The sequence below is a fragment of the Bacteroides faecium genome, from assembly GCF_012113595.1.
Lineage (GTDB): Bacteria > Bacteroidota > Bacteroidia > Bacteroidales > Bacteroidaceae > Bacteroides > Bacteroides faecium.
In genome coordinates this window covers 5,536,458-5,651,800 of record NZ_CP050831.1, presented here as the reverse complement: position 1 = coordinate 5,651,800, position 115,343 = coordinate 5,536,458, and the positions used below count along the sequence as shown (strand labels likewise).

The following is a 115,343-nucleotide window of genomic DNA, read 5'->3' as shown; positions in this document are numbered from 1 at the left end:
CCGCGCGTTGGGAGCGACGAAGTTGCAGACTATCTGGCACGTGATTCTGCCGATGGGAATGCCGAATATTATCACAGGGCTGATTCTGGCATTGGGACGTGTCTCGGGTGAGACGGCTCCGATTCTGTTTACTTGTGCCGCATACTTCCTGCCGCAGTTGCCGACCAGTATCCTGGATCAGTGTATGGCGTTGCCTTACCACTTGTATGTGATTTCTACGAGTGGGACGGATATGGAAGCGCAGTTGCCGTTGGCTTACGGTACGGCATTGGTGCTGATTGTGATTATCCTGCTGGTGAATCTGCTGGCAAATGCATTGAGAAAATATTTTGAGAGAAGAGTAAAAACGAACTAAATTAGTATATGGATACAGTGAAAATAGATACGCGTGATGTGAACTTCTGGTATGGTAATTTCCATGCGTTGAAGGGCATCAGTATGCAGATTGAAGAGAAGTCGGTCGTTGCTTTTATCGGTCCTTCCGGTTGCGGAAAGTCTACCTTTCTCCGGCTTTTCAACCGCATGAACGATTTGATTCCCGATATCCGCATGGAAGGGGAAATCCGTATCGACGGACAGAATATCTATGCGAAGGGCGTGGAAGTGGATGAGTTGCGCAAGAATGTGGGAATGGTGTTCCAGCGTCCTAACCCTTTCCCGAAAAGCATTTTCGAGAATGTGGCCTACGGACTTCGGGTGAATGGGGTAAAAGATAATGCTTTCATCCGCCAGCGTGTGGAAGAAACATTGAAAGGTGCGGCTTTGTGGGATGAAGTGAAGGATAAGTTGAAGGAATCGGCTTATGCACTCTCCGGCGGGCAGCAGCAGCGTCTTTGCATTGCCCGTGCGATGGCGGTATCTCCTTCGGTATTGTTGATGGACGAGCCTGCGTCTGCGCTCGACCCGATTTCTACGGCAAAGGTAGAGGAACTGATTCATGAACTGAAAAAGGACTATACGATTGTCATCGTCACGCACAATATGCAGCAGGCAGCTCGTGTCAGCGACAAGACGGCTTTCTTTTATCTGGGTGAAATGGTGGAGTTCGACCAAACGAAAAAGATATTCACCAACCCGGAGAAAGAGGCTACTCAGAATTACATTACGGGACGCTTTGGATAATATATAGGCACGGATTTCACGGATTACGCTGTTGCTTTATGCAATCATAATTCTAAGAACCGTGTAATCCGTGTAATCCGTGCCTGAAAATGTAGTAAACAGAATATTAATCATTTATATAAAATAGACTATGGTAAAGTTTATAGAATCGGAACTCATCCTGTTGAAGAAGGAAGTGGATGAAATGTGGACATTGGTGTACAATCAGCTTGACCGTGCCGGAGAGGCTGTGCTGACGCTTGACAAGGAACTGGCTCAACAGGTGATGGTTCGTGAACGCAGGGTGAATGCTTTCGAGTTGAAGATAGACAGTGACGTGGAAGATATTATTGCCTTATATAATCCGGTGGCAATCGACCTTCGTTTTGTGTTGGCGATGCTGAAGATTAACACGAATCTGGAGCGTTTGGGTGACTTTGCAGAGGGAATCGCTCGTTTTGTGATTCGCTGTAAGGAGCCGGTGCTCGACGCGGAGCTGATGAACCGCCTTCGTTTGGCGGAAATGCAGGCAGAGGTATTGTCGATGCTCGAACTGGCGAAGCGTGCCTTGAATGAGGAGAGCATCGAACTGGCAGCGGGTGTATTTGCTAAAGATAATCTCTTGGACGAAATCAATGCGGAAGCCACCGGAATCCTGGCGAACTATATCATTGAGCATCCGGAGACTGCGCTTACCTGCGTCGACCTGGTCAGTGTATTCCGTAAGTTGGAACGCTCAGGCGACCACATCACGAATATAGCCGAAGAGATCGTCTTTTTCGTTGATGCAAAGGTCTTGAAGCATCGTGGAAAAACAGAGGAACACTATCCCGAGAAATAAATATTTGCATATTTTTAAACAGAAATTAGTGCTCCTTAGAAATTTGTCTTATATTTGTCTCCTGTAACGGACAGGTTACGGGTGTTCTTGCTCAAATGATAATAAATCCAAAGAAATTTCAAAAAGATGTTATATGACATGTTTTATAATTTGGATAATATCGGTAAAAGCACCTATATTTGCACCGTTATCCTGAAAACAATCTTTTTACCTTAAAAAAAAACTAATACCTATTGAAAACTGAAAAATGGAGCTTTGTGAAAAGCCCCATTTTTTTTTGCTCATATTTTCTTTCCTGCCAGCTTATTTGTATCTTTGAGCCCTATATAAAAGAGAGTTTTTTAATCGTAAATTGTAAATCGTAAAATCGTAAATAACATTATGTTTTCCGGAATCGTAGAAGAATATGCTACCTTGGTAGCACTGGTGAAAGACCAGGAGAATATACACTTTACATTTAAGTGTTCGTTTGTGAATGAGTTGAAAATCGATCAGAGTATTTCTCATAACGGCGTATGTCTGACAGTAGTGAGCATGACGGATGAAACGTATACGGTGACTGCCATGAAGGAGACGCTGGAGCGTTCCAACCTGGGGCTGCTGAAGGTGGGAGATAAGGTGAACGTAGAGCGTAGCATGATGATGAACGGTCGCCTGGACGGTCATATCGTGCAGGGACATGTAGATCAGACAGCGACCTGCATTGATATCAAGGATGCGGAAGGAAGCTGGTACTTCACTTTCCAATATGCGTGCGACAAGGAGATGGCGAAACGCGGATATATCACTGTGGATAAAGGTTCGGTGACGGTGAACGGTGTCAGCCTGACGGTTTGTAATCCTACGGATGATACTTTCCAGGTGGCTATCATTCCTTATACTTATGAGCATACCAACTTCCATACTTTTGAGATTGGCAGTGTGGTGAATATCGAGTTTGATATTATAGGTAAGTATATCAGCAGGATGATTCAATATAAGTAAGATGGAATATAGCGATTTCCTGCAATTGGTGCTTTCACGTCAGAGTGACCGGGCGTATGATAAGGAACGTCCTGTGGAAGCTGACAAACTGGAACGGATTTTAGAGGCGGGGCGTATGGCTCCTTCTGCCTGTAATGCGCAGCCGTGGAAGTTTGTGGTAATAACCGACCCTGAACTGGCTTTGAAGATTGGCAAAGCGGCGGCAGGACTGGGAATGAACAAGTTTGCCAAGGATGCTCCCGTGCATATTCTGGTTGTGGAAGAATCGGCTAATATCACTTCTTTGCTGGGTGGGAAAGTGAAGGATAAGCATTTTCCGTTGATTGATGTTGGAATTGCCGCTGCCCATATCACGTTGGCTGCTGAAAGTGAAGGCTTGGGATCGTGTATGCTAGGCTGGTTTGACGAAAAAGAAATGAAGCGGCTGGCGGGGATTCCTGCTTCCAAACGTGTATTGCTGGATATTACGATAGGCTATCCGGTGAAGGAGAAGCGCAAGAAGATGAGGAAGCCGAAAGAGAAAGTGGTTTCTTATAATCGTTATTGATTCCGGGAAGTAAATATTTCCAACTTACAGAATAGGGATATAATAGAAGGCATCGTTGGTTTAAAAGGAAAGAGCCGTTCCTTTAAAACCAACGATGCCTTTCTTTTAAAGGAACGACCTGTTTCATTTAAACCAAAAATGAGTATATTAAGTCGTTGATAGATAGATTATTATAAAAGCCCCATGAGCGGGGCTTTTATAATAATATGTTTACTTCTTTTTTGACAGTTCTTTCAGCAGATGGTCTACTGCTGCTTTCAGTTGGGCATCTTCACCTTTCAGGCTCGCTCCGGGTTCGTTGTAGACAAGAATGTCGGGTTGCAAAGTCTGGTTTTCCAGATATTTTCCCTGCATATCCATGCAGCCTACTTGCGGAATACCGAATACGATAGACGGATCTATCTGACGTTCCCACCATACGGCTGTCATCGTTCCGGCAACGGGAGTACCTATCAGCTTGCCGATACCTAATGTCTTATATACATACGGTGTGCCGTGGGCGTTGCTGTAATTGTCTTCGCAAGCCAGCATGCATGAAGGCTTCAACCATTTGTTGAACGGGTCGCTGCCGATGTATTGTCCGCGTGGAACGAAACGCTGGTATTCTTTTCCACTAAGCAGGGTTACGACATCGTCGTGTAGCCATCCGCCACCATTATGACGGGTATCTACGATAACCGCTTCTTTATTGCGATAACGTCCCAACAGTTCGGAATACATCTTACGGAAGCTCGGACTATCCATACCTTTAATATGTACATAGGCGATGCGTCCGCCGGAAAGCTCTTCCACCTTTTGCGCGCAACGTTTCACCCAACGCTTGTAAAGCAATTCGCTCTGAGTGCCGTAACTGATGGCTTTCACTGTCTCTTCAAAACGTTTCTTGGTAGCAGGGTCATATACGGTAAGTATAACTTTGCGTCCTACTTTGCCTTCAAATAACGGGAAATAATCCGCATTGGCTTCAATGGTTTGTCCGTCTACTTTTTCGATGATGCATCCTGCTTTTACATCTGTCTTTTTCTGAGTAAAAGGACTCTGAGCCAGAATCTCTTTGATTTTCAGCCCTGCACCATCGTATGATTCGTCATAAAATACGCCTAGTGAAGCGGTAGGCAGCGCACTGCCACCGCCACCATAGCGGGCTCCGGTATGTGAAGCGTTCAATTCTCCGAGCATTTCGCTCAACATTTCGGCGAAGTCATAGTTGTTGTTGATATGAGGCAGGAAGCGTTGGTATGCTTCTCTGTATCCTTTCCAGTCGGTACCTTGAAGGTTGGCAACATAGAATTTGTCGTTAACTTGCTGGTAGACGTGGTCAAAGATGTACGCGCGTTCTTCGTAAGGACGGTAGTCGAAGAAAGCCTCAAAGCTAATCGGGGTGATTTTGCTGCCGGCGATTTCTATTTTCTTCAGTTGTCCGCCTGTGCACATAAAGATGTTCTTTCCTTCTTTGTCGGGGATTAATGCGCCACCGCCAACTCCTTTCAACAATATTTTGGTGGTGTTCTCTTTCAGTTTGTGTTCCCATAAATCATAGCCACCCTCAAATGCTGCAAGATAATAGAGCGCGTCTCCTTTCGGAGTAAGCACGGCATCACCGAGCCGGGAAGAATTAACGGTCAGGCGGACAATGCGGTCGAAGCGGTTTTCGAGGTCGAAAGTAAGCGGTTTTACCTCTTCTTCTTTTTTCTTCTTGTCCGGGTCTTCTTTCTTGTCTTCCGTCTTGGTTCCTTTCTTATCTTTCTTCTTGTCGGCCTTTTCTTTCTCAGCCTTTTCCTTTTTGTCTTTTTCCGCTTTCTCTGCTTTTTCAGCTTCTTCAAGTAAAGCGAGGTCTTCCTTGTTCATCATGAAGCGGTTGTAGGCATCTACGTCAAAGAACATGATATAGGCGTCGCCTTCGCTTCCCCAGCTACCATGGCTGCGGTATCCGGCACGGTCGCTGTTCCAAATCATTGCTTTTCCGCCGAGCACCCATTTGGCATTGCTGTCGCTGTATCCGCTTTCGGTCAAGTTGACCATTTCACCCTTTCCGTCCGCTTTCAGTAATACGACGTCTTTATTGTTCCAGCCGCCTATGCCGATGAAGTCCGAAAGAATCCATTTGCTGTCGGGGCTCCATTGATACCACTGGTCGCCGTCCGCATAGGAATACTGGTATTTGGCATCCATCACGGTGCGCACAGCTTTGCTTTTCAAGTTAATGACACGGATAGCGGTGCGGTTTTCGAGGAAGGCTATTTCTTTGCCGTCGGGACTGAACTGCGGTTCGAAGGAAGCGACATTGGATTTTGTCAGACGTTCTTCCTTCAGTTCAGTGGCGTAGGTGAATTGTTTTTCGTCCTTGCGTACGATAGTCGAAGTATAGAGTTGCCAAAGCCCGTTGCGTTCCGAAGAGTAAACTAACGTCCGTCCGTCGGGAGAGAAGCTCAGGTTGCGTTCCTGGTCGGGAGTGCTCGTTATTTGCTTCGTTGTTTTATAATCAATGGAAGTGACATAGACGTCGCCGCGCATGATAAACGCGACCTCTTTTCCTTTGGGAGATACGGCGATGTCAGTTGCGCCGTTCGACCTGATTTGGCGGATAATGTCTTTGTCATTCTTGTCCGACAGGATGGTAACGTTTAGTTTCTGTGGCTTTCCACCCGGGACAAGCGTGTAGATTTCACCGTTATAGCCGTAACAGAGTTTGCCGTCGGTGGCTATGCTTAGAAAGCGGACGGGATGCTTGGTGTGGAAAGTGATTTGCTTGGCGGTAGTGGCTCCAGGAGTACGTTGGAATACGTTGAAAGAGCCTTTTTCCTCACTCAGATAATAGAATGACTGTCCGTCGGGAGCCCATACCGGTTCGCGGTCTTCACCACCGAAGGTCGTTTGCTTCTGGTAAACAGGTGTCTTTCCGGGGGTATAGCTCCAGATGTCGCGGGCGATAGGGGATACCTGATGCTTGCGCCAGTAGTCTTCGTATCCTTTTTTATCCTGATAGAGTATCATTCCGTCTTTGTTGATGGAGATACATTCCATCGGCATGGATGAAAACATGACGGGACGTCCGCCTGTCACGGCTATTTCATATACCTGTTGGAATTGACCGGAAGGAAATCCTGCGTCTTCGGTAGAGGGAGCTATATTTGTTGTAAATAAGATATGCTTGTTGTCTTTGTAAGCGATGGGCTTTTCACTGCCGGAGTGCGTGGTCAGGCGTTGGGGAACTCCACCGTCTTTGGATACGGTGAAAACATCGAGACTTCCCATGCGGTCGGACGCAAAGGCAATCTGTTTTCCATCGGGGCTCCATACCGGTTCTGTGTCGAAAGCCGGATTAGTCGTGATTTGTGTGGCACGTCCGCCGGTTGTAGGTACGGTGTAGATGTCTCCTTTGTAGGTAAAGGCAATGGTTGTACCATCTGGAGAGAGAGCACAATGACGCATCCATAGCGGGGAGTCTTGTGCTGCGATTGCTCCTGCGAAGCATAGGGCAAAAGCGCTGAGTAGTAGCTTTTTCATTTTTCTAATATAATTGTGTTTAAGTTCATTTTCGCGATTTAAGGCTGTGCTTCCTTATTCTTACAAATCTTTCAGTAATACCTTGCTTGCCTTTTTATAGTATTCCTCTCTGGATTCGGTCAGCACTTTCCATTCGTCACTGAATTCTTCGTCTTTATCAATCTTGAAGTTTTCCGAACCGTAGGTGTCCAGCCGGTCGAGCAGGATGGCTACGTTCAGTTGGTTAATATCCATTGACGGCTGGTAGCCTATTTCCTCGCTTTTTGTGTCGGTCACGACTTCATGTATCAAATCTATCTCCTGCAATTGATAAAGTACCTGATTGGTGAGCCGGATCGGGATTTTATGTTCTTCCGATATTTCCGAGGCGGTATATGGCGGCTCGTTCTTTTCAAATCGTTTGGCGATGAGGGACATAATCAGAATAGAAATAAAGTCCCGGTAACGTCGGCTGATATTCCGGGTGTCCTGGTCGAAGCTGAAGCTTTGGATATTCTGTCCGGCGTATGTCAGTTCTGCTCCGAACAGGCAGATAGTCCAGGATATTTGCAGCCAAAGCAGGAATAAAGGCAAGGCAGCAAAGCTACCGTAAATGGCATTGTATTTCGATACCCCTACCTGACTGCTGATATATAAGTACTGGAATACCTGATAAGCGGTTCCTGCCAGGACACCTGCAATGAATGCATGCTTGAATTTCACTTTGGTATTGGGCATAAAGATATAGAGTCCCGTGAACATCATCCAGGTCAGCACAAAAGGTATGAGCCGTATCAGGAATTTCATGATAGGAGCCAACAGTACGAAATCGTCCATTTGTTTGAGCATGGTACTTACAAAAATGGAAAGACCGCCGGAGACAACAATCAGAATCGGCATTAACAGGAACATGGAGAAATAATCCGTAATCTTGCGATACATGGAACGTGCTTTCTTTACTTCCCAAATACGATTGAATGTGATTTCTATATTGCTGACCAGGTTGATGACCGTCCATAGTAACATCACCAAACCTACACCGATGAAAAGGCCGCCTTTAGTTTGTGAGAGGTAGGAATCAACGAAAGAGAGAATCGCTTCCGTGGTTTCTATATTCCCGCCGAAACCATTGCGGAACTGATGTTCCATCAGATTGTCAAATCCGAATCCGCGTGCAATGGCGAACAGGATAGCCAGTATCGGGACAATGGCAAGCAAGGTGCTATATGTCAGGGCCGATGCTTTATTTGCCATCCGGTCTTTCGTAAACCGGTTGATACAGAGATAAATGGTTTTAATGATATTGTAGAGCGAGAACTTCGTTCTTGTCACTTCTCCTTCCGTAATGCGCCAGATGTCATACGTAAGGAATTTCCATATATCAGTGATTTTCTTCTTCATGGCTCATAGTTTAAAAAAAAGAAAAAGCAGTCAGCCTATAAGCCGAGTTCTGTACCTTATATAAATAAGGTGCCTGTCATTTATCTGAGTGGCGTGTCACCACGACACTTTAGCGGTCTACCCTCCGACATGGAGCGAGCAACTCTCATAACGCCGGTTTACATGACCTTACAACTCCTAAGACGTACAGCCCGACATGTCACCATGCGGCTGGTGGGCTCTTACTCCACCTTCTCACCCTTACCTCTCCCCGAAAGGAGCGGCGGTTATTTTCTTCTACGTTACTCTACCCTCGCGGACAGCTTTCTGTTAGGAAGTAGGATGCTCTGTGTTGCCCGGACTTTCCTCCTGCACGAAACGTGCACGCGACAGACCGGCCAACTGCTTTAGACTGCAAAAGTACGTCATTTATTTTGTTTTAGCGAAAGAAAGTGTCACAAATAGAAATAATTTCTACCTTTGCTATCCATAAAATGTGATTCGATGAAGAAAAATATCCTCTTTTTCTGCTGCTTGCCGGCGATTCTTGCCACAAGTCTGAAAGCACAGGAGATACGCCCCATGCCTGCTGATTCGGCCTATGGGGTAGTACATATTTCTGTTTGTAATATGCGCGAAGAAGGTAAGTTTACCTCCGGCATGAGTACGCAAGCATTATTGGGAATGCCCGTCAAAGTGCTTCAATATACGGGCTGGTATGAGATTCAGACACCGGACGACTATACCGGATGGGTACACCGGATGGTAATCACCCCCATGTCTAAAGAACAATATAATGAATGGAATCGTGCGGAAAAGATAGTAGTCACCTCGCATTACGGATTCACCTACGAGAAGCCGGATGAAAAATCACAACCCGTATCTGATGTAGTGGCAGGCAATCGTCTGAAATGGGAAGGAAATAAAGGACATTTCTATAAAGTGTCTTATCCGGACGGTCGGCAAGCTTATATCCCCAAATCTATCTCGCAACCTGAAACCAAATGGAGAGCGTCACTGAAACAGGACGTTGAAAGTATTATCGAAACGGCTTATACCTTGATGGGAGTTCCTTATCTTTGGGCGGGAACTTCTTCGAAAGGAGTAGATTGCAGTGGTTTGGTACGGACGGTGCTGTTCATGCACGATATTATTATTCCGAGAGACGCGTCGCAACAGGCATATGTGGGGGAACGTATCGAGATTGCGCCTGATTTCTCCAATGTGCAACGCGGAGATTTGGTGTTTTTCGGTCGGAAAGCCACTGCCGGACGAAAGGAAGGAATTTCCCATGTGGGTATCTATCTCGGAGATAAGCAGTTTATCCATGCTTTGGGAGATGTGCATATCAGCAGTTTTGAACCTGCGGACAAGAACTATGATGAATTCAACACGGGACGCCTGCTTTTTGCTGTTCGTTTCCTGCCATCTATAAATAAGGAGAAGGGCATGAATACGACGGAACACAATCCCTATTACTGTAATAAAGAATAATGTATGATGAATGGAGAATTTGCAGCCCTATACCGCATTGAAAATTCTTCATTCATTATTTTTCATTCATTCTTAATTTATTTATTTTATGCAAAACAGAAGAGACTTCTTGAAAACGGCGGCATTGGCTGCATTAGGTTCGGGTTTAGTGGTTCGTCAGACATTAGCCGGAGAACTGTCACCATCTACGATTCATATCAATAAGCTCGGCTTGGGCGGAAAGATGAAAATGAAGTTTTTCCCTTATGAGTTGAAGTTGAGACATGTATTTACGGTAGCGACTTATTCGCGTACTACGACTCCCGATGTGCAGGTGGAAATAGAATATGAAGGAATAACCGGATACGGAGAGGCTTCTATGCCACCTTATTTGGGAGAAACGGTAGAGTCCGTAATGAATTTCCTGAAGAGAGTGGATTTGGAGCAGTTTAATGACCCTTTTCAGTTAGAGGACATCTTGTCATACGTTGACAGTCTGTCGCCGAAAGATACAGCCGCCAAAGCAGCGGTGGATATTGCTCTCCATGATTTGGTGGGGAAGCTGTTGGGTGCTCCCTGGTATAAGATATGGGGGCTGAATAAGGAAAAGACACCGTCTACCACCTTTACGATAGGTATTGATACCCCCGACGTGGTGCGTGAGAAGACCAGAGAGTGCGCAGACCGCTTTAATATATTAAAGGTAAAGCTGGGGCGGGACAATGATAAGGAGATGATTGAAACCATCCGTTCAGTGACAGATCTTCCGATAGCCGTAGATGCCAATCAGGGCTGGAAAGACCGCCAATATGCACTCGATATGATTCACTGGCTGAAAGAAAAAGGAATTGTGATGATAGAACAACCTATGCCGAAAGAGCAGTTGGATGATATTGCCTGGATAACGCAACAGAGCCCGTTGCCGATATTTGCTGACGAGTCCTTGCAACGCCTGACAGATGTGGCGGCATTGAAAGGCGCTTTCACGGGAATCAATATCAAGTTGATGAAATGCACCGGTATGCGCGAAGCGTGGAAGATGGTGACATTGGCACACGCGCTCGGTATGCGTGTCATGGTAGGCTGTATGACGGAGACTTCCTGTGCTGTTTCCGCAGCTTCCCAATTCTCGCCATTAGTGGATTTTGCCGACTTGGACGGCAATTTGCTTATCTCTAACGACCGCTTTAAAGGGGTAGAGGTGGTGAAGGGGAAAATCACCCTGAATGATTTGCCCGGAATCGGTGTCATGAAAATCTAGTCTTACTGAATGAATGTCAGAGTGTTAATGACAACTGACATACAACGAATGTAAATTTGTCAGTTGTTGTCGTTAACCGCTGTTAAGCCCTAAATATTCTCTGTTAAAAGAGGACAAAAAAGTGTGACAAGTAGAATAAGTGAACGATATTTGTTATTATTTTAACGTCGTAAAAGTTAAAACAATGTCGAATATTAACATTTTAAAGAATTATAAATCATGAAACAGACAACAAAGAACATTCTGGGAGTAGGAGCAATCGTTCTTCTTAGCTCAGGAGTTGCAGGATTGACAACCTACAAATTGTTGCAATCCAACAAGGCTGCCACAGAGACATCTTTTAATGAGATGTTCAAGCAGAATCCCAATGTGAAATTGGCTGCTTTTGATGCTGTGAACGCTCAACCTATCGATTTGACCCAGGCTGCGGAAAACTCTCTTCATGCTGTTGTACATATAAGGTCTACCCAAGAAGCTAAAACAAGAACTGTTCAGCAGGCGCCGGACATCTTCGATTTCTTCTTCGGTGACGGACGCGGACAGCAACGCCAGGTACAATCTCAACCTCGTGTAGGTTTCGGTTCGGGAGTTATCATCTCTAAAGATGGTTATATCGTAACGAACAACCACGTAATTGACGGTGCTGATGAAATCAGTGTGAAGCTGAATGACAACCGTGAATTCAAAGGACGTGTGATTGGTACTGACCCCAGCACTGACCTTGCATTGGTGAAAATCGAAGGGGATGATTTTCCGACTATTCCGGTAGGAGACTCCGAAGCATTAAAAGTAGGAGAGTGGGTATTGGCAGTAGGTAACCCGTTCAATTTGAACTCTACTGTAACCGCCGGTATCGTAAGTGCAAAAGCACGTTCGTTGGGAGTATATAGTGGTGGTATAGAATCATTCATCCAGACGGATGCCGCTATCAACCAGGGTAACAGTGGTGGTGCATTGGTCAATGCCAAAGGTGAATTGGTGGGTATCAACTCCGTGCTTTCTTCTCCGACAGGAGCATACGCTGGATATGGCTTCGCTATCCCGACCAGCATTATGACGAAAGTTATTGCCGACCTGAAACAATATGGAACTGTACAACGTGCATTGCTTGGTATCCGTGGCGGCTCTATCGGTAGCAGCTTGATGGACGACCGTCAGCCGATTGACAAATCCGGTAAGACATTGGCGGATAAAGCCAAAGAACTGGGTGTCGTAGATGGCGTATGGGTTTCTGAAATCGTTGAAAACGGTTCTGCATCCGGTGCTGACATCAAAGTAGATGACGTAATTATCGGTCTGGACAACAAGAAAGTGTCCAATATGGCAGACTTGCAGGAAGCTATCGCTAAACATCGTCCGGGTGATAAGGTGAAAGTGAAACTGATGCGTGACAAGAAGGAAAAGACCGTCGAAGTGACGTTGAAGAACGAACAAGGTACTACCAAGATTGTGAAAGACGCAGGTATGGAAATCCTGGGAGCTGCTTTCAAAGAGTTGCCGGATGACGTGAAGAAGCAATTGAATCTGGGCTACGGTCTGCAAGTGACAGGAGTTTCTTCCGGCAAGATGTCAGACGCGGGAGTTCGCAAAGGATTCATCATCCTGAAAGCAAACGACCAGCCGATGCGCAAAGTCAGCGACCTCGAAGAAGTAATGAAAGCTGCTGTTAAATCACCGAACCAGGTATTGTTCCTGACAGGTGTGTTCCCGTCCGGTAAACGCGGATACTTCGCAGTTGACTTGACTCAAGAATAAGGTATAAAATAAGGTAATAAGATTCAGGATAAGCTAATGAAATAGAAAAAGGATGCCGACGGACAACTTGTCGGCATCTCTTTTTGTTTTATTAGTAGAAAAATTTAGTGTAAAAGTTACTTAATTTTGTATGTTAACAAATTATTTGTCGTAACTTTGCACTCCAAATCTGTTTTTAAAGAATGAGACAACTAAAGATTACCAAAAGTATCACTAACAGAGAGAGCGCTTCTCTTGACAAGTATTTGCAGGAAATCGGCCGTGAGGACCTGATTACTGTCGAGGAAGAAGTAGAACTCGCTCAACGCATTCGTAAGGGTGACCGTGTGGCATTAGAGAAACTGACACGTGCCAATCTTCGTTTCGTCGTATCTGTGGCCAAACAGTACCAGAACCAGGGTTTGAGTTTGCCTGACTTGATTAATGAAGGCAATTTAGGACTGATTAAGGCTGCCGAAAAGTTTGATGAAACACGTGGATTCAAGTTTATCAGCTACGCTGTATGGTGGATTCGTCAGTCTATTCTGCAAGCATTGGCAGAGCAGTCGCGTATTGTTCGTCTTCCGTTGAACCAGGTAGGTTCGCTGAATAAAATCAGCAAAGCCTTCTCGAAGTTCGAGCAGGAAAACGAGCGGCGTCCGTCTCCTGAGGAGTTGGCAGATGAACTGGAAATCCCCGTTGATAAAATCTCTGATACGCTGAAGGTATCCGGCCGTCATATTTCGGTGGATGCGCCTTTCGTGGAAGGAGAAGACAACAGCCTGCTGGATGTGTTGGTGAACGATGATTCGCCTATGGCGGACCGTTCTCTGGTTAATGAGTCTCTTGCGAGGGAAATTGATAGAGCTCTTTCTACGTTAACCGATAGAGAAAAAGAAATCATTCAGATGTTTTTCGGTATCGGACAACAAGAAATGACGTTAGAGGAAATCGGCGATAAGTTTGGCCTCACACGTGAGCGCGTTCGCCAGATTAAAGAAAAAGCAATTAGAAGACTTAGACAAAGTAATCGTAGTAAATTGCTCAAATCTTACTTGGGATAAGTAAGAAATATCAGTTTCTGAAAGAAAAAAGAATTTGAGTCGCATAAGTCGCACTTTTCATATCGAAGAATGTACTTATGCGACTTTTTATTTGATAACCGTTCTGTTGTTTTTATCTTAATGCTGTGTTGACCCAATGAAGAAGTTTATTTTAATCCTCTCTATTCTTATCGTCATGGGCGTGGGGTGGATGGCGTACGGAAGATGTACTGCCTCCAAGACTGTCGTGCCTGCAAAAACCGAACAACGCTTGCGGGAAAAGGCGCAGGCGGCAAAGGCTTATTGCTCGAAAAACGGATATAATACGAATTACTGCTTCCTGGTGGATTTTGGCATTCATTCGGGAAGAAGGCGGTTCTTTGTCTGGGATATGAAAGGGGATTCTATCAAATATGCCAGTCTGTGCGCGCATGGATACGGTAAGAACAGTACGGTTTCCAAACCTGTTTTCAGTAATGTGGAAGGGAGCTATTGCTCTTCTTTGGGAAAGTATAAGGTAGGAATACGTTCGTACAGTAAGTGGGGAATCAATGTGCATTACAAGTTGCACGGATTGGAAGCGACGAATGACAATGCTTTCAAGCGGATCATCGTCCTTCATTCTTATTCCCCTATGCCCGAAACGGAAGTTTATCCGATGCATCTTCCGTTAGGTATCAGCCAGGGATGCCCTGTAATCTCCGATAATATAATGCGGAAAGTCGATGCATTGCTCAAGACCGAAAAGAAGCCTGTGCTCTTATGGGTCTATGACTAAGAAATGCTATTTCTTCAAGATAAATAGAGGTTGTTTCCTCTTTTTTGTTACCTTTGCCACAATTAAAATTATATGATATGAAATACGTAAAAATACTATTTGCCATCGCACTTGTGTTTACCATGTGCTCCGCTTTTTCCTTGAAAAAAGACCATTCCAAACCCGTTTATGCTTTTGGAATCTCTGCTTCATTTACTGATTCGGTAGTTTATTTCACGGATATTCAGGTATTGGACAGTGCAAAAGTTAGCAAGGAAGGTTTCCTGGCTCACCGTGAATTGTATAGTTATCAGTTGAAGAATTTCTTGGAAGATAATCAATTGCAGCAGAATAGTACTTGCATGATTTACTTCTCCGAAAACAGGAAGAAGCTGGAGAAGGAAGCAACGAAGATTCTGAATAAATATAAGCGGAATAATAGAATGACGGTATCGCGGATTGATGGTGAAAAGTTCCGCTTTACGAAACCGGAAGAGTAATAATTGAATTGTTAATATGATAAGAGATGCAGTTTTGCATCTCTTATTTTTTTATCTTTGTCCCGTTAAACATGAAGATATTATGAAAAAGATTAAAATATTATCACTGTTTGTATGCTTGGTGGCTTTTTTATCTGCTTGTAATAATGATGAAGATGAGAAACGGGGAGAGCAGTTGCGTACGGTTTTGGTTTATATAGCAGGTGATAATTCTCTTCGTTCCTTTGCGACAGAAGATATGGCTGAGATGACTGAAGGTATGCGGTGTGTAGATGATAAATCCTATAATTTATTGGTTTATATTGATAATGGTTCAAGCCCGAAATTGGTCAGACTGAAAAAGGACAAAAAAGGTAATGTTGTGCAAGATGTGATTGCTGCATATGAAGGACGAAATTCTGTGGATGCTTCTAATATGAAAGAAGTTATAAATACGGCATTTTCAGCATATCCTGCTCAAAGTTATGGAATGGTTTTGTGGTCACATGGAGAAGGCTGGCTTGAATATGAAAATCCTAAAACCCGCTGGTGGGGACAAGATACGGGCGGAAAAGATTATAGGATGAATATTTCTGATTTACGTGAGGTGCTGTCTGTTGCTCCTCATTTGGATTTTATTCTTTTCGATGCATGTTTTATGCAATCAGTTGAAGTTCTTTATGAGTTGAAAGAGTATGCAAATTATATTATAGGTTCTCCGACAGAGATACCGGCGCCGGGCGCGCCTTACCAAAAGGTAATTCCGGCTATGCTTTCTAACACAACAACAGCGGTGGGAATCGGAAAGGCTTATTTTGAATTTTATGCGGACGAGAATCTTTATACCGGAGATTTGCCACGTGGTTGGGATTTAGGCGACCCTTGGACTGCAGGAGTCTCGGTTTCTGTTGTCAATACTTCCATGTTGGAGCAGTTGGCTAATAGTACTTATGAAATTATTCCGAAATATATTAAAGACAGGCAACCAATAGCTGTATCAAATATACTTTGTTATGATTGCCGGTATTCGACTAAATATTACTATGATTTTGATGGACTAATACGCTCTTTAGGTAGTGAATCAGATGAATATGCTGCTTGGAAATCAGCTTATGACGCTGCTGTTCCTTATTGGAAAACGACTCCAAATAATTATTCAAGTTATGTTGGCAGTTTTTCTATGAGTGGTGCTGCCGGGCTTTCTACTTATATATTTCGTGCGTCCAATGAGAATGCGGTGAATCCTTTTTATCGCCAATCGCTACAATGGTACTCCGCTGCCGGATGGAATGAAACAGGTTGGTAACTGAATTGAATAATATTTTACTATGAACACACAAAATCTTACTCCTTTGACACCGCAAAAAGACAGACAAGTTCATGGCTGGCTTTCATTTTTTCTTTTTGTTGTAGGTTTCGGTGCGGCAATAACTGTTGTTGTTTCGATTGCTAATTTTTCCTTAGATGCTTATGATACGGGAGCAGGAGCTTTCTTGACCTATTTTATAGCATTAATTGATATTGCTTACACTTTGGGAATTGCCGGATTGGCTATTTATACCATACTAGCTTTTCTCCATAAGCGTTCGAACGCGGTTTTCTTAGGGAAAAGTTATCTAGTCGTGATTTTCCTTTCCAATGTCTTACAATTATTAGGTGGTGATTATGATGATTATGGCTTAGGAAGTCTTTCACAGATTGTACGAGCTTTGATTTTGGGGGTTATTTGGTTTGTTTATCTCTGTTTGTCGGAGCAAGTTTCTGATTTGTTTCCCAAAGAAGAACGGAAAATCTTAGGTAGGGATAAATATATAGTCGGCTCTTTAGTGTTAACTCCTGTAATTCTATGGGGGATTTTATTGTTAGCTTATTTGGGTAGTGTCTCTACCCCGATGGATGTATCCTTGGGATATGGTGAGTATAGTGATGGTACTGTTGTTTTCTGTGCACCAGAAAATGCCCTTTGTGAAAAGACAGATACACTTGATAATGTGTATCATACTCTTGTAATGGGTGATAGCATATGGGGAACCGTGATTGGGGTTTATGATACTAATACAGGTGAAGAATATTTCAAAGAGTGTGTTGATTCATGGCGTGATACAGAATTGGATGGTTACGATTTCTCAGTGCTTGATACACATAAAGAAGTGATAAATGGAAGCATTATGCGTATGCAATCTGTGAAATATGAAACTCGTCCATCGTTAATCTGGCAATTCTCTATATTGTTCAGTCCTGAAACGGGTAAGGCATGCATCGCTTCTTTGTATTCCACAACAGAGGAGACTGAAAATATAATGAATGCTCTTATGTCTTCCGTGCGTTTTAAATAGGCATATTTGAACAAGCAACTGTTTGGCTTATAACTTGAATTAGCGTTTCCCGAAAAAAGTTTTGTAGAGTTTTACCCTCATACTCTCATAAATCGTTTGAATCCCTTTGTTTATCGTGGTTTCAGCTATGGGAGCAGGGCTTTATCTCTCCCTGATACTAACTTTTACTCTCATTCTGAATTTTTACTTTTAATATATAATATATTTATAATCAGTATGATATGTATTTTTTGTGATAAGTCAACATATTCCATGTCGACTGCTTTTTGTGCTTTATTTGCTTCGAATAGCCTATAATTTTATGTTTGTTTCGGTTTCAAGTAGCTGTTTTTATCCTTTTTTCTCCTATGTATCATACGTTAACTCCTTATATACTATATGTCAATCCTTTGGTATTCTTATGTTTTCCCTTAATCATGTATAAGGGCTCACAGATGTGAGCTTATTTATTCACATATATGGATATATCTATTTACGGCTGTTAGCCGTAAGCATTCGGCCTTTTGCGTATTTCTCTCCAAGCTATAATAAAGTCAAAAGCCAGACATACTTCGTCTGGCTTTTGACTTTACTAAATTATCTTGTTTATCCTTTCCAATTAAATGGCAGTAAATCGGAGTAGTCGTTTTTCTCTTCTCTTTCTTTCTCCTGTACCCTGATCAACACGTCCTGCATCCATAGTTTTGGGTTCACCTTATTTTCCCTGCAACATCCCATCAGTGAAAAGAATATTGCCGCTGCATGTGCCGCCTCATGTGAACCGGAGAAAAGAGTGTTTTTTCTGTTCAAAGTCAATGGTCTTATAGAACGCTCCACCGGATTATTGTCAATGCAGAATTGTGCATCGTTGACATATCCGGACAGTTGTTCAAATCGTGTGTACATATAGAATATGGCCTTGGCAATAGGCGATTTCTCAACCGTATGTTCATATTCCTCCTTGCACCATTTTTCCAGTCCTTTGATAATAGGGTACGATTCTTCCCGGCGAAGCTTTACTACAGCCCCGCCTTCCAGATGTTCTATGCTGATTTTCTCCTCCACAGCATACAGTCTGCCTATTTGTTCAAGTGCATGCCTTGCTCTGGGAGGGTCATTTCCTTCCGCTTCCACAAACTTGCGCCTGACGTGTGCCCAGCAGCACAGGTGCAACTTTCCGGGTAGCGTGTCGAACTCGTCATATACTGCAAAACCGTCACTCTGTACCACCCGGACCTGTCCTGCCAGCAGTGTGTCTATTCCACTGCTGCCACGTCCCTTGTGATATTCAAAGAAGGGGGTATGGAACCGGGGCAGATAGAAGTTCCACATATACCCGCGGTGAAGGGCACCGGGACGGTCGCTTTCAAGTACGGGATGGGGCGTCTCATCGGCCATGACGTAATAACTGTCCTTGACCAGTTCACGAAGCTCATTATAGACCGGCTCCAGACGCTGTGCGGCGGCCATCATCCAGTTACTTACGGTGGAAGGACTCAGATGGATGCCTTCACGCTCAAAAATGTCCAGCTGTCTGTGCAGAGGCAGATGATCGTAATATTTGGCGGTAGCAATGTGGGACAGTATACTTTCCGACGCATTGCTGTGAGGGTGTGCCATTACGGGCATGGGAGCAGTCATGATACGACCGTCGGCAAGTCGGTATTTAGGGCGGATGATGCGTCTCACATAGAATCGCGCAGGGCTGACGGCATATTGTTCGCTCACTTCCTCCCCCAGCTTTGTCGCTCCCTCCAGGGAAAGACCTTCCGGCATGGGAATGATGATTTCCTCACGGGGAAGGGACGGGTCGATGGGCTTACGGGCGTGGGGAGTAATCTTTTGGGTGAAGCTCTTACGGAAACGGTTGTAACCATTCTCCGATTTGACAGATTTCTCAGCTATTTTCTGTTCTTCCGCTACCGGGTCATTGACATCGGACGGGGATTCGAAACAGATGCTCAATTGGCTGGCATCTTCGGGAAGATGACGTTTTTCACTGGATTTACCCCATAAACGGCGTGTCAAGTCAGCCAATTTCCATCTCAAGTCAGCTATGACGGCTGTACAGGCTGAGATTTCCCCGGCCTGGCGGGAATACTCCTGCAAAGAGGCTTCGTATTTTCTCTGAAGTTCCGCATGCTCCTTTTCAAGACGTTCACGTTCCTTGCGCAACTCTTCGTACTCTTCCAAAGTAAGGGTAATGACTGGTTCTTTCACTGTATATCCACTTTTTTATTATGTGGCAAAGTTATCAAAATAAAGCTGTACGGCTTATAGGACGGGAGATTACTTTTCAACTGTTTTCCGATACTTTTTAACAGTAAGCAGCTCATTCAGGCGATTCCAGGAAATTTGAAGAAAATCCCTCTTCCGTTCGTCCTTTTTCAAGAGGAAAGAACCGTGGTTCAGACGACGGCATTCCAGACGGTATTCATCGTCGCACCGATAAAGGATATGCAACCTGCTACGGGAACGGTCAAGAAAAATATGGCAGCTCTGCTCTGACACGTAAGAACCCGTGTGCCGGATGACCTCACCACAAAGACCGTCAATTCCTTTATGGAAATTACAACCTTGGGGATAAAGGTAATAAGACCAGAAAGGACTGCTACGGAAAAGACCAAGACCTAAAGGGAGAAGTAGGTCCTGAGGGGAATGGATACCAAGACTGGAAGCCGATACTTTATAACGACGACCACCATCAAATATGAAAAGAACAGAATCAAAATGATTAGACTCAGACAAGAGACTACGCAGCTTTTCACTTTCATTAGAAAATACTAAGACTGAACACATAATGGAGTAAGATAATTATGAAGTCACAAAGGTAGGAAGGAAAACAAGGGAAACAAACACGCACAAGGCCGAATACTTACTGTTAGCCTATTTGTTTACAATAGTGAGCCTTTGGCAATGACTAAGGGAAGATATATAGTTGCCTAAGGAAAGATGTCCGGATATTAGTAGGATGACCTCTTGATGTCTGCTTTGTGTGTTGTAAAGTATCGCTTGATAAGATGTAATTAAGCGGTGCATGACTTCATGTTTACCTTGAAATATGTTACTGTTTAATGATTTTTTCGTTTCAGAAGTGTTACTTTTCTTATGAGAAATGATTAATAAACGTATGAGAAATGTACTGTTTTTTGGCTAAAATGATGGAATAACTATGAGAAATGCCGTATTAAATTTTATTTCTCATACTGTATATTGTTGATTAGTAGATAGTTGTTCTGAAACTATGAGAATATGAGAAATGATTTTTTTATCATTTCTAGTGGGCGCTGAATTTTTTAGAAGAATCAAATAAATTTGCTTGAAATGCTTACTTCTTAGTCAATATCGTTTGTTTGATAAACAATTAATTGTTACTTTTGCCGTAGTTTACTTTCGAGCGATGAAAGTAGCTTTTTTGATAATTTATTGAGAACGGTTATTTGTTGCATTCAATCATAAAAATCCGCTAATTTTTTACCAGTGAATGACAATAGGTGACAGGTCTCGCGCACATTTGTATATATCTTTGTTATATACTCAATTGGGCGTGGGACTATCACTTATGTTCACTGGGGGTCTTAGCGGATACCTATGATTGACATAAGCAGATAGTTCCTGCGCTCTCTTTTTATATATAAACCTTCGCACCACCGGGAACTGATGCGGTAAATTGCTTAAAATATGTACGGATACTTTAATCGAATCATTGTTCAGTTGTCCCAGCACCCTGTAATGAATAAGCCTCTTTCTGATTTAACCTATACGCAATGTGAGCAAGCATATGCGTTGATAAAGGAATTGATAGAATTGTCTGTAGAAGACGATTATACTCTAGTGGACTATCTTCAAATGGCTCGCCTCGAATATTGTCTTGGCGAGTTGTCTTGTAGGATAAACAGTGATAGGGAAGATGCTGCCCTTCATTATGGTGGTGCTCTTCATCTGTTAGAGAAAGGCGGCGTTGATCTTGGTCTAAAGAAATGGGTTGAACTTGTCAGTTTACGTATAGAGAAAGAGGAACGAGAAGGGGAATGAAATATAAATTTATGCTCCTTAATCAGTGTATCTATTATGAAGGTAGCAAGCCGTTAGATGACTTATGAAAGTGATTTTTCAAATTTGTCTCCTGGAGAGGAGACTTCCTTTGCAGGCTTTGAATTTTCCGGTAAATGTGCAGAATGAATTACGGAAAAGAATCTTTTAACTTGCCATGGCGAAGAGTTCTATTAAAAATATATATCTTTGCAAGAAAGGTGTTTTTTTATAAAAGCAGAGATTATGAGCAATAAAATTTATCCTATCGGTATTCAGAATTTCGAAAGCCTTCGTCAGGATGGCTATTTCTATATTGATAAAACGGCATTGGTATATCAAATGGTCAAGACTGGGCGTTATTACTTCTTGAGTCGTCCGCGCCGTTTCGGAAAGAGTCTGCTCATTTCTACCCTAGAGGCTTACTTTCAAGGAAAAAAGGAACTGTTTGAAGGGTTGGCAGTGGAAAAGTTGGAAAAGGACTGGATAAAATATCCTATACTGCATCTGGATCTTAATATCGAAAAGTATGATACGCCGGAAAGTCTGGATAAAATATTGAATGATAATCTGGAATATTGGGAAAGCCAATACGGCACCCGTCCGTCCGAGACATCTTTTTCTCTGCGCTTTGCCGGTGTTATTCAGCGTGCTTGTGAGAAGACCGGACAACGTGTCGTTATTCTGGTTGATGAGTATGACAAGCCTATGCTGCAAGCCATTGGTAATGAAGAACTCCAAAAGCAATTCCGAAATACCTTGAAGCCATTTTATGGAGCTTTGAAGACGAAGGACGGGTATATAAAGTTTGCATTCCTCACCGGTGTAACAAAGTTTGGCAAAGTCAGTGTATTCAGTGACTTGAATAACCTGGATGATATTTCAATGTGGAATGAGTATGTCGAAATTTGTGGTGTCAGCGAGCGTGAAATCCACGAAAATCTGGAAACAGAACTCCATGAATTTGCAGCAGCGCGAGGAATAACGTATGATGAACTCTGTGAGGAACTGAGAAAGTGCTATGACGGCTATCATTTTACTCACAATTCAATAGGCATGTACAATCCGTTCAGCCTGCTTAACGCTTTCAAGCGCAAGGAGTTCGGCAGTTATTGGTTTGAGACGGGTACGCCTACCTATCTGGTGAAATTGCTTAAAAAACATCATTATGACCTGGAACGGATGGCGCATGAAGAAACCGATGCCCAGGTTCTGAATAGTATAGACTCTGAATCCACTAACCCCATTCCAGTGATTTATCAGAGCGGATATCTCACTATTAAGGGATATGATGAACGTTTTGGTATGTATCGTTTAGGTTTTCCCAACCGTGAAGTGGAAGAAGGGTTTGTCCGTTTCCTACTTCCTTTTTATGCGAATGTAAATAAGGTAGAGTCACCTTTTGAGATTCAGAAGTTTGTCCGTGAAGTGGAATCGGGTGATTATAACTCTTTCTTCCGTCGCCTGCAGAGTTTCTTTGCGGATACTACCTACGAAGTGATCCGTGACCAGGAATTGCATTACGAGAACGTGCTTTTCATCGTTTTTAAACTGGTTGGTTTTTATGTCAACGTGGAATATAAAACGAGTGACGGACGCATCGACCTCGTCCTGCAGACTGATAAGTTTATCTATATAATGGAATTTAAGCTGAACGGCACGGCGGAAGAGGCTTTACAACAGATTAACGACAAGCATTACGCCCTTCCTTTCGAAATGGACGGACGCAAACTCTTTAAAATAGGCGTAAACTTCAGTGCGGAAACCCGCAATATCGAAAAGTGGATTGTTGAATCCTGAATGTATCTTGAAACTTTCTCCGTTATAGAAAAACAGTTCTAATATGGATGCTTTATATAATAAGGTATGGGCATCTTGTATAAAATAATGTCAGTAAGAAAAACATGTTCTACAACATCGTTATCAATCAGTCAGTTAGCATAAACATTCAAAAATAATTAGAAAAAAGAGTGTGATATATTTGGAGTATATACCAAAAGGAACTACTTTTGCACCCGCTTTCCAAGAGAAGAAAGCCTTGACAAAATGACTTAGTGATAAAGCGTAAGACGTCTTAAAAATAAGAACAAAAAAACTTCCAATAAAGTTTGGAAGATAAATATAAAAGTTCTTATCTTTGCAGTCCGATTCGCAAAGAAAGCGGTTTTGCTTTTTTCTTTTATAATTATTCTTTCCCTTTCGCAAGAGAGCCTGAGAAACGAGTTGAAAAGAAAAATAAAAAAAACTTCCGAAAAGATTTGGCGGTTAAAAATAAACCTCTTACCTTTGCACCCGCTTTTAAAACGAAAGCAACAAGTTCTTTGAAATATTGATAAACAATACAAGTAGTACAAGTTAAAAAATAGAACCGTCAATACTTGTTTCAAAAGTAGCAATACAAATGAAACACAGGTAATTGAAAGAAGTCAATAAATTTTGTACGGCATCCTGAACAGAGCAAAAACCTGCCTAAGGGCAGATTAACAATACTTTTACAATGAAGAGTTTGATCCTGGCTCAGGATGAACGCTAGCTACAGGCTTAACACATGCAAGTCGAGGGGCAGCATTTTTCTAGCAATAGAAAAGATGGCGACCGGCGCACGGGTGAGTAACACGTATCCAACCTGCCTCATACTCGGGGATAGCCTTTCGAAAGAAAGATTAATACCCGATAGCATAGTCCCACCGCATGATGGGATTATTAAAGAATTTCGGTATGAGATGGGGATGCGTTCCATTAGATAGTTGGTGGGGTAACGGCCCACCAAGTCTTCGATGGATAGGGGTTCTGAGAGGAAGGTCCCCCACATTGGAACTGAGACACGGTCCAAACTCCTACGGGAGGCAGCAGTGAGGAATATTGGTCAATGGACGAGAGTCTGAACCAGCCAAGTAGCGTGAAGGATGAAGGCTCTATGGGTCGTAAACTTCTTTTATATGGGAATAAAGTTGAGTATGTATACTTTTTTGTATGTACCATATGAATAAGGATCGGCTAACTCCGTGCCAGCAGCCGCGGTAATACGGAGGATCCGAGCGTTATCCGGATTTATTGGGTTTAAAGGGAGCGTAGGTGGATTGTTAAGTCAGTTGTGAAAGTTTGCGGCTCAACCGTAAAATTGCAGTTGAAACTGGCAGTCTTGAGTACAGTAGAGGTGGGCGGAATTCGTGGTGTAGCGGTGAAATGCTTAGATATCACGAAGAACTCCGATTGCGAAGGCAGCTCACTAGACTGCAACTGACACTGAGGCTCGAAAGTGTGGGTATCAAACAGGATTAGATACCCTGGTAGTCCACACAGTAAACGATGAATACTCGCTGTTTGCGATATACAGCAAGCGGCCAAGCGAAAGCATTAAGTATTCCACCTGGGGAGTACGCCGGCAACGGTGAAACTCAAAGGAATTGACGGGGGCCCGCACAAGCGGAGGAACATGTGGTTTAATTCGATGATACGCGAGGAACCTTACCCGGGCTTAAATTGCACCTGAATATAGTGGAAACATTATAGCCGCAAGGCAGGTGTGAAGGTGCTGCATGGTTGTCGTCAGCTCGTGCCGTGAGGTGTCGGCTTAAGTGCCATAACGAGCGCAACCCTTATCTTTAGTTACTAACAGGTCATGCTGAGGACTCTAGAGAGACTGCCGTCGTAAGATGTGAGGAAGGTGGGGATGACGTCAAATCAGCACGGCCCTTACGTCCGGGGCTACACACGTGTTACAATGGGGGGTACAGAAGGCAGCTACCTGGCGACAGGATGCTAATCCCAAAAACCTCTCTCAGTTCGGATCGAAGTCTGCAACCCGACTTCGTGAAGCTGGATTCGCTAGTAATCGCGCATCAGCCATGGCGCGGTGAATACGTTCCCGGGCCTTGTACACACCGCCCGTCAAGCCATGAAAGCCGGGGGTACCTGAAGTACGTAACCGCAAGGAGCGTCCTAGGGTAAAACTGGTAATTGGGGCTAAGTCGTAACAAGGTAGCCGTACCGGAAGGTGCGGCTGGAACACCTCCTTTCTGGAGCGATGTCGTTGCAAATGACTTTCAGGTTCTGTTTTTATTGTACTACTGGTACTTGTTTATTTATAAAATATAGATCAACCATCTATAGATAATATAGATAGAGATAAACAAGAGAAAAAAAGAAGCCGAGTCTAACTAAGGTAGACAAGGTTGAACTAGTCCTATAGCTCAGTTGGTTAGAGCGCTACACTGATAATGTAGAGGTCGGCAGTTCAACTCTGCCTGGGACTACCAAGCTCAAGAATGAAGAAAAGCGAAAGCAAGAAGAAAAGCGAAAGCAAAAACAGAATTCTTGATAACCTCTTGGGGGATTAGCTCAGCTGGCTAGAGCATCTGCCTTGCACGCAGAGGGTCAACGGTTCGAATCCGTTATTCTCCACAATCTCTGAAAAGAGAAACGATCTTTGACATGATGATAACAAAAAAGTAAAATTTTAGTAAAGAGCTAAAAGTATATATCGAACCGTACGTGATTGACGTATTGTCATTGAGTCTTATTTTTTAATTCTCAATTTTCAATTCTCAATTTAGTAAGTTTGAAAGAAAGTAAGCAAGGGCGCATGGCGGATGCCTTGGCTCTCGGAGGCGATGAAGGACGTGATAAGCTGCGATAAGCTTCGGGTAGGTGCAAATAACCTTTAATCCGAAGATTTCCGAATGGGACAACCCGGCATTCTGAAGGAATGTCATCCAACTTAGTTGGAAGCTAACACAGGGAACTGAAACATCTTAGTACCTGTAGGAAAAGAAAATAATAATGATTCCCCTAGTAGTGGCGAGCGAACGGGGATTAGCCCAAACCATAGATGTTACGGCATTTATGGGGTTGTAGGACCACGACATCGCATGAAATTTAGTGAATAGAACGTTCTGGAAAGAACGGCCATAGACGGTGATAGCCCTGTATATGAAGCTAAACTAAGCGTAGTGGTATCCTGAGTAGCGCGGGACACGAGAAATCTTGCGTGAATCTGCCGGGACCATCCGGTAAGGCTAAATACTCCCGAGAGACCGATAGTGAACCAGTACTGTGAAGGAAAGGTGAAAAGAACTTCGAATAGAAGAGTGAAATAGTCCCTGAAACCATGCGCCTACAAGCGGTCGGAGCTTCGTAAGAAGTGACGGCGTGCCTTTTGCATAATGAACCTACGAGTTACTTTTTCCGGCAAGGTTAAGCATTTCAAAATGTGTAGCCGAAGCGAAAGCGAGTCTGAACAGGGCGATTAGTCGGAAGGAGTAGACGCGAAACCAAGTGATCTACCCTTGGGCAGGTTGAAGGTTAGGTAACACTAACTGGAGGACCGAACCGATAAGCGTTGAAAAGCTTCCGGATGACCTGAGGGTGGGGGTGAAAGGCTAATCAAACTTGGAGATAGCTCGTACTCCCCGAAATGCATTTAGGTGCAGCCTTGTGAGTTACTAATGTGAGGTAGAGCGACTGATAAGATGCGAGGGCTTCACCGCCTATCAAGTCTTGATAAACTCCGAATGCGCATTAGTTCTATCACAGGAGTGAGGGCATGGGTGCTAAGGTCCATGTCCGAAAGGAGAAGAATCCAGACCATCAGCTAAGGTCCCCAAATAATTGCTAAGTTGAACTAACGAAGTCAGATTGCTAAGACAGCTAGGATGTTGGCTTGGAAGCAGCCATTCATTTAAAGAGTGCGTAACAGCTCACTAGTCGAGGAGTTTGGCGTGGATAATAATCGGGCATTAAGCAATTTACCGAAGCTATGGGATCAGTAATGATCGGTAGGGGAGCATTCCACTCTGCGTCGAAGGTGAAGCGTGAGCTTTGCTGGAGCGTGTGGAAAAGCAAATGTAGGTATAAGTAACGATAAAGGGGGTGAGAAACCCCCTCGCCGAAAGACTAAGGTTTCCTGATCAACGCTAATCGGATCAGGGTTAGTCGGGTCCTAAGGCTCAGCCGAACGGTGAGGCCGATGGCAGAACAGGTTAATATTCCTGTACTACCTTAATGAGTGACGTGGAGACGGAGCAGTGATAGCGCCGCGGACTGACGGAATAGTCCGTTGAAGGGTGTAGACGTTGATTGTGGCAGGCAAATCCACCGCAAGAGTCGAACCTGATAGTATGGAGCGTTCTTCGGAACAATCCAATAGTGCGTGTAAGCATACTCCCAAGAAAATCCGCTAAACTTAATCATTAAGGTACCCGTACCGTAAACGGACACACGTAGTCGGGTTGAATATACTAAGGCGCTTGAGTGATTCACGGTTAAGGAACTAGGCAAATTGACCCTGTAACTTCGGGATAAAGGGTCCCTACGGCAACGTAGGGCGCAGAGAATAGGTCCAGGCAACTGTTTAACAAAAACACAGGGCTGTGCAAAATTGAAAGATTCGGTATACAGCCTGACACCTGCCCGGTGCTGGAAGGTTAAGAGGAGATGTCATCGCAAGAGAAGCATTGAATTGAAGCCCCAGTAAACGGCGGCCGTAACTATAACGGTCCTAAGGTAGCGAAATTCCTTGTCGGGTAAGTTCCGACCTGCACGAATGGTGTAATGATCTGGACACTGTCTCAACCGTGAGCTCAGTGAAATTGTAGTATCGGTGAAGATGCCGATTACCCGCGATGGGACGAAAAGACCCCGTGAACCTTTACTATAGCTTAACATTGAATTTGGGTAATTGATGTGTAGGATAGGCCGGAGACTTTGAAGCAGGTACGCCAGTATTTGTGGAGTCGCTGTTGAAATACGGCCCTTTGATTATTTGAGTTCTAACCCGTAGATGCGGGGACACTGTTTGGTGGGTAGTTTGACTGGGGTGGTCGCCTCCAAAAGTGTAACGGAGGCTTCTAAAGGTGCCCTCAGGACGATTGGTAACCGTCCGTAGAGTGTAATGGCATAAGGGCGCTTGACTGGGAGACATACAAGTCGATCAGGTAGGAAACTAGAGCATAGTGATCCGGTGTTTCCGTATGGAAGGGACATCGCTCAAAGGATAAAAGGTACTCCGGGGATAACAGGCTGATCCCTCCCAAGAGCTCATATCGACGGAGGGGTTTGGCACCTCGATGTCGGCTCGTCACATCCTGGGGCTGGAGAAGGTCCCAAGGGTTGGGCTGTTCGCCCATTAAAGTGGCACGCGAGCTGGGTTCAGAACGTCGTGAGACAGTTCGGTCTCTATCTATCGTGGGCGTATGAAATTTGCGTGGCTCTGACACTAGTACGAGAGGACCGTGTTGGACTGACCGCTGGTTTACCAGTTGTGCCGCCAGGTGCATCGCTGGGTATCTAAGTCGGGATTGGATAAGTGCTGAAAGCATCTAAGTACGAAGCCAGCCACAAGATTAGATTTCTTAGGGTCGTCAAAGACGATGACGTTGATAGGATGCAGGTGTAAAGGTGGTAACATCATAGCCGAGCATTACTAATTGCCCGTTCACTTTCTTTCGGACTTGTACGGGGCGCGATATATACGTTTAGCTGACACAGAAACATCAGAAACAGAAACATAACTTAAATTTTACTTTTTCATCATGTCATAACCTTATTCAGGTGGTTATAGCACGAGGGTTCCACCTCTTCCCATTCCGAACAGAGAAGTTAAGCCTCGTCACGCCGATGGTACTGCGTAACAGTGGGAGAGTAGGTAGCCGCCGTTTTTGAAGAAGCCCCTTGATTCATCAAAGAATCAAGGGGCTTTCTGTATTTATACATCTCATAGTTTGCTCTATATACCTCGTATTTTACTCTATACACTTTATCGTTCGGTCTATATACTTCACATTTACCTCTAAACACTTTACTCTACATGCTTTGTATTTTCTTCTATGCACTTTTGTTGTTTACTCTATATTTTCTTTTTTGCTACTTTTTTCTACATGCCCCCTCATTTTTTTCTACCTAAATTTCTTATTTTATTATTTAATCTTTAATATATCCGTTTTAGTATCCCATTTGTCGCTTTCGGTATTTGCTCGTTTTCAGATGTCTTTTAGATTCCCTATATTTGCTTTCTCGCCAGATAAAATCAGAAAAGTGTCATTTCGTTATAAGAAAGGGGAAAAAACGGAATAAAAACAGTGTATAACTGTGATTTTTTCGCAAGGGAATCTTTTTCTTTTCATCTTTCTCTTTTTTATCAAATTGATTTTTGTAAATTTGGCGAGAATCTAAAAGAGGTACACAATTAATACAGTAATAATACTAAATACTCCTGTTGATATGGAAAACAAAATTCAAGAGTTGACCGATAAGATTTATCGTGAAGGCGTGGAAAAAGGAAACGAAGAAGCGCAGAGACTTATCGCGAATGCTCAGGAAGAAGCAAAAAAAATCATTGAGGATGCTCGCAAAGAAGCAGAATCAATTGTAAATTCCTCTCGTAAATCTGCCGATGAATTGGTGGAAAATACAAAATCAGAGTTAAAACTGTTTGCCGGTCAGGCTGTAAATGCACTCAAATCCGAGGTGGCTACTATGGTAACTGACAAGTTAGTAACTACTTCTGTGAAAGATTTCGCACAGGATAAAGATTATCTGAATGCGTTTATCGTTGCATTGGCTTCCAAATGGAGCGTTGACGAACCTATCGTTATCTCGACAGCCGACGCCGAATCACTGAAAAAGTATTTTGCAGCTCATGCGAAAGCTTTGTTGGATAAGGGAGTGACTATACAGCAAGTAAACGGTATCAAGACTTTATTCACCGTTTCTCCTGCGGACGGTTCCTATAAGGTGAACTTCGGAGAAGAAGAATTCATGAATTACTTCAAAGCGTTCTTGCGTCCTCAATTAGTAGAAATGCTATTTTAAAAGAAGCGACTATGAGTAGTAAGTACTATTACTTGGTAGCAGGTTTGCCGGAACTTTCGCTGGAAGACAGCAAACTGAGCTATACAGTAGCCGACTTTAAAACTGAAATCTACAACGGATTGTCTGCTTCGGACCAGAAGTTGATTGACTTGTTTTATCTGAAGTTTGACAACGCGAATGTGTTGAGACTTCTCAAAGATAAGGAAGCGGAAATCGACAAACGGGGAAACTACTCTGCTGAGGAACTCACCGAATACATTTCTATTCTAAGAGAAGGCGGAGAAATCAGTCCTAAAGAATTTCCGGCTTATCTTTCTACATTTATCATTGATTATTTGAATACACCTGCCGAAAGCACGGTATTGCACGAAGACCATCTGGCTGCATTGTATTATGAATATGCCATGAAATGTGGGAATAAGTTTGTTTCTGCCTGGTTTGAATTCAACCTCAACATCAATAATATCCTTGTCGCATTTACGAGCCGTAAATTCAAATGGGATATTGCTTCCAATGTCGTAGGAAACACGGAGATATGCGAAGCTTTGCGTACGTCGAGTGCCCGCGACTTCGGATTGTCCGGCGAGGTGGATGTTTTTGAATCGTTGGTGAAAATCAGTGAGATTACGGAATTGGTGGAACGTGAGAAGAAACTCGACGCTTTGCGGTGGAACTGGATGGAAGATGCCATCTTCTTTGATTATTTCACCATTGAACGCATTTTCGCTTTCTTGTTGAAGCTGGAAATGATTGAACGGTGGATTTCATTGGATAAGGAGAGAGGAAATCAGTTGTTCAGAAGCATCATCGAATCGCTGAAGAACGAAGTGCAGATCCCTGCAGAATTCAGATAATAAATTATTAAAAATATATGGCAACAAAAGGAACTGTTAGTGGCGTTATTGCCAACATGGTGACCCTCGTCGTTGACGGACCGGTAGCTCAGAATGAGATTTGTTATATCTCGACCGGTGGCGATAAGTTGATGGCGGAGGTGATTAAGGTTGTAGGTTCACACGTATATGTCCAGGTGTTTGAGAGCACCCGCGGACTGAAAGTGGGAGCGGAAGCCGAATTTACAGGACACATGCTCGAAGTGACGTTAGGTCCGGGTATGTTATCGAAAAACTACGACGGTCTGCAAAATGACCTCGACAAGATGGACGGAGTTTTCCTGAAGAGAGGACAATATACGTATCCGTTGGATAAAGAACGTGTATGGCATTTCGTTCCATTGGTGAATGTCGGTGACAAAGTGCAGGCTTCTGCATGGTTGGGACAGGTGGACGAAAACTTCCAGCCGTTGAAAATTATGGCTCCGTTCACTATGGAGGGAACGGCTACTGTTAAAACTATCATGCCGGAAGGTGACTATAAGATAGAAGATACGATTGCTATCCTGACGGATGAAGAAGGAAACGATATCCCTGTGACTATGATTCAGAGATGGCCTGTAAAACGTGCCATGACGAACTACAAGGAAAAACCGCGTCCGTTCAAATTGCTGGAAACCGGTGTACGTGTAATTGATACGCTGAATCCGATAGTGGAAGGTGGTACAGGTTTTATCCCCGGCCCGTTCGGTACAGGTAAGACAGTGCTTCAGCACGCTATCTCCAAACAGGCGGAAGCGGATATCGTTATTATCGCTGCTTGCGGTGAGCGTGCGAATGAGGTTGTGGAAATCTTTACGGAGTTCCCCGAACTGGTCGACCCGCACACAGGACGTAAGTTGATGGAGCGTACTATCATCATCGCCAATACTTCCAACATGCCGGTGGCTGCCCGTGAAGCATCTGTATATACAGCGATGTCACTGGCAGAATATTACCGTTCGATGGGATTGAAGGTTCTGTTGATGGCGGACTCTACTTCCCGTTGGGCACAGGCTTTGCGTGAGATGTCCAATCGTATGGAAGAGTTGCCTGGACCGGATGCATTCCCGATGGATATTTCGGCTATCATCTCCAACTTCTACGGTCGTGCGGGATATGTGAAACTCAGCAATGACGAAACGGGTTCTATTACGTTCATCGGTACGGTGTCGCCCGCCGGTGGTAACTTGAAAGAGCCGGTAACTGAAAATACGAAGAAGGTAGCCCGTTGTTTCTATGCTTTGGAACAGGATCGTGCCGATAAGAAACGTTATCCGGCTGTGAATCCGATTGATTCTTATTCCAAATATATCGAATATCCGGAATTTGAGGAATATATCAAGGGGCATATCAACGGTGAATGGATTGGCAAGGTAAATGAACTCAAAACTCGTCTGCAACGTGGTAAGGAAATCGCCGAACAGATCAATATCCTCGGTGACGACGGTGTACCGGTAGAATACCATGTTACTTTCTGGAAATCGGAATTGATTGACTTCGTTATCCTGCAACAGGATGCTTTCGACGAAATCGACGCCGTTACTCCGATGGAACGCCAGGAAGATATTCTGAATATGATTATCGACATCTGTCATACGGAATTTGAATTTGATAACTTCAATGATGTAATGGATTACTTCAAGAAGATGATTAATGTCTGTAAGCAGATGAACTACTCGAAGTTCAAATCAGAGGAGTATGAAGGATTCCAGAAGCAACTGAAGGAATTGATTGCCGAAAGAAGCATCCAATCGTAAATCGTAAATTGTTAAATCGTAAATAAGTAAGATGGCAACAAAAGCTTTTCAAAAGATATATACCAAGATTACTCAGATTACCAAGGCTACTTGTTCGCTGAAAGCGACGGGAGTAGGGTATGACGAGCTTGCCACTGTGAACGGTAAACTGGCACAGGTGGTTAAGATTGCCGGTGACGATGTCACTCTGCAGGTATTTGAAGGTACGGAAGGTATTCCTACCAATGCCGAGGTGGTGTTCCTTGGCAAATCGCCTACATTGAAAGTAAGCGAGCAGTTGGCAGGACGTTTCTTCAACGCTTTCGGTGACCCGATTGACGGCGGTCCGGAGATTGAGGGACAGGAAGTGGAAATCGGCGGACCTTCTGTGAATCCGGTTCGACGCAAACAACCGTCGGAACTGATTGCAACGGGTATTGCCGGTATTGACTTGAACAATACGCTGGTATCCGGTCAGAAGATTCCGTTCTTTGCCGACCCCGACCAGCCTTTCAACCAGGTAATGGCAAACGTGGCGTTGCGTGCTGAAACGGATAAGATTATCCTGGGCGGTATGGGTATGACGAATGACGACTACCTGTACTTTAAGAATGTATTCTCTAATGCAGGTGCGCTCGACCGTATCGTGAGCTTCATGAACACGACCGAGAATCCGCCGGTAGAACGTCTGTTGATTCCGGACATGGCACTGACTGCTGCCGAATATTTTGCAGTAAACAACAATGAGAAAGTCCTGGTTCTGTTGACGGATATGACCAGCTACGCCGATGCGTTGGCAATCGTATCCAACCGTATGGACCAGATTCCTTCGAAAGACTCTATGCCGGGTTCGCTTTATTCGGATTTGGCGAAGATTTACGAGAAGGCGGTACAGTTCCCTTCGGGCGGTTCAATTACGATTATCGCGGTGACTACTTTGTCCGGTGGCGATATTACGCACGCTGTACCTGATAATACGGGGTATATCACGGAAGGTCAGTTGTTCCTGCGTCGTGATAGCGATATCGGTAAGGTTATTGTTGACCCGTTCCGTTCGTTATCCCGTCTGAAACAGTTGGTTACGGGTAAGAAGACACGTAAAGACCATCCGCAGGTGATGAATGCCGCCGTACGTCTGTACGCCGATGCTGCCAATGCCAAGACGAAGATGGAAAACGGTTTCGACCTGACGAACTACGACGAACGTACATTGGCCTTCGCAAAGGATTATTCGAATCAGTTGTTGGCTATTGATGTCAATCTGGATACTACTGAAATGCTGGATGTAGCTTGGGGCTTGCTCGGCAGATACTTCCGCCCGGAAGAAGTAAATATCAAGAAAGACCTTGTTGACCAATACTGGCCAAAAGGCGAATAATAATAAACTTGTAATTAATAATTTATAATTAGTAATTAACAACGTGGCTATAAAGTTTCAATATAACAAAACCTCTCTTCAGCAGCTCGAAAAGCAACTGAAAGTGCGGGTGCGTACGCTTCCTATCATTAAGAATAAGGAAAGCGCTCTCCGCATGGAAGTGAAACGCTGCAAAACGGAAGCGGCTGATTTGGAGGATAGGCTCGAACAACAGATTCAAGCCTATGAAGCCATGTTCGCCCTTTGGAATGAGTTTGACGCTTCATTAATAAAGGTAAATGATGTTCATCTTGGTGTAAAGAAAATTGCGGGTGTGCGTGTGCCGTTGCTCGAAAATGTAGAATTCGAGATACGTCCGTACAGTATGTTTAACGCTCCCAAGTGGTATGCCGATGGTATCCATCTTTTGGAAGAGCTTGCTCATACGGCAATTGAACGTGAATTTATGCTCGCCAAGCTGAATTTGTTAGAACATGCAAGGAAAAAGACCACTCAGAAAGTAAACCTTTTTGAGAAGGTTCAGATACCGGGCTATCAGGATGCATTGCGAAAGATCAAGCGATTTATGGAAGATGAAGAAAACCTGTCGAAGTCTTCGCAAAAGATCATGAAGTCCCATCAAGAAAAAAGGAAGGAGGTAGAGGCATGATTACAAAAATGAGGAAACTCACATTCCTGGTTTATCACAAGGAGTACGAAGAATTCCTGAACAGCCTGCGCGAACTTGGTGTGGTTCACATTGTGGAGAAGCAGCAAGGCGCTGCCGATAACACGGAGCTGCAAGAGAATATTCGCCTTTCCAACCGCTTGACGGCTACTTTGAAGTTGCTTCAGAACCAGAAGCATGAAAAGAATGCTGTGATTGCTACGGAAGGTGGAACGGCTGCCCGCGGTATGCAAGTACTGGACGAGGTGGACGATTTGCAGACGGAACACGGAAAGTTGTCCCAGCAGCTACAAAACTATGCGAAAGAGAAAGAAGCGCTGGAAGCTTGGGGTAACTTTGAGCCGACAGGTATTCAGAAGTTGAAAGATGCCGGTTATGTGATCGGTTTCTATAGCTGTTCGGAAGGAAATTACAAAGAAGAGTGGGAAACGGAATACAATGCAATGATTGTAAACCGCATTTCTTCCAAAGTATTTTTCGTGACCGTGACGAAAGCCGGACAAGAAGTGGACTTGGACGTAGAGCAGGCGAAACTGCCCGCATACTCTCTGTCGCGTCTTGAAGCGCTTTATGATACGACCGAACAGGCGATTGAAGAGAACGAAAAGAAGCTCGTCGCACTTTCTGAGACGGATATTCCTTCTTTGAAGGCGGCTTTGAAAGAGTTGCAAGGCCAGATTGAATTTTCTAAGGTCGTATTAAGTTCCGAACAAACTGCCGGTGATAAACTGATGTTGATTGAAGGATGGGCTCCTGCTTACAGTAAAGTGGAAATAGAGGCTTATCTGAATGACGCACATGTATATTATGAGATTACGGATCCGATGCCGGGTGATGATGTTCCTATCCGATTGAATAATAAGGGATTCTTTGCCTGGTTCGAACCGATTTGCAAGCTGTATATGCTTCCGAAGTATAATGAACTGGACTTGACTCCGTTCTTTGCTCCGTTCTTTATGGTATTCTTCGGACTCTGTCTGGGAGATTCGGGATACGGTTTGTTCCTGTTCTTGGGAGCTACGGCATACCGTTTGATGGCAAAGAAGGTAACTCCGTCAACGAAGTCGATTATTTCGCTGATACAGGTCTTAGCTGTTTCAACTTTCTTCTGCGGTCTGCTGACGGGTACGTTCTTCGGAGCGAATATCTATGATTTGGACTGGCCTATTGTTCAACGTCTGAAACATGCTGTCTTGATGGATAATAATGATATGTTCCAACTGTCGTTGATATTGGGAGCTATTCAGATATTGTTCGGTATGGTGCTGAAAGCTGTGAATCAGACGATTCAGTTTGGTTTCAAATATGCGGTGGCGACAATCGGATGGATTATCCTGCTGGTTTCAATGGCTGTTTCGGCTTTGTTGCCGAAAGTATTGCCGATGGGAGGCACGATACACCTTGTTATCTTAGGGCTTTCGGCTGCTATGATATTCCTTTATAACAGTCCGGGAAAGAATATTTTTATGAATATCGGATTGGGATTATGGGATTCATATAATATGGCTACAGGTTTGTTGGGCGACGTCTTGTCATACGTTCGTTTGTTTGCCCTCGGTCTTTCGGGTGGTATTCTGGCGGGAGTATTCAATAGCTTGGCAGTAGGTATGAGTCCGGATAATGTAATAGCAGGACCTATCGTGATGGTGCTGATTTTCGTTATCGGTCATGCAATCAATATCTTTATGAATGTACTTGGTGCAATGGTTCACCCGATGCGTCTGACGTTCGTTGAGTTCTTTAAGAATTCCGGATACGAAGGCGGTGGTAAGGAGTACAAGCCTTTTAGAAATTAGAATTTGAAGATTAAAATTAAAGTAAGAATTAAACAATAAAAAATAGAATAAGATTATGGAAATGAATTTGTTTATTGCCTACATTGGCATCGCGGTTATGGTTGGTTTGTCAGGCATTGGTAGTGCTTACGGAGTAACTATTGCAGGTAACGCTGCTATCGGAGCATTGAAGAAGAATGATGGTGCATTCGGTAACTTCCTGGTATTGACAGCCCTTCCGGGTACACAGGGACTTTACGGTTTTGCCGGTTACTTTATGTTCCAGACTATTTTCGGTATCCTGACTCCTGAGATTACAGCTATCCAGGCATCGGCAGTGCTTGGTGCCGGTATCGCTTTGGGATTGGTTGCCTTGTTCTCAGCTATCCGTCAGGGACAGGTTTGTGCCAACGGTATCGCTGCTATCGGTCAGGGACACAATGTATTTAGTAACACACTGATTCTGGCTGTATTCCCGGAACTTTATGCTATTGTAGCTTTGGCTGCAACCTTCTTGATTGGTAGCGCTCTCGCATAATTTTTTCTGAGGGATTATTCCCGATAAAAAAACATTCAATCCCCTTGTTAATGCAGCTTTGCATTGGCAAGGGGATATTCTTTTTTTACTGCAAGCAAACGTTTCTTTCCTCTTCTTAACTCATATTTTTCGTATAAAGTATTATTTTTCAAAGAATAATGTGTACTTTTGCACTCGCATACTAAAAAGAGTTTTAATATATTATATGGTAAAAGATTTATTAACCCCCGATTATATCTTCGAGTCCAGCTGGGAAGTATGTAATAAAGTGGGAGGGATATACACCGTCTTGTCGACACGGGCAAATACATTGCAGGAGAAGTTCCGTGACAGAATTTTTTTCATAGGTCCTGATGTGTGGCAAGGAAAAGAGAACCCTCTATTCATCGAGTCGGATAATCTATGTGCTGCTTGGAAAAAGCATGCACTTGAAAATGATGAACTTTCCGTCCGTATAGGACGATGGAATATCCCCGGTGAACCCATAGTCATTCTAGTCGATTTCCAACCTTTTTTTGAGAAAAAAGACGATATATACACAGAAATGTGGAATCGTTATCAGGTAGATTCGTTGCACGCTTATGGCGATTACGACGAAGCTTCTATGTTTTCGTATGCTGCGGGCAGAGTAGTGGAGAGTTTCTATCACTACAACCTGACAGAAACGGACAAGGTGGTATATCAGGCGCATGAATGGATGACGGGAATGGGAGCACTTTATGTACAGGAAGCTGTGCCCGAAGTGGCTACTATCTTTACGACCCATGCTACTTCTATCGGTCGTTCTATCGCAGGCAACAACAAACCGTTGTATGACTATCTCTTTGCCTACAATGGCGACCAGATGGCTCAGGAACTGAATATGCAATCGAAACATTCGATTGAAAAACAGACCGCGCATTATGTGGACTGCTTTACTACGGTTAGCGAAATCACCAACAACGAATGTAAGGAACTGCTGGACAAACCGGCGGATGTAGTCCTTATGAACGGTTTCGAGGATGATTTCGTGCCGAAAGGAAGTACATTCACCGGAAAGCGTAAACGTGCGCGTGCCTTGATGTTGAATGTAGCAAATAAATTATTGGGAACAAATCTGGATGACGATACGTTAATTGTCGGAACCAGCGGGCGATATGAATTCAAAAACAAAGGAATCGATGTATTCCTGGAATCATTGAACCGCCTGAACAGAGATAAGAACCTGCATAAGAATGTATTGGCATTTATCAATGTTCCCGGTTGGGTAGGTGATCCCCGTGAGGATTTGCAGGAACGCTTGAAGAGCAAGAAAAAGTTCGATACTCCGCTTGAAGTGCCGTTCATTACTCATTGGCTGCATAATATGACGCATGACCAGGTATTGGATATGCTGAAATATATGGGAATGGGAAATCGCCCGGAAGATAAGGTAAAGGTCGTTTTCGTACCTTGCTATCTGGACGGTCGCGACGGTATCATGAACAAAGAGTATTACGATATATTGCTTGGACAGGATTTGAGTGTGTATGCTTCCTATTATGAACCGTGGGGATATACCCCGTTGGAAAGCGTCGCATTCCATGTGCCGACGATCACTACCGATCTGGCAGGATTCGGACTTTGGGTGAACAGCTTGAAGAACCAGCATGGCATTAATGATGGAGTGGAAGTGCTGCATCGTTCGGACTATAACTATTCGGAAGTGGCGGATGGTATCAAGGATACGATTACGCTGTTTGCGGATAAGACGGAAAAGGAAGTGAAGGAGATTCGCAAGCATGCCGCTGAAGTGGCGGAACAGGCTTTGTGGAAACACTTCATACAATATTACTATGAAGCTTATGACATTGCCTTGCGCAATGCAATGAAGCGTCAACTGAATTAAGAAAGTATTATTCATCAATAAGTAAACAAAAACATTATGAAAATCAAAGTTAGTAATGTGAATACTCCCAACTGGAAAGAGGTTACTGTAAAATCACGTATACCGGTAGAGTTGGAGAAGTTGTCTGAAATCGCACGCAACATTTGGTGGGCATGGAATTTTGAAGCGACTGAACTATTTAGAGATCTAGATCCGGAACTTTGGAAAGAATGTGGACAGAACCCTGTATTGTTGTTGGAACGTATGAGCTATGAAAAGCTGGAAGCTCTGGCAAAAGACAAGGTGATTCTGAGAAGAATGAATGAGGTTTATACGAAATTCAGAGATTATGTGGATGTAAAGCCGGATGAACAGCGTCCGTCTGTTGCCTATTTCAGCATGGAATATGGTTTGAGCAGCGTCCTGAAAATATATTCCGGTGGTCTGGGTGTGTTGGCTGGCGACTACTTGAAAGAAGCTTCCGACAGCAATGTTGATTTGTGTGCCGTAGGTTTCTTGTATCGTTACGGTTACTTTACCCAAACATTGTCCATGGACGGACAGCAGATCGCTAACTACGAAGCGCAAAACTTCGGTCAGCTTCCTATCGACCGTGTAATGGATGCGGACGGCAAGCCGTTGGTAGTAGATGTTCCTTACCTGGATTATTATGTTCATGCTAACGTATGGCGTGTTAATGTAGGACGTATCTCTTTATATCTGTTGGATACGGACAATGAATTGAACAGTGAATTTGACCGTCCTATCACTCACCAGCTTTATGGTGGCGACTGGGAAAACCGTTTGAAGCAGGAAATCCTGTTGGGTATCGGTGGTATCCTGACACTGAAAGCATTGGGTATCAAGAAAGATATTTATCACTGTAATGAAGGACATGCCGCATTGATTAATGTTCAGCGTATCTGTGATTACGTAGCTACCGGATTGACTTTCGATCAGGCTATCGAGTTGGTTCGCGCTTCTTCTCTTTATACGGTTCATACGCCGGTTCCCGCAGGTCACGACTATTTCGACGAAGGCTTGTTTGGTAAATATATGGGTGGTTATCCTGTCAGAATGGGTATCACTTGGGACGACTTGATGGATCTCGGACGTAACAATCCGGGTGACAAGGGCGAACGTTTCTGTATGTCAGTCTTTGCTTGCAACACTTCTCAGGAAGTGAACGGTGTAAGTTGGCTGCACGGAAAAGTATCCCAGGAAATGTTCTCTTCTATCTGGAAAGGTTATTTCCCCGAAGAAAGCCACGTAGGATATGTGACGAACGGTGTTCACTTCCCGACTTGGAGCGCTACGGAATGGAAAGAACTGTACTTTAAATATTTCAACGAAAACTTCTGGTTCGACCAGTCTAATCCTAAGATTTGGGAAGCTATCTATAATGTGCCCGATGAAGAGATTTGGAAGACTCGTATGACGATGAAGAATAAGTTGGTTGACTATATCCGCAAGTCATTCCGCGATACTTGGTTGAAGAACCAGGGAGATCCTTCACGCATCGTTTCGCTGATGGATAAAATCAATCCGAATGCATTGCTGATTGGCTTCGGTCGCCGTTTTGCTACTTACAAACGTGCACACCTGCTGTTTACTGACCTGGAGCGTCTTTCCAAGATTGTGAATAATCCTGACTATCCGGTACAGTTCCTGTTTACAGGTAAGGCTCACCCGCACGATGGAGCAGGACAGGGCTTGATTAAGCGTATTATCGAGATTTCCCGTCGTCCTGAATTCCTGGGCAAGATTATCTTCCTCGAAAACTACGATATGCAGTTGGCTCGTCGCCTGGTTTCCGGTGTTGATATTTGGTTGAATACTCCGACCCGTCCGTTGGAAGCATCCGGTACATCAGGCGAAAAGGCATTGATGAACGGTGTTGTCAACTTCTCCGTACTGGACGGATGGTGGCTGGAAGGTTACCGCGAAGGTGCAGGTTGGGCGTTGACTGAAAAACGTACTTACCAGAATCAGGAACACCAGGATCAATTGGATGCTGCTACTATTTACAGTATTCTTGAAACTGAAATCCTGCCGTTGTACTATGCCCGCAACAAGAAGGGATATTCTGAAGGCTGGATCAAGGTTGTGAAGAATTCTATCGCGCAGATTGCTCCTCACTATACAATGAAACGTCAGTTGGATGACTACTTTAGCAAATTCTATTGCAAACAGGCAAAACGCTTCGCGTCTTTGTCTGCTGATAATAATGCGAAAGCAAAAGAAATAGCAGCTTGGAAAGAAGAAGTGGTTGCTAAATGGGATTCTATCGAAATCGTATCTTGCGACAAGGTGGAAGAAATGGCACTGGGAGACATCGAAAGCGGAAAAGAATATACTATCACTTACGTAATCGATGAGAAAGGTTTGAATGATGCAGTAGGACTCGAACTGGTAACGACATATACGACTGCCGATGGTAAACAACATGTTTACTCAGTAGAGCCGTTCAGCGTAATCAAGAAAGAAGGCGATTTGTACACATTCCAGGTTAAACATAGCTTGTCGAATGCCGGTAGCTTCAAGGTGTCTTACCGTATGTTCCCGAAGAACTCGGACCTTCCGCATCGTCAGGACTTCTGCTACGTACGTTGGTTTGTCTGATTAATTGAGCAATAAAGTAGGGGAGAGTAAATCTCCCTGTTGCTTTCATAGATAAAATTCAGCCCCTGCAATCTTAAAGAATGCAGGGGCTGAATTTTTATAATCAAGAGACTGTCTCCAGGACGAAACAGCCTTTGCTTCTTTTATTTTACAGCTTCTGCTATTTTAGCTTGAAGCTCTTCTCCGTGCAGGCCGCGAGCGATAATCGTACCGTCATCGTCGATCAACACTGTGTGAGGGATGCTGTTTATAGCGTAAAGTTGTGCACCTTCACTTTGCCAGAATTTCAGGTCGGACATTTGTGGCCAAGTCATGTTCAGTTTCTTGATAGATTCTTTCCATGCAGCGCCGTCCTGATCGAGAGATACACCTACAATTTCAAAGTTTTTGCCTTTGTATTTAGCGTAAGCTTCTACCAGGTTAGGCATTTCGCGACGGCAAGGACCGCACCAGCTAGCCCAGAAGTCTACCAATACCACTTTGCCTTTACCTACGTAATCAGACAGTTTCACAGCTTTTCCGTCAGGAGTCTGCATTTCGAAATCAATGAACTTGGTACCTACGGCAGTCTTTTTCTGCTTTTCGGTCAGTTCTTTGATTTTTACGATTGTTTCATCGTTTTGCAAGTTAGCCGGAACCTGTTGCAGTAATGCTTCGTTTTCGGCAGTAGAGTTATTGTAGAAAGTCTGTTTGAACAAGAATACACCGACCGGGTTGGTGATGTTTTTCTGTACAGCTTCCTTGATTGCGTTTTCGTACTGTTCCTGCAACTCAGCTCCTTCTTTTTGCTTGGCTTCTTTCTGTTCATCGCTCAAGGTAGTGTCACCCATTGATTCATAGATGCCATTCATTTTCTTGCTGATGTCATTGATTTTAGCTCTGAGTTCCTGGTAAGCGTCGTTGTTGGCAGTACCGGTAACAGAATCATCATCTTTGCCTAACTTGACATTGATTTTTCCGTTTTCGAGGAAGAAATCAACCATCAACGGTGTTCCGTTTACTTCACAAGTGACATAACGGCTGACAACAGAATCTTGTGTACCTTCAAAGGTAAAAGTACCTTTTTTGATAACGGCAGTATCGAGTTTAGTCAAATTTCGACCTGTAGCTTCCTGAAGATAAACGGTGTCACCATCGGCTGCGCCCTCTACTGTACCCGTAACAACGTAACCGGCTTTGTTGCCGGTACAAGCTACCATACCCAAGGCTGCAGTTGCGATAACTAAATAAGTTAATTTTTTCATGCTTTTGTAAGATTAGTGAATAAATATTTATGCAAAGATAGATTATTTTTCTCTCGGGCATCGAAAAACACTGTTATATTAGATTAACACGTAGGTGAAAACCGCAGAAATGTGTACCTTTGCAGCCCAAACTTTAGAATGAATATGCAAGAAGATAAATCCATCATTGAGGTGAGCCATGTCTCGAAGTATTTTGGCGAGAAAACAGCATTGGATGATGTGACTCTGAAGGTGAAAAAGGGCGAATTTGTCACGATGCTCGGGCCTTCCGGTTGCGGGAAAACCACGTTATTGCGTCTCATTGCCGGTTTTCAGACGGCTTCGGAAGGAGAAATCCGAATTTCGGGGAAGGAAATCACACAAACTCCGCCCCATAAGCGTCCGGTAAACACGGTATTCCAGAAATATGCCCTGTTTCCGCACTTGAATGTTTACGACAATATCGCTTTCGGTCTGAAACTGAAAAAGACACCGAAGCAGACCATTGGGAAGAAAGTGAAAGCTGCTCTGAAAATGGTAGGCATGACGGATTATGAATATCGGGATGTCGATTCTCTTTCCGGCGGTCAGCAACAGCGTGTAGCCATCGCCCGTGCCATTGTCAACGAGCCGGAAGTGTTGTTGCTGGATGAACCGCTGGCAGCGCTCGACCTGAAAATGCGTAAGGATATGCAGATGGAACTCAAGGAGATGCATAAATCTTTGGGAATCACATTTGTCTACGTCACTCACGATCAGGAAGAGGCGCTTACATTGAGTGACACGATTGTCGTGATGAGTGAAGGGAAGATTCAGCAGATCGGTACGCCGATTGATATTTATAATGAGCCTATCAATTCATTTGTTGCGGACTTTATCGGAGAAAGTAACATCTTGAATGGAACGATGATTCATGACAAACTGGTGCGTTTCTGCGGTACGGAGTTCGAATGTGTGGACGAAGGATTCGGTGAGAATGTTCCGGTAGATGTGGTGATCCGTCCGGAAGACCTGTATATTTTCCCGGTTTCGGATATGGCGCAGTTGACGGGAGTGGTGCAGACTTCCATATTCAAAGGCGTGCATTATGAAATGACCGTGCTTTGCGGCGGTTATGAATTCCTTGTGCAGGATTACCATCATTTTGAGGTAGGGGCGGAAGTCGGTCTGCTGGTGAAGCCTTTCGATATTCATATTATGAAGAAAGAGCGTATCTGCAATACTTTTGAAGGAAAGTTGCTGGATGCCACTCATGTGGAATTCCTCGGTTGCAGCTTTGAGTGTGCTCCTGTAGAGGGCATGGAACCCGATACGAACATCAAAGTGGAAGTGGATTTCGACAAGGTGATTCTTCAGGATAATGAAGAAGACGGAACGCTGACGGGAGAGGTGAAGTTCATCCTTTACAAGGGTGACCATTATCATCTGACGGTGTTCTCCGACTGGGACGAGAATGTATTTGTAGATACGAATGATGTATGGGACGACGGCGACCGCGTAGGTATTACCATCCCCCCGGATGCCATTCGTGTAATTAAAATAACCGATTAACAGGAAAGGAAGTGAATAAGAGGTTTTTAGTCTTTTTGTCATCACGTAAGAGTTGGACTCTCCCTTACATTATTTTCTCGGCGATCTTTGTGGTCATACCGTTGTTCTTGATTGTCGTGTATGCGTTTACCGACGATAACGGTCATTTGACACTCGCCAATTTTCAGAAGTTCTTCGAGCATCCCGAAGCAATCAATACCTTTGTCTATTCGATAGGTATTGCTATTATCACCACCCTTGTTTGTCTTTTGCTGGGTTATCCCGCAGCTTGGATACTGAGTAACAGTAAGCTGAACCGTTCTAAAACGATGGTTGTCCTGTTTATCCTGCCGATGTGGGTGAATATCCTGGTGCGTACCCTGGCTACGGTTGCCCTATTCGACTTTTTCAGCGTGCCGCTGGGCGAAGGAGCTTTGATATTCGGTATGGTGTACAACTTTATCCCCTTTATGATTTATCCTATCTATAACACGTTGCAGAAGATGGATCATAGTTATATCGAAGCTGCGCAGGACTTGGGAGCCAATCCCGTACAAGTCTTTCTGAAAGCAGTCCTTCCGCTTTCCATGCCGGGGGTGATGAGTGGCATTATGATGGTGTTCATGCCGACTATATCGACTTTCGCCATTGCCGAGCTATTGACGATGAACAATATCAAACTCTTCGGTACGACGATTCAGGAAAATATCAATAACAGTATGTGGAATTATGGTGCGGCGCTTTCACTTATCATGCTGTTGCTGATTGCCGCCACTTCTTTATTCAGCACAGACGATAAGGACAATTCTAACGAAGGGGGTGGGCTATGGTAAAGAAAATATTTGCGCAGGCTTACTTGTGGATATTGCTGTTGTTGCTTTATTCTCCTATCGTTATTATCGTCATCTATTCTTTCACCGAAGCGAAAGTGCTGGGCAACTGGACGGGTTTCTCTACCAAACTTTATACTTCGCTTTTCACTACGGGCACGCATCATTCTTTGATGAATGCATTGATTAATACGATTACTATTGCCTTGCTGGCTGCAACGGCATCTACCTTGCTGGGTAGTGTGGCTGCTATCGGCATCTTTAATCTGAAATCCCGTTCGCGCAAAGCGATTAGTTTTGTGAATAGCATTCCTATTCTGAACGGAGATATCATCACGGGTATTTCGCTTTTCCTTTTGTTCGTTTCTTTGGGAATCACGCAAGGATATACCACCGTAGTGCTTGCCCATATCACTTTCTGCACGCCTTACGTTGTGTTGAGCGTTCTGCCTCGCCTGAAGCAGATGAATCCGAATATCTATGAAGCTGCCCTCGATTTGGGAGCAACTCCCATGCAAGCCTTGTGGAAAGTCATAGTGCCGGAGATTCGTCCGGGAATGATTAGTGGCTTTATGCTTGCATTGACACTGTCTATTGATGATTTTGCCGTGACGGTATTTACCATCGGTAATCAGGGCTTGGAGACGCTCTCTACTTATATTTATGCCGATGCCCGCAAAGGTGGTCTGACACCGGAGCTTCGCCCGCTTTCCGCTATTATTTTTGTTGTGGTGCTGGCGTTGCTTATTGTAATCAATTACCGGGCAGGGAAAGCGAAGAAGAAATAATTATTCAATATGCCAATGCGCTGATATGCTGATTGCATGGCGGCACGTTTTCAGTATTGGTATATTGGCACATTATAAAATTATTAATTATGAAAAGAATAATTCCTGTTATCCTGTTGTTGCTGAGTTTGACGGGATGTTATAATTCTGGCGAGCCTCGCGAACGGGTTCTCAAAATCTATAACTGGGCGGATTATATCGGGGATGGTGTGCTCGAGGATTTTCAAGCATATTATAAGGAACAGACGGGTGAAGATATTCGTATCGTTTATCAGACATTCGACATTAACGAGATAATGTTGACCAAGATTGAGAAAGGTCATGAGGATTTCGACGTGGTTTGCCCTTCGGAATACATTATTGAGCGTATGTTGAAGAAGCACCTGCTTCTGCCTATTGATACGAACTTTGCCCATTCTCCCAACTATATGAACAATGTGGCTCCGTTCATACGGGAGCAGATTAATAAATTGAGCCAGCCGGGTGAAGAAGCCAGCCGTTATGCGGTATGCTATATGTGGGGAACTGCGGGACTCCTTTATAACCGGGCTTATGTTCCTGATTCGGTCGCTGCATCCTGGGATTGTCTTTGGAATAAGAAGTATGCCGGCAAAATCCTGATGAAAGATAGTTACCGCGACGCTTACGGCACGGCTATTATTTATGCGCACGCCAAGGAGCTGGAAGAGGGGACTGTGACGGTGGAAGAACTGATGAACGACTATTCTCCACAGGCTATGGAACTTGCGGAAAAATATCTGAAAGCCCTGAAACCGAATATAGCAGGCTGGGAAGCCGATTTCGGCAAGGAGATGATGACGAAGAACAAGGCTTGGCTGAATATGACCTGGAGCGGTGATGCAATATGGGCGATTGAAGAAGCCAACGCGGTAGGTGTGGAGCTGGATTACGAAGTTCCCAAGGAAGGAAGTAATATATGGTATGACGGTTGGGTGATTCCGAAATATGCAAGGAATCCGGAAGCAGCCAGTTACTTTATCAACTTCATGTGCCGTCCGGACATTGCTCTGAGAAATATGGATTTCTGCGGATATGTAAGTTCGATTGCTACTCCGGAGATTCTGGAAGAGAAGATAGACACGACACTTACCTATTTTTCCGATCTTAGTTATTTCTTCGGACCGGGCGCCGATAGCGTACAGATTGACAAGATACAATATCCCGACCGCAAAGTAGTGGAACGATGCGCTATGATTCGTGACTTCGGCGATAAGACGAAAGAAGTTCTTGATATCTGGTCGCGTATTAAGGGGGATAATTTGGGAGTAGGTATTACTATTCTTATTTTTGTCGTTGTTGCCTTGATGAGCGGCTGGATGATATATAAAAGGTGGCAACGTTACAGTCGTCAGAAACAACAGAGACGAAGAAGCAGAAGAAAAAAAGTAAAGAGGAATTAAAGTTAAGTCTTTTGATACACCATAAAAACAAAGCTCGGTAAGTAAAATATTTGCCGAGCTTTATTTTTATATGATGCCATTATCTCCGTTTCATACTGCGGAGTACGTCTTTTGTCTCCTTGTCTACGCGAAGGGATTCAATCGTTTTCTGCAATGATTTATTATAAGTCCAATTATCCAGCTTGCTCTGTTTTAGATACTCCATTGTCTTTTCGGGGAATTTGATGAAACAGATGGATATCATCCAGGCCATAGCCATACGTGCATAATAAGCATCGTGGCTGAAAGTGTCTGCGTATGCCAGCAATGCGTCAATATGCTCTTCGTCTATATAATGGAAAAGCATTACAATCCCGAAGCGGATTTCGAACTCTTTGGTAGATGCGAGGTAAGGCTGGATAAACTGCCATATAGTTTCTTTTCCTTTTTTCGCGGCAGTTTTCAGTTCGCCGCAAAAGATATCGCATACAGCCCAGTTGTCGATACGTGGAACGAACATGCTTATGTGTTTCATTCGTTCGTCCAGCTCCATTTTAGCTAATCCGATAACCATTCCCTGAAGCATTGTTTCTTCATAAAACTTAGTATCGGTTGCTTCCACGAACATACGCCAGTCGTCTCTCTTTGCGATTTCTTTAGCCAATATCCGCAGTTGCGGAATACGTACGCCGAGGATATTTCCGACTCCGGGGACCAGGGCAGAATGAAACTCCTGATACTTGGAGTCTACTAAATCCTGCAATTCTTTTCGAATGTTTTCTGTTGTTGTCATTTTGTATAGCACGGTTATTTTACAAAGATATAAAAAAAGAGCATGCCTTGCGCGTAGACATGCTCCATTTTGGCTTTTTCTTCCAGCGAAGGTCTGTATTACTTCTTGACCATGCTGAAAGTGAATGTTGTAACGGGGAACTTATTGAGATCCGCTTCTCCGACTTTTACTCCTGTTGCTTTGATAATGAATGCCAGTTTTTTGCCGTCATAAGCGTAAACACCATTCTTTTCAGCTTCAATAGTTACTGTTATAAGAGTTTCAGCCGGTTCTTGCCCTTCTTCTTGTACTTGAGTCGGAGCGGTGAATTTAATTTCCAGTGGTTCAGGTTTTAGTTGCAGTAAGATAGTTGATTTACTTTCATCAAAAGTCGGTGTATAAGGAATGTTGTAGTTGATATCATCCAAGTTTTCAATGATAGCTCCGGCATTTTCTTCACCAACAATGCTTTTAATCAGGTCTTCAACCGGAAGTTTCTTGATCATAATCTGATTGTCTTTTACTTCGGCAGTAACTTCGGCTCCTGCCGGTTCTTCTCCCTCTTCTGCATTTGCCTGGGGACTGACGGGGTCGGATTCTGTCAGCATTGTACCGGAATAATTACCATCAACGTCTTTAAGGGAATATACGGGAATGTCTGAATCGTCGTCACTGCTGCATGCAGTAAAAGAAGTTACTATACTCAGTGCCATTGCAAATAAGACAAAGCGATTAAAACAACAAACTTTTTTCATTTTAGTTAAAGTTTTCATACTGTTTAAATAATTAGATTATTAATTTTCAAAATTAAGGTGTACGTACATAGTGTAAATGCTACGATTAATAAAATACTGCATGAAGAAATAAAAAAGAAAGAATTTTTTGTGTAAATGTTATAATGAAGATCCCTGTTGATGGGATCTTCGACTATATAATTCCGTTTTTGTTTTATTGTTTTTTCGTGATAGACTCGCTTGGCGTTATCCCGAAGTACTCTTTGTACTTATGGCGGAAGTTCTTGAGATTCTTCAAGCCAATCATTTCAGGAAGAACGCTGACAGAGTAATTTCCGCTTTCCAGTAATTCCCGTGCTTTTTCCATACGTATCCGGTAAATCAAATATTTGGGTGCTTCTCCTGTCAGCGCCTTCCATTTAGTGAAGAAAGCGGTTCTGCTCATATATAGCTCCGAGGCGATTTCGTCTATCGTCAGATTTTCTTTATCTATATTTCTTAGAATAAATTCTTTTACCTGATTGATAAGGTCGTAATTGCCTTCATCTAAGATTTCCTCTTCCTCAACTTCCAGAAATTGCTTTCCGAATATTTTCTGCAGGAATGATTTTCTGAGGAAACGGTTGTTTTTGATAAGGACATTCATTTCTATTTTTAAATCTTCAATATGGAAAGGCATATATAAGAATATGTCGGCGAGGGAGCTTTCTCTTTTGCTGCGTTGCCCTATGTCTATGCGTGAACCGTAGAGAATGATTGGGATAACAGAGGTTTCTCCCGATGTTTTTAGCCTCGATGATAGTTCGTTGCCGTACATTCCATGAAGCATGATGTCGCAAATCACTAAATCCGGGTATTCCTCTTTTATACATTCTAAAGCATCCGTGCCGTTTCCGAAGCTTTTTACAATAAAATCCTTAGATAAACGTTCTTCTAGGTACAATCTGAATTCTTTGTTGCTGTCAGCAAGAACGACCACTGGTTTAGCGGAATTTCTCTTTTGTGAGTCCTTGCCGAACAAGGTATCTATTTTTTCTTCTATCGGATTTGATGTAATTTGTATGGCGGTATGTTTGGAGACACTTTCCGGTGAATCTTTTGAAGGGAATTTCAGAGTAATGGAGCGGTTGGAATGATTAATCAGAATCTTGCCATTGCATAATTTTATCAGCTTTTTGCAGAATATATTTTTCGCGAAATTGTATTCGAGTTCTTCTTTTCGTTTGAGCAGTTGCCAGTTTTTGCATTTGTAGCATTGAACTAGCTTCTTGTTTTCGAAATCAGCTATTTTTATTTGCCAGTTTTGAGAATTTGAGGTGATTAGCAGGGTAATTGTTTTTTTTTGCCCGGTATGGTCTATGGCATTTTTTATGAATCTGTCGATGACCGGTGATATTTTACTTTGGTCGAACCAGGCGCTGGCATAACTAAAATCTGTTTTTATATTCAGTTCTACCAGGTTGTTGGCAGCATGTGTTTGTAAAGAATCAATTCTGTTTTTAATGAATATTCCCAATTCGTATTCTGAGGAATCCAGCCTTTCCGAATTTACAAACAATTGCTTTAAATCCATCAATCTGGTTAAATGTACGTTGAGGTAATCTATGTTTTGGATGGCTAATGATAATTCTTGTCTGATATTTTCGAGACAGATATCATTACATGCAATTTTCAATGGAGTATGAACTAATGTAAGCGGAGTACGGATATTTTCGAAAGAGTCTATAAAATATTGATTCCCTTCTTTCAAAAGATTTCTTTCTTTCTGTATCGTAGTGATATGAATTATAATCCAATAAATTGCGATTGCTCCTGCTAGAACTGCTGATGTAAAGTTTAATTGATAAAGAATGAGTATCGCTAGAGCGCTGGAAATGAGGGACGACGTTTGTATTAAGTATTTCATATTAATTTGATTTTTTAGTGACGTCACTCAGATGAAATAGACCCATTTCTTTCGTTTGAGAAAAAAAGAGGAAATTCACTATCCTAATATTTTACATCATTTTTTTTGAGAAATGGTGAATATCCTCTAAGTAACAATATTTAATCAGTCCTATTTGTTGAACACATTGTTCACTGTATGAAAATGCTACGTAGGGGAGCGTATTGTATATTGGGTACTATTGAGGAATAACTCAATAAATACTATTCTGTATTTTTCCATATATAAACTGAAAAAATAATGCAAGGTCAGGTTTTTATAAGAAGGTATGATTAGTCTATTTCTACGAAGTAAAAATAATGATAAGTTCTAATAAGTAGATGCTGCTGTTATCCTTGAATGTTGGATATTTGTGTTATGGTATTAAAAATGCGATAAGTGGTGTGATTTTATTACGTTCTGTTGGCAGAACGTTGTTTGATTTCCTGCAAAATAGCAAAAGAGATGTACCATTTTTCCATTAGGTATCATCCAATCAGCCACTCTCCCAGATTTCGTTTTTCTGCATCGAAAGCGACTCCGACTTTCACCAGCTGCCTGCCGTCGATGGTGTAAGGCAGGAGATAGCCTTTGTCATCAATCTGTTTCAAAGCTTCTTCGGCAGTGCCATGCAGTTTGAATTCGAAAACATAAATGTAGTCTGCTGTCTTTACTACGGCGTCGGCACGTCCTTTGGCGGTACGCACTTCGGCTTGTGTGAATTGTCCCATCAGTTTGAAGACCAGGTAGAATACTACTTGGTAGTGACGTTCCGTTTTCACATTCAGCTCGTAGGGGAAGTCTGCGAAGAAGCAGGTGAGCCGGTTGAGGAAAGCTTCTGTTTCACCCGTCTCCAGTTCATGAACAAATTTCCCGATATAAAAGGATGTATCAGTAGATGTGACAGGAGTGTAGAAAGGTGCTGCAAAGTTGAGGAAACCATACTTCACTTCTTCGTTGGGGAATCCTAACGTATATGTACGAAAACGTTGGTCATAGGCTTTTATTGTCAGATATCCGCTTTGATAAATCATCGGAATGGGATTGCTGATGTTCGCCCTGTCGTCGTTCAATGAGGCGGAAGATACTTCTATGCCGTCCAATTCCCGCAGGTCGAAGTCTGTCCTTTTGAGCATCTCTACCAGAAACGTCGGTGTTCCGCTGGCAAACCAATAATCACCGAAACGTGATTTGGCAAGAGCGCTAAGTACGCTGAACGGATTGTACATGGGAGTAAATCCTTTTTCCGGAGTAAAGCGGTAGCCGTCGTACTGGCGGGTTAGCTGCTCTACAGCCTGTTCGTAAGTTGTTTCCGTCTGCTTTGTCAATGCTTGCAATTCGGGGATAAAAGTCGCTTCGATTTCTGTACGTGTCATGCCGCAGAGAGTGTTGTATTCGAGGTCGAAGCTGATATCATTCAACTGGTTGAGTGTACTGAATATTCCCATCTGTGCAAATTTGGTCACTCCGGTGATAAAGACAAACTGAAGATAAGGATCAGCATCTTTAAGCACTGTATAGAAAGCGGTCAGCGTTTTGCGGAAGTCTTCTTGCAAATCGGGATTATCAAACGTTTGAAGCATGGGCTTGTCATACTCGTCAACAAGCACTACAACACGTCGTCCGCTCTGTTCGTAAGCACGTCGGATGATCGTGGAAAATCGGCCGGAATATGTCATAGTACCTTTATCTACGCCATACGTTGTCTCCCAACTTTCCAGTTGTAACTCAAGCATCTTTTCCAACCGTTCGCGACTGTCATATTTTTCGGCATTCAGACTCAGGTGCAACACAGGATATTCAAACCAGTTCTGTTCCAACTGCTCAATGGCAAGTCCTTCGAATAATTCTTTCTTTCCTTTGAAGTAGGCTTCAAGGGTAGAAAGCAACAGGCTTTTCCCGAAACGTCGGGGACGGCTAAGAAAACAAGGAATACCAGCCTGAACCAAGCGAAACACGAGTGCTGTCTTGTCTACATACATGAATCCTTCGGAACGAAGTTTCTCAAAACTTTGTATCCCTATCGGGAGCTTGCGGAACGTATTAACTGGCGTATTCATAACAACTTTTGTTTTCAATGTAACAAAGATAGATTATCTATGTTTGTAAAGCAAACAATTGAATAAGTAATTTGCATTATCCAATCAGCCACTTTCCCAGATTTCGTTTTTCTGCATCGAAAGCGACTCCGACTTTCACCAGCTGCCTGCCGTCAATGGTAAGGAGATATCCTTTGTCATCGATCTGCTTCAACGCCTCTTCGGCAGTGCCATGCAGTTTGAATTCGAATACATAAATATAGTCTGCTGTCTTTACTACGGCGTCAGCACGTCCTTTGGCGGTACGCACTTCGGCTTGTGTGAATTGTCCCATCAGTTTGAAGACCAGGTAGAATACTACTTGGTAGTGACGTTCCGTTTTCACATTCAGCTCGTAGGGGAAGTCTGCGAAGAAGCAGGTGAGCCGGTTGAGGAAAGCTTCAATGTCGCCGCTGCGTAGTTCGCGTACAGACCTCACTATATAAGGATATATCTTTAAATATGAGAGCGGAGTATATAAAGGTACGGCATAGTGTAGAAAAGAATACCTCACTTCTTCATTGGGAAAGCTGAGAGCATATGTATCAGTATGTTCATAATAAGTCTTAATAGTTAAATATCCGCTCTGATACATTATGGGTATAGGATTATTTATCTCTATCCCACTTTCTTTTAATGAGGCGGACGATACTTCAATGCCGTCCAATTCCCGCAGGTCTAAGTCCGTCCTTTTGAGCATCTCTACCAAGAATGTCGGCGTTCCGCTCGCAAACCAATAATCACCGAAACGTGATTTGGCAAGAGCGCTAAGTACGCTGAAAGGGTTGTACATGGGAGTAAATCCTTTTTCCGGAGTAAAACGGTAGCCGTCATACTGGCGGGCTAGCTGTTCCACAGCCTGTTCGTAAGTTGTTTCCGTCTGCTCTGTCAATGCTTGCAATTCGGGGATAAAAGTCGCTTCGATTTCTGTACGTGTCATGCCGCAGAGAGTGTTGTATTCGAGGTCGAAGCTGATATCATTCAACTGGTTTAGCGTACTGAATATTCCCATCTGTGCAAACTTGGTCACTCCGGTGATAAAGACAAATTGAAGATATGGGTCAGCACTTTTAAGTACTGTATAGAAAGCGGTCAGCGTTTTGCGGAAGTCTTCCTGCAAATCGGGGTTATCGAATGTTTGAAGCATGGGTTTGTCATATTCGTCTACGAGCACAACAACGCGGTGTCCGGTCTGTTCGTAAGCACGCTGAATGATTGTGGAAAAACGTCCGGAATATGTCATAGTACCTTTATCTACGCCATACGTTGTCTCCCAACTTTCCAGTTGCAACTCAAGCATTTTTTCCAACCGTTCGCGACTGTCATATTTTTCGGCATTAAGGTCGAGGTGCAACACAGGATATTCAAACCAATTCTGCTCCAACTGCTCGATGGCGAGCCCTTCGAATAATTCTTTCTTTCCTTTGAAGTAAGCTTCAAGGGTAGAGAGCAACAGACTTTTTCCGAAACGTCGGGGACGACTGAGGAAGTATAGCTTCCCTTTTGTGACGAGACGGTAGATTAAAGCTGTTTTATCTACATATAGATATCCTTCCGAACGGAGAAATTCGAAACTTTGTATCCCTATTGGGAGCTTGCGGAACGTATTAACTGGCGTACTCATAACAACTTTCGTATTTAATACGAACAATACTATAGACAAAGGTAACAAACATCTGTATACTATACAATAAAAACTAGTAATATTGGTAGTATGAATCTATGCATACTTTCATGAAATCATCAGGTTGATTTAAAGAAATCAATAGCATGAATTAATAGATTCAGGCTTTCTATTAGCTACTTTATGCGCATGATTTAGTCTGTTGCTGTTGAGCAACTGCCGGGATGCACAAGTGTGTTAGGCTTGTTACACAAGTCTGTTCGGATAGATGCACAAGTGTAACTGTATTGTTGTTTTTATTATCTGATAAGTACTATAAAAAAGTGCAGTTTTCTTCCGATACAAAGTGAAAAGACTATAGATGATTTTTGTAAACTTATAGAAAATAAGGGCTTTTTATGGTCTAAGATGTTGATTAATAGTGCTGTGACATTTTTGTTTTCCCCCGTATAATACTTAAAATAAGAACAAAAATGTCACAGCGTTAAAAGTTGGAAATGTTTCACTTCTTCATTAGGAGATATATTAAAACAAGAGTCGTGTGAGAAAATCATACGACTCTTGTTTATAATTCAATATATAGGCTTTTGATTGTTTATAACTTTTCAATTTCCTCTAGTGATAGTCCGGTAGCTTTATGGATGGCGGACATATCGATTCCCATTGTCTTTAGGTTTCGGGCTATCCCGATTCGTTCTTCTTCACGTCCTTTTTCTAAACCTTTTCCCAGTCCTTCTTTCAGTCCTTCTTTTCGTGCCGTATTCACAGCATTCACTATATCCCGATACGCTTTTACGCTATCCTCATATTCTCTCAACTGTTTTGGGGTGAAACGGGCTATTGAAGCGGCTTCGAACAAACGGTTGAATATTCGTTCCTGTAATGCAGTCGGGCGTTCCAGCAGGCGTGATAGGTTTTTCAGGACGAAAGCCCATTTCTCGAACAATGTTTCCAGTTCATGTTCTGTCTTGGTGAACTTTGGGAGTTCCAGATAAATGAATGTAAGTTTGTCGTAGAATACTTTTTTTGTATTTACGTCCATCAACTTAACCTCGTGGTGGAAATATTCCTTTGAGTTCTTGTCTTCGTCGAACACAAAATTGAGTATTCCTACTGTATAGACCGCTTCTAGACTGTAATCCCAATCTCCCCGTTTAGCCTGTTCGCGGATGGGGAAGGTAGAGTAATATACACTGCGGTCTTTGAAAAATTGCTGGAATACATTCTGCATTTCAACAATGAACCTTTCACCGCTTTCCGTCTCACAATACACGTCAAAGATGGCGCGGCGGTCTTCTTTACGAATGCCTAGTTGCTCGCTGTTGAGGTAAGTCAGGTCTTTGATGGTATGCGTTCCATGGAAAATCGCATTCAGAAAGCCGATTAACAGTTCTTTGTTCATTGGCGTTCCGAAAAGGTATTTAAATCCGAAATCGGTTCGTGGGTCAATATATAGTTCCTGCAATTCATTTACTGGCATATGCGTGAGATTTAAATGATTATAGAACAAAGATAATCGTTTTAATTTGATATTTGTTCACTAAACTGAAGAATTGTTGCTTCATACATTTAAAATAACGATTGTTGCAGATACAGTTATTTTATACGGATGATATAGTCTGCTGTTGAGTGATATGGGCAGGATTGTGAAAAGTGCAGTTTTCTTCTGATAAAAAGTGAAAAGACTATAGATGATTTTTGTAAACTTATAGAAAATGAGGGGCTTTTTATAGCCTAAGGTGTTGATTATTAGCGCTGCCACATTTTTGTTTTTCCCCGTATATTACTTAAAATGAAGACAAAAATGTGGCAGTGCTTAAAGGTAGAAATCTTCGGTTGCTACTACTCTTATTTTTGGCTCGAAACTTTCCCACCAGTTAATCATATGAGCGTTGGAAGAGTTAGTAGCTTCCGAATTTGTTTTAGTGTTATCAAATGAGCATAGTGAATATCGTTTCTGTAGATTATATGATTTTCCGTGTATTTTCTCTTTTTTACGTTGAAAAAGAGAAGATACACGGAGATTTCATTTAGTGTCTTTAAAAAAAGACATGACTTAATACAATGTAATGCTATATCTATTACCAGTCTTTTGAATAAGATTGTCCATCATAAGTGACACTAGAACCAAATGCTTTTGAAGCAATTGTATTCAGTGTAGATTGTGCGCTCGTGTCTCTTAAGTCATAGAGACAAATAGCTCCCATACCATCTGTTGCTGTTTGAGCGGCATATTTTCCGACATAGTAAGATGAGTTGTAGGCATTTAAATTGATGGCATAAGCAGCCCATTTAGCTTTTGTCATTCCAAATGCCGGATAACTGTCATAAGAACCGAAGAAAGCATTCATTCCATAATTAATCTTGTCTGCGACAGAAGACAGTTCAGAAGCATAACCATAGTTAAATACGGTGATCCATTTGTCAGCCGGCATTTTGTCACGGAGAGCAGTAATCAGTTTTGAGAAAGAACCGGTACTTCCTGACGGATAACCATTTTTTCCATATTCTGCCCATTCGTCGTCAAAATCAATACCATCCAGGCCGTAAGTGTTTACCGCATTTGCCAGTTGAGTAGCAAAGCTTTCTACTTGTGCGTCTGTCATGTTGGCTACGCCTAATCCGGTATGGTCACCCAAGATAGACAACAAAACTTTAATACCTTTGGCCTGCAATGGCTCAATATATTTGGCTTTACCGGATAATACTGCTTGTACATTCGGGTTGTTGTAAAGAACTACATTATCTCCGTTTCCCCGGATATTGGCTGCGAAGATAATAGCGGCATCAAAGAATGAAGCATCATTCATCGTGTATGAACCTGCATTGAGAGGATTGATATCATTCACCTCGATGTAAACGATGTTCTTGATACCAGTTGCTGTTCTAGTTGTTACAGCTTGAGCATTTGATTGCTCGTTGTTTACCAATTCTTCTTCATTAGAGCATGCTCCAAAAAGAAAACCACCTGCTAGCAATAATGTGCCAGTCATTGAAATAAAGTTTTTCATAATTAAAACAATTTAAAATGTTAATAAATGTAAGTAATAACAATTATATATCTGCGCATGATAATAATTTCTTCTTTTTTATTTTACCAATCTTTGGGACATAAATCAGAATGAATGTCTAAGTAACCTCCTTTTCCTAACCCTGGCACTAGTTCTGGATTAATACCTTGCAGTACATCATAATTAATCAATGCTCCCCATAGCAGATAGGTAGCTCCTTGTGTTTCTACTCCGGCTACTACTTTTGCAATGGAGTTCACGACGAATACATTAGCCAAATCCATATATCCAGCATCTAAAATATTGTCGAATATACTACCCTCCATTAGTTCGCCCTCTTCTTGAGACAAACTCTTTAAGGTTGAAGTGAGCGCTCCGAATTTCGTTTGCTCTAATCCTGCTATTTTCCATTGTGAATCATCTCCAAAAGGATTATCTTCACGCCATGGATTCACTAATCTATTGAACTGATTCGTCCATGCGTAATCTACAATTTTTCCTAATTCGATGCCATTTTGACTTTGGTCTAACCCGCTCGCGGACTCTTCTGTCATCGCATAAGTAATCAACTTATCGTCAATCGCCTGTCTTAAAGCAGTGACGAAATTGCATAAGTTTGCAGCACTGGGAAGATTGTCTCCTTCTTTTTTATAAGAGAAATCTTCATCGTAGAGATTCACTCCGTCCAGACCGTAAATCTCAAGACATTTGCGTATGTCATAAACCAGTTTTTGACTTTGAGTAGCATTCAGATTGGAGAATCCGATACCTTGTCCATCACCTTTTATAGTCAGACAAACTTTATGTCCTTGTGCTTGTAATGGCATAATATATTTTTTTGCATGACCCAGTACATAAGAAATATCTTTGTTATATGATATTTCAGGCATGCTTCCGGATTGATCGTATTTCACAGTTGCCGTAAGCAGGTTGATGACACTGAATGCATGTACATAGCTTAAATGCGGTTCTCTACCTAACTTGTAGAACAACTTATTGGCAATCAGTGGATTCATGTTCTCTGTATCAATATATCCTATGTGAGTAAAGACCAGTGGCTCAGTTGTATATTCCGCCGGTGCGAATTCATCCCATACATTGATGCGATAGTAGATAGTCTGATAACTGTCTGATACGGCCGGATTACTGGAAGTACCTTTCACAATCAATGGCAAAAGATAAATGGCAGAGGCCAGATTTTTATCATACGTAAACTCCAAATGTGCTTTTGATGATTCTTGCTTACCTTTTTCCAGTTTCAATTGCTCGTTAGTGAGAATTACATCACCTGGAAATGGAGTATAATTAGTACCGTTTTTTCCATTATATGCACCGACAAGTGTTTTGTCTATGCCGACCGTGTAAGTTATTGTCTGTTCCGCCGGCTTTGTTAATGTCAGCATACATTCGTCGGATACATTTTTATGATCCATTTCCAGTAAGGGATTATCCTCTGCATAGTTGGCACTTCGTAGCACGCCTAATGTGAGATCTATTCCTCCCGTTTCGGGGAATGTTCCTCCATCGGTTATTATGTCATTGTTCTCGCAGCTTGCTACGAATGCCATAGCTGCCAGAAACATTGTAAGTTTAAGTATCTGTTTCATAATTCCTTGTTCTTTAAGGGTTTATTTGTTGAGCTGGGGCACTTCGATGCCTGATGGCCATACTTCACTTTCTTTCAATTCGTATATATCAGTTCCTTCTGCGTTTTTCCAATAAGGCACGATGAGCGCATCATTCTTATAGCGTGAATGATCTTTGATGCTAAAACCTTCTCCATCATTGAATTTCCAATAGGCTACGAGGTGTTCATCGTTTTCGGGTTCGGCAATGTCATACATGTTTTTCCAGATTTCATCCTGAGTCCGAGCTACGTTCCAAATACGACATTCGCATATTTCACCATTCAACTGGCGACTGATGTCATTTCGTTCGCCATAGGAGCGTCCGATATAGAACAGGAAGTCACCTCCTGAGCCGTCTTCTTTTGGTAGCTTTTTGTCTCCTAAGCTGACGGTCTGTATTTTATCGCTGCCAAATTCGGTACTTCTGCTTTGTTCTTGTCCGTTGACGTAGAATATAATTGTTTTGTTGGGTATGTCATAAGTCAACGCAATATGATACCATTCTCCGGGGGCGAGCAGCTTGCTTTTGTTGGCTGTCGGAAATTTACTTCCATCGGGACCTTGGAATTGTAATTGTTGGCGGGGGAAACTGGCGTCCCCTAAGCGAAAACACATATATTGTTCGATACCCATAATGCTGGAAATATCTGTGCTTTCGTCGAAGCTATTGACACGTATAATAGCCTCGTAAGTGACTGAGGTGAGATTGTTGACGCAAGTCGCTGTGGGCTGTCCGTCTTGGGGAACGTAGAAGTTGGGAACAGTAACATATGCATTTTTTAAGTTGGCTGCCGTGGTTACGGCACTACTTCGTTTTACCAGATACCAAAGAGTGCGGGAGCCTTCGAGTATGTCCGCACCGTTGGAACTGCTAATAGTGAGCGGACACAAATAGGTGGCATCAATATCCAACTGGTCTAATTCTTTAAATAGAATGTCTACAGGGTTCGAAGTCACTTTCCCGGCAGGGATGGTGATGTTGGACGTACTAAGTTGATAGTGCTGTACCGGCAAAGCTGCGTATTGTGTACCATACTTTTCGTTATACACATTAATAAGTTCAGGCTCTATGGCAAAGGTTACTGTTATGTCCGTTCCGGCAGGGTAGGCTAGCTGTGCGGAGAATTGCTTATTCTGCTTGCTGACTGTTCTATTAAAGGTGATGCTGCTGGTAGTGGCTTCGGAAGCAACATCCAGATAGACATTATTGTCGAAGGGAGCCTTATTACTGTAATCTGTATTGTCGCAACCCACAATTAACAGCAGGGCAGTCACAGGTATGGCAACTTTAGTTATAATTTGCTTAAAATTCTTTTTCATGATTCAACCTCCTTATTTTATGGGTGAAGGATTCAATGTACGAATAGCGTTACATGTCTGTACGTAATTCTTGCCTACATGATAATAGTCGGCTGGCATATTGTATATCGCTATTCCTGCCAATGGTCCACAACTAATTACTTGCTTTGTAAGATAAAGTATCGATTCTATATTTTTATCTTCACTATTTTTGATGAATAAGTCCGGGTCGGCACTAATGACTAACTTATCTAACGGAATACCTACAAACTCGTTTGCATAGCTGACTTGTAATTTCAGAGCAAAAATGTCGGCGACTTCTGTTGTGTTGAGTATATAATAGCTGAACATCTTCTGTTCATCCTTTGGGACGAATGTCGGATTTCCTTCGAAAAACAAAACTTTCCCGTCTTTCATTAGTGGTGACAGTTTACTGAAGACGAGGGTACGCATAGCAGCAATAATTTCGTTTTGAGCTTCGTCCGAACCGGTATCCAGATTGCCTTCATAGCTCAATGAGATGCCGTCGAGATTGTGTTCTTTCACGTTTGCCACTACTTGGTCAAGATACGTAGCCAGTTGCTTTTGCAGATCACCCCCTGCTTTTTCAATTTCTTCTTTTTGGGAAGTGAGGTCTATGCCATAAAGTACAGAGGTGCCAAACTGTTGTTGCAAGTGCGGTATGTCTTCCAGGTCATATGCTGAAAGTTTGTTTGCATTCGTCAGGATCACGCAATCGAGACTGTCAGGAAGCGAGCGCAAAAAGTCTTTCTCTCCATTGCCGCTATTACCGTTAGGAAATCTGGCAAAGACACGATAATGTGTCTGCTGCTTATATGTGCGTACGTTTGCTGTATATTTGGCATATAGCTCGGGGTTTTGTTCTTCGGGATTTTTAACTTCCAGACCTACAGTCTCCGGGTCTGTCCAGTCATCGCAGGATGTCAGCAGGCATCCGGTGAAGGCTATACCCGATAACAGATATACAACTATACCTACTATGAATTTAATGTGTCTCATATTTTTTTGTTTTTAAGGTTACACTCTATTCGACATTTGGATTACAGTCCCACCATAAACGAACGTTTATGCCATCACTTCCCAACATTTGTACTGCCTCTGCCACATGTCCTCCATCAAGGCTATACTCTTCAGCAGGATAGTGCAAACGACGTATACCTATGTCTGTGAGGTTGGAGAATGAGCTTTTATTGTCTACGATAGGTAACATTTTCGGATAACCGGTACGACGGTGCTCGCTCCATGCTTCAATGCCCAATGGGTAGATGGCAATCCATTTCTGTGTGATGATACGTTCCAGATTTTCTTCGAAATGATTACCTTCCGTCTCTTCATTCCATGCAATGGTGATGCTGGACGGAGCACTGGTATTGTATTTGCCTAACGGATCTGTATATGGGCTAGGTCTGAGGCTGTTGTTACTGGCATAGGCCGCAGCACCGGAAACTCCGTACTGGTCGAATGAAAGAGCGATTCCCTTTTCATAGAAGTCTTTGGCTGCTCCTCCCATTGACCATTTCCGTAATTCGCCTTCGGCACGAAGGAATGCTACTTCGGCAGCTGTCATCCATATATATGGATCTGTGTCGGTCATCAAGCGGTTGGAATAAGTGCTTATTAGTGCATCATCAGATACACCCGTAGGCTGGATTCCGATTCGTAGGCCGTAATAGCCTGCTGCATCTTTTCCTGCTCCTTTCGTGAAGTATTTTTCAAGACGAGGGTCTTGGTATCCGTTCATATAACAAATGATATCGGCACCGATGCGATAATCCCCCCAGTTATTGAAACATAGAGCAGATCTATTTTCCGCTACATGTAGCTGGGCATTGTCGGCGTTGTCTTCTATGACGCCTGCTGCTACTGCTGTTTCGGCAATTCTTTGTGCTTCGGTTTTCATTTCCGGAATGTAGGATAATCGCATTGCCATGCGTAATTGCAATGAATGGAGATATTTACTCCATTTCTCTATATTACCATAATATACATCGTCGAGTTTTTTCAATGCTGAAGCGTCGAGCATGATGTTTTCGGTCAGAGTCTTGTCGGCTTCTTCCAGTTCCTTAAACATCTGCATGTAGACGTCCTTTTGAGAATCGTAAGCTGCACTCAAAGCATCGGCATTTTCATCTTGTGAGATGATCTTGCTATAAGGGATAGGACCGAACATGTCAGTGGTGCGATGCATGACAGCTACCCTTAGAATTTTGGCAATAGCTTGTGGCACAGCGGCATTCTCTATTCTTAGAATCTTGCGGTAACTGGGGTAAATGTTGACTATCGGGTCGGAGAAAGAAGCTTTCAGCCAATCTGATTTCGGATTGTAGGTTGAATATTTTTCTCCCCAACCTGTGCGTGTTTCACTAAAATATCCACCATAGGAACCACCGCACATTGCTTCCATAAACTGATAAAGATGTTCCTGTGTAGGAATTACTTGCGCTTCAAGTGTCTTTAGATTGGAACCGATAATATAGTTATCCCGTTCCATCTCTGCCTGAGTGGTTTCAAACGGATTACGATTAATATCAGCGTCCATACAACTACCCAAAGCGAGCAATGAGATGAGAGCTACCGCTACGTGACTGATATGTTTTAAATATTTCATGTCTTTCATCGTTTTAGAAGTTTATCTTAATATTGAATCCGATATTACGACTACTCGGCATCATAAAGTAATCTATCCCTTGATAGAAGTTTCCGGTGCTTGCTACAGCCTCGGGATCGAATGGTGCCTTGTTGTAAATCATCCAGAGATTGCGACCTACGAAAGCTACGTTTATATCGCATATATTGCTTAGCCAACGGCGGGGAATAGTATAGCCGATACGTGCTTCCTGTAGGCGAACGTTCGTTGCACTATAAATGTAATATTGAGGAAGCCCGCTGGAAGTCGCAATTGTTTCAAACCATTTCTGTGCGTCTATCATGCTACGACCGTTAATCATGACTCCTCCCGCGTCACGTGCGGCGGCAGTTCTTTCGGATACACCATATTCGTCGAGTGCGGCTTGTGTAGCCGAATATACGATACCCCCCAAACGGGCGGAAATAAGAAATCCTACGTTGATGCCTTTATAGGAGAAAGAGTTATTCCATGCTAAGTTGGCTTTAGGAAATACGCTACCCAATTTCATATCTTTCAGATTGTCAGCTTTTAATATATTGCCGTTTTCGTCTACCTGGATTCGGCCCTTATCGTCACGTATAACATCAGATTGTGTGTACAGGTCGCCTAAGGAACCGCCTTCTTTTAGAATGAATTTAGCTTGGGCAAGACCTCGTCCGTCTGATGGTTTCAGTTCAAGGCGGTCTTTGTTGATAGTAAGTCCGGTTTCCGGGTGTACATAGTTTCTTACCAGTTCAATGAGTTTGTTCTTGTTGGATGAGAAGGTAAAACCGCTATCCCATTTAAAGTTACTCCACGTATGTGTGTAGCTCAACATTCCTTCTACTCCCAAATTGCGCACAAATCCTGTCTGCACATATAGTTTGTCATAGCCGGAAGATACGGGAATCTGCGGGTCAAACGTCTGATTATATGTATTGGAATAATAGAACGAGGCGCTTAATTTAAAGTCTTGTAAAAAAGTGGCATCCACACCAATTTCCCATGAGTTGGTACGCTCGGGGTAGAGTGTTCCGATAGGGTAGTTGGATTTCTCTTTCCATTGTTGCGTGGTGGCATCGTAGGGGAAAGTCGGTATGGTCAGATAGCGTGGATAAGGAGAACCCACGGAGCTGTATGAACCGCGTACTTTTAAGTAATTCACCCATTCGGGCAGTTTGACCATTTCTGTGATTACTGCGGACAGACCTACTGACGGATAGAAGAATGAGGGTTGTGTGGTGCCATGAATCTGTGATGCCCAATCATTGCGTCCAGTCAAGGTGAGGTAAAGCATGCTTTTCCAGCCAATTTCTGCACTAGCAAAGATGGATTGTGTCATTTCTTCCCAAGCTACTTGAGTGGCACGCTTCTTTACATTGTCGAGGTCGAAGACATTAAATAAATTGGGGATTCCATTGTCTTGAATAGGTCCGCCATAACCCAATGAATAGCTGGTGTTGCGGCTCAAACTGGTACCAAGGTTGACTACAATACTGAAATCATCAATACGTTTGTTGACATTTGCTAGAAAATCGGCATATGTTTGTGCCGTCTCGGTTTTCTCAATGGTGTAATGTCCTTGTGTACCACCGTCAGTTAGTGTGGCGATAGTGCCGGCATAGAGCTTTTGCTCATAAGTATTGTTTGAATTATCTATGCGGATGCGTCCGGACAAACTTAGCCAGTCGAGCACGTCATATGTCAGTGCAGCAGATAACATATAGCGTTTCTTGCTGTTTTCACGCAGATTACGGTAAGCAATCCAGTATGGATTTTGCATACGCAGATTACCTTCTCCTTGCGGCCAGTATGGCAGACTGATTTTCCGTGCATCGCTCCAGCGTTCGAAAAGTTTGGTCAGGGAGAAGTCGTCGCTACGCGGGAAAAGGTATGCCGATACTAAAGGGTTGGAATATTGTCCTTGATTAATCATGTTACGGTCGTTCTGGATGATGTAACTTGCTCCTACGTCGAGTTTCATCCGGTCGTTAAGGAAGCTGGTCGTGTTTCGGAAAGTGAAATTATATCTGTTGTACCTATTGTTGGGAACCATTCCTTCGGAGTTAGTTGCGGCTGCCGAGAAGAAAGTCTGGTTCTTTTCTGTACCGGTGGACAGAGTGACTGAGTTGGTGTAAACGGCTCCTGTTTCCAGAAAATCAGTAGGTTCATATCCGGTATGGTTAGATTCATTTAACTTCGGTCCCCAACTTAGTGTGGTGGAACCGTTGGATTTGCCATAACTTCCTGTCCCATAACGGTTCTGGAACTTGGGCATAACAAATGGCTTCAACCAGTCGATGCCGCTTGATACACTAGCTTGTAGTTTTCCGGCTTTACCTTTCTTGGTAGTCACTACAATAGCACCGTTGGCTGCGTTGCTACCGTAAAGGGCTGCTGCAGCTGCGCCTGTCAGCACGGATATGCTTTCAATATCTTCCGGGTTTATGTCAGCTATTGCTTCGGTTTCTCCTTTAGAACCAAATTCTGTAGAACCGCCGCCGCCGAAATTGAACATCGGTATGCCGTCAATAACGTAGAGAGCATTACTGCTCTGCTCGATGGACTTTGTACCACGCATCACTACTTTACTAGCACCACCTACGCCGGATGAACTACTGTTGATAGTAACCCCGGCAACTTTACCGTTGAGGCTGTTGACAAAGTTTGCATCTTTGATTTCTGTCAACTGTTCCGATTTTACTTGCTGTACATTATAACTTAACGCCTTTTGTTCACGTTTGATACCGAGGGCGGTTACTACTACTTCATTCAATTGCTTGGTGTCGCTTTGCAATTTTACTTCATAGGTGTTCCTATCTGTTATTCTTATATTTTGAGATGTATATCCTACATAAGTAAAACTTAATGTATTACCCGGAGAAGCGGTAATTGTGAAATTGCCGTCCATATCGGTGATAGCTCCTTCAGAGCTTCCTTCTACCTTGATGTTTACTCCGATCAAAGGTTCATTGTTTTCGTCAATTACCTTTCCTGTCACTTTCTTGACAGGAGTTTCTTTAGGCTTGTTGTCCGGAATAATCATAATATATTTTCCTTTGAACTGATAGGTGAACCCGCTACCTTTGAGTATTTGTACAAGGGCGTTTTCTATTGTTACGGCTCTTAGGTCAAGATTTAAAACAGGCTTGTTTTTTAATTGGGAATCATTGAAGCCGACAGAGAAGTCGGATTGTCTTTCTACTTCTTTAAGCGCCTCTATTACAGATATATTTTTCTTTTGAATAGTAATCTTGGCACTGTTTTGCGCAAAGGCGGGTGTCTGCATCAGTAACAAACAGAAAAAAAGTAAAAAACTTCTTCCCTTTGCTGTCTGGTTTACTATAAATTCATAAATTTGTAGCATTTTCTTAGTATTAGGTTATTAACTAATTTATTTCACGGTAATTAAGAGTAAAACTCTAATATTGAGAATTTTGATTTCATATCCGGGATAGAGTTCGGGCTCTGTTCCGGATACTTTTTTACATGTCTGTAAAGGGTTAAAAAGGTTTGCCTATATTGTTGTTCGTTTTTACTGTGATTTAATTCCTGGATTATTTAGGAATCAGGTAACAGCGATCCTCTTTTATTTTATAGTCCATTTGACCTACTACGTTAACTATCACATCCATTACTTCTGATAGTGTTGCTTGGTCTTTAAAACGGAAGCTATATTTGTCTTCTTTCAAATTTTTGAGTTGATACTCGAATGTATATGGATATTTACGTTCAAGCACCGTAATAATCTCTTTTACACTCATTTCTCTGAATACAAGCTCGCCACGTTGCCAAGCTGTAATATCATTCATATCCGGGGTATTCAGACTGTAGCGGCGGGTTTGTTTATGATACGCCAACTGTTCGTTTGGCTTCAGAATCATTTGTGAATTCAAGTCATTATATTCCACGAGCACACTTCCCGAAATCAAGGTTGCCGCTACTATCGGGTTCTCGGGGTATGCAGCTACGTTAAATTCCGTTCCGAGTGCTGTTACCTGAAAATCGTTCGACTTGACGATAAACGGATGCTTCTTGTCCGGCTTCACTTTGAAATTGGCTTCACCGATCAGAAATACACTACGGTCTTTGCCTGTAAATTCCTGCGGATATAAAAGGGTGCTTTGTGAGTTCAGTTGTACTTTGGTTCCGTCGGGCAAGGTGAGGGTCCGCATTTCTGCTGTCGGGATGTATTGCTGCAATAAATTAGGTTCCGTATCTTTTCCTATGGTAGAAAGATAGACGGAAGAAGCAGCTATTATAAAGAATACGGCTGCCACTGCCTGCCAAATATGGATTGGGCGGATTCTCCGTTCTTTTCGTGTGGAAGGAATGCTCGCATTCTTTCTTAATTGTTCGTATGATTGATGCATATTGGGAGCCGTGCCTTGCTTGTATCCTTCTTCCCACAGATTTTGCAATGCTTCGTCTTTCTCGGAAACATGTTCTTCATCTACCAACCATTTGTAAAATTCCTGTTGAGTAGATTCCGGATATGCGTTTCCGGTAAATAATGCCAGTATTTTCTGAAAATAATTCTTCATTTTGAGATATTAATTAGATCTGTTACATTAATATCTCAATTAACTAGGGCGGACTACTTAAAGAAAAGTGCAAAAAAAAGCAAAAAAGATATTTTTTTCATTTCAAGCAGGGTTAGATAGATGTGGTGTTCCACTGTCCGGACTGAAATGTTTAGTTTCTCGGCGATTTCATTGTTGCTCATATTTGCGAAGCGGCTCATCTCAAAAATCTTTCTGCGTTGTTCGGGAAGGCGGTCGAGAGTTAATTTGATGATTAGTTGAATTTCTTTGTAATATATGGCATTGAGAGGATCTTCTTCTTGAGAAAGTTCTTCAACAAGGCTTTTCTCTATCACTTTTTCCTGATAGGCTAATTCTATTTTTTTATGTTTGATAAAATTGAGAGTCGTACTTTTGGTAAGCGTATAAACGTAGGGTTTTAGGTTAGGAACTTTTGTCCATATCTCAGGTTGGGTCCATAATTTCGTGAAAACGTCTTGGGCGATGTCTTCGGCATCTTCTTCGGATTTAAGTAGCATGAAGGCGAAATATTTTACTACGGAATAATATTCAGCGAATATTCCTTCAAATTGTTCTGCTAAAAATATATCGTCTCGGCTTTTGGTCATTGGGTTAACAAATTATTGAAAATCGAATGGCAAATGTAAACAAATAAAATAAAGATACGAAGAAAAAAGGAATTGTTTATAAAAAAAAGACAAATAAAAATAGTGACGCTATCCCTTGCGGATGGCGTCACTATGAGAGTGGGATAGTGACGGTATCACGACGGGATAGCGTCACTATTTTTAAGTATGTTTTTCTACCAGTTTCTTTTCACTGTGCGGTAACCATAACCGATAATTACGAGGAAGCAGATAAAAGGCAGAATGAATGAAGCGTTGGCTGCCGGCAACCAGCCGATTTCTTTCATGTCAATAATGCTTGCCTGCAACGGGGGAAGGATAGAGCCGCCAAGGATAGCCATGATAAGTCCGGCTGCTCCGAATTTGGCATCATCTCCAAGACCTTTCAAGGCAATACCATAAATGGTGGGGAACATTAAAGACATACAAGCGGATACAGCTACCAGGCAATACAATCCGTAGATATTTTGAAGGAAGATAGTGCCTAAAGTGAAAATGCCTCCGAAAATCGCCAGAATCATCAATAATTTTCCTGCATTCAGATAGCGCAGAATGAAGGTGCAGATGAAACGGCTGATACAGAAGATAACCATCGCTATGATGTTGTATTGTTGAGAGAGTACTTCCGCGCTCTTCTCATCCATGCCGAATTCCGGTGACATAAACAGGCGTGTGCCGTATTGGATAATGAAAGTCCAACACATGATTTGCGCGCCTACGTAGAAGAATTGGGCAATCACGCCTTCACGATAGCGTGTCTGGGTGAAAATACGTTTTAATGTCGGGAAGAAATCAATTTTGTGATTCTGGTCTCCGTTCTTCGGCATTTTTACGAATCGTATTATGAGCAGCATTGCCACGATAATCAGTCCAATGATAAGATAAGGGGCAATTAGAACGGCAAGGTCGCTTTCTTTGATAGCCTGAAATTCACTTTCGTTGAGCAGGGCGCGGTCTTCAGTACCCATCGGGTGCAGTTTGGCTTGAATGAATTGCATGGCTACATACATTCCGAGCAGTGAGCCCATCGGGTTGAAAGACTGGGCGAGATTCAAACGTCTGGTAGATGTTTCTTCCGTTCCCATAGAAAGGATGTAGGGATTACAGCTTGTTTCCAGAAATGAGAGTCCGCAAGTCAGGATAAAGTAGGCAATCAGGAACGGATAGTATTCCCCTGTCATTTTTGCAGGGAAGAATAGGAATGCTCCGAAAGCATATAGTCCGAGGCCTAGCAGGACGCCTGCTTTATAAGAGTATTTGCGGATGAACATTGCTGCCGGAAAAGCCATGGCAAAATAGCCACCGTAAAAGGCAACTTGTACCAATGCCCCGTCGGTTGCACTCATCCGGAAGATTTTGGAGAATGCTTTCACCATCGGGTTGGTGATGTCGTTTGCAAATCCCCATAGCGCAAAACAAGAAGTGATGAGAATAAAAGGGACAAGATAATTGATGCCATCTTTCGACAGGATGGACTGTTTGATGTGTTTCATGGTTCTTTCTGGTTATTTGATAGGTATTGTTTTTTTTAGGTATTATATAGATGGAACATTCTTTCCATTGGTTTCCATTTTTCCGCGGAACTCATCCCGGGAGCGGCTTGCTGGAAGATAGACATGTATTCTTCCCATTTCTGTTGGCGGGGAAGTGTGTTCAGGCGTGCCATTGCCGTGTCCCAGTCAAAGTCGACGGGAGTTTCGACAATCATAAACAAGCGCGTGCCAAGAATATAGATTTCCATTTCGAGGATGCCTACTTCCCGGATACCTGCAAGGATTTCAGGCCATGCTTCCGCCTGGCTGTGTCTTTTACGATATTCGGCAATCAATTCCGGTGAATCGCGTAAGTCGAGAGTCTGGCAATATCTTTTGACGGGGACGCTGTAAGATTGGACTTGATAACCGGTTTTGGGTGTTTCCATATGCTTTTATTTTTTAGGGTAATATATTTGTGGTGTAACGCTTCGGCTTACAATCTCCCTTAGTTCCTGTATATCGCTGATTTCTCCCTTAGCCATTGCCTGTGTCAGGATATTACCTATGGCTGTGGCTTCTACCGGACCGGCATAAACAGGGATATTGAGTGCGTCGGCTGTAAGTTGGTTGAGTAATTTGTTTTGTGAACCTCCGCCAATGATGTTGAGTTGGCGAATCGGAGAGGGGAGACAACGGTTGAGCTTTTCTACTGCCTGCTGATATTTGAAAGCTAATGACTGGAGCACACATCTGACTATTTCCGCTTTGCTTTGAGGAATCGTCAGAGAGTGATTCCGGCAATAACTTATAAGGGCAGCCTCCATGTTTTCCGGGTTCATAAATTCCGGGGCGTCAACAGGAATAATCGTATTAATTTCCGTTTCGGCGGCTTGTGGAATGATTGTGTCATAACTCTCTTCCTCTCCGCACGCTTTCCATTCACTCATCAGACGTTGCAGAATCCATAGTCCTGTGATGTTTTGCAGAAAGCGGATGCGTCCTCCTACGCCTCCTTCGTTGGTGAACTCGGCTTGTCGTGCTTCCTCTGTCAGTATAGGTTCATTCACTTCAACGCCCAGTAGCGACCAGGTACCGGAACTCAGGAAGGCGATGGGGGCTTCTGTTGCCGGGACGGCGGCGACGGCGCTGGCTGTGTCGTGAGAACCTACGGCTATCACGTCTACTACGCCTAGTCCGGTTTCCCGCGCAATGTCTTCTTTTAAAGTTCCTCTGATAGTCCCCGGTTGGATAATCTCACCAAACAGATGTTCGGGAAGTTCCAACGCACGAATGGTTTCTTGTGACCAGTTTCGTTGTTTTGCGTCAAGTAGCTCCGAGGTGGAAGCTATACAATATTCATTATTGGCTATTCCGGTCAGGAAATAACTGAAAAGGTCAGGCATGAAGAGAAGCTGGCGGGCAACTTCCAATTGAGGGTCCCGGCTCTGCTTCATACTATACAGTTGGAATAGTGTGTTGATAGCCATGACTTGTATTCCGGTGGCAGTATAATGCTTCCGTTCATCCAGAATTTTGAAAACTTCCGCCGGCATTCCGTCTGTTCTCGCATCCCGGTAACAGATGGGGTTGCCTAAGAGGTTCCCGTTCTTATCAATCAGTCCGAAATCCACGCCCCATGTGTCAATGCCAATTCCTTTGACGGCATATCCCTTTTGTGCGGCTAGTTTCAGTCCGGTTTTCATATCTTCGAACAGGGCAGGGAAGTCCCAATAAATATGATTCCCAAGTTTAACCTGGCGGTTGGAGAAGCGGTAGACCTCTTCCAGTTCCAGCTTTCCACGGAGAAGGAAGCCGGCGATAATCCGACCGCTGCCTCCTCCAAAGTCTGCTGCTAAATATGTGTTTTTAATGGTATCTTTCATGGTAGGGTATGTACGGATACTATTTTGTTTTCTTTCCTAATACATAGATTTCCAAGTCTTCTATTTCTGCCGGTGTCAATACGGAGTAATCACCGCCGGACTGAACAATAATCCGGCATGCCATTTCGAAGAAAGTGGCGCGTTCGTACACTTGGTCGAAGTCCTTTCCGCAGACCACTTGTCCGTGGTTGGTCAACAAGACTGAATTGTGTTCGAGCATGGCGTCTACTACTGCTTTGGCCAGCTCCGGTGAACCGGGGCGATAATAAGGAATCACAGGAATCTCTGAACCTACGTGGCAGGGAATTTCTGCTGTTACATTAAAATTAGTCGGCTTGTTCTTCATGCAGGAGATAGCTGTGGCATACTCCGACTGAAAATGGAGTACTACATTTACATCCGGGCGTTCGCGGAGAATACCCAGGTGGAAAGTGCTTTCCATTGAAGGTTTAACGCCATTAGTCGGTGTTCCGCTGGCGATGTTGCAGATGGAAACTTTTTCTTTGTAAAGGGTAGGTACCCAGGAACCTGTGCCGGAAATCAGTGCTTCATCACCGATTCGCCAGGAAAGGTTGCCGCTACTGCAAAGCATCAGTTTTGCGTCTCCGTAGCGATGTGCTTGTTCTATGAACTGTTCGATATGTTCGTTAGTAATCATAATGGCAAAGATAATTTATTTATAATAATAGTGACTTAAAATTAGTTAGATAAATGGGAAATTAAGAGGCACCACGGATTACACAGATTCACACAGATTAAATAAATATGTATATCGGTACCCTAATTCACTATGGGGTATTCAACGAAAATGAAAATAATCTGTGTGAATCTGTGTAATCTGTGGTGAACTCTTAATTATTTGTAGATAGGGCCGTAAGTGGTACAAGCTCTGTAATCCGCTCCTTCCTTATCCATGCCGAAAGCATTCCATGCAGCCGGACGGAATATCTCGTTTTCTTCTACATTGTGCATGCATACCGGGATGCGGAGCATGGAAGCGAGAGTGATTAAGTCCTGACCGATGTGCCCGTAGCTGATAGCTCCGTGATTAGCTCCCCAGTTATTCATTACTGAATATACATCTTTGAAAGCTGATTTGTCACACAAACGGGGAACGAACCAAGTGGTAGGCCATGTCGGGTCTGTACGCATATTCAGTTTCTGGTGGATTTCAGAGTCTATTTCAACTGTCCATCCTTCTGCGATTTGCAGGACAGGGCCGAGTCCTTTAATCAGGTTCAGACGCATCATAGTGACAGGCATACCCCCTTTTGACAGGAAGTTGGAAGAGAAACCACCGCCACGGAAGTAATCACGGTCTGCCGGATACCAGGTAGTTGCTTTCAGACAGTTTTCTACGTCTGCGTCAGTCAGGTTCCATGGTTCTTTCATTACCGGATTGCCTTCTGCGTCTAGTGACTGGCCGGAACCGTCGAGGGTTGTTGCACCGGAGTTGATAAGATGGATAATACCGTTTGCTGCCAAACCGGTCAATTCTTTACCGGTCACGCGTTTCACGGCTTCGGGGCTCCAATAAGTACGTACGTCGGAGAATATTTGCGCACGGTTGGTCAGCAAGTGTCCGAACAGCATAGCTACACCGTTGCAGGCATCATTCTCGGTAGCTACCACAAATGCTTCGCGGATACCATTCCAGTCGAAAGAAGTATTGAGCAGAGCTTCGGGGTAGTCACCGTTCGGATAGAAGTCTGTCCATTGGCGTTGTCCCTGGAAGCCGGCTGCGATGGCATTGTGTCCCAGAGCTTCTTCTTTGAATCCCATCTCTTTCAGTTTGGGGTTGCCGGTCATCAGGTCGCGCATGATAATTGTCATTTTCACGATAAATTCCCAGTCAGCATCTTTTTGTTCACGGCTTTTGCGCTTTTCGGGACGGTTCTTGAAGTCGTCTCCTTCGTTTACCTTGCAGTTCTTTTCTGTCCATGCCATTGCTTTTGCATATTCTTCATGGTCGTAGATGCCTTCGTCCATGCGGCGGATGATTTCTGTAAGGTCGATGGATTCATTACGCATGCCCAGATATTCCTGGAAGAAATCAGGGTTGACGATTGAACCGGCAATACCCATAGATACGCTACCCATAGACAAGTAAGATTTGCCTCTCATAGTAGCTACTGCCTGTGCGGCGCGTGCAAAGCGAAGAATCTTTTCCGCTACATCTTCGGGAATGGAATTGTCATCCAAATCTTGAACATCATGTCCGTAGATGCCGAATGCGGGAAGACCTTTCTGTGCGTGTCCTGCCAGTACGGCTGCCAAATATACAGCGCCCGGGCGTTCTGTTCCGTTGAATCCCCAAACGGCTTTCGGGTAATGAGGGTTCATGTCCATCGTTTCAGCGCCGTAGCACCAGCAGGAAGTGACGGTGATAGTAGAGCCTACACCTTCTCTTTCGAATTTTTCAGCACAAGCTGCGCTTTCGGCTACACGGCCGATAGTGCTGTCGGCAATAACACATTCTACAGGACTTCCGTCACCGTTTTTCAGGTTGCTGCTGATTAATTCGGCTACTGCTTTAGCCAGGTTCATTGTCTTTTCTTCAAGGCTTTCACGAACGCCGCCTTGGCGACCGTCGATAGTGGGACGAATCCCGATTTTCGGATACTTTTTCATGGTTTCTTTTTAATTATATAGTTAATTAATATCTGTGCTGAACTGTGCTGATTGAATGGCAAAAAAAATTAGAGTGACTTTCGAAGTCTGACTTCAGTAGGCAGGTACTTCTGTATAGGCGTATCATTAAGGACGAAGTTTGCCGCTTCGTTCCCCATCATTTCCCAGTCGATACTCAATGAAGTGATTCCTTCGTCGATAACTTCATAAGAAGGAATATCATTGTATGCCAGCAGACCGAAATCTTTTCCGCATTTCAGTCCTTCCAATCTTCCTTGTTTCACTACCTTTACTACGTCCTGTTGTTTGATGGCAATGTAGGCTGTTTCTTTCCGTACCACCAGGTTTTCGAGATTTTCCTGTATCTCATACGAGAATCCCTGCTCTTCGCAAAAGCGGATGAAATAATCTTTGCTGCTTTGCGGGTGTTTCAGTCCTTTGGAGAACAGGAAAACGATTTGGCGGTATCTGTGCATCCTTTCTTTCAGTGCCAGTAATGCCTGAAAGAATGATTCGTCAAAGTCCTGGCAGATATAGAAGTACTTCTCTTTTTCGAATTTACCGAAGTCGAGTAGTAGCAGCCTGGCAGGATTAATCTTATTTAATGCCGTGCTGAATTTCTCATTATCGAAATTCATCACTATATATTTATTGTACTTTCCTATGGATTCACGGATGATGGTATTGAACAGCCGTTCGTTGTATTGGTGAAATAGCAAGTCTACCTTATAATTGATAGGCAGATGCTTGACGAAACTGTTGTATAATGCTTCTTTAAATGGAGTATATTGGTCGAGGAGCAGTAAAACATTTGTTACCTGACTCGTCACATAGTATCCTTTTCCGGGAGTGGAGTCAATCAGTCCCCGTTCGCGTAAGTCAAGGAAAGCCTTGAATACTGTATCACGCGATACTCCATATTGTGCACTCAACTGATTGATAGAAGGCAAAGAATCTCCTTCAAGAAATTCTTTCTTGGAAATAGCCTGGCTAAGGTTGTCTGCCAACTGCGTGACCTTACTGGACTGCTGCCCGAATGTTGCTTTCTTATCAGTTCGTTTCATGTTAGTTTTATAAGAGATAACTGTGCTGAACTATGCTGATGCAAAGAAAGGCATTTTATTCTGAAAGAGACTAATTAAACACTATGTTTTAGAGCATAAAATGAGATATAAAAAAATCCCCTCCGGCGAACCGGAGAGGATTTATAGCTTTTTCCTGATTTCTTATTCGGAATCTGCCGAAAATTATTCAGCAGCAGCTTCTGTTGCAGGAGCTTCTTCAGCCGGAGCTGCAGCTTCTTCTGCGGGTGCTTCAGCAGCAGCTTTTTCAGCAGCTTCAGCAGCTTTCTTTTCAGCGAGTGCTTTTGCTTTCACTTCGTTGATTTTCTTTTCTGCTTCCAGACGTGCTTTAGCTTCAGCTTTCTTTTCTTCGTCTTGTTTAGCTTTCAAAGCAGCCAGACCTGACTGTTTGTTGTTTTTCCAAGCTTCGAATTTAGCATCTGCTTCTGCTTCTCCGAATGCGCCTTTTGCTACACCGCCCATAAGATGTTTCTTCATGTAAACTCCTTCACGGGAAAGGATGTTACGTACAGTGTCGCTTGGTTGTGCACCTTTCAGTACCCATGCCAATGCAGCGTCGAAATTCAAATCTACTGTAGCAGGATTGGTGTTAGGGTTGTAAGTACCAATCTTCTCAATAAATTTACCATCACGTGGTGCTCTGCTGTCTGCAATTACAATTGAATAGAACGCGTAACTTTTACGTCCGTGTCTCTGCAATCTGATTCTAGTTGCCATTTTAAATAATTGTTTTTAATGATTGATTTGAATTATGCTATTATCTCGTAATAGCGGGCGCAAAGATACGGCTTTTCTTTTGATTGACAAACATTTCGCCCCTTTTTTACGAATATCGTTTCGGATATCGGAACAGAATGGCGAGCAATGCGCAGGCTCCCATCGTAAAAGGATAATAGAGATTGCCGATGATACTGATAGGGGAGATATTGGCAAGTCCCGCTGCAATCAGCATCTGCGCTCCGTATGGGATAATCCCTTGTATCAGGCAGGAGAACGTGTCGAGGATACTGGCGGTTTTTCTCCGGTCGAGATGGAACTTTTGGGCGATATCCCTGGCTATCGGTCCTGTGGTGATGATGGCGATAGTGTTATTGGCGGTACACAGGTTGGCGATACTTACCAGAGCGGCGATGCTCAATTCTGCGCCCCGCTTGCCGTTGACGTGGCGGGTCAGTTTCCGGATAATAAAATCAATGCCGCCATTATAGCGGATGGTTTCCAGCATACCGCCTGCCAACAGGGTAATGATGATGAGTTCTCCCATTCCTGTTATTCCGGTTCCCATAGCTCCGAACCAGTCGAAGACTCCGAAGCTTCCGGTAGCGATGCCGATGATGCCGGTCGTCAATATACCTATAATTAATACGAGCATTACATTCATGCCGGCAACGGCTGTTCCTAATACTATTATATATGGTATAACCTTTATCCATTCGATAGTCTCTATCTGGACGGGTGCGGTGATGGATAATCCTTGGAAGATATAAATACCCAATACGATGACGGCTGCCGGAACCACTATCATGGAGTTTACCCGGAATTTGTCACGCATCACACATTCCTGTGTTTTCGTTGAGGCGATGGTTGTATCTGAAATAAATGACAGGTTATCTCCGAAAAAAGAACCGCCGACCACGACAGCTACCATAAAAGGAAGGGCTATTTCTGTCTTTTCCGCCAGTCCGACAGCAACGGGGGTGAGGGCGACAATAGTGCCTACGCTGGTTCCGATGGACAGGGAGATGAAGCAGGCGGCGATAAATATTCCTGCCAGTAACAGGTTATCGGGAAGAATATGCAGCGTCAGGTTGACGGTCGCGTCGATGGCTCCCATCTGCTTGGCGCTCTGCGCGAAGGCTCCGGCAAGGATGAATATCCATATCATCAGGAGAATATTCTTATTGGCAGCTCCCACGGAGAACTGATAGATACGTTGGTCCAGTTTCAATCCCTTGGTAATGGCGATGGCGTAGCAGGAAGAAACGAGGAAAGCGACCGTGATAGGTACTTTGTAGAAGTCGTTGACAAGGATAGAAGTCAAGAGATAAAGGCATAAGAATACGAACAGCGGACTTAGTGCCCACCAGCTCCCGATACGGTCTTTATGTGTTTTTTCTTCAGTCATAAATCAGCATTATGGTATTTAATATTGTTTCAAAATTGAAATAGCGGTGCAAAAGTAGTGTTATTTAATTGGTTTCGTTATCTTTGTAGTACAGAAAATTAAAGGAAGAAAGGAGATTGTAATGGAAATGATGAATCTAAATTCGGAATTCTTTCGTCAGTTGAGTTATATAGCTGATGATGAAAATTATATGAAAAAGGCTTTAAAGAGCATTAAGAAGTTGGTGGCAGAAAAGGAAAAAGCATCTACATTGGCTAATAAAGAGGAAATTGGCGATGCAGAGATGACAAAGTCTGAAATTCTGGCAGGATTTGATTTGGCTTGTAAGGATATAAAGTTGAGGATGGAGGGACGTTTAGAGGGAAGAGCTGCGGAGGACTTACTGGATGAATTATAAAGTTAAGATTTACCCACAGTTTGAACGGGAAATCAAAAGATTGTCTAAGAAATATCGCTCTATTAAAGAAGATTATGCTAATTTGCTTGAATCTTTAAAAGAAAATCCGATGCAAGGTGCTGATTTAGGAAAAGGTATTCGTAAAGTTCGTATGGCGATTTCTTCGAAAGGAAAAGGTAAAAGTGGTGGTGCCAGAGTTATAACATTGATATTGGTGTTATCTGACGAAAATATGGAAATAGGTTTGCACTTTATTTATGATAAGTCTGAACGTATTAGTATCTCTGATAAAGAGTTACTTGAAATTTTGAAAAAGAACGGTTTCCTTTAGTTGATAGTTTTTAGTAGAAATATAGCATATCATATCCTGTCTCACAATATTAAGTGAGACAGGATTTTTTTACCTTCTTTCATCTTTTCTTTTTCCGTTTCATCCCCTTCTTTTTCCGTCCCGGAAATTTAAAAACGGATGCTTTTCCCCTTTTCTTCTATTTTCGCGCCGTTGATAACATAACTTATTTAGAATAGAATGACAACGACTAAATTCTCAGTATGTATTTTTTGCCTTTGCTTGTTTGCTTCCTGTGGAAAGGGAGAGAAAAAGGCAGATGAACCTGTACGGGTGAAAGTAGCGGAAGCGGAAACCTTGGTTCCTTCATCGGAACGTGAGTTCTCGTTTATCTCAAAACCATTCAAGGAAACAGAACTCTCTTTCAGGGTAGGCGGACCGATTGACCGCTTCGAGGTGTATGCCGGAAATTTCTATCATCGCGGGGATATTATTGCTGAAATAGACTCCCGCGATTTCCGTATTCGCAAAGAGCGTGCGGAAGCTGTCTACAATCAGGTAAAAGCGGAGTTTGAGCGGATAAAAGTGCTGTATGAGAAAGATAATTTGTCGGCAAGCGCCTATGAAAAGGCACGTGCCGATTATACTTCTGCCAAAACAGCTTTTGAGACAGCAACGAATGAACTGAATGATACCCGGCTGGTTGCTCCTTTCGACGGATACGTCGGAGAGGTGTATATCGAGAAGTTCCAGGATGTAAAAGCAACTCAACCTGTCGTTTCTTTTATTGATATCACTCAACTGAAGATAGAGGCGTATATCACGCAAGATATAGCGTTTCGAGCGGAAAAAATAAAAGAAATAGGCGTCCGTTTTGATGTTTGCCCGGATGCCGTATATCCGGCGAAAGTAGTGGAAGTCTCCAAAAGCACTACGCGAAACAATCTTTCTTTTCTGTTGACTGCGTTGCTGCCTAATAAACAAGGAGAATGGCGCGCAGGTATTTCCGGGAAGATGCTGCTTGAACTTCCGTCTTCATCGTCGGCTCCGATAGTGACTGTGCCGCAAATGGCTCTTAGCCACCGCCCCAGTGAGGGTGATTACGTCTGGACGGTAGATGATGCGACAGGAAAAGTTTCAAGGAAAAAAGTGGTGTTGGGCGAACTGCTTCCGGATGGAAAAGTAGAAGTGAAAGGTGGGTTGCAGGCAGGAGAAACGGTGGCTGTCAGCAAATTGCGTTTTCTGTCGGAAGGAACACTGGTAGAAGTCATGAATAAGAAACGGGAAAAGCCGATAACTGCTCAAAAGTAAGTGGAAAAGTATGAAATTCGTTAAATATTTCTTGCAGAAGAGGTCGGTGACTATTCTGCTGTTACTGCTCGTATTGGGGGGCGGACTGCTTTCTTATGTGAAAATGGGAAAGCTGGAAGATGCGCCGTTTACAATCAAACAGGCATTGGTGCTGACTCCTTATCCGGGAGCTTCTCCTTCCGAAGTCCAGTCGCAAGTGACGGACGTACTGGAAGAGTCCATACAGTCATTGGGAGAATTATACTATCTCAAAACGGAAAACCGTGCAGGGCTTTCTAAGATAACGGTTTACGTAAAGAAAGAAATCCGTGCGGACGAGATGCAGCAGCTATGGGACAAACTTCGTCGGAAAGTCAATGACGTGCAGTCGAAACTTCCTGCCGGTGCAGGACCATCGGTAGTGAACGATGATTTTGGCGACGTGTTGGGTGTTTTTTATGGATTGACCGGTGAAGGACATTCTTACCGGGAACTCGAAGACCAGGCAAAACTTATCAAGAATGAGTTGCTAAAAGTGAAAGATGTAGCGAAGATAGAAATTTATGGTGTGCAGTCTCCTACGATTGATGTTGTTCTCAGCCCGTCCGTTATGGCACGGAGCGGCATTACTACAGCGGATATTTCCCGTGCTTTCGATGCGCAGAACCGGGTGGTGGATGCCGGTGGTATTGATGCCGGAGTGAACCGGATACGTATCGAGTCAACTGGGAATTTCTATTCGTTGGACGATATACAGAATCTGACTATCGTGTCTCGTACAGGAGAACATTTCCGGTTGGCGGATATTGCCGAAATAAAGGAAAGCTACCAAATACCGCCCGCCAATAAGATGCGGATTGACGGAAAACCAGCGGTCGGAATTGCCATTTCTACCGTTCCCACCGGAAATGTGGTTGATATGGCGGATGCGGTGAAAAAAGAGATAGGACAATTCTCGGAAACAATGCCCGAAGGCTTTGAGTTGCAGACGATTTACGACCAGGGATATGAGTCGGCCGTGGCAAATCAGGGATTTATCTTAAACCTGGTTGTTTCCGTTGTAACGGTAGTTGCTATTCTGCTTTTCTTCATAGGATTTAAGAACGGCGTCCTGGTTGGCAGCGGATTGGTCTTTTCTATTTTTGCCACGTTGATAGTCATGTTGATACAGGGAATAGCCTTGCAGCGTATGTCACTAGCCGCTATTATCATTGCCATGGGAATGTTGGTGGATAATGCCATTGTGGTTTCCGATTCGGCATTGGTCAATATGCAGCGTGGAATGCGTAAGCGGGTGGCTATTATGAGGGCTTGTTCCTCGACGGCGTTACCGTTACTGGCGGCAACAATCATTGCTATTTTAACTTTTTTGCCTATATATTATTCGCCGCATATCACCGGCGAGTTGTTGTCATCCTTAGTTGTAGTTATCGGCGTTTCGCTGATGTTCAGTTGGGTCTTTGCGCTGACGCAGACTCCTTTCTTTATTCAGGAGTTTGTCCGTCGGCCAAGACCCGACGAATTGAAGGCTGCTCTTTTTGCAGGTAAGTATTATGATAAGTTCCGTTCGGCTCTGGGGTGGGTGATTAATCATCGGTATGCCACCGTAGGATGCATGGTCGTGATGCTGGTATTGGCTGCCTGGAGTTTTAAGTTTATCCCGAAGGTATTTGTGCCCGCATTGGACAAACAATATTTTACGCTGGATATGTGGTTGCCCGAAGGGACACGGATAGAAGAGACGGATAAGATGGCAATGGAGATGGCGGATTTTATTCGCGGGCAAGAGGAGACGGAGATGGTATCTACGTATGCCGGAAGGACACCGCCGCGTTATTATTTGTCTAATGTATCTTTCGGCCCTCAGTCCAATTATGCGCAGATACTGGTAAAATGCAAGACGTCAAAACTTTCCCGTCAGTTGCATGCACGTTTACAGGATTCGATTTCAATCAAGTTCCCGGAACCGCTGATTAAAGTCAATAAGTTCGAATTAAGTCCGTTGACGGAAGCTGTTATTGAAGCCCGCTTCCTGGGGCCGGACCCTGCCGTGCTCGACTCATTGGTCGGGCAGGCGATAGAAGTAATGCGGCGTAATCCGAAAGTTGCGGATGCCCGTAATGAATGGGGCAATATGTCGATGGTCATCCGTCCGGTGTACGACCCGGTGAAAGCCGGAGCACTAGGCATTACCAAGGCTTCTATGATGGAATCGGTGAAGTCTATTAATGACGGATTGCCCGTTGGCATCTACCGGGATGATGAAAAGAAAGTCCCCGTGCTTTTGAAATCAGGCAATGTAGATATAACCGATGTCGGTTCTTTAGGCGATTTTTCTATTTGGAATGGAGAAAGGTCGGCTCCGCTTTCGCAAGTGACGGAACGGATAGAGACGACCTGGGAATTTCCACAGGTTCGAACCTATAACCGCCAACTCTCAATGGCTGCCATGTGCGGTGTGAAACCGGGGCATACGATGGCGGAAGTACATGGGGAAATCCGGCAGGAAATCGAGAATATGCAACTTCCCGAAGGTTATACTTTCTTTTGGGACGCACAGTATAAAGACCAGGGAGAGGCGATGCAGGCTATTGCAAAATACTTCCCGTTGGCATTTCTGGCATTGGTTGTTATTTTGGTCGCTTTGTTCGGCAACTTCCGCGAACCGGTTATTATCATTTGCATCCTGCCCCTCTCACTGATAGGCATTGCTGTCGGCATGTTGCTGACAGGCTTTGATTTCGGTTTCTTCCCGATAGCCGGTTGGCTGGGATTGCTCGGAATGATTATCAAGAATGTAATCGTACTGATTGATGAGATTAACGTCCAGCACCGGAGCGGGATTGACTTGTACACTTCAATCGTTGAGGCTACGGTTTCCCGAACCCGTCCGGTATTGATGGCGGCTACGACAACCATTTTCGGTATGGTCCCTCTGTTGTTTGACGTAGCGTTCGGTGGGATGGCTGCCACCATTATCTTCGGACTGACGTTTGCTACGGGACTGACCCTGTTTGTCACTCCTGCGCTGTATTCTATGTTCTATAAAGTAAAAGGAAAGTAAAAATGAAGAAAAGAATAATTTGTCCGTTGTTTTACTGTTGCGCTTTTCTGGCTTTACCCGCCATGGCGCAGCAAAGCCCCCTGCTGGAGAAATACCGGATGATGGCATTGGATTATAATCATGACCTGAAAGCGGCAGAAAAGAACATTGCTGCCAGTGTGGAAATAGAGAAGTCTGCACGCGCGGATTTGAAACCGAAACTTTCGGGAGCCGCCAATTTCCAGTACACAGGCAATCCGCTGGAATTAACTTTGGATGTCCCTTCCCTAGGATTGTCGAAGACTGTGGAAGGAAAGAATTTGAACTATGGAGCTTCGCTTTCCATCCTGCAACCGGTTTATACAGGCGGACGTGTACTGGAATCTATCCGAATGGCGCAACATCAGCAATCGTTTGCAAGCAACCAGGCGAACATGCTGAATGATGCAGTCTGCTATCAGACGGATATGCAATATTGGAGTGCCGTAGCCCGGCAGGAGATTGTGTCCGTTGCCGAAGACTTCCGTAATTCGATAGCCTCTCTCGTAAAGACAATTAAGGAAAGGGTAGAAGTGGGGCTTGTAGACCCGCAGGATTTATTGATGGCGGAAGTGAAGTTGAATGAAGCGGAATATCAACTGCTCCAGGCACAAAGTAATTTTGAAACAGGCAGGATGGCATTGAACTCTATGATTGGGCTTCAATTGGAAAATACGACAGAACTGGATTCCCAGATACCGTTGGTGGCAATGAACGATTCTCTATGGCTCTCCACCGGAATGACCCGTCCTGAAATCCGGATGGCTTATGACCGTATCCGCATCGCCGAGAGTTCTAAAAAGTTGAATGATTCACAATTCAAACCTCAATTTTATGTAGGAGTAGATGGCAGTTATTCGTCTCCCGGCTATAATTTCAAGAAAGACTTAGACCCTAACTACGCCGTTTACGCCAAAGTATCCGTTCCTATTTTTGAATGGGGAAAACGGAAAAGCGAGAAACGTGCTTCTTCCTTACGCATCGGAATGGCGGAAGATAATCTGAACAAAGTCGTAGACCAGGTAGAACTAGAAGTGGGTGTAGCGCGCAAGGCATTGTCGCAGGCTATCGAGCGTGTACGTTTGAGTGAAAGTTCGTTGGCAAAAGCCGAAGAGAACGAGGCGAAAGCTGTGGAACGTTACAATGAAGGAAAGGTATCTGTGGTAGAAGTTATTGATGCGCAAACCTATCGGCAGACTTCCCAAGTAAACTATGTACAAGCGAAAGCGGCGGCACAAGGACATTACTCGGAATTAATAAAAGCCCTTCATGGCTATGATTATCGCTAAAAAATAGTAATTTTGTATGAAAAGAACCGGTTGCGATATGAATATGAAGTTGAATACCTTATTATATGTAGCGTTATTTTCAGGACTGGGAGTATTCTCTTTTCTGTTATTGATTAATTATGCTACCTTTCCCGATAAGGTTGCCGATGTATTTCATTCTGCCGGCACACTGGCTTTCTTTATACTGGCATTTAATGTATTGGGATATGCGACGATACGATTGAGCACATGGATGGATAATCAATACGCGCTGAACCTGCACCGTCGTTGGAAATTAATATCCGTCTATGTGGTCGTAATGGGAATGTTCTTCTTATTGAACTACGGTTTGCTGATAACAGCCAAACTGCTGGCGGGGGCTGCCCGTCCGTTTATGTTTCCCAATGGCGGATGGCGGATTCTGATAACGGTGTGGCTGGTGGAACTGGTCATTTTGGGATTGTTGTTGGCGAATCGTTCCATGCGGAATGCATTGAAATTGCAACAAGAAGCGGCCGCCCTGCAAGAAGAAAACAATACGGCACGCTATACTGCTTTGCAAAACCAGTTGAATCCCCATTTCTTGTTTAATAGTCTGAATACATTGATTTCTGAAATCCGTTACAACCCGGCCAATGCGGAACTGTTCACCCAGCATCTTTCTGATGTGTATCGCTATACGCTTCAGTGCCAGAATCAACGGCTGACAACCTTACGGGAAGAACTGGATTTTCTGAATTCTTATATTTTCCTGCACCGGGTGCGATTGGGAGATTGTATCCATATTGATAACCGTCTGCCGGAAGTTTGCCTGGACTCTCAGATTCCACCGCTCACTATCCAACTGCTGGCGGAAAATGTGATAAAACACAATGTTATCCATATGGGAAAACCGATGACCATTGAACTTTTCTATCTCGAAAAGGAGAAAGAACTGGTGGTCAGAAACCGGATACAGGCTAAGAAGAGTGCGACCGCTTTCGGTACAGGATTAAAAAATCTGTCTGCCCGCTATAAGTTGCTGTGCAATCGTGATATTGTGATAGAGAATAATTTGCAAGAGTTTACAGTAAAAATACCTTTGCTCCATGAGTAAGATAAAAGCTGCTATAATAGAGGATGAGATTCCCGCTGCCCGTCTGCTTTGTGACACCTTATCGGCTTTGCGTCCCGACTGGGAAGTACAGTTATTGCCGGGGAATATTGAAGAAGCAGTGGAGTGGTTCGCCCGGCATCCCCATCCTGACATTCTTTTTCTGGATATTCAGTTGACGGACGGTAATTCGTTCCTTTTTATAGAACAAGCCCGTCCTGAAAGCATGATTGTGTTTACCACTGCTTATGATGAATACGCTGTGCGCGCTTTTACGGTGAACAGCATCGATTATCTTTTGAAACCGATTCATGAAGAACGGCTCTTGCAGGCTATCCGGCGTTTTGAGGGGCTGAGCAAAAACTATATCCATGATTTCAAAGCTGAAAGCAGGATGATGGAAGTCTTGCAGCAGCTTGCTGTTGCACAGGAATCCTCTTCGTCTACGCATAAAAAGTACCGCACACGTTTTTTGATTTCCAGTGGCGAGAAACTGCTTACCCTGCAAGTCAGTGATATTGCTTATTTTTATTCAGAGAACAAATTGACATTTGCCGTGACGCACAAGAACCGGGAATATCTTATTGATTTGGCTTTGGATAGATTGTGTGAGCAACTGGACCCCGACCGGTTCTTTCGCACGAACCGTCAGACGTTGGTCTGTATTGATGCCATCCAGCGTATCGAATCCTACTTCTTGGGGAAATCTGTCGTCCATGTACTGCCGCCTTTCAAGGATAAAATCATCGTCAGCAAAGATAAAATGGCTTCTTTCAGAATGTGGCTGAATTATTAGACGACTGCTTGCCTTACAGCAGGATAATACGCTTCTGCATGATGTCGGTCAGTTGCGCTTTCAACAAGCGGGCATTGATAGGCTTGGGCATATAACCGTCAAACCCGCTTTCCATCACCCGTTGTTCGTCCGAAGCAAAAGCAAAGGCTGTGATGGCTATAATCGGCACTTTGGCAGAATATTTGCGAATCTCCTTAGTGGCTTCGTATCCATCCATGACAGGCATATTGATGTCCATCAATACGATTTGCGGATTGTGCTCCTTAAACAGATTGACGGCTTCCATTCCGTCCCAGGCATGTATCAGGTGATAATCATATTTTAGAATAGACTCGAACAGTTTATAATTGCTTTCGTTGTCCTCGGCAATCAGAATCACCAGTTTGTCTTTCTCGATACTGATGGCCTGTATTTCCTTTTCCGGTGCTTTTTCTACAATTTCCGCTTGTTGGTAGGGTAATGTAAACCAAAATGTAGAGCCTTTTCCTATCTCTGACTCTACGCCGATTTTACCACCCATATTATCAACAAGAGTACGGCAGATTGAAAGTCCCAGCCCTGTACCTTGCGCAAATGAGTTCAACTTGACAAAGCGTCCGAAGATGCTGTCCTGTTTATCCTGCGGGATACCACAACCGGTATCTGTGACATAAAAATATAATTCGTCATTTTGCCGTTTGTATCCGAAACGGATGCTGCCCTGCTCGGTGAATTTAATGGCATTTGTTATGAGATTGATGATTAGTTGGGATAATCTGTTTTTCTCTATATGCGCGCAACAAGACTCTGCGGGAGCTATAAATTCCAGTTTTACCTTATCTGATTTGAGTTTTAACTGGCAACTGCTTTCCAAATCACTCATCAAATCGTTAATCTTGACATTGGAGTAATTAAAATCAAGTGTGCCTGCTTCTATCTTGGATAAATCCAGAATATCACTGATAAGTTGCAATAATAAAGTGTTATTGCTTTCAATAATGTTCACGTATTCTTGTTTCTCCTCTTCCTCTTCGGTAGAAGCCAATATGCCTGAGAAACCGACAATGGCATTCAGAGGAGTGCGTATCTCATGGCTCATATTTGCCAGGAAGGCAGATTTCAGACGGTTCGATTCTTCTGCACGGTTTTTGGCGTTAACCAGTTCCTGCTCCATTTTCTTCCGTTCGGTAATGACCAGCGAGGAACCCACCAAAGTCAGCGGTTCTCCTTTATCGTCCCGGGTTTCAACTGCGGCTTGGGCTTCTACCCAGTCTATTCTGTGAAGTCCCTTGTGAACGTTCACTATGCGGTATTCTTCTTTTACCTTATTCGAACGGCCTTCTATCAAGTCTTTGTAAGCCTGTTCTACCCGTGTACGGTCTTCTTTGAATATCTTGGAGAAATATTGCCTGTCGGGCACTGCCAGTTGTTCTTCGGATACATCTTTCCCGAATGTACTAAGCTCTATCGGTTTATTGATGTCGCATAAGATAGTGCGGCTTCGCAGGTCCCATTTCCATGGCACAATATTAGCCACTTCGAGGGACATGGAAAGTTTATTGTTGATGGTACTTAGTTTCTGCTGTGCCCTGTGCAACTCTGTACTGTCCAGGCAGAATACGTCGATAATATTGCTGTGCTGTGTTCCTTTGAGTATTACGTCATAGAAAGTATCGATTTTCTTGAAGTAATAAGGAAAAGTGATTGCCTTGTTTTCGTCGAGTGCTTTCTTTATGAAATACAAAAATTCCGGCATTGATTCCGGGAAAATCTCGCTTGCTTTCTTGCCGATTATTTCTTCTTTGCGAAGGAAGTTCTTTTCGAAATGAGCATTTACTTTCCGATAAATCAGTTCGACAGGCATGCCTTTTTCATCCGTAATCAGTTCTTCCTGCATATAGAGGATAGGCATATTGTTTACCAGATTTTTATAATTAGCCATGGCGTCTATTTCTTTTTGTTGCATTTTCTTTATGATATTCAGGCTATGGATACGATAGAAGAAAAACAAGGCAAGTATAAAGATGAAAGATAAAGAGCCTATGATGAAATATTGGTTTTGTTCCCAAAATGAAAGTGGTTTATGCAGAAAACGGGTGTTTGGAGGACACATGGACGGGGAGAATCCTTTGCGGAGTAATGCTGTATAATTGATGATGGGACCGCCGTCTGACGGTATGTAGAAAGGGAGTTCCCTCGCTTGTTTGCCCTGGAGAATGGCTGAGATGGCATCGACTAATTTTTGGTTGAATTTCTTTTGGTTGTAGGTATAGCCACCTATCATTCCCCCGTTTTCCTCAGTAATATCTGTCATGTTCAGAGTGAATAGAGGGGCGGTTGTTGTCACGATAAGTTTGTGATCGTTAGATACCAATGATGTATTGCTGGCAACTGTCGTTTTATAAAACCAGGATGCGAATAATACGCCTGTCGTTTTGTTGTCGATACGATATAGTGAGTCCAACAATTGATTGGTCGTCATTTTTTTCGGTGTTATAAACTGGTACTCTATATGAGGATGAGATGTTTTTAATTCGTCTTGAATATCTAAATTATTGCTTAAATTAATTTCCCGTTCGTCGCCGATAAATATAAATTTCTTGATATGGGGATTTATATGGTTGATTAGCTGTACATTCTCGCGAAGATAGAGGTTAGAATACAGGAAGACCATATTATATGGATCGGCGAACTGAGACACCGGAACACGGTCGGCGGCGGCTGTCGCTCTTTTTTGGAAATAACCTTCTTGTGGCCCTTGGAAGGCTTCTTCCGAACAAAGAACAATAGGTATGTCTCCCCAGTATTTTCTGTATTCATCTCTCAGTGTAAATGCAGGACTCCCCAATAATACCAATAATCGGGGACGTGGCTGTGAGTATTTTTGAGAAATCATGCTTTTGAATTCTTCCAAAATGGAGTCGTTATCTATCATCAGCGTGTTCATATGCTCTGCATACATCGCCAATTGAGAGTCTTTCTGAACATATTCTGATATGGTAGAAATCATGCGGCTGCTCCACGGTGTAGATTCTGCGTATGAATTAATACATAAAATGTAATTAGAAATATCTATGTCGTTTCTTTGGGCTAGAAGGGATGGTGCAGACAAGAAACATAAAAAAAAGAGCCATAGGCATTTTTTTATATCCATAAAAGTATTTGTTTGTGGTATCTTTATTTATAGTTTTTATTTTAGCAGGACAAATGTAGTGAAAAAACGGATTGGAAACCTGTTTCTATGATTTAATTTTCGGGAATGTCTGTTTTATCGGATGCTTTAACTCTTTTTTATGCTAAACTCGCCTTTCTGCGAGTAATAGCATATCCTTTTATCAGGCTGTATAGGGATGGGTAAACCAAAAGCGGCTGCCGGTGCCTAATTCGGATTTGACACCGATAGTACCGCCAAGATATTCGACGATACTTCTGCAAATGGACAGTCCCAAGCCTGTACCTTTTGAAAAAGAATTGAGCTTGACGAAACGGTCGAATACCTTGTCCACTTTTTCGGGAGCAATGCCCATACCTGTGTCTGTGACGGAAAATTCAATTTCGTTCGCACCTTCTTTCAGATGATATTCAAGAATAATCTGTCCTGTCTCCGTAAATTTGAGGGCATTGTTTATGAAATTCGTAATAACCTGCATCAGGCGCTTCTTGTCCGTATAAATATAATATTCGGGCAGGTCGGGAGTCAACAGGACAGGTACGGGCTTATCCTCTTTTATGTCATAATTGCGCATTATATCCTCACAGAAACTCTTGATGTCCAAATGATCCATCGTGAAATCGAGTGTGCCTGCCTCTATCTTTGACAAGTCGAGAATGTCGGATATCAGTTGCAAGAGTAAATCCGTATTCTCCTGCATGATATTCACGTACTCCTGCCGTTCTTCTTTATCGTCCGATTCGACCAAAAGGCTGGCGAAGCCGACAATCGCGTTTAATGGAGTGCGGATTTCGTGGCTCATATTGGCTAGGAAAGCTGATTTTAACCTGTCCAGATTCTCAGCTTTCTCTTTGGCTATTCTCAGTTCTTCTTCTATCGTTTTTTGGTGGTCGATATCGACGCTGGTGATGACATGTGCCATCTGGCCGTCTATCCAGGCAAATGCTGCACTGAATACACGAAACCAGCATTTGTCAAACGGACGTTGATAATCCCAGGAGTAAACTTTGGTAGGCAGTCCGTTCTCATCTATCAAATGCTTTTTAGGGCAGAACTCACATTCCCCCTTTTTGTCGGTGTAGAGTGCTTCCCAGCATTTCTTCCCTTCGAAATGCTGGACACCGCCATATGGGGCAGCCATAGATTCGTTGGCATATAACATGTCGTGAGAATCGAAAGAATTGACATAAATGTCAACTCCCATATTGTTCATGATACTGCCTAAAGTTTTGCTGGCACGTACTTCTCTTTCTTTATATTCGCGGACAGCAATTTCTTTAGACAGGGAATCTAATATAAGATGAATCATTTGCAACTCCTCATCTGTGAACGGGTTTGTCTGATTTCTGTCAGCAAATCCAACAAATCCGATGATTTTTCCTTCTGAGTCTTTAAACTGACGGACTAATAATGACTGCGCATTATAAAAATCCATTATGGCAATATCATCATGGGATGTGTCTTTATTTCTATTACTATAAAAAGGAGTATTCCTATTCTTTGTATGGGCAATATGCTGTTTTGTCATCTCGTTTATTTCAAAACGAGGTCTTAGGATATTGTTCTCATTCCCAATCGTTTCCTTCAAATAGAAATAACGGAATCCGTCTGTCTGATACACGAATCCTCTTTTGAAGCCATAGTAATTACAAATGTCTGTCAGAGATTCAGTGACTTTCTTCTCAATGGATTCACAGCCGTTCAACCTTTCTAAAAAATGAAGTAAAAATGCATTAAAACCCTCTTTCTCTTTAATCATATATTTTTTTTAACACCTTTAGTTTGTAATACCCCTAGACGAAATCCCACTTTCTGCAATAAAACTTTAAGCTGCTAATATACAAACTTTTAGACTGATAGATTTTTTATTTTGGAATTTTATGATGTCTCGTTTTTCCTTATTTTAGCACGAAAAGAGAAGTGGAAACCGAAGATAAGATGGGAAAGGAAGATATATTTCAAGTATTTGTATGGCTCCTTGATATTCTTGTTTGTTGAATATTATTTGTGTTCGTGTTGTAATGTTCGCTTCCTAAGCCTGAACTTTTAAGTGATTGAATATTAGTGAGATATACCCATTGATTTTCCTTTAAAACCAACGGGTCGTTTCTTTTAAAGCAACGACCCGTTGCACACCGAGGAAGGCATCGTCCCTTTTAAAGGAACGTATCATCCCATAGACAGAGGTTGTGAAATCCTTATTTATGTATCTATTTTTCTATATTTTTTTACTTTATTCTGCCTTACTTTAATGCTTCGACAACTTGCGGCAGCATTGTCCAAATCGTATTTTCATCTTGTGCGGTAAAAAAGTTACCGTCTATCTCTGATTTTTTATCGGTAGCCGTTCCGTTTTGGATGGCCGGTTTAGCTAACGGGTGAACTGCCACTTTTTTACCTTTCGTTATACCTGTAAAGTCGAACATCATTGCTCCGGCGCAATGCCCGATCATTATTTTTCCCTTATCTCCGAAGGCTTTGATAACTTCCATCAAATCTATATTATAAGGTTTGTCCGCATTCTGCTGAAATACAGGTACGGCGTCTCCACAAGAGAAAACGAGTGCGTCAAATTCATCTTCGTGCCCTTTCAGACTGGCAATCACATCATCTGCTGTCAGACTGATTCCTGAATTTGTTTTAATCTCCTTCGTATCCGATACGGCAAATACTTTATATGAAATGCCATTTTCGAAAAATGCTTCCAAGTATTGGAATAATCCACAACCATTTACCGGATTTACTGCTAAAACTGCTACTTTCTTTGCCATAATCATAATTATTAAAATGAAACAATAGTTATTTTTAGTAAGTTTATTACTTTTGTGATGCAAATGTATCTTCCTTTGTGGAGAAAAGCAAGAACGCACCTCTGAATAAGGAAGTTACATGGAAGTAACTATTGCTGTAAGTCAACTAAATACAAAACGTTAAAAGATGAAAAACTTTCACCCGACAGGAAATTGCCCCGTAAGAGATGTACTTAGCCGCTTGGGAGACAAGTGGTCGATGCTGGTGCTTATTACTTTGAACGCAAACGGAACTATGCGTTTCAGTGATATTCATAAAACGATAGAAGATGTTTCTCAGAGAATGTTGACGGTAACTCTCCGTACGCTTGAATCCGACGGATTGGTGGAACGGAAAGTATATGCGGAAGTACCACCTCGTGTGGAATATAACTTGACGGAAACAGGTGGAACTCTGATTCCTCATATTGAAGGACTGGTAGGGTGGGCGCTGGAGAATATGAATACTATTTTAGAACACCGGCAAATACATGTATAGTATTTATTTCAAATATCAGGATAAGTTTCGTTAAAGTAGACTATGGTATTTTAGTTTTTTATATCTTTATGGCAAACTAGATAATATGGAGATAAAAAAAGTAATTTCAGATAAGAAAGAATTCCTCGAACTGTTACTCTTGGCTGACGAACAAGAGGATATGATAGACCGGTATTTGGAACGTGGCGATATGTTCGTTCTGTATGACAATGGATTGAAAGCTGCCTGTGTGGTAACTCGTGAAGGGGAAGGCATTTATGAAATCAAGAATATTGCTACTGTTCCTTTTTTTCAACGTCAGGGATACGGGAAACGTTTAATTGAATTTCTATTCGAGTATTATCAGGACAAGTGTACTGAAATGTTGGTGGGAACGGGAGATGCGCTTTCTACCATATCTTTCTACGAATATTGCGGTTTCACAATTTCCCATCGTATAGAGAATTTCTTTACTGATAACTACGACCATCCGATGTATGAAGAAGGTAAGCAACTGGTGGATATGGTCTATTTGAAGAAAATATTTTGAGGTACGTCTTGCAATGGAAGTAGATATAAATCATTTGGTGAAGGAATATGGAAATATGATTTCTACGATTGCCCACCGGATGATTCAGAATAAGGAAATCGCCCGGGAAGCAGCTCAGGAAGTGTGGTTTGAACTTTGTAAAAGTTTCAACGGCTTTAAAGGTGATTCGGAACTTTCTACATGGATATATACTATTGCCCGTCGTACTGTCGGCAGGTATGCGGAATGTGAGAGACAGGTGAAAATGTTGGAAGTAGAATATTTCCGTTCATTGCCTGAAATCGAATATTCCGGTGCGGAAGAAGCGAAACTGGAGTGGATAAAAGAAAGGTGTGACTGGTGTATCACTGCCTTGAACCATTGTCTGAATAATGATGCCCGTCTAATATTCATCTTTAGAGAGAATGTCGGGCTGCCTTATCGGCAGATTAGCGAAATAATGGAATTGAAAGAAAGTAATGTACGGCAAATCTATAATCGTTCTATTCAGAAAATATCAGCTTTTATGAATGATACTTGTCCGTTGTATAATCCCAATGGCACTTGCAAATGCCGTATCTGTAAACCTGTGTATTCTATTGATATGGATAAGGAATATGCTATGGTGCAACGAATGATGAGGCTTGCCGATTTATATGGGAAGTTCGAAAAGGAACTTCCGAGAAAAAATTATTGGGAGAAATTCCTGCAGTAAGTTGTCACAAACTTCTTTGGCTTTTCCACTAACTATATGTGTAATTTAAAAACATATAGTTATGAGTAAAATTGATTTTTTGAAAGAGCAGATTATAGAAGCTCGCGCATTTGTGAATCGTTTGATGTCTGAATTGCCGGAAGATTTATGGTATGTTGTTCCCGACGGTACAGATTCTAATTTTATCTGGCAGGCAGGACATCTGCTTGTTTCACAGAATTTCCATACAATGACGGCCGTTACCGGAGTGAATGAGAGGGTAGGGCGATTGATGCCTATTAAAGAATATAACAAGATATTTAATGGTATGGGAACTTTGCATCGTTCTATAACAAAGGACTTAATTCCTGTTACTAAGTTGAGGGAACAGTTGGATAACGTTCATCAAATCTGTATCGAAAATTTGGAGTTGATGAATGATGAGGCTTTAGCAGAACCTTTAGCGCCTCTTCCGTTTAAGCATCCTGTTGCGGAGACTAAATATGAAGCATTATCATGGAGCTTTAAACATGAAATGTGGCATAGCGCGGAAATGGAAGCTATTAAGAGGGACTTGGGGTATCCGATAGTTTGGATGAAATAATGAATGGTGTTTGTTTATATTACTGTATAGGTGAATCGGTTTGTTTATGCCTTTTGGGTCTAAATAAACTGGTTCTCTATTTTTACAATTGAATACTTCGCACTTAATAAACCTGATTTCTGTTTATAATAAACTTTTGGATAGTTTATTATAAATGGTATCCAAGTTTATTAAAAACTATTTTTTGCGTTTTTCGGGAATAGATTAAATTGTTTAAGTAAAAATATAAACAAAATAAGGCAATAATCGTTAGACTATTGCCCTATACCATATTTGTTCTGATACTAAAAGATATCAGTTTAAATGTTGTTTATGTATCTATTTTTCTTATATTACTCATGCTGTTTATCACTTTTCTTTCTTCAAAGATACAAAATAAAAAGTCGTTTGTCAAGTGTTTCAGAAGAAAAGCGGGTTGTTTATGCGATAGCGTTGATTTTGTTTATAAATCATATACGGTTACAGCAATTCCCTTGGCTATGAGTTCTTCTTTAATGATTTCTTCGATAAGTTCCCACTTGCCACCAGCCAGTCCGCAACCGATGCGCGGCATATGTACACTTGCTTCATGTTTCGTTGCAAATAGGGCAACTTCTTTCAAACATTGCCGGACTGCTTCATAGCGGATAGGGGGAAGCCCTTTACTGTCTTTGTAAATACCCTGCTGTCCTATCATATTAGCAACATATATATCATCTGCTACCTTAACAAACTGCACGGCTCCCAAAGAGAAACCTTCTTGTGACCTGTACCATTGGCGATAGGCTTCTTCCGCAATTTTCCATTTTTTAGAAAGTGCTAATACAAATCCTTTTCCCCAACCGCCAATATCATTACAGATGTGAGTGATAACTTTATTATTTGGAGCAATAGGAGATGTGGCATCTCCTTTTATATACATTATATCCATAGTTCTATTTTAAAAAGCGGGTTATTCATTAAACCAATCTATTTTCTTTGAGAAATACATCACCATTGCCAGGATAATAAATAATCCCAAGCTGCCTGCCAACAGAGCAAAAGTTTCTAACTGGATAAGGACAAATATATAAAGATAGAGCACTCCCAATAACCCGGACATGATTAATGACGGTTTCTTTCTCTTGGTGATGCCGAACATATATCCGCCTACTAGTATAATCGTCAGTGCGGCAGATAACAGATAGGCAGGGTTGAAGCCGATGTGTTCGGAGAAGGAGAGGAGCAAACTATAAAATAGACAAAGTGCCAATCCCACTAACAAATACTGTAAAGCATGAATACGGGTTTTATTCATAATTTCAGTGAAGAAGATAACTCCGAATGTCAACAGGATAATCAGGATAGCATACTTTGCGGAACGCATGGATTGCTGATACTGCTCTACCGGAATCTTGAAATTGACGCCGAAACTGGAATTATCTACATCTTTGATATTGGAATTGGTATAGTCAATCATTACTTGTGAATAGTTTCGGTTCAAGTTCAGGACTTGCCATTGTGCCGAAAATTCTTTTTCGGTAATATCCCGGTTATTGGGTAAATAGCTTCCTGTAAAGCTCGGTGTGTTCCAATTGGCTTTCAAGTCGACGCGAGTTGTTTTACCCAATGGGATGAAGTTGATGGATTGCGAGCCTTTCAGTTTGATTTTTACTTCGTAAGGCAGTTTCTTGTTGTTTTTCAGTTCCGATAAATCCGCAATGGCGTGTACACCTGTATTATCAATCCCTCTGTTATCCATCCCCGGCTCAAATACATAGACGGAATCTCCGAGGGTGATACTAATCTGTTCGCTGATACCACGCATATCGGTCAGATTCAGGCAAATAGCAGCTCTGTCGAATTGCAGTTGCCCCATATCTATTCTGCTCTTTATCAGTTCTTCCGAGCTGAAAGAACCTTTCAGAGTCAGTTCCGATTGGTACACATTGACCTCGTAGAGGCTTCTTTTCAGGATTTCGGTCTTAAGTTGCCCGTTAATCAAAAGCTCGTCGGGGAAAAGTATCAGGTCTTTGATTGACACCTTCTTTTCTCCGTTGTTCTCTATTACCACCGGGTATTGAATATTCAGATAAGGGCCGGTGACCGTCTGTGCGAGACTCCATTTCTCGCTTACCTCATTGATTGCTTCTTCCTGCGTGCGTCCCCGTTCGGAAATAAGATTTTCAATCATGAACATAGGAATCATCAGAAGAAGGATTAATCCCCCGATAATGACAACCTTGATTGTTTTAGAGAAACGGTGTAGGCATCCCATAGGTTGCTGTGCCTGTTGCTCGTTTGAATTTTCATTGAAACCGTCCATAAGCTGATAGTGTTTAGATGAATGAATTATTTTGATTTTAAAAATTGCTCCAGAGCTTCAATATGAGATTTGAAAGCTTCCCTGCCTTGCGAAGTCGCTTGAAAGGCAGTTCGCGGCTTTCGTCCGACAAAACTTTTGTTGCATACGATATATCCTAGTTCTTCCAGGGCACGGGTATGACTGGCAAGGTTGCCGTCGGTCAATGCGAGCTGCTCTTTCAGAAAATTGAAATCAGCTTCCTCATTAACCATCAGAACAGCCATGATACCCAGTCGTACCTTGCTTTCGAATGCTTTATTAATATATTGGAATGATTCTATCATTTATGATTTCTTTCTTTCGTAATGTAAATAGAACAATATGCCATAGAGGATATGGAAACCGCCGAAACCTATCGTCCAGAACAGAAGTGAATGACCCGCCCAGAAACAATCGACAGCGCCCAGGCAGATGAAAGCATATCCCAGCCATGCCACGCTGGAATAGGTAAACTTGGATGCATTGACCAACGCCAGTCCGTAGAATAGAAGCATGACAGATGCCAGAATATCATAATACTCGTGCATCAGGATAGAAATACATACAATACCGCCTGCCAGCATCGGAAGCGAAAAATTCCATAATGCCCGATAGGTGAGCCGGCTGAAAAACTTCTGTCCTGTCTTCTTGGATTTGCAGTAGGACAGGATGCCGGCAGTAACGGCTGCGGCTGCCAGTACCGACAGGGCTATTATAGCCATTAATTCCAGGGCGACGATTAAATACGTGTCTGGTGTAATAACTTGTGTCGCGATGTACGCGCCAGCCAATGCGTAAATACCTGCCAGGATGGCAGCGATCCCACTAACAGAGATAAACTTTGAGGACTTTTCCATCAACTCTTTTATCTCATTTACCGATTCTAATGCTTTATCTTTATTCATATAAAAAGTACTTTGTAGCGCAAAGTAAAATAAAACATTTAAGATGAACAAGATTTTATCTGATTATTTCAATAAATAGGTTCAAAAAAGAAGTTGGATAGATGAAATTAGTCAAATGTTTGACTAATTCGACGGGAATACGTACCTTTGCCTCCGAAAAGGTAAAAACGATTATTAGAAGGTAAAAACAATAATAAGAATGAGAGAAGGAGCGGAGTTCAGAGAACTCATGTTACAGGTTGTCCGCACACGTATGGCTTTTCGCCGGTCTATGCAACGGACATTAAAGAAGAATAATGCAGGTATTACATTCGAAATGCTTCAAGTATTGAGCAGTTTATGGCACGAACAAGGCATCAGCCAGCAGATATTGGCGGAGCGTATAGCGAAGGATAAAGCATGCCTGACTAACTTGATGAACAACCTGGAAAAGAAAGGATACGTCTGCCGGAAAGAAGACCCGAACGACCGCCGTAATAAACTGGTGTTTCTGACTCCGGCGGGTGAAGAGTTTAAAGAACAGATTCGTCCGGTTTTAGATCAGGTTTATGTATATGCAGAACACATTATCGGTATTGAAAGTATTGAAACCATGTTGTCTGAATTAAACAGTGTTTATGATGTCCTTGAAAAAATATAAACTATATCCGGTCATTTTATTCAGCCTGTTTTCTTTTCCCCAATTGATAGACGCACAAACAGACTCTTTATTTCTTACCGTCGATCAGCTCTTTGAACGGGGCGTACAATATAGCCTGCAACTTCAGGCGGATGCAATGAAAGAATCTATGGCGCAGGAACGGATACGGACTGCAAGAACTGCACGACTGCCGGAATTACAGATTGGACTGAAAGGCGGATTCGTCGGGCAACCCGTTGTTTGGGAACGGGGACTGTCTGCACCTCTCTACCCGGACGCGCCGGACTGGTCACAAAATTATGCGATTGATTTGGCGCAACCTCTCTATCAGGGCGGTAAAATCCGAACTGCTATCCATAAGGCGGATATTGAAAAACAAGTCGCCGAATTGCAGACTTTGACCGACCGGGCGGAGATTAAACTGAAACTGCTGAATCAGTATATGAATCTCTTCAGCCTCTTTAAGCAGCATGAGATACTGATGCGAAACATTGAAGAATCGGAACTTCGGTTGCACGATATACGGCGCATGAAAAAGGAAGGGCTGATTACCAATAATGATGTCTTGCGAAGTGAAATGCAGTTGACTAACGACCGCTTGTCTTTGCAGGAAACGGAAAACAGCATTGTGCTTGTGTCGCAGCAACTCGATATTCTGTTGGGGCAGGACGAGAATGTATTATTGCGGCCGGATACTGCCTTGCTTTATCAAGCAGTTGCCTTGCAATCTTATGATGACTATATCGTTCAGGCTTATGCGAATGACCCGGCGATGAAATTGCTTCGTGCACAAACGGAACTGGCAAGGAATGGAATCCGTTCAACCAAGTCTTTCTCATTACCCAGCGTATCGTTATATGCATCGAATACATTGGCACGTCCTGTTTCGCGTACCTTGGCGGATATGTACAATAATAACTGGAATGTGGGCGTATCGGTTTCTTATCCTTTATCCTCATTGTATAAGAACAATCATAAAATAAAAGAGAGCAAAATGATGATGTCTTTGCGGAAGAACGAGGAAGAACAGAAAATGCAGGGAATACGCATGGAAGTACGTTCCGCATTTTTACGGCATCGGGAAGCCATGCAGAGGGTAGAGGCTTTGAAACTATCCGTCCGGCAAGCAGAAGAAAATTACCGTATCATGCAGAACCGTTATCTGAATCAATTGGCTATCCTGACTGACTTGCTCGACGCAAATTCCGTCCGTCTGAATGTCGAGTTGCAGTTGGTTACTGCGCGCACCCGTGTGATTTATACTTATTATCAACTTCAGAAGGCTTGTGGTCGTCTTTAATATACAAAACAGATATGATAAATCAATTGAAAGAAAAACAGAAGAAACTGAAAAAGCTCAGAACCCGCAATATTATTTTAAATTTGGTATGTATCTGTCTGGCAGGTTCCGGTCTTTGGTGGACTGCCACTTACTTTTGGCGTTATGTAAATTATGAAGTGACGAATGACGCTTTTGTAGACCAATATGTAGCGCCTTTGAATGTACGGGCTTCGGGCTATATAAAGGAAGTGCGTTTTAAAGAGCACCAATATGTACGCCAAGGCGATACTTTGCTGGTGCTTGATAACCGTGAATATCAAATCAAGGTGAAGGAAGCGGAAGCGGCTTTGCTAGATGCGCATGGCTCACAAGAGGTGCTTCATTCGGGTATTGAGACTTCCCATACGAATATTGCCGTGCAGGATGCCAACATTGCCGAAGCAAAAGCGAAACTCTGGCAACTGGAGCAGGATTATCATCGCTTTGAACGTTTGTTGAAAGAAGAATCCGTCCCGGAGCAACAGTTTGAGCAAACTAAAGCTGCCTATGAAGCGGCAAAGGCACGCTATCAGGCATTGGTTGCTCAGAAACAGTCGGTACTCTCGCAATATACGGAAACAAGTAAAAAAACAACGAGTGCGGAAGCCGCCATTTTGCGCAAGGAAGCAGACCTCGACCTGGCTAAACTGAATTTGTCTTATACGGTTCTTACAGCTCCCTATGACGGATACATGGGCAGGCGGACTTTGGAACCCGGTCAGTATGTACAAACCGGACAGACCATTTCTTATCTGGTACGCAACAAAGACAAATGGATTACCGCCAATTATAAAGAAACGCAGATTGCCAATATCTATATCGGTCAACAAGTGCGTATAAAAGTGGATGCAGTGCCCGGAAAGATTTTCCACGGAGAAGTCACTGCTATCTCCGAAGCGACGGGTTCTAAATATTCATTAGTTCCTACGGATAACTCCGCCGGAAATTTTGTAAAGGTACAACAGCGGATACCGGTACGGATTGAACTGGAAGATGTCTCTTCGGAAGAGATGGCACAGTTGAGAGCCGGCATGATGGTAGAAACAGAAGCTCTGCGCAAATGATAACGATGAAGGAGTTGGAAGCACCTGTCCGCCAATGGGTGCCCGATTGGCTCGGACTTGTCAGTATCTTCGTCGTGATTCTCCCTGTCACTATGCTCAATGGTTCCTATACGGGTAGTATGCTCGAAGTTTCGAATACGCTCGGTACGAATTCGGAAGACATAACGATGGGATATTATGCCGCTTCGGCAGGTATGGCTATCGCGTATCCCATTATCCCTAAAGTCCTGGCTGCCTTTTCCGTGAAATCGCTGTTGCTGATTGACTTGATACTGCAATTCTTCCTTAGTTGGGTTTGCGCCCGTACGCAGAATGCTGATATTCTGATTGTTTGCAGTTTTGCCGTCGGTTTCCTGAAAGGTTTTCTTATGCTGTGGTTTATCCGTTATGCCCAAAAGATTTTCAGCCGGAAGAATGTGCGTAGCGAGTTCTATTCCTATTTCTATCCGTTGGTTTACGGTGGGGGACAGGCTTCGATGTTAGTAACCGCCCTACTGGCATATCATTATAATTGGAAATATATGTATTACTTTATGATGATACTGATTTTGATAGCTATCTTGTTTGTTATCATCTGTTTCCGTCATAACCGTCCTATAAAAGCCGTTGCCTTGTCCGACTTGCATATTCGTGAAATGTTTGTTATCTCGACCGGACTGTTGATGTTGATGTACGTTATCAATTATGGAAAAGTGCTCGACTGGATGGCGTCCGGCAAGCTCTGCGCATATATCATCATAGCCCCTATGTTGATTGCCTTGTTTATCTGGTATCAGAGCCATTCGGAGAAACCTTATGTAAGTCTTGCGCCCTTATTTCAGGCTAAAGCGATTGTCGGCTATCTCTATATGATGCTTGTCATGTTTTTCAGTACATCAACCACATTATTGACCAACTATCTGACTATGATTCTGAAAGTGGACACTACGCATACCTATTCCCTTTATATCTATCTGCTTCCCGGATATATAGTCGGTGCCTTTATCTGCTTCTGGTGGTTTCGCTGGCAGCGTTGGCGTTTCCGTTTTCTGATAGCGGGGGGAATGAGTTGCTTTGTGATTTTCTTCGGTATCCTGTATTTCGGCATCTCTCCGAATAGCACCTATGAGATGTTATACCTGCCCATATTCTTCCGTGGCTTGGGAATGTTGACTTTGATTATAGCTTTCGCCTTGTTTGCCGTGGAAGATTTGAATCCGAAATTCTTATTGTCGAATGCTTTCTTTCTGATTATTTTCCGTTCCGTACTGACGCCTATTATGGCTACTTCGTTTTATAGCAATGTACTGTACCGGCTGGAACAAAAATATATGTATTCTTTGTCGGAGACTGTAACGACTACCGACCCGTTGGCAGCGTCACGGTATAGCCAGTCTTTGAACAATGCGCTGGCACAGGGGCACGGGCATGCCGAGGCGGCACAACTGGCTACTAATTCTTTATATACCACCTTGCAGCAGCAAAGTCTATTGCTTGCACTGAAAGAAATACTGGGCTATCTGCTGGTTGTATCAATTGTTATTGCTGTTGTTTCCCGTTTTATTCCGTTTCATAAGACACTTCGTGTCACATTTAAAAGAACGGGTGACGATATGGTTTAATATAAAAAAAAGTTGCTATCCCGTTCAATTTGTCATTGAGTGAGGGATAGCAACTCGTATTATAATTCTAACAATCTATTCTTTTTATCAGAATACGGAATAAGAAGCGATTTATAAAGTTACGCCTGTCTTGAAGATAGCAATTTCGCGATACCCTTTCTTTTCGTTATTAACGAACTCGCCGCTTGCCACTTTGATAACGTAATCAATGAAACGTTCGCAAGTCTTCTCCATCGGTTCGTTTTCTACGATGACACCTGCATTGAAGTCAATCCATCCCGGTTTGTTTTTAGCCAAAGTCGAGTTGGTGGAAATCTTCATTGTAGGGACAAACGTACCGAATGGCGTTCCACGTCCGGTTGTGAAAAGTACCATATGGCATCCGCTTGCCGCAAGAGTGGTAGCTGCCACCAGGTCATTGCCCGGAGCAGAAAGCAGGTTAAGTCCTTTCTTCTGTAAACGTTCACCGTAAGGCATCACGCCGGATACATAGCTCTTTCCACATTTCTGCGTACATCCCAACGCTTTTTCTTCCAATGTAGAGATACCGCCGGCTTTGTTTCCCGGAGACGGGTTTTCACCGACAGGCTCTCCATGCGACAGGAAATATTCTTTGAAATCATTAATCAGATGTACAGTCTGCTCAAACAAATCTTTGTTTTCGCAACGATTCATCAAGATAGTCTCTGCACCGAACATCTCCGGCACTTCGGTCAATACGCTTGTACCGCCTTGCGCAATCAGGAAATCGGAGAACATACCCAGCAACGGATTTGCCGTAATACCTGAGAAACCATCGGAACCGCCGCATTTCAGACCTACACGGAGCTCGGACAAAGGAACATCGGTACGTTCGTCTTTGGATGCTTTCGCATACAAATCGCGCAGGATTTCCATTCCTTCCTCGTATTCGTCGCCCACTTTCTGAGTGACCATAAACTTCACACGGTCTTCATCAAACTCGCCTAGAAATTCGCGGAATACGTCCGGCTGGTTATTTTCGCATCCCAAACCTACTACCAACACAGCGCCTGCATTGGGGTGAAGCACCATGTCGCGAAGAATCTTCTTCGTATTTTCATGGTCATCGCCAAGTTGGGAACAGCCGTAGTTGTGCGGGAAAGCAACGATGGCATCCACGCCTTTGCCTTCAGTCTCGCGACGCAGCCCCTCAGCCAATTGACCGATGATACCGTTCACGCAACCTACGGTCGGGATAATCCATATTTCGTTTCTTACGCCTACGTCACCGTTTTTGCGACGATACCCTTTGAAGGTAAGGTCTTTGCGGTCAATATTCAAAGAAACTTGAACAGGGTTGTAGGTATATTCCAGCAATCCGGCGAGGTTGGTCTTGATATTCGTCTCGTTCATCCAGTCTCCCTGCTGTTTGGCCATTCGGGCATGTCCGATAGGATAACCGTACTTGATTACATTTTCACCTTCTGCGAAATTCTTCAATGCGAATTTGTGTCCGGCGGGAATGTCTTCGTTCAATGTCACTTCAATGCCATCTACAGAAAGATGCTCTCCTGCCGGGAGATTGACAATGGCAACGGCAACGTTGTCGGCAGGATTAATTCTTAAATACTTTGTTTCCATGTAATGTACTTGTAAAGTTGTATTTCGTTGTTATTTGCTATGGTAATAGTCAATTGTTTCTACTGTCAACAAGTCGATAGGCATATAGTTGATGCAAGTCACGTCTTTTTTGAAGATGAGGTGGTCGCAAAGAGCTTTTATACCGTTGGCGCCTTGTAGTTCCGGTTGCTGGGCGATGAGGAAGGAGACATTTCCCTCTTTCAGGCAGGTGACATTCCGTTCCAGAAGGTCATAGCCTATCAGATTGAAATCTTTCTTTCCGTGGCTTTGCAGGTATTCGCCGACGATGTAGACTTTGGAGTTGAAGGTGATTCCGTTCTTCACCGTCGGGTAGGCACGGAAGAATTCATCCAGCATCTCGTTGTCTTCGTCGTTGCGTTCGGCATGCAAGTCGAGCTCCAGTATATTACAAGACGGATGATGTTCTTCCATGTACTGCCTGAAACCGATTTCTCTGTTCTCCTGCTGGTTGGAACCTACAATTCCTTCATGTATTTTACGGAAAATAACGATTTCCTTCTCGTCCCGTGCCAGTAGCATCATCATCCGTGCGGCAAAGTATCCGCTTTGACGTGAGTTCTGACCGAAGAAGGCGAGGGGAGGGACGTCCTTGATATTCGAGTCTATATATATATAAGGTATATCCAATGCTTGCAGCCGGTCTGTGAATCCCTTTGTATATTGGGGGGCGGTGGGAGCTACCATCACTCCGTCCGGCTGAAGAGTCAGAATCGCTTCGCTTGCGTCAACAAACGAATGATAATCGTATGGGTCGTAATAGTTGATTTTCACCGAAGTGTTGAAGTCCGAATAGGTAGCGATAGCTTCATGGATACCCAGTTCCACGGCTGTCCAGTATTCACCTTCCAAATGCTCCGGCAAAAGACAGATAAACGTATATTTCTTGTTGGATGCCAAAGCGCTGGCGTACATGTTAGGCTGGTAGTCAAGCTGCTTCAAGATTTCTTCTACGCGTTTTTTGCTTGCTTCCGATACTCCGCTACGTCCGTGAATGACGCGGTCTACTGTTCCCACCGATACATCTGCCAGGCGGGCGATGTCTTTGATTCTAATCCTTTCGGGCAATTTATTCATACGATAACCTTATTTATATAGGTATATGTGCTCGCACACAATAATAATCTTAATATTTTCGATACAAATATATAACAATTTTTGTAATTACGAAAATTGTTGTATCTTTGTGCCCGCACACGAAAGGTATGTGATGTTAACCTTTTAATGGTTTAATAATCATGTTATCAGTGTGTTAACCCTAAAAATGGGCATAAAATGATAAATTGAAAGTTCATAATATTAATAACTTAGAATTTAAAACATAAAATTATGGGAAAGAAAGTCGTTACATTAGGCGAAATCATGCTTAGATTATCAACTCCGGGTAATACTCGTTTTGTTCAATCTGACTCTTTTGATGTAGTATATGGTGGTGGAGAGGCAAACGTTGCCGTGAGCTGTGCCAACTACGGACATGAAGCCTATTTCGTAACTAAATTACCGAAACACGAAATCGGACAGTCTGCTGTTAACGCATTGCGTAAGTATGGTGTAAAGACAGACTTTATTGCTCGTGGTGGCGACCGTGTAGGTATCTACTATCTTGAAACCGGTGCTTCTATGCGTCCTAGCAAGGTTATCTATGACCGTGCTCACTCTGCTATTGCTGAAGCTGACGCTGCTGACTTCGACTTTGACGCTATCATGGAAGGTGCTGACTGGTTCCACTGGTCTGGTATCACTCCGGCTATCTCTGACAAGGCTGCCGAACTGACCCGTCTGGCTTGTGAAGCTGCCAAACGTCACGGTGTAACTGTTTCTGTTGACTTGAACTTCCGTAAGAAACTGTGGACAAAAGAAAAAGCACAGTCTATCATGAAGCCGTTGATGCAGTTTGTTGACGTATGTATCGGCAACGAAGAAGATGCAGAACTTTGCCTGGGCTTCAAACCGGACGCAGACGTTGAGGCTGGTCACACTGATGCTGAAGGCTACAAAGGTATCTTCCAGCAGATGATGAAAGAATTCGGATTCAAATATGTAGTTTCTACATTGCGCGAATCTTTCTCTGCTACTCACAACGGTTGGAAAGCCATGATTTACAACGGCGAAGAATTCTATACTTCAAAACGTTACGATATCGACCCGATTATCGACCGCGTAGGTGGTGGTGACTCATTCTCCGGTGGTATCATCCACGGTTTGATGACTAAACCTAACCAGGGCGAAGCTCTTGAATTTGCTGTGGCTGCATCTGCTTTGAAACACACTATTAATGGTGACTTCAATCTTGTTTCTGTAGAAGAAGTTGAAGCTTTGGCTGGTGGTGACGCAAGCGGTCGCGTACAGAGATAAGCTGAGAGTTGAAAATAGAGAGTTGAGAGTTTGAAAAAACAACTCATTTACCAATTCGTTTAAAATAATAAATAATAAAATGGCAAAATTCGATAAAATAGCCGTATTGAATAAAATCGGCTCTACAGGAATGGTTCCTGTATTCTATCATAAAGATGTAGAAGTTGCAAAAAAAGTAGTAAAGGCTTGTTATGACGGTGGCGTTCGTGCTTTTGAATTTACCAACCGTGGTGACTTCGCGCAAGAGGTATTTGCTGAAATCGTAAAATTCGCAGCAAAGGAATGTCCTGAAATGGCTATCGGTATCGGTTCTATCGTTGACCCGGCTACTGCTGCCATGTACTTGCAACTGGGTGCTAACTTCGTAGTAGGCCCGTTGTTCAATCCTGAAATCGCTAAGATATGTAACCGTCGTTCGGTAGCTTATACTCCGGGTTGTGGTTCTGTATCCGAAGTTGGTTTCGCTCAGGAAGTAGGTTGCGACCTTTGCAAGGTATTCCCGGGTGACGTTTACGGAACAAACTTCGTAAAAGGCTTGATGGCTCCGATGCCATGGTCTAAGCTGATGGTGACCGGTGGGGTAGAACCTACAAAAGAAAACCTGACTGCATGGATTAAAGCCGGTGTATTCTGCGTAGGTATGGGCTCTAAACTGTTCCCGAAAGATAAAGTGGCAGCAGAAGACTGGGCTTATGTAACTGCAAAATGTGAAGAAGCTCTCGGTTATATCGCTGAAGCTCGTAAATAAGACTAGAGGGCGAAAGCCATCTATATAAGAAAGGGGGCTGATGCGACAGCCTCTTTAAAATATGCCTCGAAGGGTTAGTTAGTTTAGTTAGTAAATGAGGCATATTTTCATTTTGTTTAAAGGTGTTTAAAGGGGATAAGCCATCGGAATGAGCGACTCATTTCGGTGGCTTGTTTTATGTAAAACTACACGGATAATATGCATGTGCATTATCCGTGTAGTATATTGGTTAATTATTCGGGTACGTAGATGATTTCCCCGTTATCCAGTTCGTAGGCAATACCTACCTTTTTGCCGCGTTTTCCTTCTTTTTTGTCCTGGTCTTCGGACGGGGTGTAGCGGTTTATTTTTTCTCCTTCCTTGGTGATGATTTCCATGTTCTCCTTGCCGGGATTCTTTACCATTGTGAAGTCTTCCTGCGAAAACACTTCTGTCATGTTGTACCGGCTGACAAGAGCCACCATCAAGGCGACAGCGAAAACCATAGCAACATCGAATAAATTGGATACTACGCTGATAGGGTCGGCGTCCTCTTCTTTTCGTAATAGGTTATGTTTCATTTTTCTGTGGTTTTATTGTTTCGCTTTTCATTGAGTAATTCGGAGATAAATTCGAGGTTGGTCATATCCTGCAAGTACCAACGTTGTTTTACCTGCTGCGTGAGGAAACCTACCGCGCCTGCCACCAGTCCGACTACGGTCGTTGCAAAGGCTATCTGCATATTGTAAGCCATCGAAGCGATATCACCGCTTGCCAGCCCGGCGAGGGCGGGGCCCATTGGAATCAATGTTCCCATCAATCCTAAGATTGGCCCAAGTTTCGTCAACGTTTTGGAGATAGCAAGGTCTTTGTCGGCTGCAATCTCAAAGTTGGCAAGCAGACGTTGTACCTGCGCGGGAGTATCACGGGCATCCAGTACCTGGCGCATATACATGATGACAAGTGAACGGGATTTCTCCGGCAGTTTGGAACTTAAATCCCCGACAGTATCCGGAGTTAATTTCCCCAGTTCGTTGCGGAGCAGGGCTTCTGTCTTACGGATGGATAAATACTGGCCGTAGAAACTGCCGGCAAGTAATATAGCCCGGCAGAAAAGGATGATTAATAACACGATAACAGGAACAAGCAATCCTGTTGAAATCCAATACAATATATCTGATATGTAGTTCATTGTTGTTGATTATTTAATAAGTTATTTCTTTATTTATTTCATGCTTTTTTCTTTTCGCCTGCTTCGGATATTCCACCAGAAGAGTCCTAAGACTCCACCGGCCAATGCGATAGCTATCACGCCCAACAGCGCTTTCCAGTCTATTTCGCTGACACCTGCTGCCGATGTTTTTCCATTGACGGTTGCAACGATGCCCAGTATGGCTACCAGTGCATTGGTCAGAAAGAAAAGTTCCAGCCGCAGTTCCTTCTCCGGAAGGAGATAAAGCAACAGGTATCTTCCGCAGGGTATCACTACCAGGATGAAGGCAGCGTAACTCCAGGCTATCGTTTGAAAAGAAGTGCCGGGAAATGCAAAGATGAGATATACCAATCCGCTGAATAAAACCGGGAAAATCAATAATCCCGGAAACCAGCGGAGAAAGCGGTACATCACTATCATGCGCGGCTTGACCGGATAGTCATTGGCTACGTGAACAGCCAGCATGGCATAAGCCATTTGTATGCAGACTTCGATACTCAGAATCACAGAGGTATCCAGCATCAAGGGCTGGTTGCCGAGCCAGTTGGCTATCTGTGATTTCGATTGCTCGATGGCATACGGCCACATCAATCCGGCAAACACAGCGCAGACAGCGGCGATAGCACCCACCGCTATTGCTTTCCAAAACGTTTGCTTCAACAGAAAATTGAATGCTGTAAGAAGCATAAGTACAAGGACAACTGTATCCATTATTGTTAATTACAAGTTACTGATTACAAATTCTAAATTACCGGTTCCTGATTTACACCTGACTGTTTTTGCGGCGCTTGCGCACAAAGAGTATCAGAGCGAGTATGACGATGATAACGGCGATGCCTACGGCTACATTGCTCAATGTATTTGTCTGCTGTTCCGCAGCCTGCTTCATCTCTTCTTTTTTCATCACCACTCCTTTATCCTCTCCGCTTGTCTTGGCTTCACGGATTTTAGAAATGTTCTCTTTATATTGTGCGGCTGTTTGCGCGTTGGATTTTGAAGCGATAAAATCGCGCAGCTTCGCATTGTCACAAACAAATCCCGAACAGGACGGGCGGTAGGTGTTCACTATTTCCGTGTGCAATTTACTCAGCTCTGCTACTTGTTCCTCGTTTGCTTTCCACAATCCTTTGCGGACGCTTTCCAGCATGACGGCCGTCATTTCTTCCAGGGCGGCAGGGTTCTGTTGTTCAAAGTATTTCTTTACTCCCAGGTTGAGCTCATCCTTTACATATACATTATAGATATTATCCCAAAGCTCTTTGTCGATAGCAGCCGGTTTCATCACGTTCCATCCATAGGTATTCGTGATAACTTCCGCAAATTCACTGGCTGAGGAAGCTCCGCCTTTCATCTTTTCTTTGATATAGGTAGGATTCAGGATTGTTGTACGACTTTCCACTCCGACAGCTTCTTTAAGCTCCTGCATCTTCATATTGTTGCGGTTGCGATAATCACTGAGATAAGCATCCGGGTCTTTGCCGGTCACATTGCGCACGGCAAGGTTCATTCCGCCCATAAACTCATAAACGTGGTCGAGGCTTAACGCTCCCCATGTATTGCTTTGACGGGGCTGTACCACCACATCTGTACGGGTTAACGCAGCTTCGAAAGCAAATTTCTGAAAGACTTCCCAATTCTTCTCATTGCCATAGTAAGCTCCCATATTGTTGAGATAAGTTGCGGCAATTTCCGATTCGTTCTCCCAGCGGTCACCGGCTTCCACCATTTCCTGAATACCTGAACCATACGAACCGTTGGCTCCGCCGAATACACGGAATGTAGATATTTCGCGGGCATCTTTCGGGCTTAATCCTTTTTCCGTTAATACACGTTCGGCCTCTATCACACTGGCTGCTACTTGATTCTCATACGTATCATCTTTGGCAGCGGCAGCCATTTCCACTGCCCGGTTGATTAGGAACAGGCGGGAAGCGGCAAGGTCGCGGAGTTGTCCGGAAGTCTGCACTACTACATCAATACGAGGGCGTCCCAACTCTGCGGAAGGAATCAACTTCAAGTCACTGACACGACCGAAAGCATCACGTACAGGCTCTACGCCCAGCATATAAAGAACTTGCGCAATAGTAGCACCCCCGGTTTCAATAAATTCGGATGACCATAAAGTATAGCTTACCTTGCGTGGTATGGAATCGTTGTGACGTTGTTTGTACGTTTCAATCGTTTGTTTGGCAAGAGCGATACCCTTTTCCCAGGCAGACTCCGTAGGAGTTGCTTCAGCGTTGATGGCGTACATATTGCGTCCCGTAGGCAATGCGTTCGGATTCGCTATCGGGTCACCGCCCGGAGTAGGGGCAGTGTAGCCGCCGTCCAAAGCATTAATCAAGCTGCCAAGCTCTTTCTCAGGGCTTGTCAGAAGGGCGCTCTTATAGTTATTCACATTTTTGATGGTGCGTTCTACTTCGCTCACGGCTAATGCGAATTCTACTTCTTCCTTATTATATTCTTTCGGAGCTTGTCCCATAGCGGTCATCATGGCTGTCATCCCTTGTGGCTTTTCCGCTTTCTCTTTGTTCGCCTTCATTCCGGCTTCCATCTTTTTCAGAGCTTCGGGACTTGCTCCCATTGATTTGGCCATTTCCATGGCTTTCTTCGGGTCCATGTCAGCTCCCATTTTCTTCATGGCTTCTTTCATCCCTTCGGGCATTTTGCCATGAGGAGATTTTCCTTTTCCTGTCATAGCCGTAGCCATCCCGGGATGACCGTTGCCGGACTTCCCGTCTTTTGCATGCTCCTTTTTGGCTGCCGCAGCCATCATCATAGCCATCATGCCTTTCGGGGCGTTGCGGTCGGCTTCTATTTGACGTGCTTTTGCCAGTTCCTGCGGTGTGATTCCTGCGGTGCGGCAAATCAGTTCATCCGTAGCTAATGCAGGATTAACCATCAGCTTTTCTACCAACAGGCGGGCAGGAGACAGATATTGCTGTGTAAAGAGACTGCGGTGTTTGTTGACAGCTTCCGTTGCTTTGCCGCGTTGCTTGTCAAGAGCCAAAAGGCTGTAAGCGATAGGCTCTGTCGCCATTGCATAGACGGAAGAAGTAATCCGTTCCGGTTCGTAAGGAACTCCCATGGTATAGAGCTGTCCTGTGATTTTCTCCGTAGCGAGCTCTTCGGCAAAGTTCTCTACGCGGGCGATTTCATCTTCCGAATAAGGTTTGCCGGCAATGCTGTCCAAACCCAAGTCACGATGAATACCCATCTTCACAGTCAGTGTCTTTACAGCCAGGGATTCCTGGTCTTTATTCTCCTTCTGGGAGTTATTATAGATTTTAATCTTTTCCATCAGCTCCCGGTAGATGCCGCGTACGCTGCTTTCGAGGAAAGGCGGAGTGAGGTAAGACTGCAACGTCGCATAAGAACGGCGTTTCGCCATCATGCCTTCTCCTACATTACCGATAGAGTAGATATAGAAATGAGGCACTGCACCTACCAAACGGTCGGGCCAGTCATTGCTGCACAATGCCACTTGTTTCCTTGGAGTGAATTCAAGGCTGCCATGCGTACCGAAATGGATAAGAGCGTCGGCTTTGAAGCCATGTTGCATCCACAGGTATGAAGCAATATAGGTATGTGGCGGAGCCATGTCCGTGCCATGCACTACCTGGAAAGAGTTATCACCACTTCCGGCAGCATTCTGCGGCAGTAAGACGACATTTCCGAATTGCAGGCGGGCAATTCCCAGTTTGCCGTCGGGAGTCACCATATAATTTCCGGGGAACTCGCCGAAAGCATCCACTACTTCCTTGTATTTTTCAGGGCGGAGCGATTCTTTCACCCAGCTTTCGTATTGCTCTTTGGTTATCAGTTCGGGGTGTCCGTTCTGCATGAAATCGTTGAATGCTCCTTCGGCATAAGTATTGAATACGGCTCCTTGCGCGTGTATCATTCTGCCTAGTTCTTCGGCGTTGGCTGGCAGGTTGGATACGTTGTACCCTTCCTGTTTCATACGAACCAGAAGATTGTAAAGCGAAGGAACCACTTCCATTCCGGCAGCCGTCAATGCGTTCTGCCCCGGACCTTTATAATAATAGATAGCTACCTTTTTCTCATTGTTCGGCTTTGTATTCAGATTCAGGTAATTGTTTATCGTAGATACAAAAGTCTTTAAACGTTCGGGGACGGCGTAGGAATGGCGCAATCCTTCTTCGTCCTCGTATTGTGCAAATAACGCAAAGGGGCGAACCGCTCCGTCGATTTCAGGGGTTACGATGCTCTGTGACATGAATCCGCCCGCCATTCCCATCGGGTCTTTTTCCCATTCATCTACAAGGCTGTTGATGGTGAGCGGGGCAAATAGCAGGATATTCTTTTCTTTCAGGTAATCTACCATTTTATCGCCCATACGTCCATGTGCCATGTTGATGATAGCATCAGGCTCAATTTCGTCGATGAAAGACATAAACCTTGTCATTGACTGCACGGGATAAACATTGTACCCTTCTTTTTCGAGCGCTTCAATCAGTCCGGTGGCATCCGCCATTTGTCCGGTAATCATGATTTTCTTTGCCCCCTCTTTATAAAGATTGTTCTCTTTCGTGAATTTCTCGTAGTCTGCGACGGTGAGGAATTCCAGTTCATCGTCCGGGTTCGTAAGTCCGGCATGATACAGCATGTCGGACGGTCTTTCTGCCGGGTCTTCCACTTCCGGTACGGAAGAGGCTTTGCCGTCAATTACCTTGCGGATATAGTTCAGCATATTCCGGTAGTTGTTTTTTCCGCCGTTCGACAGATAGCCGCGTATCAGGTTCTGTTGCACGCTGTCAAGATTGCAAATATTGTTGGCAGGATTTGTTGCCATGGAAGTATATACAGGCACGCCTTTGTCCGCTGCCTGCTGTATTTGCTGACGTTGCTCCTCGACAATACGCAAGCCCATCCCGTTGACAAATACCATGTCATACCCCGTTAGGCTGTCCAGATTGTCGAGAGACACTTCACTGAGTTTGATGGATGAATTGTCGTTGGCTTTCGATATACTTCCCTGCTGTATGGTCTGGAAGTTGACGAAAGCAATCTGTGTGGCGCTGAACCAGGCGTTCCAGATAGATATGCCTACCAGGACGGCTGCGACAATGCACACGCCTAAGATGATTTTACTTTTCTTTTTCATTTCTCTTATTTTTAGCTTTGTATGTAGTTTTTATTTTTTTTCTTATTTGAAGAACCTGTCCACATCTAATGCCAGTCCGATAGAAAAATTAGTTCCCCGGGTATAGGGAGAATTGGCATCATAATAGCTGGGAATATAATTGAATATATTGTTGACAGCCATATTTAGGCTGATTCCTTTCCAGATACCTTGTGTCAAAGTTAAGTTCCACATTGTGTAGCCGGGATAGCTTACTCCGGCAGTTCCTTCATCCGGGTTGTTTCCGACATATTTATTTGTTTCTACTTTGGATAAGGCACGACCGTTCAGCGAGAGGTTGAATTGGTAGTTATTCCACGATTTGCCATATTCGATACGTGCCGTCGCAGAATGTGGGCGGGTACTGGAAAACTTCATCTGACCATCGCGCATGAACTCATGGACGTATCCGTAAGAAACACGCACTCCCAATCCGCAAGGATATTTGGCAGAAGCGTTGAGGTCTACACCGGCGATGTCCACTTTTTCCGTATTGATATATAGTTGTGCCCATCTTCCGTCCGTATCACGAAAAGAAGTCAGGTCAATCCGGTCATTGACCAGATTGTAGTATCCTGATACGGTGAAGTTGTAACGGCTTTTGGTATATTCGGCGGAAAGCGAGAAGTTATGGCTCGTTTCCGATTTCAGGTCGGGATTGCCATAAATCATCATAGCATTCGCCATATCAAAATTCATGTACATTTCTTTGAGGGTGGGAGAGCGGAAACCTTGTGAGTATGAACCGCGGAGCGAGCAATTGGCTATTTTATACATTAATCCGATATGCGGTGAGACATGGCGCACACTGGATTGTGAGAAGTAGTCAAAGCGTACACCGCTAATCACGTTGAAATGTTCAGTCGGGTTCCAGTCGAATTGACCGAATGCATCTGCCGAGTGCATCGTATGGCTTCCATTATCTGTGAATTGATACGACAGCAGATAGTCGCGCATATAGTCTCCGCCTACGGTTAGGATATTCTTGTCATTGAACGTGTAATTGTAAAGTGCACGTACGCTATGCTGCACGTTGCTATAATCACGTATGTCATATTTGTATGAAGTAAGATAATCGCTTTTATCGTATTGGTCGAATGTGTAGGCCACTTCCAGGTTACTCATGATATTGAAATCATAGTTCACTTTCAGTCCACCGCTGAAATCACGATAGCGGTCTTTGCTGTCGCCTGTCTTATCCCGTTCGCGGAAATAATATCCACCGCGAGCCGTCAGTTTGAGTTGGTCGGATGGCTTGTACACAAGACGTTCTTTTACGTTCCATGTACGGTTGCCGAAGACAGTCGTGACATCTCCTTCCGGCACGTCGTAAGAGTCGGATACTGTATGCTGTACATTCGTCTGGCTGTTGAACTTTCCGGCTTTGAAGCTGAAAGTTCCGCCATATCGCTGGTCGTTATGTTCTCCGAAGCGACTGTTTAAGTTAAGGTTCCATGCATCTTCGGACTCACGGGTAATAATATTAATTACTCCACCCACTGCACTTGAACCATACAGGGTAGATGCCGCTCCTTTGACGATTTCCACCCGTTCCACGTTGTCGAGATTCAGCCGGTTGTAGTCGACGTTATTTAGGGTTTCACCTGCCAGCCGTTCACCGTCTACGAGGAAAAGTACGGAGTTACCGCCAAATCCCTGCATGTTGATAGAAACCTGCTGGTCCATTGAATAGGAGAATTCAATTCCCGGCAGTTCGGACTGTAATAGTTGGCCTATATTGGTTGCGTCTACTTTCTTGATATCATCTGCCGTGATTACGCGGGTGATGATAGGAGCGTCTTTCAGCAGTTTGGGGGTACGTGTACCTGTCACTACTACGGTTCCCAAGTCAAACTGGTCTTCCAATAAACGGAAACTCAATCTTTTTTCCCGTCCTACGGTCAGTCTTTTTTCTTGAGTTTGATAACCCACGTAAGAGGCGGTGATAAGATATGTCCCCATTCCGGGTAGTTGAAGAGTATATGAGCCGTCGGCAGTCGTGACAGCTCCGGTTCCTTTTCCTTTGATGGAAATTGTAGCACCGGGAAGTGGGTCTCCGGTTGTATCTGTTACACGTCCGCTGATGTGATAAGTTGATTGTTGTGCAAATGTGGCACAAGTTGTTATAAAGGAAAAAAACAGTGCTGATATAATAAATATAGGTTTCATTCTTAATTATTGGTTTCGTTGTTGTTGTCGTCGAAATCAAGCGGATATGAGAAATCAAAATCAATATATCCTTTTATACCTCTGGCATTCATGTAGTTGGTGAAACGTATAGCTGCGTATGTATTGTCTTTCATGCGTATCAGAAAGACCTGATTTGACATGGTGTATACAGGTGGCATTGTAGAGGTGTTCACATCCAGCCAACCGGATAAAACTGCATTACGGTAAGACTCCGTATAGACAATTTTGCCATCCATCATGCCCGACATGTCAATAGCTATTTTGTCAGTTGTCCATTCATCT

Annotated in this window: 88 protein-coding genes, 2 tRNA genes, 3 rRNA genes and 1 other RNA gene (2 of these 94 cut by a window edge); 51 read left to right on the top strand and 43 right to left on the bottom strand. The window is 43.4% G+C overall.

From position 1 onward, the window contains the following. From pstA to BacF7301_RS21215, 5 genes are all read left to right on the top strand, one after another. Nucleotides 1–355, top strand: partial view of a phosphate ABC transporter permease PstA gene (gene pstA / locus BacF7301_RS21235; RefSeq protein ID WP_167965983.1) — the 3' portion only. It extends 521 nt beyond the left edge of the window; 355 of the gene's 876 nt are visible here — the last part of the coding sequence; the start codon falls outside the window, past its left edge; its stop codon occupies nt 353–355. An 8-nt stretch (nt 356–363) separates the two neighbouring features. Continuing rightward, nucleotides 364–1,122 (top strand): phosphate ABC transporter ATP-binding protein PstB, encoded by a 759-nt coding sequence (gene pstB, locus BacF7301_RS21230; protein WP_167965981.1) that lies wholly within the window; start codon nt 364–366, stop codon nt 1,120–1,122. A gap of 130 nt (nt 1,123–1,252) precedes the next feature. Next, complete coding sequence (gene phoU / locus BacF7301_RS21225) at nt 1,253–1,942, top strand: phosphate signaling complex protein PhoU (RefSeq protein WP_167965979.1); 690 nt, start codon at nt 1,253–1,255, stop codon at nt 1,940–1,942. A 381-nt stretch (nt 1,943–2,323) separates the two neighbouring features. Beyond that, complete coding sequence (locus BacF7301_RS21220; protein ID WP_167965977.1) at nt 2,324–2,926, top strand: riboflavin synthase; 603 nt, start codon at nt 2,324–2,326, stop codon at nt 2,924–2,926. Nucleotide 2,927: 1 nt separating this feature from the next. Next, the gene (locus BacF7301_RS21215) at nt 2,928–3,473 is read left to right on the top strand and encodes a nitroreductase family protein (protein ID WP_167965975.1); all 546 of its coding nucleotides are present in this window, start codon (nt 2,928–2,930) and stop codon (nt 3,471–3,473) included. A 210-nt stretch (nt 3,474–3,683) separates the two neighbouring features. Here the strand turns inward: BacF7301_RS21215 and BacF7301_RS21210 are convergent, their stop codons facing one another. From BacF7301_RS21210 to rnpB, 3 genes are all read right to left on the bottom strand, one after another. Further along, nucleotides 3,684–6,980, bottom strand: a complete 3,297-nt coding sequence (locus tag BacF7301_RS21210; protein WP_167965973.1) for a S41 family peptidase — start codon at nt 6,978–6,980, stop codon at nt 3,684–3,686. Nucleotides 6,981–7,040: 60 nt separating this feature from the next. Further along, on the bottom strand, nt 7,041–8,360 hold the full coding sequence (locus BacF7301_RS21205; protein ID WP_167965971.1) for a YihY/virulence factor BrkB family protein: 1,320 nt from the start codon (nt 8,358–8,360) through the stop codon (nt 7,041–7,043). Between the two features lie 22 nt (nt 8,361–8,382). Next, an RNA gene (gene rnpB, locus BacF7301_RS21200) (RNase P RNA component class A) lies at nt 8,383–8,745 on the bottom strand. Nucleotides 8,746–8,843: 98 nt separating this feature from the next. Between rnpB and BacF7301_RS21195 the strand changes: the two genes are divergently transcribed. The 8 genes from BacF7301_RS21195 (at nt 8,844) to BacF7301_RS21160 (ending at nt 17,422) form a co-directional block, all read left to right on the top strand. Then, nucleotides 8,844–9,833 (top strand): C40 family peptidase, encoded by a 990-nt coding sequence (locus BacF7301_RS21195; protein ID WP_167965969.1) that lies wholly within the window; start codon nt 8,844–8,846, stop codon nt 9,831–9,833. Between the two features lie 88 nt (nt 9,834–9,921). Continuing rightward, a complete protein-coding gene (locus BacF7301_RS21190; RefSeq protein ID WP_167965967.1) occupies nt 9,922–11,073 on the top strand; it encodes a dipeptide epimerase in 1,152 nt (383 codons plus the stop codon). Nucleotides 11,074–11,292: 219 nt separating this feature from the next. Beyond that, nucleotides 11,293–12,828: a trypsin-like peptidase domain-containing protein gene (locus BacF7301_RS21185; protein ID WP_167965965.1), complete on the top strand. Its 1,536-nt coding sequence runs from the start codon at nt 11,293–11,295 to the stop codon at nt 12,826–12,828. Between the two features lie 182 nt (nt 12,829–13,010). Further along, nucleotides 13,011–13,871, top strand: a complete 861-nt coding sequence (locus BacF7301_RS21180) for a sigma-70 family RNA polymerase sigma factor (protein ID WP_002561589.1) — start codon at nt 13,011–13,013, stop codon at nt 13,869–13,871. Between the two features lie 136 nt (nt 13,872–14,007). Next, nucleotides 14,008–14,628 carry a murein L,D-transpeptidase catalytic domain-containing protein gene (locus BacF7301_RS21175; protein ID WP_167965963.1) on the top strand — a complete coding sequence of 207 codons (621 nt, stop codon included), beginning with the start codon at nt 14,008–14,010 and terminating at the stop codon, nt 14,626–14,628. Between the two features lie 77 nt (nt 14,629–14,705). After that, nucleotides 14,706–15,107 carry a hypothetical protein gene (locus BacF7301_RS21170; RefSeq protein WP_167965961.1) on the top strand — a complete coding sequence of 134 codons (402 nt, stop codon included), beginning with the start codon at nt 14,706–14,708 and terminating at the stop codon, nt 15,105–15,107. Between the two features lie 82 nt (nt 15,108–15,189). After that, nucleotides 15,190–16,392: a clostripain-related cysteine peptidase gene (locus BacF7301_RS21165; RefSeq protein WP_167965959.1), complete on the top strand. Its 1,203-nt coding sequence runs from the start codon at nt 15,190–15,192 to the stop codon at nt 16,390–16,392. 22 nt (nt 16,393–16,414) lie between these two features. After that, nucleotides 16,415–17,422, top strand: a complete 1,008-nt coding sequence (locus tag BacF7301_RS21160; RefSeq protein ID WP_167965957.1) for a DUF2569 family protein — start codon at nt 16,415–16,417, stop codon at nt 17,420–17,422. 585 nt (nt 17,423–18,007) lie between these two features. Here BacF7301_RS21160 and tnpC read toward each other — a convergent pair. Both tnpC and tnpB read right to left on the bottom strand, forming a co-directional pair. Next, nucleotides 18,008–19,621 (bottom strand): IS66 family transposase, encoded by a 1,614-nt coding sequence (tnpC, locus tag BacF7301_RS21155; protein WP_167959613.1) that lies wholly within the window; start codon nt 19,619–19,621, stop codon nt 18,008–18,010. A 69-nt stretch (nt 19,622–19,690) separates the two neighbouring features. Next, complete coding sequence (tnpB, locus tag BacF7301_RS21150; protein ID WP_073347688.1) at nt 19,691–20,200, bottom strand: IS66 family insertion sequence element accessory protein TnpB; 510 nt, start codon at nt 20,198–20,200, stop codon at nt 19,691–19,693. A gap of 882 nt (nt 20,201–21,082) precedes the next feature. Here tnpB and BacF7301_RS21145 point away from each other — a divergent pair. From BacF7301_RS21145 to BacF7301_RS21065, 17 genes are all read left to right on the top strand, one after another. Next, entirely contained in the window at nt 21,083–21,436 is a 354-nt protein-coding gene (locus BacF7301_RS21145; RefSeq protein WP_167965955.1) for a hypothetical protein, read from the top strand. 243 nt (nt 21,437–21,679) lie between these two features. Then, on the top strand, nt 21,680–23,233 hold the full coding sequence (locus tag BacF7301_RS21140) for an ATP-binding protein (RefSeq protein WP_167965953.1): 1,554 nt from the start codon (nt 21,680–21,682) through the stop codon (nt 23,231–23,233). 308 nt (nt 23,234–23,541) lie between these two features. Continuing rightward, nucleotides 23,542–23,766: a hypothetical protein gene (locus tag BacF7301_RS21135; protein WP_167965951.1), complete on the top strand. Its 225-nt coding sequence runs from the start codon at nt 23,542–23,544 to the stop codon at nt 23,764–23,766. Nucleotides 23,767–23,927: 161 nt separating this feature from the next. Then, nucleotides 23,928–25,452: ribosomal RNA gene (locus BacF7301_RS21130) — 16S ribosomal RNA — on the top strand. A gap of 163 nt (nt 25,453–25,615) precedes the next feature. Then, a tRNA-Ile gene (locus tag BacF7301_RS21125) sits at nt 25,616–25,692 on the top strand. A 71-nt stretch (nt 25,693–25,763) separates the two neighbouring features. After that, a tRNA-Ala gene (locus BacF7301_RS21120) sits at nt 25,764–25,837 on the top strand. 161 nt (nt 25,838–25,998) lie between these two features. After that, nucleotides 25,999–28,880: ribosomal RNA gene (locus BacF7301_RS21115) — 23S ribosomal RNA — on the top strand. A gap of 100 nt (nt 28,881–28,980) precedes the next feature. Next, a 5S ribosomal RNA gene (gene rrf, locus BacF7301_RS21110) occupies nt 28,981–29,091 on the top strand. The 16S, 23S and 5S rRNA genes sit together here with 2 tRNA genes alongside, the layout of an rRNA operon. Before the next feature lie 562 nt (nt 29,092–29,653). Beyond that, nucleotides 29,654–30,244, top strand: a complete 591-nt coding sequence (locus BacF7301_RS21105; RefSeq protein ID WP_167965949.1) for a V-type ATP synthase subunit E family protein — start codon at nt 29,654–29,656, stop codon at nt 30,242–30,244. 11 nt (nt 30,245–30,255) lie between these two features. After that, nucleotides 30,256–31,098 carry a DUF2764 domain-containing protein gene (locus BacF7301_RS21100; protein WP_167965947.1) on the top strand — a complete coding sequence of 281 codons (843 nt, stop codon included), beginning with the start codon at nt 30,256–30,258 and terminating at the stop codon, nt 31,096–31,098. A gap of 17 nt (nt 31,099–31,115) precedes the next feature. Further along, complete coding sequence (locus BacF7301_RS21095; RefSeq protein WP_167965945.1) at nt 31,116–32,876, top strand: V-type ATP synthase subunit A; 1,761 nt, start codon at nt 31,116–31,118, stop codon at nt 32,874–32,876. A gap of 31 nt (nt 32,877–32,907) precedes the next feature. Continuing rightward, complete coding sequence (locus BacF7301_RS21090; RefSeq protein WP_167965943.1) at nt 32,908–34,233, top strand: V-type ATP synthase subunit B; 1,326 nt, start codon at nt 32,908–32,910, stop codon at nt 34,231–34,233. Between the two features lie 43 nt (nt 34,234–34,276). Then, complete coding sequence (locus BacF7301_RS21085; protein ID WP_004297640.1) at nt 34,277–34,882, top strand: V-type ATP synthase subunit D; 606 nt, start codon at nt 34,277–34,279, stop codon at nt 34,880–34,882. Then, on the top strand, nt 34,879–36,696 hold the full coding sequence (locus BacF7301_RS21080) for a V-type ATP synthase subunit I (protein WP_167965941.1): 1,818 nt from the start codon (nt 34,879–34,881) through the stop codon (nt 36,694–36,696). Before BacF7301_RS21085 ends, BacF7301_RS21080 begins: the two co-directional genes overlap by 4 nt. A gap of 55 nt (nt 36,697–36,751) precedes the next feature. Further along, entirely contained in the window at nt 36,752–37,213 is a 462-nt protein-coding gene (locus BacF7301_RS21075; protein WP_167965939.1) for an ATP synthase subunit C-like protein, read from the top strand. A 205-nt stretch (nt 37,214–37,418) separates the two neighbouring features. After that, nucleotides 37,419–39,080: a glycogen/starch synthase gene (locus tag BacF7301_RS21070; RefSeq protein WP_167965938.1), complete on the top strand. Its 1,662-nt coding sequence runs from the start codon at nt 37,419–37,421 to the stop codon at nt 39,078–39,080. Between the two features lie 36 nt (nt 39,081–39,116). Beyond that, complete coding sequence (locus BacF7301_RS21065) at nt 39,117–41,681, top strand: glycosyltransferase family 1 protein (protein ID WP_167965936.1); 2,565 nt, start codon at nt 39,117–39,119, stop codon at nt 41,679–41,681. 143 nt (nt 41,682–41,824) lie between these two features. On the opposite strand, the gene BacF7301_RS21060 is transcribed toward BacF7301_RS21065, so the two are convergent. Next, nucleotides 41,825–42,925: a TlpA disulfide reductase family protein gene (locus BacF7301_RS21060; protein WP_167965934.1), complete on the bottom strand. Its 1,101-nt coding sequence runs from the start codon at nt 42,923–42,925 to the stop codon at nt 41,825–41,827. Between the two features lie 138 nt (nt 42,926–43,063). Between BacF7301_RS21060 and BacF7301_RS21055 the strand changes: the two genes are divergently transcribed. From BacF7301_RS21055 to BacF7301_RS21040, 4 genes are all read left to right on the top strand, one after another. Then, nucleotides 43,064–44,455, top strand: coding sequence for a polyamine ABC transporter ATP-binding protein (locus tag BacF7301_RS21055; RefSeq protein WP_209319467.1), 1,392 nt, complete (start codon nt 43,064–43,066; stop codon nt 44,453–44,455). A gap of 11 nt (nt 44,456–44,466) precedes the next feature. Beyond that, nucleotides 44,467–45,267: an ABC transporter permease gene (locus BacF7301_RS21050; RefSeq protein WP_022137161.1), complete on the top strand. Its 801-nt coding sequence runs from the start codon at nt 44,467–44,469 to the stop codon at nt 45,265–45,267. Then, nucleotides 45,261–46,052, top strand: coding sequence for an ABC transporter permease (locus tag BacF7301_RS21045; RefSeq protein ID WP_167965931.1), 792 nt, complete (start codon nt 45,261–45,263; stop codon nt 46,050–46,052). The genes BacF7301_RS21050 and BacF7301_RS21045 overlap by 7 nt, the downstream gene beginning before the upstream one ends. 89 nt (nt 46,053–46,141) lie before the next feature. Continuing rightward, nucleotides 46,142–47,473 (top strand): ABC transporter substrate-binding protein, encoded by a 1,332-nt coding sequence (locus BacF7301_RS21040; RefSeq protein ID WP_167965929.1) that lies wholly within the window; start codon nt 46,142–46,144, stop codon nt 47,471–47,473. Nucleotides 47,474–47,552: 79 nt separating this feature from the next. Here the strand turns inward: BacF7301_RS21040 and BacF7301_RS21035 are convergent, their stop codons facing one another. The 22 genes from BacF7301_RS21035 to BacF7301_RS20930 all read right to left on the bottom strand — a co-directional run bounded on the left by BacF7301_RS21035 (nt 47,553) and on the right by BacF7301_RS20930 (nt 77,517). Beyond that, entirely contained in the window at nt 47,553–48,245 is a 693-nt protein-coding gene (locus tag BacF7301_RS21035) for a DNA alkylation repair protein (RefSeq protein WP_167965927.1), read from the bottom strand. 98 nt (nt 48,246–48,343) lie between these two features. After that, the gene (locus tag BacF7301_RS21030) at nt 48,344–48,997 is read right to left on the bottom strand and encodes a DUF4840 domain-containing protein (RefSeq protein ID WP_167965926.1); all 654 of its coding nucleotides are present in this window, start codon (nt 48,995–48,997) and stop codon (nt 48,344–48,346) included. Between the two features lie 175 nt (nt 48,998–49,172). After that, nucleotides 49,173–50,864 (bottom strand): hybrid sensor histidine kinase/response regulator transcription factor, encoded by a 1,692-nt coding sequence (locus BacF7301_RS21025; protein ID WP_167965925.1) that lies wholly within the window; start codon nt 50,862–50,864, stop codon nt 49,173–49,175. Between the two features lie 506 nt (nt 50,865–51,370). Continuing rightward, entirely contained in the window at nt 51,371–52,942 is a 1,572-nt protein-coding gene (locus tag BacF7301_RS21020; RefSeq protein ID WP_167965923.1) for an ATP-binding protein, read from the bottom strand. Between the two features lie 76 nt (nt 52,943–53,018). After that, complete coding sequence (locus BacF7301_RS21015) at nt 53,019–54,584, bottom strand: ATP-binding protein (protein WP_167965921.1); 1,566 nt, start codon at nt 54,582–54,584, stop codon at nt 53,019–53,021. 595 nt (nt 54,585–55,179) lie between these two features. After that, a complete protein-coding gene (locus BacF7301_RS21010; RefSeq protein WP_167965919.1) occupies nt 55,180–56,064 on the bottom strand; it encodes an Rpn family recombination-promoting nuclease/putative transposase in 885 nt (294 codons plus the stop codon). A gap of 601 nt (nt 56,065–56,665) precedes the next feature. After that, nucleotides 56,666–57,595 carry a glycosyl hydrolase family 18 protein gene (locus tag BacF7301_RS21005; protein WP_245208275.1) on the bottom strand — a complete coding sequence of 310 codons (930 nt, stop codon included), beginning with the start codon at nt 57,593–57,595 and terminating at the stop codon, nt 56,666–56,668. A gap of 83 nt (nt 57,596–57,678) precedes the next feature. After that, on the bottom strand, nt 57,679–59,202 hold the full coding sequence (locus BacF7301_RS21000; RefSeq protein ID WP_167965917.1) for a BT_3987 domain-containing protein: 1,524 nt from the start codon (nt 59,200–59,202) through the stop codon (nt 57,679–57,681). Nucleotides 59,203–59,223: 21 nt separating this feature from the next. Further along, entirely contained in the window at nt 59,224–60,543 is a 1,320-nt protein-coding gene (locus tag BacF7301_RS20995; RefSeq protein WP_167965915.1) for a DUF1735 and LamG domain-containing protein, read from the bottom strand. Between the two features lie 12 nt (nt 60,544–60,555). Then, a complete protein-coding gene (locus tag BacF7301_RS20990) occupies nt 60,556–61,542 on the bottom strand; it encodes a glycoside hydrolase family 18 (protein WP_167965913.1) in 987 nt (328 codons plus the stop codon). A gap of 25 nt (nt 61,543–61,567) precedes the next feature. Beyond that, complete coding sequence (locus BacF7301_RS20985) at nt 61,568–63,160, bottom strand: RagB/SusD family nutrient uptake outer membrane protein (RefSeq protein WP_209319466.1); 1,593 nt, start codon at nt 63,158–63,160, stop codon at nt 61,568–61,570. A 4-nt stretch (nt 63,161–63,164) separates the two neighbouring features. Next, the gene (locus tag BacF7301_RS20980) at nt 63,165–66,518 is read right to left on the bottom strand and encodes a TonB-dependent receptor (protein WP_167965909.1); all 3,354 of its coding nucleotides are present in this window, start codon (nt 66,516–66,518) and stop codon (nt 63,165–63,167) included. A 190-nt stretch (nt 66,519–66,708) separates the two neighbouring features. Next, nucleotides 66,709–67,695 carry a FecR family protein gene (locus BacF7301_RS20975; protein ID WP_167965907.1) on the bottom strand — a complete coding sequence of 329 codons (987 nt, stop codon included), beginning with the start codon at nt 67,693–67,695 and terminating at the stop codon, nt 66,709–66,711. Nucleotides 67,696–67,748: 53 nt separating this feature from the next. After that, a complete protein-coding gene (locus BacF7301_RS20970; RefSeq protein ID WP_167965905.1) occupies nt 67,749–68,303 on the bottom strand; it encodes an RNA polymerase sigma-70 factor in 555 nt (184 codons plus the stop codon). A 194-nt stretch (nt 68,304–68,497) separates the two neighbouring features. Then, on the bottom strand, nt 68,498–69,814 hold the full coding sequence (gene fucP, locus BacF7301_RS20965) for an L-fucose:H+ symporter permease (protein WP_167965903.1): 1,317 nt from the start codon (nt 69,812–69,814) through the stop codon (nt 68,498–68,500). 35 nt (nt 69,815–69,849) lie between these two features. After that, a complete protein-coding gene (locus tag BacF7301_RS20960; RefSeq protein WP_167965901.1) occupies nt 69,850–70,242 on the bottom strand; it encodes an L-rhamnose mutarotase in 393 nt (130 codons plus the stop codon). A gap of 6 nt (nt 70,243–70,248) precedes the next feature. Beyond that, nucleotides 70,249–71,679 carry a rhamnulokinase gene (locus tag BacF7301_RS20955; RefSeq protein WP_167965899.1) on the bottom strand — a complete coding sequence of 477 codons (1,431 nt, stop codon included), beginning with the start codon at nt 71,677–71,679 and terminating at the stop codon, nt 70,249–70,251. A 19-nt stretch (nt 71,680–71,698) separates the two neighbouring features. Beyond that, nucleotides 71,699–72,337 (bottom strand): class II aldolase/adducin family protein, encoded by a 639-nt coding sequence (locus BacF7301_RS20950; protein WP_167965897.1) that lies wholly within the window; start codon nt 72,335–72,337, stop codon nt 71,699–71,701. Nucleotides 72,338–72,534: 197 nt separating this feature from the next. Continuing rightward, nucleotides 72,535–74,310: an L-fucose isomerase gene (fucI, locus tag BacF7301_RS20945; protein WP_167965895.1), complete on the bottom strand. Its 1,776-nt coding sequence runs from the start codon at nt 74,308–74,310 to the stop codon at nt 72,535–72,537. A gap of 68 nt (nt 74,311–74,378) precedes the next feature. Then, nucleotides 74,379–75,374, bottom strand: coding sequence for a GntR family transcriptional regulator (locus tag BacF7301_RS20940; RefSeq protein ID WP_167965893.1), 996 nt, complete (start codon nt 75,372–75,374; stop codon nt 74,379–74,381). Between the two features lie 183 nt (nt 75,375–75,557). Continuing rightward, nucleotides 75,558–76,109 carry a 30S ribosomal protein S16 gene (locus BacF7301_RS20935; RefSeq protein WP_167965891.1) on the bottom strand — a complete coding sequence of 184 codons (552 nt, stop codon included), beginning with the start codon at nt 76,107–76,109 and terminating at the stop codon, nt 75,558–75,560. A gap of 106 nt (nt 76,110–76,215) precedes the next feature. After that, nucleotides 76,216–77,517 (bottom strand): Na+/H+ antiporter NhaC family protein, encoded by a 1,302-nt coding sequence (locus BacF7301_RS20930; protein ID WP_167965889.1) that lies wholly within the window; start codon nt 77,515–77,517, stop codon nt 76,216–76,218. A gap of 121 nt (nt 77,518–77,638) precedes the next feature. Here BacF7301_RS20930 and BacF7301_RS20925 point away from each other — a divergent pair, with 121 nt between their 5' ends. The 7 genes from BacF7301_RS20925 to BacF7301_RS20895 all read left to right on the top strand — a co-directional run bounded on the left by BacF7301_RS20925 (nt 77,639) and on the right by BacF7301_RS20895 (nt 85,732). Beyond that, nucleotides 77,639–77,914: a hypothetical protein gene (locus tag BacF7301_RS20925; protein WP_167965887.1), complete on the top strand. Its 276-nt coding sequence runs from the start codon at nt 77,639–77,641 to the stop codon at nt 77,912–77,914. After that, the gene (locus tag BacF7301_RS20920; protein WP_167965885.1) at nt 77,904–78,245 is read left to right on the top strand and encodes a type II toxin-antitoxin system RelE/ParE family toxin; all 342 of its coding nucleotides are present in this window, start codon (nt 77,904–77,906) and stop codon (nt 78,243–78,245) included. Before BacF7301_RS20925 ends, BacF7301_RS20920 begins: the two co-directional genes overlap by 11 nt. A gap of 198 nt (nt 78,246–78,443) precedes the next feature. Beyond that, nucleotides 78,444–79,514, top strand: coding sequence for an efflux RND transporter periplasmic adaptor subunit (locus BacF7301_RS20915; RefSeq protein ID WP_167965883.1), 1,071 nt, complete (start codon nt 78,444–78,446; stop codon nt 79,512–79,514). Nucleotides 79,515–79,524: 10 nt separating this feature from the next. Further along, nucleotides 79,525–82,557: an efflux RND transporter permease subunit gene (locus BacF7301_RS20910; protein WP_167965881.1), complete on the top strand. Its 3,033-nt coding sequence runs from the start codon at nt 79,525–79,527 to the stop codon at nt 82,555–82,557. A 2-nt stretch (nt 82,558–82,559) separates the two neighbouring features. Then, nucleotides 82,560–83,864 carry a TolC family protein gene (locus BacF7301_RS20905; RefSeq protein ID WP_369805557.1) on the top strand — a complete coding sequence of 435 codons (1,305 nt, stop codon included), beginning with the start codon at nt 82,560–82,562 and terminating at the stop codon, nt 83,862–83,864. 43 nt (nt 83,865–83,907) lie between these two features. After that, a complete protein-coding gene (locus BacF7301_RS20900) occupies nt 83,908–84,939 on the top strand; it encodes a sensor histidine kinase (protein ID WP_167967270.1) in 1,032 nt (343 codons plus the stop codon). Next, nucleotides 84,932–85,732, top strand: coding sequence for a LytR/AlgR family response regulator transcription factor (locus tag BacF7301_RS20895; protein WP_167965879.1), 801 nt, complete (start codon nt 84,932–84,934; stop codon nt 85,730–85,732). The genes BacF7301_RS20900 and BacF7301_RS20895 overlap by 8 nt, the downstream gene beginning before the upstream one ends. A gap of 13 nt (nt 85,733–85,745) precedes the next feature. Here the strand turns inward: BacF7301_RS20895 and BacF7301_RS20890 are convergent, their stop codons facing one another. The 3 genes from BacF7301_RS20890 to BacF7301_RS20880 form a co-directional block, all read right to left on the bottom strand. Further along, nucleotides 85,746–88,865, bottom strand: a complete 3,120-nt coding sequence (locus BacF7301_RS20890) for an ATP-binding protein (RefSeq protein ID WP_167965877.1) — start codon at nt 88,863–88,865, stop codon at nt 85,746–85,748. A gap of 181 nt (nt 88,866–89,046) precedes the next feature. Continuing rightward, the gene (locus tag BacF7301_RS20885; RefSeq protein WP_167965875.1) at nt 89,047–90,642 is read right to left on the bottom strand and encodes a sensor histidine kinase; all 1,596 of its coding nucleotides are present in this window, start codon (nt 90,640–90,642) and stop codon (nt 89,047–89,049) included. 484 nt (nt 90,643–91,126) lie between these two features. After that, nucleotides 91,127–91,654: a DJ-1/PfpI family protein gene (locus tag BacF7301_RS20880; RefSeq protein ID WP_167965873.1), complete on the bottom strand. Its 528-nt coding sequence runs from the start codon at nt 91,652–91,654 to the stop codon at nt 91,127–91,129. Between the two features lie 166 nt (nt 91,655–91,820). Between BacF7301_RS20880 and BacF7301_RS20875 the strand changes: the two genes are divergently transcribed. From BacF7301_RS20875 to BacF7301_RS20860, 4 genes are all read left to right on the top strand, one after another. Beyond that, complete coding sequence (locus BacF7301_RS20875; protein ID WP_167965871.1) at nt 91,821–92,171, top strand: winged helix-turn-helix transcriptional regulator; 351 nt, start codon at nt 91,821–91,823, stop codon at nt 92,169–92,171. Nucleotides 92,172–92,256: 85 nt separating this feature from the next. Beyond that, on the top strand, nt 92,257–92,700 hold the full coding sequence (locus tag BacF7301_RS20870) for a GNAT family N-acetyltransferase (protein ID WP_167965869.1): 444 nt from the start codon (nt 92,257–92,259) through the stop codon (nt 92,698–92,700). A 13-nt stretch (nt 92,701–92,713) separates the two neighbouring features. Continuing rightward, nucleotides 92,714–93,394 (top strand): RNA polymerase sigma factor, encoded by a 681-nt coding sequence (locus BacF7301_RS20865; protein ID WP_167965867.1) that lies wholly within the window; start codon nt 92,714–92,716, stop codon nt 93,392–93,394. A gap of 61 nt (nt 93,395–93,455) precedes the next feature. Continuing rightward, nucleotides 93,456–93,977, top strand: coding sequence for a DinB family protein (locus BacF7301_RS20860; protein ID WP_167965865.1), 522 nt, complete (start codon nt 93,456–93,458; stop codon nt 93,975–93,977). A gap of 442 nt (nt 93,978–94,419) precedes the next feature. Here BacF7301_RS20860 and BacF7301_RS20855 read toward each other — a convergent pair whose 3' ends face one another. From BacF7301_RS20855 to BacF7301_RS20840, 4 genes are read right to left on the bottom strand one after another with little or no spacing between them, the layout of a single operon-like run. Continuing rightward, complete coding sequence (locus tag BacF7301_RS20855; protein ID WP_167965863.1) at nt 94,420–94,887, bottom strand: macro domain-containing protein; 468 nt, start codon at nt 94,885–94,887, stop codon at nt 94,420–94,422. Between the two features lie 21 nt (nt 94,888–94,908). Beyond that, nucleotides 94,909–96,261, bottom strand: coding sequence for a cell envelope integrity protein CreD (gene creD, locus BacF7301_RS20850; RefSeq protein ID WP_167965861.1), 1,353 nt, complete (start codon nt 96,259–96,261; stop codon nt 94,909–94,911). Between the two features lie 26 nt (nt 96,262–96,287). Next, nucleotides 96,288–96,584: a winged helix-turn-helix domain-containing protein gene (locus tag BacF7301_RS20845; RefSeq protein ID WP_122295424.1), complete on the bottom strand. Its 297-nt coding sequence runs from the start codon at nt 96,582–96,584 to the stop codon at nt 96,288–96,290. Then, entirely contained in the window at nt 96,585–97,184 is a 600-nt protein-coding gene (locus BacF7301_RS20840; protein WP_167965859.1) for a hypothetical protein, read from the bottom strand. It abuts the gene before it with no gap. 199 nt (nt 97,185–97,383) lie between these two features. Here BacF7301_RS20840 and BacF7301_RS20835 point away from each other — a divergent pair, with 199 nt between their 5' ends. Genes BacF7301_RS20835 through BacF7301_RS20820 form a run of 4 tightly spaced genes read left to right on the top strand, consistent with a single transcriptional unit; the run spans nt 97,384 to nt 101,810 of the window. After that, nucleotides 97,384–97,824 (top strand): MarR family winged helix-turn-helix transcriptional regulator, encoded by a 441-nt coding sequence (locus BacF7301_RS20835; RefSeq protein WP_032838155.1) that lies wholly within the window; start codon nt 97,384–97,386, stop codon nt 97,822–97,824. Next, a complete protein-coding gene (locus BacF7301_RS20830; protein WP_167967269.1) occupies nt 97,805–99,124 on the top strand; it encodes a TolC family protein in 1,320 nt (439 codons plus the stop codon). The genes BacF7301_RS20835 and BacF7301_RS20830 overlap by 20 nt, the downstream gene beginning before the upstream one ends. A gap of 14 nt (nt 99,125–99,138) precedes the next feature. Continuing rightward, nucleotides 99,139–100,209: an HlyD family secretion protein gene (locus BacF7301_RS20825; protein WP_167965857.1), complete on the top strand. Its 1,071-nt coding sequence runs from the start codon at nt 99,139–99,141 to the stop codon at nt 100,207–100,209. After that, nucleotides 100,206–101,810, top strand: a complete 1,605-nt coding sequence (locus BacF7301_RS20820) for an MFS transporter (protein ID WP_167965855.1) — start codon at nt 100,206–100,208, stop codon at nt 101,808–101,810. Before BacF7301_RS20825 ends, BacF7301_RS20820 begins: the two co-directional genes overlap by 4 nt. Before the next feature lie 111 nt (nt 101,811–101,921). Here BacF7301_RS20820 and BacF7301_RS20815 read toward each other — a convergent pair whose 3' ends face one another. Continuing rightward, a complete protein-coding gene (locus BacF7301_RS20815) occupies nt 101,922–103,412 on the bottom strand; it encodes a UxaA family hydrolase (RefSeq protein ID WP_167965853.1) in 1,491 nt (496 codons plus the stop codon). 30 nt (nt 103,413–103,442) lie between these two features. Next, nucleotides 103,443–104,507, bottom strand: a complete 1,065-nt coding sequence (locus BacF7301_RS20810; RefSeq protein ID WP_167965851.1) for a LacI family DNA-binding transcriptional regulator — start codon at nt 104,505–104,507, stop codon at nt 103,443–103,445. Between the two features lie 252 nt (nt 104,508–104,759). On the opposite strand from BacF7301_RS20810, the gene BacF7301_RS20805 reads away from it, so the two are divergent. Both BacF7301_RS20805 and BacF7301_RS20800 read left to right on the top strand, forming a co-directional pair. Continuing rightward, nucleotides 104,760–105,785 carry a sugar kinase gene (locus tag BacF7301_RS20805; protein WP_022137926.1) on the top strand — a complete coding sequence of 342 codons (1,026 nt, stop codon included), beginning with the start codon at nt 104,760–104,762 and terminating at the stop codon, nt 105,783–105,785. A gap of 79 nt (nt 105,786–105,864) precedes the next feature. After that, nucleotides 105,865–106,533 carry a bifunctional 4-hydroxy-2-oxoglutarate aldolase/2-dehydro-3-deoxy-phosphogluconate aldolase gene (locus tag BacF7301_RS20800; RefSeq protein WP_167965850.1) on the top strand — a complete coding sequence of 223 codons (669 nt, stop codon included), beginning with the start codon at nt 105,865–105,867 and terminating at the stop codon, nt 106,531–106,533. Nucleotides 106,534–106,766: 233 nt separating this feature from the next. Here the strand turns inward: BacF7301_RS20800 and BacF7301_RS20795 are convergent, their stop codons facing one another. The 6 genes in view from BacF7301_RS20795 to BacF7301_RS20770 are tightly spaced (at most 52 nt apart) and all read right to left on the bottom strand, a layout consistent with a single transcriptional unit that may run on beyond the window. Continuing rightward, on the bottom strand, nt 106,767–107,093 hold the full coding sequence (locus BacF7301_RS20795; protein ID WP_167965848.1) for a DUF2149 domain-containing protein: 327 nt from the start codon (nt 107,091–107,093) through the stop codon (nt 106,767–106,769). Next, nucleotides 107,090–107,704 carry a MotA/TolQ/ExbB proton channel family protein gene (locus BacF7301_RS20790; protein ID WP_167965846.1) on the bottom strand — a complete coding sequence of 205 codons (615 nt, stop codon included), beginning with the start codon at nt 107,702–107,704 and terminating at the stop codon, nt 107,090–107,092. Before BacF7301_RS20790 ends, BacF7301_RS20795 begins: the two co-directional genes overlap by 4 nt. 33 nt (nt 107,705–107,737) lie before the next feature. Then, nucleotides 107,738–108,436, bottom strand: a complete 699-nt coding sequence (hmuT, locus tag BacF7301_RS20785) for an HmuT family protein (RefSeq protein WP_167965844.1) — start codon at nt 108,434–108,436, stop codon at nt 107,738–107,740. Between the two features lie 52 nt (nt 108,437–108,488). Next, nucleotides 108,489–112,853 carry a cobaltochelatase subunit CobN gene (locus BacF7301_RS20780; protein ID WP_167965842.1) on the bottom strand — a complete coding sequence of 1,455 codons (4,365 nt, stop codon included), beginning with the start codon at nt 112,851–112,853 and terminating at the stop codon, nt 108,489–108,491. Nucleotides 112,854–112,895: 42 nt separating this feature from the next. Continuing rightward, nucleotides 112,896–115,040, bottom strand: coding sequence for a TonB-dependent receptor (locus BacF7301_RS20775; protein ID WP_167965840.1), 2,145 nt, complete (start codon nt 115,038–115,040; stop codon nt 112,896–112,898). A 2-nt stretch (nt 115,041–115,042) separates the two neighbouring features. Then, nucleotides 115,043–115,343, bottom strand: partial view of an HmuY family protein gene (locus BacF7301_RS20770; RefSeq protein ID WP_167967268.1) — the final stretch only. 377 nt of this gene lie beyond the right edge of the window; 301 of the gene's 678 nt are visible here — the last part of the coding sequence; its start codon lies off the right edge, out of view — the gene reads right to left on this strand; its stop codon occupies nt 115,043–115,045.

Excerpts from the sequence above, each read along its gene's own strand:
- pstB (WP_167965981.1), top strand. The coding sequence starts at position 364 with ATGGATACAGTGAAAATAGATACGCGTGATGTGAACTTCTGGTATGGT.
- phoU (WP_167965979.1), top strand. The coding sequence starts at position 1,253 with ATGGTAAAGTTTATAGAATCGGAACTCATCCTGTTGAAGAAGGAAGTG.
- BacF7301_RS21220 (WP_167965977.1), top strand. The coding sequence starts at position 2,324 with ATGTTTTCCGGAATCGTAGAAGAATATGCTACCTTGGTAGCACTGGTG.
- BacF7301_RS21215 (WP_167965975.1), top strand. The coding sequence starts at position 2,928 with ATGGAATATAGCGATTTCCTGCAATTGGTGCTTTCACGTCAGAGTGAC.
- BacF7301_RS21210 (WP_167965973.1), bottom strand. The coding sequence starts at position 6,980 with ATGAAAAAGCTACTACTCAGCGCTTTTGCCCTATGCTTCGCAGGAGCA.
- BacF7301_RS21205 (WP_167965971.1), bottom strand. The coding sequence starts at position 8,360 with ATGAAGAAGAAAATCACTGATATATGGAAATTCCTTACGTATGACATC.
- BacF7301_RS21195 (WP_167965969.1), top strand. The coding sequence starts at position 8,844 with ATGAAGAAAAATATCCTCTTTTTCTGCTGCTTGCCGGCGATTCTTGCC.
- BacF7301_RS21190 (WP_167965967.1), top strand. The coding sequence starts at position 9,922 with ATGCAAAACAGAAGAGACTTCTTGAAAACGGCGGCATTGGCTGCATTA.
- BacF7301_RS21185 (WP_167965965.1), top strand. The coding sequence starts at position 11,293 with ATGAAACAGACAACAAAGAACATTCTGGGAGTAGGAGCAATCGTTCTT.
- BacF7301_RS21180 (WP_002561589.1), top strand. The coding sequence starts at position 13,011 with ATGAGACAACTAAAGATTACCAAAAGTATCACTAACAGAGAGAGCGCT.
- BacF7301_RS21175 (WP_167965963.1), top strand. The coding sequence starts at position 14,008 with ATGAAGAAGTTTATTTTAATCCTCTCTATTCTTATCGTCATGGGCGTG.
- BacF7301_RS21170 (WP_167965961.1), top strand. The coding sequence starts at position 14,706 with ATGAAATACGTAAAAATACTATTTGCCATCGCACTTGTGTTTACCATG.
- BacF7301_RS21165 (WP_167965959.1), top strand. The coding sequence starts at position 15,190 with ATGAAAAAGATTAAAATATTATCACTGTTTGTATGCTTGGTGGCTTTT.
- BacF7301_RS21160 (WP_167965957.1), top strand. The coding sequence starts at position 16,415 with ATGAACACACAAAATCTTACTCCTTTGACACCGCAAAAAGACAGACAA.
- tnpB (WP_073347688.1), bottom strand. The coding sequence starts at position 20,200 with ATGTGTTCAGTCTTAGTATTTTCTAATGAAAGTGAAAAGCTGCGTAGT.
- BacF7301_RS21145 (WP_167965955.1), top strand. The coding sequence starts at position 21,083 with ATGTACGGATACTTTAATCGAATCATTGTTCAGTTGTCCCAGCACCCT.
- BacF7301_RS21140 (WP_167965953.1), top strand. The coding sequence starts at position 21,680 with ATGAGCAATAAAATTTATCCTATCGGTATTCAGAATTTCGAAAGCCTT.
- BacF7301_RS21105 (WP_167965949.1), top strand. The coding sequence starts at position 29,654 with ATGGAAAACAAAATTCAAGAGTTGACCGATAAGATTTATCGTGAAGGC.
- BacF7301_RS21100 (WP_167965947.1), top strand. The coding sequence starts at position 30,256 with ATGAGTAGTAAGTACTATTACTTGGTAGCAGGTTTGCCGGAACTTTCG.
- BacF7301_RS21095 (WP_167965945.1), top strand. The coding sequence starts at position 31,116 with ATGGCAACAAAAGGAACTGTTAGTGGCGTTATTGCCAACATGGTGACC.
- BacF7301_RS21090 (WP_167965943.1), top strand. The coding sequence starts at position 32,908 with ATGGCAACAAAAGCTTTTCAAAAGATATATACCAAGATTACTCAGATT.
- BacF7301_RS21080 (WP_167965941.1), top strand. The coding sequence starts at position 34,879 with ATGATTACAAAAATGAGGAAACTCACATTCCTGGTTTATCACAAGGAG.
- BacF7301_RS21075 (WP_167965939.1), top strand. The coding sequence starts at position 36,752 with ATGGAAATGAATTTGTTTATTGCCTACATTGGCATCGCGGTTATGGTT.
- BacF7301_RS21070 (WP_167965938.1), top strand. The coding sequence starts at position 37,419 with ATGGTAAAAGATTTATTAACCCCCGATTATATCTTCGAGTCCAGCTGG.
- BacF7301_RS21065 (WP_167965936.1), top strand. The coding sequence starts at position 39,117 with ATGAAAATCAAAGTTAGTAATGTGAATACTCCCAACTGGAAAGAGGTT.
- BacF7301_RS21060 (WP_167965934.1), bottom strand. The coding sequence starts at position 42,925 with ATGAAAAAATTAACTTATTTAGTTATCGCAACTGCAGCCTTGGGTATG.
- BacF7301_RS21055 (WP_209319467.1), top strand. The coding sequence starts at position 43,064 with ATGAATATGCAAGAAGATAAATCCATCATTGAGGTGAGCCATGTCTCG.
- BacF7301_RS21045 (WP_167965931.1), top strand. The coding sequence starts at position 45,261 with ATGGTAAAGAAAATATTTGCGCAGGCTTACTTGTGGATATTGCTGTTG.
- BacF7301_RS21040 (WP_167965929.1), top strand. The coding sequence starts at position 46,142 with ATGAAAAGAATAATTCCTGTTATCCTGTTGTTGCTGAGTTTGACGGGA.
- BacF7301_RS21035 (WP_167965927.1), bottom strand. The coding sequence starts at position 48,245 with ATGACAACAACAGAAAACATTCGAAAAGAATTGCAGGATTTAGTAGAC.
- BacF7301_RS21030 (WP_167965926.1), bottom strand. The coding sequence starts at position 48,997 with ATGAAAACTTTAACTAAAATGAAAAAAGTTTGTTGTTTTAATCGCTTT.
- BacF7301_RS21025 (WP_167965925.1), bottom strand. The coding sequence starts at position 50,864 with ATGAAATACTTAATACAAACGTCGTCCCTCATTTCCAGCGCTCTAGCG.
- BacF7301_RS21020 (WP_167965923.1), bottom strand. The coding sequence starts at position 52,942 with ATGAATACGCCAGTTAATACGTTCCGCAAGCTCCCGATAGGGATACAA.
- BacF7301_RS21015 (WP_167965921.1), bottom strand. The coding sequence starts at position 54,584 with ATGAGTACGCCAGTTAATACGTTCCGCAAGCTCCCAATAGGGATACAA.
- BacF7301_RS21010 (WP_167965919.1), bottom strand. The coding sequence starts at position 56,064 with ATGCCAGTAAATGAATTGCAGGAACTATATATTGACCCACGAACCGAT.
- BacF7301_RS21005 (WP_245208275.1), bottom strand. The coding sequence starts at position 57,595 with ATGAAAAACTTTATTTCAATGACTGGCACATTATTGCTAGCAGGTGGT.
- BacF7301_RS21000 (WP_167965917.1), bottom strand. The coding sequence starts at position 59,202 with ATGAAACAGATACTTAAACTTACAATGTTTCTGGCAGCTATGGCATTC.
- BacF7301_RS20995 (WP_167965915.1), bottom strand. The coding sequence starts at position 60,543 with ATGAAAAAGAATTTTAAGCAAATTATAACTAAAGTTGCCATACCTGTG.
- BacF7301_RS20990 (WP_167965913.1), bottom strand. The coding sequence starts at position 61,542 with ATGAGACACATTAAATTCATAGTAGGTATAGTTGTATATCTGTTATCG.
- BacF7301_RS20985 (WP_209319466.1), bottom strand. The coding sequence starts at position 63,160 with ATGAAAGACATGAAATATTTAAAACATATCAGTCACGTAGCGGTAGCT.
- BacF7301_RS20980 (WP_167965909.1), bottom strand. The coding sequence starts at position 66,518 with ATGCTACAAATTTATGAATTTATAGTAAACCAGACAGCAAAGGGAAGA.
- BacF7301_RS20975 (WP_167965907.1), bottom strand. The coding sequence starts at position 67,695 with ATGAAGAATTATTTTCAGAAAATACTGGCATTATTTACCGGAAACGCA.
- BacF7301_RS20970 (WP_167965905.1), bottom strand. The coding sequence starts at position 68,303 with ATGACCAAAAGCCGAGACGATATATTTTTAGCAGAACAATTTGAAGGA.
- fucP (WP_167965903.1), bottom strand. The coding sequence starts at position 69,814 with ATGAAACACATCAAACAGTCCATCCTGTCGAAAGATGGCATCAATTAT.
- BacF7301_RS20960 (WP_167965901.1), bottom strand. The coding sequence starts at position 70,242 with ATGGAAACACCCAAAACCGGTTATCAAGTCCAATCTTACAGCGTCCCC.
- BacF7301_RS20955 (WP_167965899.1), bottom strand. The coding sequence starts at position 71,679 with ATGAAAGATACCATTAAAAACACATATTTAGCAGCAGACTTTGGAGGA.
- BacF7301_RS20950 (WP_167965897.1), bottom strand. The coding sequence starts at position 72,337 with ATGATTACTAACGAACATATCGAACAGTTCATAGAACAAGCACATCGC.
- fucI (WP_167965895.1), bottom strand. The coding sequence starts at position 74,310 with ATGAAAAAGTATCCGAAAATCGGGATTCGTCCCACTATCGACGGTCGC.
- BacF7301_RS20940 (WP_167965893.1), bottom strand. The coding sequence starts at position 75,374 with ATGAAACGAACTGATAAGAAAGCAACATTCGGGCAGCAGTCCAGTAAG.
- BacF7301_RS20935 (WP_167965891.1), bottom strand. The coding sequence starts at position 76,109 with ATGGCAACTAGAATCAGATTGCAGAGACACGGACGTAAAAGTTACGCG.
- BacF7301_RS20930 (WP_167965889.1), bottom strand. The coding sequence starts at position 77,517 with ATGACTGAAGAAAAAACACATAAAGACCGTATCGGGAGCTGGTGGGCA.
- BacF7301_RS20925 (WP_167965887.1), top strand. The coding sequence starts at position 77,639 with ATGGAAATGATGAATCTAAATTCGGAATTCTTTCGTCAGTTGAGTTAT.
- BacF7301_RS20920 (WP_167965885.1), top strand. The coding sequence starts at position 77,904 with ATGAATTATAAAGTTAAGATTTACCCACAGTTTGAACGGGAAATCAAA.
- BacF7301_RS20915 (WP_167965883.1), top strand. The coding sequence starts at position 78,444 with ATGACAACGACTAAATTCTCAGTATGTATTTTTTGCCTTTGCTTGTTT.
- BacF7301_RS20910 (WP_167965881.1), top strand. The coding sequence starts at position 79,525 with ATGAAATTCGTTAAATATTTCTTGCAGAAGAGGTCGGTGACTATTCTG.
- BacF7301_RS20905 (WP_369805557.1), top strand. The coding sequence starts at position 82,560 with ATGAAGAAAAGAATAATTTGTCCGTTGTTTTACTGTTGCGCTTTTCTG.
- BacF7301_RS20900 (WP_167967270.1), top strand. The coding sequence starts at position 83,908 with ATGAAGTTGAATACCTTATTATATGTAGCGTTATTTTCAGGACTGGGA.
- BacF7301_RS20895 (WP_167965879.1), top strand. The coding sequence starts at position 84,932 with ATGAGTAAGATAAAAGCTGCTATAATAGAGGATGAGATTCCCGCTGCC.
- BacF7301_RS20890 (WP_167965877.1), bottom strand. The coding sequence starts at position 88,865 with ATGGATATAAAAAAATGCCTATGGCTCTTTTTTTTATGTTTCTTGTCT.
- BacF7301_RS20885 (WP_167965875.1), bottom strand. The coding sequence starts at position 90,642 with ATGATTAAAGAGAAAGAGGGTTTTAATGCATTTTTACTTCATTTTTTA.
- BacF7301_RS20880 (WP_167965873.1), bottom strand. The coding sequence starts at position 91,654 with ATGGCAAAGAAAGTAGCAGTTTTAGCAGTAAATCCGGTAAATGGTTGT.
- BacF7301_RS20875 (WP_167965871.1), top strand. The coding sequence starts at position 91,821 with ATGAAAAACTTTCACCCGACAGGAAATTGCCCCGTAAGAGATGTACTT.
- BacF7301_RS20870 (WP_167965869.1), top strand. The coding sequence starts at position 92,257 with ATGGAGATAAAAAAAGTAATTTCAGATAAGAAAGAATTCCTCGAACTG.
- BacF7301_RS20865 (WP_167965867.1), top strand. The coding sequence starts at position 92,714 with ATGGAAGTAGATATAAATCATTTGGTGAAGGAATATGGAAATATGATT.
- BacF7301_RS20860 (WP_167965865.1), top strand. The coding sequence starts at position 93,456 with ATGAGTAAAATTGATTTTTTGAAAGAGCAGATTATAGAAGCTCGCGCA.
- BacF7301_RS20855 (WP_167965863.1), bottom strand. The coding sequence starts at position 94,887 with ATGGATATAATGTATATAAAAGGAGATGCCACATCTCCTATTGCTCCA.
- creD (WP_167965861.1), bottom strand. The coding sequence starts at position 96,261 with ATGGACGGTTTCAATGAAAATTCAAACGAGCAACAGGCACAGCAACCT.
- BacF7301_RS20845 (WP_122295424.1), bottom strand. The coding sequence starts at position 96,584 with ATGATAGAATCATTCCAATATATTAATAAAGCATTCGAAAGCAAGGTA.
- BacF7301_RS20840 (WP_167965859.1), bottom strand. The coding sequence starts at position 97,184 with ATGAATAAAGATAAAGCATTAGAATCGGTAAATGAGATAAAAGAGTTG.
- BacF7301_RS20835 (WP_032838155.1), top strand. The coding sequence starts at position 97,384 with ATGAGAGAAGGAGCGGAGTTCAGAGAACTCATGTTACAGGTTGTCCGC.
- BacF7301_RS20830 (WP_167967269.1), top strand. The coding sequence starts at position 97,805 with ATGTCCTTGAAAAAATATAAACTATATCCGGTCATTTTATTCAGCCTG.
- BacF7301_RS20825 (WP_167965857.1), top strand. The coding sequence starts at position 99,139 with ATGATAAATCAATTGAAAGAAAAACAGAAGAAACTGAAAAAGCTCAGA.
- BacF7301_RS20820 (WP_167965855.1), top strand. The coding sequence starts at position 100,206 with ATGATAACGATGAAGGAGTTGGAAGCACCTGTCCGCCAATGGGTGCCC.
- BacF7301_RS20815 (WP_167965853.1), bottom strand. The coding sequence starts at position 103,412 with ATGGAAACAAAGTATTTAAGAATTAATCCTGCCGACAACGTTGCCGTT.
- BacF7301_RS20810 (WP_167965851.1), bottom strand. The coding sequence starts at position 104,507 with ATGAATAAATTGCCCGAAAGGATTAGAATCAAAGACATCGCCCGCCTG.
- BacF7301_RS20805 (WP_022137926.1), top strand. The coding sequence starts at position 104,760 with ATGGGAAAGAAAGTCGTTACATTAGGCGAAATCATGCTTAGATTATCA.
- BacF7301_RS20800 (WP_167965850.1), top strand. The coding sequence starts at position 105,865 with ATGGCAAAATTCGATAAAATAGCCGTATTGAATAAAATCGGCTCTACA.
- BacF7301_RS20795 (WP_167965848.1), bottom strand. The coding sequence starts at position 107,093 with ATGAAACATAACCTATTACGAAAAGAAGAGGACGCCGACCCTATCAGC.
- BacF7301_RS20790 (WP_167965846.1), bottom strand. The coding sequence starts at position 107,704 with ATGAACTACATATCAGATATATTGTATTGGATTTCAACAGGATTGCTT.
- hmuT (WP_167965844.1), bottom strand. The coding sequence starts at position 108,436 with ATGGATACAGTTGTCCTTGTACTTATGCTTCTTACAGCATTCAATTTT.
- BacF7301_RS20780 (WP_167965842.1), bottom strand. The coding sequence starts at position 112,853 with ATGAAAAAGAAAAGTAAAATCATCTTAGGCGTGTGCATTGTCGCAGCC.
- BacF7301_RS20775 (WP_167965840.1), bottom strand. The coding sequence starts at position 115,040 with ATGAAACCTATATTTATTATATCAGCACTGTTTTTTTCCTTTATAACA.